This is a genomic window from Undibacterium sp. TC9W (genome assembly GCF_049339865.1).
Lineage (GTDB): Bacteria > Pseudomonadota > Gammaproteobacteria > Burkholderiales > Burkholderiaceae_D > Undibacterium.
This window is the reverse complement of the sequence record NZ_JBMPPJ010000025.1, coordinates 1-80,748: the sequence shown is the minus strand read 5'-3', so window position 1 is coordinate 80,748 and position 80,748 is coordinate 1. Positions and strand designations below refer to the sequence as shown.

Sequence of the window (80,748 nt, the reverse complement as noted above, 5' to 3'; positions counted from 1 at the left end):
TGATCATCATGTTGATTATTACCATTCCTATTCAGAATCACGCGGTGAACCTGAATATGCCGACAGGCACGCCACCGCCACCAACAGTAGAACCAGTCGTCGTCAATATCGACGTCGATTTTGATGGAACGGTGTCCTGGAATGGTACGGCAGTCGATCATGCACAGCTGGAAGCGAAACTGGCTGAATCGGCAGCAATGCCTGCAGCAAACCAGCCAGAGATTCATCTGCGTCCGGTTGCTGTTGTGCCTTACAAGTCTGTGGCTGCGGTCATGGCAGCGGCACAGCGTCTTGGTGTGACCAAGATCGGCATGGTCGGGAATGAGCAGTTCCTGAAGTAGGAATGTACATTGACAAGTCACTGCAAGCGCTAATACAAGTTGTTATGACATTTGCGTTGAAAGTGGTCATTAACAAGCCTGTTTCATTGTGCTGGATAGCAATAGTGTTGCGGGAATAAAGTAGGCAAAATTAAATTTAACGATACCACTTAAATACCTATTGACATCCACTAGTAAAAAAACTTACAGTGAGGCTTAAAATAGTAGCAGAAGTACAGATTCTGATTTGGCCGGATAACTTATTGCACCGTTTTTATTATCGTTCTTATCGTCGTTTTTACCATCATTCTTTATCGCCACTTAATTATCAATGAATAAACAGGCAGAACATCTTTCTACGGCTGATTCACCAGGTACTGCGGAGCAGTCCTCAGCAAAACCTGCTTGTTCTTATTTTATTGGTGCCGATGGTGGTGGTACTGGCACACGAGTGGTGTTGGCCGATGCCAGTGGCAAAGAACTTGGCCGTGGCAGTGCGGGTCCTTCTGGCCTCGCACATGGCCGGGATAAAGCCTGGCAATCCATCCTGCTGGCGATCCAGCAAGCGTTTGCAGCGGCGAATCTGGATATGCCAGCACTGGCCGACATCGCAGTCGGCTGCGGCCTGGCTGGTGTTCATAATATTCATTGGGCCAGGGAGTTTGTTGCGCTTAATCCTGGCTTTGGCGCGGTCTGCGCAGAAACCGATGCCTATACTACTTTGCTGGGCGCCCTTGAAGGCAAGCCCGGCGCTATCATCGCTTTGGGAACTGGCAGCGTTGGTGAGGTTTTGTTACCTGACGGTCAGCGTCGCGAAGTCGGTGGCTGGGGCTTTCCGGTCAGTGATGAGGCCAGTGGTGCCTGGCTGGGCATGCGTGCCGTCAATCATTTGCAACGGGTGCTGGATGGTCGTGCTGCATCAAATCCATTTGCCAGCGCTGTGCTGACACATTGTGGCGGCGACAAAGATGCTGTCTTCGCCTGGCTCGCACAAGCCAATCAAACCCGTTATGCCGAACTGGCACCCCTGGTGATACGCTTTGCGCCCGAGGTAGAGGTCGCCCGCGCGATCATGCTCGGAGCAGGTAAAGAAGTTGCCATCATGGCACAGGCCCTGGACCCGGAATCTGCATTGCCGATTGCCCTGTGTGGCGGTCTGGCAGCGCCGGTAGCCAGCTATTTGCCAACAGATTTAAAAGAGAGAATACAAATGCCCAAGGCTGACTCAGCAGTTGGGGCTCTTATCCTGATACAACAGCATTTGCACGCCTGATAAATACATAAAAAGAGAGAAAGACATGCTGGCACAATTGATAGACTTTAAACCTGACGCAGAAAGTTCTACCCCCTTGTATCTGCAACTGGCGAACAAGCTTGCGAACGGCATACATAGCGGATTGTGGCAGCCTGACGAAGCCTTGCCCTCCGAGCGCATGCTGTCTGACACCCTGGAAATTTCACGCGTCACCGCACGCAAGGCCATAGACATGTTGTGCGAGCGTGGCATGCTGACGCGCAAACATGGTTCTGGCACGTATATCACGCCCAAGCTTGAACAACCGCTGTCACGCCTGACCAATTTCAGTGAAGAATTGCGCAACCGTGGTTTTGTTCCGGGTTCACGCTGGTTGTCACGTGAAACTGGTATCGCTTCACCAGAAGAGATTTTGTCACTGGGTTTGTCACCCAATACCGTGGTATCGCGTTTGAAGCGTCTGCGTACCGCTGACAATGTCGTGATGGCGATAGAGAGCACGACCATTCCGGCAATCTACATGCCCAATCCAAAACTGGTGAGCGACAGCCTGTACGGTTATCTGGAATCACATAACCTGTCGCCGACACGAGCCCTGCAGCATATACGTGCCGTGAATGCAACTGCCGAACAGGCGCGCCTGGCAGACATCAAGCAGGGCGCTGCCATGTTGTTCATCACCCGTGTTGCCTATCTCCCTAACGGTGCCGCGATAGAACTGTCGCATTCTTATTGCCGTAGTGATTACTATGACTTTGTGGCGGAGTTGTTCAGATGAGCTTGCCACAACAAGTGCAGGGACAAATACTGACGCCCCAAGGCTGGGTGCGCGGCTCTCTGGTGTTCGATGAAAGAGTGCAGGCCATTACTGCCGATGCTGATGTAGAGAATGCTGCTGATGCAGAATCCCTGCATTACATCTTGCCCGGCTTTGTCGATTTGCATGTACACGGAGCCGGTGGCAAGGACACCATGGAAGCTGGCGACGCCGTCGAAATCATCGCCCGCAAACATGCCAAACACGGCACCACCAGCATGCTGGCCACCACCATGACAGCACCGCTGTCTGATCTGGAACTGGCCTTGACGGCGATCAGGCCGCTGGTGGATAAACGCAGCAGTGGTTCTGCCCGCATACTCGGTGTGCATCTCGAAGGGCCGTATATCAATCCAGGCAAGCTCGGTGCGCAACCAGATTTTGCCCACACCGGCTCACTCGAACAGGTACGTCACCTCGATGCAATAGCACCGATACGCCTGATCACCGTGGCACCAGAAATGGATGGACATCTGCAACTTGTGCGCGAGCTGACCGCCATAGGCATGCAGGTACAGATAGGCCATACCCTCGGTACTTACGAAGAAGGTAAGGCAGCACTGGAAAATGGTGCTACCGGTTTTACCCACTTGTACAACGCCATGTCACGCCTTGATCACCGCGCACCTGGCATGGTTGGTGCAGCGCTGGCGCATGCGCAGTTTTCTGAAATTATTCCCGACTTGTTGCATGTCCACCCTGGCGCCATCAAAGCCGCCATGCGTGCGATTCCGCATCTGTATTGCGTTACTGATTCTACTGCTGCTTCCGGCATGCCGGATGGGCAATATATGCTGGGCCGCCAGGTCGTGCACAAATGCCTGGGCGGTGTGCGTCTTGAAGATGGTACGCTGGCAGGCAGCACCCTGACCATGGATCAGGCCCTGCGCAATCTGGTCAGCATAGGCCTGGACCTGGAAGATGCATCGAAGCGTGTTTCTACCTACGCAGCCGATTATCTGGGACTGAATGAGCGTGGCCGCCTGCAGGCTGGCAGTTACGCAGACCTGGTTGTGCTGGATCGTCAGCTCAACCTCATCGCTGTTTATGTAGAAGGAGAAAAGATTGACCTCGCAGATGCTTAAGGAAGCCAGCTCTTCCGCTGATTTTGTAGCCGAACAACTCAAACACGAACGTGAGCGCTATGCCGAACTTGGCGCACACTTGCGCGCCAAACCACCCACATCCGTTGTTACCGTTGCCCGTGGCAGCTCAGACCACGCCGCCAATTACGCAGCCTATCTGATCATGGCCAGGGTAGGGCGCATCGTCGCCTCGCTGCCTATGTCTCTGGTAACCTTGAACAAGGCACCGCTGGCAGCAAAAGATGCGCTGGCGATTGCGATTTCACAATCTGGCCAAAGCCCTGACGTGGTTGAACCTATCCGTTATTTCCGTGAAGGTGGTGCGACGACAGTGGCCCTCGTCAACGACTCAGCATCTCCGCTGGCACAAAGCGCAGAATGGACCATGCCATTGCACGCGGGCCCCGAACTGAGCGTGGCTGCGACCAAGAGCTTTATCACTTCACTGGTTGCCGGTGCGCGCCTGGCAGGTCACTGGCAAAACGATGCAGAATTCTTGGCGGCGATAGAGCAGTTGCCAGAATCCCTGCACGCTGCCACCAAGCTTGACTGGTCACCTGCGATAGAAGTTTTACAGCCCGCATCACGCATCATGGTGGTGGGCCGTGGCATCAGCTTCCCGGTTGCGCTGGAATCTGCGCTTAAGTTCAAAGAGACATCCGTCATCCAGGCAGAAGCCTTCAGTGGTGCAGAAATCAAACATGGCCCTATGGCCCTGATACATGATGGTTATCCATTATTGATATTCGCAACCCGTGGTCCGGCACAAGCTGGCCTGATTGCCCTTGCAGAAGAAATGCGTGGCCGTGGCGCGAATGTCTTGCTGGCAGCGCCAGAAAATGTCAAGGAACGCAACCTGACTTTACCAGTTGCGGCGACGCCTGATCTTGATCCTGTGGTTGCAATACAAGCCTTCTACATGATGGCAGCAAACCTGTCGATTGCCCGTGGACTGGACCCGGACAAGCCAAGGCACTTGAGCAAAGTCACCAAGACAAATTGACGCAGCTAAAGAAGCAGGCTATTTTTTAAAAACTTAAAAAATAGATACTACCCCCAGTATTTATATTAATAGCAAGATTGGTATGACTAAAATGCGAGATTGCTTAAAAATATTGGGGAGTATGTCTAAAAGAGTGATTTTGGTAACGAAATTACGCTTGCTTTTCAGCGTACTGCTATTGAGTTTCGGCTTGCATGGTAATGCCTTTGCCGTCCAGAAAATCGAATTCTGGACCATGAGCCTCAAGCCAAAATTCATTCCCTATTTCCAGGAACTCGTCAAAAATTACGAAGCACAACACCCCGGCATCAAGCTCGAATGGGTAGATTTTCCCTGGGATATTCTGCAATTAAAACTGATTACAGCGATTGCGGCAGGTACGCCACCGGCACTGGTAAATCTGAGCGTGCCCTGGGCAGAAGAAATGGCGCGTGATGGTTTGCTTGAACCTGTCGATGCCTTGCTGGCAGCGCCAGGTGCAACCAATGACTACACCGATGCTGCATTGGCTGATTTGCGTTTCAATGGCAAGGTCTATGGCTTCCCGCATTACAGCAATGTTAATGTCATCGCCTATAACCGCAAGATACTGGCAGCGGCAGGCATCTTCCAGGCACCACGCAGCATGGATGAATTGCTGACCGAGGCCGTCATGATCTCCCTCAAAACCGGCAAGCCCGGCTATGCACCAGCACTCGGCAAGATCGATGGTTTTTTCATGCAGCAGGGGCTGGATTTGATGCGTGATGGCAAGGCAGTCTTCAATTCGCCAGCCCATGTGACCCTGGTCAAAAAATTGGCTGCCACTTACAAGGCGGGCGGTTTTTTAAAAGATAAATTATTTGCGGAAGACAATTTCCCTGCTGTCGTAGATGCCTATCTCGGTGGTCGCCTCGGCGTCATGGTTAGCGCACCAACTGCCATCAAACGCATACAAACTGATGCACCAGAAATTTATGCGCAAACCGGTATCTTTCCTGTGCCGCCAGGTCCGACTGGGATTAACGACGGTGGCTGGATGTTCCATTTCGCCATACCCAAAGGCGTAAAGAAAAAAGATATCCCTGAAGTTGCCGCCTTCGCCCGTTACCTGACCAGCGATGCCAATCAACTGGCTTTTGCCAGCATGGCCGGTGTTATGCCGACGACCAAACAGGCACTGGCAAATTCCTACTTCAAGAAAATTCTACCCAATGCTGGCGCATCAGAGCAGGCGTTGGCAGTGGCCGCAAACTCCATGAATTCTGCCCGCAGCCTGTACGTCAGTGGCATTGATGATTATGATGAATTGCGCCGCTTCCTGGTCAAGGCGGTCGAAGCTGGCGTCACTGGTCGCCGTGATATACAAGTAGCTTTGGATGAGGCGGTAGCTATCTGGAACCGCAAGTTGCAAGGAGTGAAGCTGCCATGAGTATGCCTGGCTCTTTATCCGCAGCCAACAAGCGGCGCAATCTGCTTGCCTATGCCTTTCTGGCTCCAGCTTTGCTATTGCTGCTGATGTTCTCCTTCTGGCCTGTCATGTATGGCTCTTACCTGAGCTTTACAGATTTCAGCCTGATACGCGAAGTGCACTGGGTAGGTTTCGCCAATTATCGCGCCCTGTTTGCAAATGACATGTTTTTGACGGGGCTTAAAAACTCGCTACTGTTTTTGCTGGTTGTACCCTTCACGCAATTGGGCGCGATATCGCTGGCAGTGCTGGTGAATAATCAATTACCCGGCATACGCTGGTTTCGTGCTGCCTACTATGTGCCTGTGGTGACGACAGTATCAGTGGTCGGCATCATGTGGGGCTTCATGTTTCATGAGCAGGGCACGCTGAATTATGTGCTGCTGCAATTGCATCTGATCGCTGCGCCACTGGGCTGGTTATCGGATGATGCCCTCGCTCTGTTTGCCGTCATGTTCGTTTCTTTCTGGCGCGGCCTGGGCTGGTATATGGTGATGTACCTGGCTGCCTTGCAGTCACTGCCAGCCGAGATGCAGGAGGCCGCAATACTCGACGGTGCCAATCGCTGGCAACGCTTCTGGCGCATTACCGTGCCCATGCTGAAGCCGACAATACTGGTCTGCAGCATCATGTCAGTCTTGGCTGCTCTGAAAGCTTATCAGGAAGTTGATGTGCTGACCCAGGGTGGCCCCATGAATTCCACCTTCACGGCGCTGTATTACGCTTACGACCAGGGCTTGAAACACTTGAAGTTGCCGCGTGGTCTGGCTGCGAGTTTTGTTGTTTCCCTGTGCTGCATGGCGATCGCTTTCGTCTGCCTGCGCTGGCTTAAACCAGGGCACAGGGAATGAGTATGCACATCAAAAAAATCCTGCGCACGGCTTCTCAATATAGCTTGCTAAGCCTGATTGCCATCATCTGCATTTTTCCATTCTGGTGGACGCTGGTGGTAGCCATGTCCACTGAGGGTAATCTGTTTGAATTCCCGCCCACATTTTGGCCGCGTGGTATTTCTCTCGATAATTTTGTTGAGGCTTTCCGCGTTATCCCCATCATCGCTTTCTACAAGAATTCATTACTGATCACTTTGGCGACAGTGCTGGGCAAGCTGATTGTGTGCTCACTCGCCGCTTACCCCTTATCGCGCATGCAGTTCAGCGGCAGCAAGCTCATCATGGGTGTGATTTTGGCCACCATGATACTGCCGTCTGAAGTCAATTTCCTGGTCAACTTCATCACCATGACCAAGATATCCTTGGTGAATACTTACACCGCCGTGGTCTTGCCAAATATCGTCACGGCGGTATCCATACTGCTGTTGAAGCAGGCTTTTGATGAAGTGCCGCAAGACTTGCTTGATGCCGCCCGAGTCGATGGTGCCAGTGAATGGATTATTTTTTACCGCATTGTCCTGCCGTTGATTACACCGTGGCTGGCAACGGTGGGCATCCTGACTGCGGTGGAGGCATGGAATGAATACATCTGGCCATCGATCGTCATCAGCAAGCCAGAAGATTTTCCCTTGTCTGCCGGTGTGCTGTATTTGCGCGGCACTTACGGCAGTAGCACCCGCGTCATCGCGGCAGGAACCATTTTGACAGTTGCACCTATATTGGTCGCTTTTTTATTTACCCAGCGCTTTTTTATGCGCGGCATGGATGGAGCAGTGAAATGACGCAGGACAATAAGCAAGAAAAAAATACGCAACAAACCCTGACACGCGAAGAAGCACGCCGCCTGGCTGGGCAGCTGGTGATGATACGCATGCCCATCACCAGTCTTGATGAGACATCGGCACAATTTTTAAAAGACAATTATATCCGTGGCATTTGCCTGTTCAGGCAAAACATGGTTGACGAAATCCAGCTGAAAAAACTGACGACTGATCTGCGCCTTATCTTGGGGGAGGGGGCGCTGATCGGTATCGATCAGGAAGGGGGCGCAGTCGTGCGCTCCACCTGGGTACCGCAGCCCCCGGCGGCAATGTCGCTGGGGGCCAGCGATGACCCCGAGCTATGCCGCCAGGTGGGCGCTGCTGTTGCCCGTGGCGTCAAGGCCCTGGGCTTTAACTGGAACTTTGCGCCCGTGCTGGATCTGAATAACAATGTCGATAATCCCGTCATCTCTGAACGCTCGTTTGGCTCTGATCCCAAGCGCGCCAGTGAACTGGCCCTGGCCTGGATGGATGGCAGCCTGGCTGAAGGCGTGGCTTGCTGCGTCAAGCATTTTCCCGGTCATGGCGATACCAATGTTGATTCCCACCGCGACCTGCCCACCGTGAACAAGAGCCTGGCAGAATTGCAGGCGCTGGAACTCGCACCTTTCCAGATCGCCGTCAGCCGCAATGCACCAGCCATGATGACAGCGCATATCGTCTACCCTGCACTGGATGCAGAAAACCCGGCTACCATGTCCAAACCTATATTGACTGGCCTGCTGCGCGATCAATGGAATTACCAGGGCGTAGTCATTACAGACGGCATGGACATGCATGCCATAGCAGGGCGCTATGGCGTAGGCAATGCCGCAGTGCGCGCCTTACTGGCCGGTGCCGACATGGTCATGGCACTGGGCACGACAGAAACACAACTGGAAACCCTGAATGCACTGACCGAATTGATTTTGTCTGGCCAGATTTCTCTCGCAGATGTACAGCAAAAACTGCAGCGCATGGCAGACCTGACCAAGGCTTACCCCTGCATAGACACCGCCTACCAGACCGACATGGCAGATCGCATCCTTATGTCCAGCGCCTGGAAGCGCGGCCTGACTACTCAAGGCAATGCCCAGCCACCTGCAAAGGGCAGCAAGCTGCGTCTCGTCATCAGCGCAGACGTCGTCAGCGATGGCGTTTCAGAAGCGGGCATACCCGCAGCAAAAGTCAGCGCCATGCTGGCGAGTTTGTATGATGTCGATACCGTCACCTTTGACAATGCCGACAGCTTTGACTGGAGCGCCTTGCCAGATGATGGCCGCTTTGTCGTACTGGCATCCACCGTGCGCATACGCTACAGCGAACAGGTACGCGACACCTGGAAGCCAGACCTGCACCTGGTCTTGTGGAACCCGTTTCAAATGCTCGACATTCAGGCCCCTGCACTCATCACCTACGGCTTTGCACCACCTGCGATTGATGCAGCTCGCGCCTGGTTTGCCGCAGAAGTGGTCGCCAGTGGCCAGATACCGGTTGCAGGTTTTTCAAGCGCTGCCGCATAAGGGAATCAGGGATGGCCGAAGTCAGACTGCAGCAGATCAGCAAATCCTATGGCAATAACCAGGTTTTGCAAGGCATAGACCTGCATGTGCGCAATGGTGAATTCATGGTCTTTGTCGGCCCCTCAGGCTGCGGCAAATCCACGCTCTTGCGCATGATCGCCGGTCTTGAAGATATTAGCGCCGGTGAACTGCATATAGACAATCAGTTGGCGAACGATATCCCGCCCGCCAAACGCGGTCTGGCCATGGTGTTCCAGTCATATGCCCTGTACCCGCACATGACCGTGTATGAAAACATGGCATTCAGCCTGAGCCTCACCAGCATGAGCAAGGCAGAGATAGACACAGCCGTGCAACACGCCGCCAGCATTTTGCAAATGACTCATTTGCTGCAACGCAAGCCGCGTGACCTGTCCGGCGGCCAGCGCCAGCGCGTCGCCATAGGCCGCGCAATCGTGCGCAAGCCCGGCTTATTTTTATTTGATGAGCCACTATCGAATCTCGACGCCAGCCTGCGCGTACAAATGCGCATAGAGCTCAGTAAGCTACACAGAGAGCTTGCCGCCACCATGATCTACGTCACGCACGACCAGGTAGAAGCAATGACCCTGGGCCAGCGCATCGCAGTATTCAACGGCGGCAAGATAGAACAAATAGGAGCACCGCTGGAACTCTACGACAAACCCGCGAATCTATTCGTCGCAGGCTTCCTCGGCTCACCGAAGATGAACATCCTCAAGGCAAAGGTATTGCGCAATCTGGGCAATGAGATAGAACTGCAACTGGCTGCAGGCACACATATCAACGTCCAGCTTGATGCCAGTAATTTACAGACAGGCGACGAAGTCAGTCTTGGCATCAGGGCAGAGCATATCCTGCTGGCATCACAAAGCACGGAGCACAGCAACCAGCTCGAAGTCTGCATCAGCTTTGTTGAACATCTGGGGGATGCCGCCATCGTGTATGCAATACTGGCGGGTGAAGAAAATCTGTTTGCTATCAAACTGCCAGCAGATACTTCAGACCTGTATGCGGGAGCTGATCTTTGTATACAACTGCCGGGGCACAGGTGTCATGTGTTTGATGAGAAAGGAAATGCTGTTTGAGATTGACTTGTATGGTTTTAAGGATTATCTGAAAATCTTAATAAATAGGATTTTCTATTTCAAGTATCAATCTTGTTAGCTGGCACGATTCGTTCTTTTTTAAAAGTGCTAACGCATCGTTGCCTTGATTCCATCAATGATTCTTCTTTTTTTGTCTCGGGGTATCCCAATGAACTTAAAAATTCGTCGCATGACTTTCTGTCAAAAGAGTTGATAAGATCTAAAGAAGCCTCGATTGTTAGCAATCTGCCGTGTTCATCATTAAATGCGCACGGGTCCAGAATTCTTGCTTTAGGCTTCATGTAACGTTCCTCGCCCGAAACTAATTCGTGCTGCTGTGGCTTTACGGATGCAATAAACATGGCAATACAAAGCATCCATGGTCCGAACATTAAATCAATGACAGTTCCAATGTTATTTGGAAGAGTTGCGTCAATGCTTAAAATTAAAAGCACAGCAAGGATCACAGATATAAGAGCTCTGGCGATTAGACCTCGCACAATTAAGTCGATGAATAGAATAACGGAAACAATTAAAGGCAATATGTAAAGCAACACAAAGCTCGCCATGTCAACACCCATGTAACCTCCAAGTGCAATCAATCAGCCAGCTTATCGAAAATTTCTCACACATCATTTTCCAATACTTGCGCACAAATAGAGTGCCAAACATTTGCATCTAAAGCTATAGCGCTTGCCCAATCTATGCTACCGACAAAAGCTGGATGAGGTGCAAATCCATAAAATTGATTTGCGCCGCGATCTATCCCTTTTTCTTTCAAAAGACAGATACCTTCTGTGAGGAGATTTACTTCCTGCCATTCTGGAGAATTCATCATCGCACGAAAATCATTCATGTTAGCAGCAATGGTATTGATTCCTCCTTCCAGCACGTCCAGGCGTTCGATAAGGCCGCTTTCTCTTTCGAAATACAGATCACCAAAAGCTGAACAACCCAAGGGCCGGACTTTACCAGTTAAAGTCTTGGGCCAATTCGCGAATAGCGTTTGAATATCTAGTGCTGATGCATCGATAAAAATATCTGGCCAGGTAAGCGTAGGTATAGTCATTAAGTTTGACGGTGGGAAGTCAGCACTACGAACATGATGGTCATACTCATGTTCAATAGAGCGAGGTAAATTATTTTTTGTCAGCAGCCAGAGCATATGCAACGATCGCATTGGCATGACCATGCCCCATCTCATGTTCAGCCTTGAGCTTGTTCACGATTTCCATGTGCTTTAAACCTTTACTCTTCTGAACCAGGTCCAGCCAGTGCTGGATGGGCTTGCCGTACTTCTTTTCTATCGATGGGAAATAAGAGGCTGGGCCTTTGATTTTTTCTTCGTTTGACATGCTGCGCTTCCTTTCTTCATGAGATCAATTGAAATCGCTTGGATATGATTGTACGAGATTTTTAATTTATTTTTTGATATGCTAAAAATATCATGAAAATATCTCCCTTGCGTCGCTTCAGATACTATTTTTCATACTGAGTTCTGATTGCAAATTTCGCGCTCAAAAACTCTACCAAGGTCCGCACCCGGTTAGGTATAAAACGCCCACTAGGCAACAATGCGTGCAGCGGATAAGCCTCAGTCTCCCAGTCCGTCAGCAAGGCCACCAAGCTGCCATCTTCCAGTTCTTGCCTGACATCAATCAATGATTTGAAAATGATGCCAGCACCAGCTATTGCCCACATGCGGGCCAGTGAGGCGTCGTCGGCGCTGCGGTCGCCTTTTACTCTGACTTCTTTCCATTTGCCGTTTTGTCCAAAGCGCCAGGTCTTGTGCAGGCGGCTGCTGCGTTCGAACAGCAGGCAATTGTGTTGGGTAAGGTCTTGCGGTGTTTGCGGGGCGGGGTGGCGTGCCAGGTAGCTGGGTGCTGCGCAGAGTATGGGGCGGCTTTGTGCCAGCACCCTGGCAACCAGGCGTGAGTCTGTCAGGGTGCCGTATCTTATTGCTACATCGACTTCATCGCGTACTACGTCCAGTGGTCTGTCACCCACATTCAGTGCCAGTTGCACGCCGGGGTGCAGGGCCAGGAATTCATCCAGCCAGGCCAGCAGGGTGGTGCGGGTGAGGTCAGACGGGGCGGCGACGCGTATTGTGCCGACCAGGGCGGTGCGGGCTTCTGATACCTGGGATTCTCCTTCATCGAGCAAATCAAATGCCCTTTGCGCATAGTCGAGCAGGATTTGTCCTTGCGCAGTGATGCGCAGGGCGCGGGTTGATCGCTCGAACAGGCGTGTGCCCAGCTGGGTTTCCAGGCGCTTGAGGGTGGCGCTGGCAGCTGCTGGTGTCATGCCCAGCACGCTGGCTGCGCCTGAGAGTGAGCCGCAGCGTGCGGTTTGCACGAGTACATGCAGGTCGCTGAGATTTTCAATTTTCATTTGAAAGTGATAGTTATTTATCGGTCTTATCAATTCATGCTTCAGATTCTACAATGCCTGCACTGATCTGGAAATGTTTCTGGACACCATACCGATACTTAACATACTCAACATACTCAGGGACTTAACATGAAAGCCATTGCTTACCGCCATTCTTTACCTATCGATAACACTGCATCACTGGAAGATGTGGAATTGCCAAAACCGGCATTGGAAGCGCGTGACCTGCTGGTGCGCGTAAATGCCATCTCAGTCAACCCAGTGGACACCAAGGTCAGGCTGGGTCGCGCACCTGCAGAAGGCCAGTTGAATGTGCTGGGCTGGGATGCGGTGGGCATAGTTGAAGAAGTGGGCACTGCAGTCAGTAACTTCAAAGCGGGCGACCGTGTTTACTATGCTGGTGCGATAGACCGCCCCGGTGCAAACAGTGAATTGCATGCAGTGGATGAACGCATCGTTGCCAAGGCTCCCACTACCCTGGATGATGCACAAGCTGCCGCTTTGCCGCTGACTACGATTACTGCCTACGAATTGCTGTTTGAACGCCTGGGCGTTGCCAAGAATGGTGGCGCGGGCCAGACCTTGCTGGTGATAGGTGGTGCCGGTGGAGTTGGGTCCATCCTCATACAATTGGCCCGCCAACTTACGCAATTGCGTGTGATTGCTACCGCCTCACGTGCCGAGACACGTCAGTGGTGCCTCGATCTGGGTGCGCATGCAGTGATTGATCACTCCAAACCACTGAGCGCTGAATTAAAAGCCATAGGCATCAATGAAGTCGATATCGTCGCTGGCCTGACGCAGACAGCGCAGCACTATGCAGAAATCATCGCCAGCCTGAAGCCACAGGGCAAACTGGCTGTGATTGACGACATGGTTGCGCTGGACTTGATGCAGTTGAAAGGCAAATCCATCTCCCTGCATTGGGAAATGATGTTCACACGCTCAATGTTCAAGACGGTCGATATGGATGAACAAGGCAAGCTGCTGGCAGAAGTGGCGGCACTGGTGGATGCAGGCAAGGTACGCACGACTGTGAATGCTAACTTTGGCAAAATCAATGCCGCAAACTTGCGCAAGGCGCATGCACTGATAGAAAGCGGCAAGGCGCAAGGCAAAGTTGTGCTGCAAGGCTTTTAATTTAATTTCACCAGAATTTACCAGAAAGTTTTTATGCAAACTACGAACATCAATAAATCATTCGTCGCTGCCAGCATCACCCGCGATGCCGCGCAGGCCCTGATCATTGCAGCCAGTGCTGCTGCCCGCGATATCGGTATCGATGTCACGATAGCCGTTACCGACAATGCCGGTCATTTGAAAGCATTTGAACGAGCAGACAGCGCCGCATTTTTGACGGTGGATGTGGCAATCGACAAAGCCTGGACGGCAGCTTCGTTTGGCTTGCCTACCCATACCTGGACAGCCATCATCAGCAATGACGTGGTGGCACAACTGGCCCACAGGCCGCGCCTGGTGGCAGTTGGTGGTGGTTGCCCCATTGTTGAAAATGGCAAGGTGATCGGCGGCATAGGCATATCCGGCGGTAATGCACTGCAAGACCAGCAGGCAGCAGAAATTGCATTGGCTGCACTGGGCTTTGAAGTGAAAGCATAAACTCAAGCCATTTGTTGAGAGTGCATGCGTGTCATGCACTCTTTTTTTAGAGATCAAACAACATGACAACTATCATTAGCCGCTCATTCGTCAACATTTTGACTACGGTTTTACTCACACTTAACATGTCTGTTGCCAGGGCAGAAAATCCCAACGGTGCAGATGCAGTAAAAGCCGCATCAGCCGATTTTTTCAACAGTGTCAGCCAACGCAATTTAACAGCAGTTGCCAGTTATCTTGACACTGAAGGTTTCACAGAATTCGTTCCTGAATCAGAAAAACTCCTGCAACTCGATGCGAATGCATTTGCCGGACTATTCAAATCCGGTGCGCAAATTGATTTGCGTCTTGTCGATGTGCAGGTCAAGGCCACGGCTGATGCAGCTATAGTCACAGGCACCCGCGTGGGTGCGATTACCAAGCCGGGTGCGGCAGTCGTGGAAGGTAAATCGCTGATCACGATGGTCTGGTTTAAAAAGGATAATGCCTGGTTATTGAAACATATCCACTTGTCACCCATGATCAGCTCTAAATAATCGATGGTTATAGACGCGGCAACCACATGCCCATAAACGCCACAAAAATACCCATGCCACTGGCGGCACTTAAAACCACCAATGCCCCTGCCATGCTGAAGTGAGCGGCCTTGTTCTTGCTGTCTTTCGCACGCAAATATAATTCACAGACGATCAGCGGTATCAGGGAATTGGCAAAGGAGATGAAGCTCAGGAATGGTCCCTCAAAAGTCTTGGGGTTAAAACCTGCGTGGCCGTGATTCATGGCTATCCAGAACATCAAACCTATGCGGAAGAACCAGACACCATTCGCCAGCAGGAACAGACGCAGTGCCCAGCGGCGGTGCAGGGCGAACTGGCGTGCGAGAGCATAACGCAAGGCCATGGCTGAGCAGACCAGGATTAGTATTGCGTTCAGGCTGACACCCAGATGCTGGGTAAAGTCACCAACGCCATTGCGAAACCAGACCATGTACAAACCAGTCGTGGCAGCAATGACGAGACTGGATAAATAAATGCGCCCGTTCCAGCGATGGAATCTAGGTATGCGTGCGCGGATTTGTGGGATCATCTGGAGTATGCCTGCCAGGGTAATACTGGCCGCCAGAAAGATGTGTGTGATGATGGCGAAATTGCCTGCGCTGTCGCCCTTGATATAACCGTGGGGCAGTACTTTGCTCCATGCAGCGAGATCGCCTTTCATCGCTGACAGAACGTAAAAACCAAGGATGTAATAGACAAATAATAGCTGGCCTATGATGGCGACTGAGAACCACAGTCCTGCGGCATATTTCAGGCTGGCACGGGAGAATTTTTCTATTCCATATTTTTTCAATGGTGGTGCAGTTTGCGTAGGGAATATATTGTTCGTTTCGAAAACAGTCTCTTGCGTCATTTGAAAACTCCTTTTTGCTAATGTGAATTAGCCGTGTCTGATGCTGCCGAACAGGCGTGAATGTGCCTGCAACGCGTGCCTGCAAAGGCGGGTTTGCTTTTATGGTTTGTTACTGAAAAAAATCAGTGCGGTGCTACATCTGCCTGAAAAGATGCAGATAGCTGCGGCTGACTGGCAATACATCGGGGCGGCCGCGTATATGCAGTTCGGCAGTTTCATTCATGCCACGTGTGACTTCACTGACATAGTGCAGATTGACGATGACGGAACGGTGGGTTTGTGCAAAAAGGTCCGGGTCCAGCTCGTCGCTGAGTTCACGTATGCTCTTGCGTATCAGCGCATCGCCACCCTCCCAGGCGACCAGGGTATATTTATCGTCAGAGCGCAGGAAAGCGATTTGCTCTACCGGTATCAGGCGCACGCTATTACCTACCGATGCTTTTATCCATTGCAGGTAGTTTGCTTTTGGGCTGCGCTGGCGCATGTCGCTGGCCATGCGGTCAAGCAGGGCATCATAGCTGGCACCAATATCATTCGTTTGTGTCAGCCGTTGTTGCAGGCGCGTGACGGTATCAGCCAGGCGTGCTTCTATGATAGGTTTGACGAGGTAATCAACAGCACCTTGCTCAAACGCCTGTACTGCATATTGTTCATAGGCGGTAAAGAAAACGATATGTGCCCTGCGGGCAATCGATCTGGCGGCTTCTATGCCGTTCAAGCCCGGCATGTGCACATCCAGAAAGACGATGTCGGGCTGGTGGATATCAAACATCTCCACCGCTTCGCGACCATTGCGGGCTTCATCGACGATATGCAGTTCTGGCCACAGGCGTGCCAGGTTGCTGCGCAGATGTTCCCTCAGCAACGGCTCATCGTCGGCGATCAGCGCGGTGATCTGTTTGCTCATTGCGCTCATGCCTTGGCCCCCGGATGGAAAATTAATTCAACCCGCAAACCATGCGCTGTCTGCTCATGCAAATCGACACGCGCATCTTTGCCAAAGCAGGCTTGCAGCCGCGCTTTCACATTTGCCAGGCCAGTACCTGGTGCGGCAGTTTCTGCCATGCCTGTGCCGGTATCGGCTACCCAAAGTGTCACTATGTTGTTTGTGTCCTGCTTGCCACCGACTTCGATCGTACCACCTTCAGTGCTGGGGTCTATGCCGTGGCGCACGGCATTTTCTACCAGGGTTAGCAGGGCCATGGCAGGGAAGCGCAAGCCTTTTAATTCAGGTGCCAGCCGCAGTGCAAATTGCAGGCGGTCAGGCATGCGCATGTGCATGATTTCGAGGTAGGCACTGACTAATTGCATTTCGTTTTCGAGCGTCGCATCTGCATCATTCAGGCGTGGCATCGCGGCGCGCAGATAGGCAATCAGGTGACGCAGGACCGGTGCCGCATTTTCCGAACCAGCTTCCACCAGGGCTTGCACATTCGCCAGCGTATTGAACAGGAAGTGTGGTTCTATCTGCGCTTGCAATAGCCGCAGACGGGCATCCAGCACTTCACGTTCCAGCGCGTTCTTTTCCAGTTCCAGTTGCAGCCGGTCTGCACGTTCACGTTGCTTGTCTTCACGCTTGATAGCTGCGACGGCGACCAGGGACCCAAAAAATAGCGCAAGTATCGTACTGGTAGCAAAACCTGACAAGAGATTATTCGCCCTGATGAAGTTCATGAAACTGCCCGCTATCGCCACATAGGCTGTCAGGCTGGCAAACGGTGCCAGCAGGCACACAGCGGTCACCCGCACCAGCCAGCGTGGTATCCAGCGCGGCAACCACTGCAAGCGCCAGGTACCAGAGACCGTAAACGCCAGCAGCATGACCATGGCGATGAAGGTGGTACGCTTGAGTACGAGCGAGAAAGGTGACTGGAAGACTGGCGTGGTCACCCAGGCGATCAGCAGGCTGATGATAAACACTACGGCAATTTGTCGCAGTCTTGGCAGTGCAGGCCAGCGTGGGGAGGATGTATGTGCGGTTTTCATGGAGCTAAGATAGCTGTAACTGATATTTTGAACAAGTCAGCCAGTGGGGATATGCGACCAGTGACGGTTTTCAGGGACTGAGTGACGGAGCCAGACCTGATTTACCACCTCTTGCTTAACCATAGTTTGCAAATCAGCACGGCTATCAGAACGTATCTGTCATTTTTCTCGCTTACACTGCCGGGGATTGAAATGGAAAAGGGTCGGCAATGATGAAAAACTGGGTGTTCGCTGCAACAATGCTGGTATTTCTACCCGCAAAGGCAGACACTTTTCGCATTGCTTATTATGAAGGTGGCGATGCGCCCTTTGTCTTGCTGGACAAGAGTGGCCCCAGAGGTATATTCCCGGATTTGATGGCAGCAATCGTTAAACTCAGTGGCGACAAGCTGGAGCAGCGCTATCTGCCCATGCGCCGCTTGCTCAAGTCATTTGAAGACGGGCAGCTTGATATGGAAGTCGGGGCAAATCCAAAATGGCGCACAAGTTCGCCCGTGCCTGGTGTGTATAGCATTGCCTTTGGCTTGCCGAGGGCTGTTCTCTGTTTTCGCCCTGGTGAGACACCAAAAGAGCAGGCAGTCAGCGATTTTTATGGGCAAAAAGTGGGAGTGATCGCAGGCTATTCGTATCCTGAATTTGATGCAGCTTTTGCCAGTGGCAAGATACAAAGGGAAAATATCTTTAATTCCCCCAATCTCTTGCTCACCTTAAGGGCGAAGCGCTTTGACCAGATCATCATCAGCAACTATGTACGGCAATACTGGACCAAGGTCGATGCGCAGCGCTATGCCTGTGATGAAGGCCGCATGATAGATGAAAGCGAAATGATGCTGAGGCTACATCCATCCAAAGCCGATGCGCTGCCGCGCCTGAATGCGGCCATCGCCACCTTGAAAAAGAGCGGCGAGCTCGATGCCATCTTCAGACGTTACACTGATTAAGCAGGGAGATCAGGGCGCTGGTGCCGGGGCCGGTGAAGCCAGCGGCTTGTCTTTGTCCACCACATAAACACCAATCAGCTTGATCGGGACTGTGCCATGGTTTTTTGCACTGTGGACGACACCGGCAGGGATGACGAAACCCTCGCCAGCCTTGACCTTGCGTGGTGGATGGTTGGCGACCAGCAATTCTGCCTCTCCTTCCGAGATATAACTGATTTCATCGCCAGGATGGGTATGCCAGCCTACCGTCACACCTGCCGCAATTTCTACGCGGGCAATCACGTCTTCCTTGCCGGGTATCGACGAATCTGCCTTGGTGACTATGGTGCGGGTAATGCCTGTGCTTTGTGCCAGCAGGCTGGTGCTGATCAGCAATAAACTGACGGCACTTAATTGGCGCAGGATGTTGGTTTTTGTCGAATGCAAGATAGATCTCCCGGTTGGATAGTCATGCGCAGTTGTGCATGATTATAATTACAATCCTTTTTGGCAAGATAGTAAAGGGGAAATGAATTTGTCTTTGGCTGGTGTTGTTTCCAGAGAGGGGAGGGCTTGCAGGTGTTGTGGAATGATGCGAACCGCTGTCCGCATCATTGATAGAAAGATGATCAGACCTCGGCAGTTTTTGCCATGTCTTCAGGCGCAGCCTTGCTGCCTTCTTTGTCGTCAGCACTGCCATCTAAAGAGACAAAGCGTGTCATGACCAGTACAGGAATGGCGCTGAGCAAGACCCACAGGAAGAAGTTCTGGTAACCCAGAGCGACCTGTATATCACCGCTGATGGTCTTGAAAAACACAAAGCCCAGCTGCATTACGCCTGTGCCCAGCGCATAGTGGGCAGTCTGGTATTTGCCAGGCGCAACCACCTGCATGATGAACAGGATCAGGCCGACGAAACCAAAGCCATAGCCAAACATTTCGAATGCCAGCGCTGCAGTGATGACGGTCATGCTCTCTGGCAGGCTGCTGCTGAGGAAGAAGAAAGCCAGGTTTGGGGTATTCATCGCCAGTATCAACCATGGCAGCGCACGCTTCAAGCCCAGCCAGGAGGCAAAGTAACCACCCAGTATGCTGCCGCCCAGGAATGCGATGGTGCCAGCTATGCCATAAGCAGTGCCGACCTGGTCAGTAGTCAGGCCCAGGCCGCCAAGGTTTTTGGCTTCGCGCAAGAACAAGGGGCCTATGGTTTGTATCTGGCCTTCCGCAGCGCGGAACAGGATAATGAATACAATCGCCAGCCAGATACCGGGCTTTTTAAAGAATTCAATGATCACGTCTTGCAAGGTGACGAAGATGCTATGTACAGACGCCTTGCTTTCTGTATTTTTAGTGCCTGGCAGCGACCAGCTGTTATACAAACCCAGACCGAACAAGAGCACGCCCATGATGGCAAAAATGATCGTCCACGCTTGTGCTGGCGGCAGGCTTTTTTCCAGATAACCGGCCAGATACACCAAAGGCCCCAGGGTAATGAATTTTGCTGCATTAAAAAATGCGCCTTGCCAGCCAGCATAACTCGCTTGCTGGGTGTTGCTCAGACTGGCCATATACAAACCGTCGGCGGCAATGTCATGCGTGGCAGAGGCAATGGCGACCACGCCAAGCAGGGCAATGCTGATCGCAAAATAGGCAGGCAGTTGCAGCGACAGTGCCAGCAAACCCAGCGACACACCACCCGTCAACTGGAACAGTACTACCAGCATTTTCTTGCTGCCAGCGGCCTCCAGGAAGGGACTCCATAAAGACTTGAACACCCATGCCAGCCCGACCAGCCCTGTCCAGTGGGCGATCTGATCGTTCGGTACTCCCATACTTTTATACATCAGCCCGGCGATCAGAGCGACAGCATAAAACGGCAGGCCAGATGCCAGATACAGGCTGGGTACCCAGCGCATTGGCGGGGGAGTCTTGGTGTTTTCTATGCTCATGTACTTGTCTCTGGTTACGTGTCTCTAGTTGAGGGTGTTCTTAAACCCGGTTCGTTTATATTATTTTTTGTATTTATCTGTCAGCAATGCAAACATACAAGCCGCAAAATTGCTGGTCAACTGGTTTTATATTTGCAATGCCACTTAAGTGCCAGTAAGATGTGGTAAGGATGAAATTGACCTCAAAAAATGCACATGTTTGAGGCGGTATTTCTGTATTCTTGCTATGAAATGGCAAAAGCTTTTACTATTTTTTTATAGGAGACCAGGTTAAATACCACTTTGTCAGATTTTAGCACTGGTATTAAGCCATCACCTGGCCATTCTGAGATTTTTCTTGATGCCGGGTAAGCTTGCCTAGCTGAATTGGTATTTGTGCACTGGTCTCAGCACACCCGGAAGCTGGATATGCTTACAGTAAAACGTTTTGCAGCATTGGATGCGATGCGCGGCCTGACGGTTGCTGCCATGTTATTGGTAAACAATGCTGGTGACTGGTCGCATGTGTATGCCTGGCTGGAGCACGCGGCCTGGCATGGTTGCACACCTGCGGATCTTATCTTCCCGTTCTTCTTGTTCATCATGGGCGCGTCTTTAGCGATGTCTGTGGATGCGCAAATCAGTAAAGCTGGCCATATTGTTGATATACGCAAGAAAGTACTCTGGCGCGGTTTGCGACTGTTCATGCTGGGTATTGCCCTGCACCTCATTGCCTGGGCATTGATCGATGGGCGTCAGTTCCGCTTGCTCGGGGTCTTGCAGCGCATCGGTATCTGTTATGCAGTAGTAGCTTGCCTGATTACCTCTGTGCGGCGATTTTCCAGCCTGGCTTTGCTTTTCCTCGCGGCCATGCTGGCATATTGGGTTTTGCTGGGTTGGGGCGGTTCGTATGAACCACATCTGAACCTGGTCGATAAAATAGATACTGCCATGCTCGGCAAACTGGCGTATAGCTTTGATGTACAAACCGGTCTCGCGCAAGAGCCCGAAGGTTTGCTTTCTACAGTGATGGCAATGATGAGTGTCTTGACCGGCGTCTGGGCGGGCAGGGCCATGCGCGATGGCCAGTTGATGCAGATGCTGGCTGGTGCGGCAGGCTTGATATTGCTGGCGCTGATCTGGTCAGCATATCTGCCTTTCAATAAACAACTGTGGACGCCATCTTTTGTGTGCTGGACCAGTGCCTTGGCGATCTTGCTCTTGCTGGGCATGCATATGCTCATAGACAAGCGGGGCTGGCCAGCGATCGGTAAAAGTCTGGGTGTGAATGCAATAGCTGTTTATGCAGGCGCATGGCTGGCCACTTGTATGCTGGCCTGGACAGGTTGGGCAAATACTATTTACCAGCGCGTATTTGTAGCTGCACTGCAAAAGCAAACAGGCGAAGAATTGTCATCCTTCGCCTATGCAGTATGCTTTACTTTGGTGTTCGCCGCCCTGGCATTTGTCATGAACAAAAAGGGCTGGCGGATAGTGATCTGAGGTTTTGCTTCTTTATTACATCATCAATGCAGTAGCCAGCGTATCGATTTGCTCTTCCTGCTCTTCCATGATGATCTGGAAGCTGCTGTCTTCTGTATCAAAATTCAGACGACGGGCAAATTTCTTATTGTATTCCCTGTCCACATCATGCAGAGGTGACAGCACTGGGGCGATGTCATTGGCCAAAATCAGGGTGTCACCCAGAGACTCTGGCGGGAAGGCGCACACGCCATGCCACATGGCTTCTACAGCCTGCATGACGCTGTCAGGTATGCCCAGTTGGCGCATGATGCCACGGCCTATCATGCGTTCGCCATATTCGATCCAGATTTCTGGTTCACCATCCAGCAAGCCAGGAAATTCTTCAGCACGGGAGATCAGGTAAAAGCCACCGATTTCATGGACGATACCGGCAAACATGGCCGTTTCAGGGTCAACCCTGGTAACCTGCTTGGCAATGACCTGCGCCAGTGAAGAGACATGGGCAGAATGTTCCCACAGCCTGTCAGCCTTGGCTTTCAGGACAGGGTCTGTAACCTTGCTGTTGAGCTGACGCACGATGACGGCGGCAAGCATTGCTTTTAGAGTGCGAAAGCCGAGGCGGTTAACTGCCAGCCTGACGTGCGTGATTTCATTCGTCGAGCGGCGATAGGCTGCCGAATTAGCGATGGCGACCGTGCGCGCAGACAGCAAGGGGTCTGCCATGATGAGCTTGGCTGCTGTGTCTATATGACAATCAGGATCGTCCAGGGTACGTTGTAGTCTTAGCGAAGCTTCCACATTGGTAGGGAAGACGATGTCCCCACGATTAACCTCTGCGGCTATGCTTTTAAAAATTTCCAACCTGTCCATGACTTTCTCCCTATAAACATCTGGCGATTCCTCCACTCAATGGCCCGTATTGCGGCATATTACGGCTTGTGCAGAATATTAAAAGTTGCCTTGAGGAATGATCGACTGTCTGTATGATAGTCAATAAATTCTCAAAAGCAACTTCTAATTTAACTTTATTTTGCAATCATCCAGCGCCTGTCGATAGCATACGCGCTCAGGAAAATCTTGCAAGTTCTAATCAGGGGGGTAATTTACCAAAATATCCAGTACTACGTATATAGACGGAAAGTCATCTCTCTGCACTTTGACGTGATAAGTGCCAATTTTTGTTGGCGCTACGTAGTTACCTGACAAGTTAATGCTGCCGCCATCGGCTTCAATGACACTCCAGGTCACTGGCTGGCGTATGTAGTTAACATTTGGCGGATAATTAATACTTGCCAGTAAGTTCATGGCGGCACCCGGCATGACGTTGACTATGTGCCTATCTACACCCAGCGTTGGCACAAAGTCAGGTGTGCTGTTATCCACGACTACCAGAGCAGTCGTGCTCAGTGAAGGATAATCCTCACGCTGTGCCCTGACATGATAAGTGCCTGGCTTGCTGGGGGCGGTGTATTCGCCATTGATACTGATAACTCCACCATCGGTCTCCACGATCTGCCAGGTGACAGGTTGCCTTATATAGTTGATATCAGGTGGATAGTTGATGGCAGCAGTGAATACCTGTTTGCTGCCTGGCTTCATGATCAAGGCACCTGGAGTTATATCAATGCGGGGCGCAGTCTCCCAAAGACCGGGACCACTGCATGACATGAATTGCTTATCGGCTAACTGTATCAGGCAACCAGCGCGGCCAAATACTGGGAGGCTGGCAGGTGGATTTGTTTTCGCCAGCGTGGTGAGTAGCGGATCATATAAATTTGCCGCTAAGGCAAGGTTCAGGGTATCCAGTATTTTGTCCTGGGCATCACCACTGGCGGGGCTGGCGCTGGTGGCTGCTTTCAGTGGCGTGCTGTAAAAGTCACTCAAGTTACTGGTATCAAGCAAGCCACTGAGTACATTGCGAATTTCGGTTTGCGCTGCAGTGACATTCGCGCTGGTCAGGGTTTTTGTTACCGCATCCAGATCAGGATTGCTAAAAAACACTGCCATATCGGTACGCATGAGGCGGGTCGAGAGCATCTCGGTCAAGGGCGTCAGGTTGATGACACCAGTATTGACCGCAAGCGCATGCAGTTTTTTGCCATTTGCAGGATTGGAAGTTTCCAATATGCAGGGTAGTGCACTACCTGCAGGTAGACTGATTTCAAACGTACCATCTGCCGCCGTTCTGGTTGCCCCTGTACCTGTGCGGCATTTGTAATTGACAGCCGAATCAGCAATGGCCTTGCCTATTGCCGCCGTGCCACGCAAACTGAGAGTGGTGACCTGTGGTGTTACCACAGGGTTGCTGGCAGTTGAGCTGCCACCACCACAGGCTGCCAGCAGGCTGGTCATCAGGCACAAACTGCCTGTCAGGAATATATGTCGAGCTTTCAATTTGCTGCCCCATCCGTCTATTTTATCGTCCTATCATCATAGTCTCTGGGGCCAGACAGACTTTTGGAAAAGTGTCCGCAAATTGTCATCAATTTGTACCGCACCAGTTCTGTTGAAGCACTGATCTGGTGCGTTTATTCAATGACTGAGTCATTCCAGCTTGAACGCCTTGGCAATCGCCGACCAGGGGATATATTTGAAGTTTTGCGTGCCGTCTGGCAAGCGCTTGTAACCGTCTTGCACTACCAGCATGCCGAGCGAAAACTCGCCACCAAAATTGACAGAACTGACCTCTATCCCATCTGTTTCTGAAGTGCCATCAATACCCTTGGCCAGATTCATACCTACGTGAAACTTGCCGCGCAGACGATAAGGAGCTTGCGCTTCCAGTACCAGATAACTGCTATCCCCCTGGCTCGATACCAACAGGTAATTTTTCTGCTGACCAAAGTACATGGCCAGGCCTTCAACATCAGCCACCAGTTGTTTGCCAACCGGCATCACCATTTGCAAATCTGCAGGCTGATCTGCCTTGGCAGACGTGACCCAGATACCACGCTTTTCTTCGCCCATGAACAGGCGGTCAGTCTTGTCGTCCGCCACACAGCCTTCCGGCTGACTTGCCAGCTTGAAACTGCGCACCAGGCTGCTGCTGAAACCTTGCTCATTGTGAGTGATGCGGAACTGCTGGTAAGTGCCATCCTTGTCATTCACAAAGGCTTCCAGACCACCGGTGCGTGGCTGGTAAAGGCAAAAGCCATAGATCTTGTCCAGCTTGGTAGGGAAGCGGGCTGCCTCTGCCACTTGGCCCTGATCATTGATGACATATAGCACCAGGCTGTTTTCATCACGCTGGGTCGCCATGGCGATATCAAAGCTTTGGTGGCCCCATTTGATATTCTGGCGCACATCGACATTGTTCAGGCGTCCGCTTTCCAGCAACTGGGTTTGCTTGCCCTGCATGTCATACACAAGCAAACCCTGCTTCTTGTTGGTGCCCAGCACGCGGGAAAGCCTGGCATCTTGCGGGTGCACCCAGATGGCGGGATCATCAGCTGCGTCGCCATGACGGGCCACGGTATCGGTTTGCACTGTGGGTTCTATGACGACTATTTCTGAGGCTGCTGGCTGCTTCCAGGCAGCGCTGCTGGCACGCCAGGTTTTCGCCTGTTCATCCTGCAGTAGGAAATCCAGTTTATTGCTGTTATTGCTGGATGCCTGCGCATAGATATTCATTGCACTGTAAGGCAGGTTCAAGATTTGTTCAGGATGGAAATGCTGCTCATCTTTCTGGCGATAAAGATGCAGTTTTTTTCCATTCGCATCGAGAATCGCCACGCCACCTGGCAGTGCGCTAATTGTCGTGGCACCGCCATGCAATTTGCCAAATGGAGCAAGCATGGCGACAGGCTTTAGTTTGGCTGCAGTTTCTGCTTCAGCCGTAAATGCCCAGACGCCGCTATCTGGCACGCTCAGGTACAGAGTCTGGCTCTGGTCATCAACACGGCAATGCTTGCTGTGTGGTGGCAGCGCCAGCTTGCGTACCAGTTGCGCGCTGCCTTTATGCATGACCCATTGCTCGCTCAGTCCTTCCTTGCCAATCAGGAAGACATGATCAAGCTGTTGCGCATCGCGATACAGGCAAATGCTTTCCAATGAGAAATCTGGAGAAGGCATGCTGGTTTGCAAGCGTAGTTGCCCTGTTTTCTGATCTGCGACGTAAGCATGCGTCTTTTGCGTATCGGCATCAGTAAATACCGCAAGCATGCCATCAGCATGGGGACGGGCATCGAGGTGCTTTGCCCGCAGGCTGACTTTGCTGCGTTCCTTGCCTTGTGCATCGAGAAGACGTACACCTTGTTTGTCCAGCGTGAGCCAGCCGCCATCTGGCAGGGCGATTATTTCCTGGGCTTTGCCAGTGACTGTGGGTGGCAAACCTGCTGCTGAAGCGCAGGAAAAGCTTAGTATTGATGCCAGGCTTGATATCAGATATTTTGTTTTCATCGTTTTCATGCTCATCAGAATGCGCTGGCTTTCAGTGTGACTTTATACGTGCGACCATATTGTTCGTATTGCGAGTTAAATTGATGCGCGCCTTGATACACATAGTATTTTTCATTGTTCAGGTTTGCTGCTTCAAAGATCAGCTGGAAGCGCTTGCTGAGTTGATAGGCCAGCGAAAAATCGAGCTGTTTTTGGGTATCAACAATACGGTCCTGGTCTGCGCGCAAGATATCCGTGCCCACTTCCAGCAGGTAAGGAGATTTGTAGTTGAGCGCAAGGCGGGTGCTAACACGGCCATGTTCATAACCAAGCATCAGGTTCATGACACGGTCAGACTGGCCGGGCAGGCTGATGGAACGGCCGCGGGATTTACCGGTTGTGGTATCAAAACGGGCAATGTCTGCACTGGAGCGAGTGAAACTGGCATTCGCACCAACGATCAGGTATTTCCACGGGGCTGGCAACATGCGCAAGGGCTGTGAGTAAGACAGTTCTATGCCTTTGACATTGGCGGTATCGCCATTCGCATAAGAGACAGCACTGGTATAGCCTTGCCATGCGCCAGAACCGGCCAGGTTGGTGGTGTAGGTGAAGTTCTTGATATCCTTGTTGAACAGATAGGCCGAAACGCTGCCATCATGGCCCAATATTTTTTCTACGCCCAGATCAAGATTGCTGGCTTTCAGTGGTTTCAAATCTGGATTGCCTATCACTGCTTCGGTAGTGCTGGTGAGGTTGATGCCGGGCGCCAGTTGGCTGAAGTTGGCACGTACCACAGCATTGGTCCAGGCTGCGCGTATACTGGTTTTCTGGTCCAGGTCATAACGCAAGTGCAGGGACGGCAACCAGTCTGAATAACTGAGCTGGCGGCTGATGGCTTGCAGGCTGGTACCTCCAGTCACTTGCGTGCCAGCAGCATCAAACTGCGTGCGTTCTACCCTGGCACCGGCCAGTATGTGCAGCTTATCCATGTCAAAGCTGTTTTGCAGATAAGCGGCGTCAATATTTTCATTGATCTTGTAGTCATTGATGGCCGATTCCAGCACCAAGCGGGCGGCATTTCTGTCCAAGCCAGCCACGCGGGCGCGTATCAAGTCAGCACTGATGGCCGTGCCTATATTGCCCAGGGGATAATCGAGTGCCTGGTTTTGTACAAAGGCGCTCATGGACGTGGAACCCGGCCCCCAGTAATTGCCGCTGCTGGTTTTGCTGCTGTTGTAAGTCCATTGATTGGTGTCATTGGTCTTTTCACGACGGCTGGTCTTGGCACCGAATTTCAGATTCGATTCAAACTGCTCGAAGTGGAATTTGCGGGCCAGATCAAATTTCAGATGCTGTTCAGTATCCTTGGAAAAACGCTGCTGCAGGCTGATGGCGTTCAGGCTGTAGTTCGCTGGATCATGCAGGCTGGCGGGGCCGATGATTTTGGGCACTTCACCATCAACAAAACCAACCCCGGCAAAATTGGCATTGCCACGGAAGCGGCCATCGTTCAAGGCTTCTGGCGTGTCTTCGCTGGCGCGGCTGGAGCCTGCTGCCATATCCAGTTTCCAGTCCTGGAATTTTTGTTCTGTGCCCAGCACGACAGAGCTGATGGTTTGTGTATATTTGCGCTGACGTATGCGGCGTTCTGCTCTGGCCGTAGTCGTTGCCCCTTCAGCCAGGGTGCCGCTGGCAAAGCTGCCTATGGTAATGCGGTCACGCACTTCATCATCACTGAAGTCACTCAAAAAGCCATGCATAAAGTAAGTTTGCGATGCAGTCGGCTTGTAATCCAGGTTCAAGGCATAGGCATGGCGTTCACGCACAGGCAGGTAATCACGCAACTCAAAACCACCCAGCTTGCCATTGTCCCAGGCACCGCCGGTTTCCACATTGTCTGAACCAAAGCTGCGTTTCTCTGCGCTGATACCCGCAGCGATACCCAGCTTGCCGCCGACAAAACGGTCAGCCCACAAGAGACCGGCATTCGGGCTGGTCTTGCCCGTGACCTGGTCATAACTGGCGCCAGTATTTAGTGTCAAAAATTTCCCTGGCAAATCAAAGGCAGTCAGGCTTTTGACTTCAACTGCGCCTCCGAGCGAGCTGGCATCCTGTTCAGGGCGCAAGGTCTTGGTGACTTCCAGTGAACGTATCATCCCTGCAGGCAAGACATCGAGCGCTACCGCACGGCGGCTGGCCTCTGGCGATGGCACCAGGGCACCATTGATCGTGACACCATTCAGATCAGCACCCAGTCCGCGTACAACAATATAGCGGCCTTCACCCTGATCACGCTGTACCGAGATGCCGGGAAGACGTGCCAATGCTTCTGCTGCATTTTTGTCCGGCAAGCCACCGATGTCATCACTACTGACCACGCTGACGATATTGTCGGCTTTTTCCTGCATCTCCAGCGCCTTGCGCATACTGGCGCGCTGGCCGCTGATGACAACGCTGCTGGCATCACTGACAGTTACGTTTGGCCCCTGGGCATGGGCGTTTAGCATGGCCGAGATGCCCAGCATGATGATGGATAGTTGAGGCACAGGTTTTTTCTTCAGGGTTTTCATGGGTGAGATTTTCCGCAGGTAATGGATGGCAAAGAGTGGGCGGATTCTAGGAGTTACATATGTCGGGTTTGTGACAGGGGGGGAGCCGGATTTGCCGTTGCGGGGAAATCGCACTGTAAATCGCGAAGATGTGAGCTGAAATGACTTTTGCGGTTGGCGGTAAATAGCTAATAACTGTTTTTTTGAAAAACAGACCAAAAAGCTCACCACAGAGACACAGAGACACAGAGAAAGGAAAAAGAGAAGACTCAAAAACGAATCTATCCATTTTGATAAAGCGCTTTTTCTTTCTCTTGCTTTTCCCTGTGTCTCTGTGCCTCTGTGGTGAGAGGTCTTTGATGGTTAACCTGGCACTCTTGATAAAAGCTGAGCCGTTTGCACCCCCTGTTGTTTTCCATCCATAGCCCATATCAAAAAAACACTCATGTCATCGTCCCGTCATGCATCTCAATTACCCTCGCGCGACTTGACCTTAGGATGTGAATGCAATGCTTAAAAATTCCATGCTGCGCCTGCATAGAAACTTCATCATCACTGCCTGTGTGGCATTGATCGCCTTTATTGTTCTGTATGCCTATATGGGCACGCCCAAGCCCTTCATCAAATGGAAGTGGATGGACATCGTCGGTGAAGGCGGCACTTCGGTCATGTCTGGCCTGTGGTTGCTGATCATGCTCAGCAGTCGTCCCAAGGGCCTGGTGACGCGACTGTTTGCATTTGGTCTGGCGGCCATCATGCTGGGTTCATGGGCGGATTGCCTGGATGAGTTTTTTGCGATACCCAAGGAAGATGTCTGGGATAACTGGCTGGAATCCATGCTGGTCTTTGCCGGTATGCTGATCGTCACTGCCGGCATGTATTACTGGCGCGAAGAACAGTTCACCCTGAATGAACATTTGTAAAAGCGTGAGCGTCTGTTTCGCGACCACCGTGCATTTGACCGTGTGACCCAGCTCAGCAATGCTGATTATCTGCGCCTGCAAATCAAGCAGGAGCTGGACAGCCACCCTGGCATACCGTGTGCGCTGGTATTGCTGGACATAGACCAGTTCCATCTGATTAACCGTCAGCATGGTCAGCATGAGGGCGACCGTGTTTTACAGGCCGTCAGCCACATGCTCTTGCTGAACCTGCGTAATGAAGATGTGCTGTGTCGTTATGCAGGCGACAGGTTTGCCCTGGTCTTGCATGACACCAGTCTGGAAGAAGCGCAGGCATTGGCCGTGCATCTGTGCAAGATGGTCAGGCAGATGCGTTATTGTGCCAAAGAGGCGATACTGGAAATCAGCATGCGTCATGCCTGCACTGTGGCAGACGATGCACCGGATACTTTGCTGAGCAGACTTAGCCGTGCAGTGGAAGCCAGTGCACTTGCCTCTACTGAGCCGCAGTTGGCAACGAGGGGCTTGTAATGCACTTCCATCAGGCTGCAGACGCCTGCCTGCCAGCCGGATACCATGCGGCCCAGATATTGGCTTACACGCGCAGTCGCGAAGTCGATGATGGGCTCATCTTGCGTAGTGTAGGCGTTGAGGCGGCTCGGATCACGCAAGGGCAATGTAATATCAGTCCACAGCAATATCTGCAATTGCTGGCTAACGCACTACAGGCTCTGCGCAGTGCCGACAGCAGTTTCATGCTGGGGCAGCAAATGCTGCCGGGGCATTTTGGCAGTGTCAGCCATGCATTATTGCAGGCACAGAGCTTGCGGCAGGCGCTGGAGATTTTGTGCGCGCATTCTACCCGACTATGCCCTTTGCTCAGGCCGAGGTTCAGTGAAGGCAAGGATGTGGCTGTCTTGTACTGGATGAATAGCTATGGCGCCCCCAGTCTGCACCCAGCAATAGTCGAGATGCACATGACAGCCGTTGTTGCGATGTGCCGCTGGCTCAGTGGTGTGCGTCTGCCATGGCGCTTCTGTTTCAACCGCAGTGCTGCCCGTCACACTGAGCAGCATGAAGTGCACCTGGGCAGTGAGCTGCGTTTTAATTGCCATTTGGATGCCATGCTGATCGCCACAGAATACCTGGATTTGCCGTGGCCACGTGGTAATGCGCTGGCAGCGAGCCTGGCATTGCAACAGGCACAGCAAGAAGCTTTGCTCAGCGATGAAACGCCGAGTCTGTTAAATGCGGTCTATGATTATCTGCTGACCCATATACGAGGCAACCCTAGCCTGGAACAACTGGCAGCAGTGTTTTCCGTCAGCCCAGCCAGCATGAAACGCTATCTGGCCAAAGAAGGCACGCATTTCCAGGCCGAGCTGGATCAGGTACGCACCCATGTGGCCCTGTATTTATTCCAGAGCCGACATTACGACAATGAGGCAGTTGCCATGCACCTGGGGTTTCATGATGCGAATAATTTCCGGCGTTCTTTCAAGCGCTGGACAGGACTGACACCAAGCAGCCTGAAAGAAAATCTGACTCAGGATTTTCCTGGACTGAATTTCAGTGTGGGGATTTGATGGTGGGTTAGTAGTCAGGCTGTTTTAGCAATTATCCAATCAATGTATATCCTTGATCCGTCGTTCATACGGCACGTTTGCATCTTTACCCCGGTTTTGCCGTACGCTCATGGAAATGATTTTCAACAATATCCTGATGAGTACAAAAGCAATAAACAAGGTAATGATCAGCGGAATAATCGTGATCAGCAGCGCGATAGCAAGAATGATAACCAGGATTTTTGGTAAGGGTGTACGCAACAGGCGTTCTCCTACCTTTTGTCCTATCTGACGAAACTCTTGCGCTGCCTGTCGGCAGACAGAGTACAGGTATTGGCTGATGCTATTTTTCATGGGTAACTCCTGAATCGGTGCTTGCCTGATCTGAAAATCAGGCGATGGGGGCATTATCAGCATGCTTGCGCAAATAATCTACGGTAATTTTAATGCGAAATTGCCGTTCCCTGTTTTTCAGGGCCAATTCTGTAGTGTAATCCCTTGATATAAGCGAAAAGAGCGACCAGCTTGGTCGCTCTTTTGTTCAAGTTACTACGGCTAATTCATTACTTATTTAGCCTTGCCCAAATGCTGCAGGAAGAAAGCTTCATATTTTTTGTGCAAAGCCTTGGGTTTAACTGTGCCACCCAGGCCATGTTCACCATCTGGATCAAGGAAGAGATCAACCAGGGATTCCTTGCCGTTTTCCAGCAGGGCACGATACACATTCACTGTGTCCTGATACAAGACGTTTGGATCCTGCATGCCGTGTACCAGCATCAACGGTTTTTTCAGACCAGCAGTCAGGGGCAGCAGTGAATATTTACGCAGGTTAGGTTTACTGCGTTCTGTCTTGCCAATGGTGCGGCCACTGTACCAGCTATTGTAGTTTTCCCATTCTGTCGGGCCAGCACCGGCGATACCGGCAGCAAAAGTATCAGGGCTGGTGTACATGGTGTACTGGGTCTGGAAGCCGCCAAAGCTCCAGCCTGTGAGGCCTATGCGTTTGCCATCTACACCGAGGTTCTTTTGCATGTACTTGGTCAGGTCTTCCAGATCTTCTGCCTGCGGTTTGCCTACCTGTTCCCAGTTGGCATCGCTGAACTTGCGACCATAATTGGAGTGGCCGCGTGGATCTACTGCCACAGTCACATAACCATGCTTGGCTGCCATATACATGCCAAACATATAGGCAGTCTGCTGGAAGCTGTCCGTTTCGACGATATGCCTGTCATTCAGCGGACCACCGTAGGTATAAACAATCGCAGGGCGGTGATCAGATGAACTCAGACCGGCTGGCTTGAACACATAAGCCTGTATCTTGTCACCATGCCGGTTGGTGTAACTGAAGCGCTCAGGGCGTTGCAGGTCTATCGCATTCCATTGCGGGTCATGGCTTTGTGTCAGCGTCGTGGATTTCGCTTTATTGATATCCACCAGTTTCAATTCAGGGCGGCTGGCCCATTGACCTGCCATGCTGGCCTGTTTGTCGCCGCTTTCTGTCACGGTACTGTTGCGGTGGAAGTCACCAGCCTGGCCCAGAGCTTTCATGTCACCAGTTGCGAGATCGACCTTGTACGCATTCATGGCGGCAAAATCATCCTTGTTGGCGAGTACGAACATGGATTTATTGTCATCGCTAAAACCGATGATGTTGTGGGCTTCAAAATCGCCTTTGAGCAATGGTTTTGCGCTGCCATTGCTGACATCAATCACATAGGGCTGGCGATAACCGTGCTCATCAAGGACGGCAACCAGTTGCTGGCTGTCGGCAGTGAAGCGTGGTGCCAGCACATTGACGACTTCATGACCAACGTTGCCGCGCCTTTCAAAAACCATTTGTGGCTTGACGCCTTCTTCTGCCTTGCCGACATAGATGCGCAACAAGTCTTTTTCACGTTCCCAAGTAGAGAAAGTGTAGCGGCTACCATCCTTGGCCCAGGCAACCGGGCTCATTTCGAACCAGACATCGCCACCATCATTGGTGAAGACTGGTTGTGGCTGGCGTGCAGAGGCATCACCAACACGGCGTATATACAGAGCCGTGGCGGGTATCTTGCGTTTGTCATCGGATACTTCACGTGGCACTTTTTTGGCCGTAGCAAAGCGTTCGCTGTAGTTCATGATTTCGACCTGGCGTTCAGAAGGTGGGGGCGGTTTGCCGTTTTCTGGTTTGGCATCCGGTGCTTCGGCAGAAATCGCCATCCATTGCTTGTCTTCACTGAGTACAGTATTGGCAATGCGGTATTTTTTATCGGCGTCGTCTGGGTGTATCAGTTCGCGGTTCAACTGGCGTATTGCGCTGCTGCTGAAGCTGGCGTTGAACAGGCGTTTTTCATCCATATAGATATAACCATTATCATCTGCCTGGTAGGCGACGATACGTTCAGGCTTGTCAGTCTGGGTCAGGCGTTCTATCTTGCCATCTGCGGCATTCAGCCGGAACAGGTCACCGCGATACTGGAATATCAGTTCATTCTTTTTATTCGCCCAGACCAGGGCATCCACACCAGGATACAGGTCAGTCGGTTTGAGTTTTTCTTTTTCGAGTTTCTTTTTCAGCTCGTCACGCAGTTCCCAGATTTCCTTGGCCTTGTTGTCGTCTTTTGCATCCTTCTTTTCGTCTTTCTTGTCACCATCGTTTTTAGCTACGCTGGCTGTGCCAGTTTTTGCGGCAGCAGCAGCGGCTTTTTCCCTCGCACCTTCAGCATCGGTTTCCGCTTTCTTGGCAGCGTCCTTGGCTTTTTTCTCGGCCAGTTCACGTTTCACTTCTTCCAGCGCGGCTTCTTCCCACTGCATCAGGTTGACTTTTTCACCGCGCAGGTAGGCGGCCTGGGCTTCTGCCTTGGCCTGGCGCTCGGCTTCTTCTTTTTCTTTTTGTCTGGCTTTTTTATCGAAGCGCTCCCAGTCTTCTGGCGCATCGTAGGTTTTCATCAATGCTGGTGAAGTGATGCGTTTGGTTTCGCCAGTCTGGGTATCGTGTACATATAAATCAAAACCATTTTCACCAAAAGGGTTCCAGGTGTAAGCCAGGTAGCGGCCATCCTTGCTGAATTGTATATGGCGTGCGGCTTGGCCTGCATAGCCTTTGGCGCGGTATACCTGTTCCAGCGTCAGGTCGGCTGGTTTGATTTTGGCGACACTGTTAGTAGTTGGTGCGGCTTGGGCGGTTTCTTGCGGAAATAGCAAGCTGGCTGCTCCGCTAAAAGCGAGCGCAACACTGACGGTGAGAATTTTCGGAGACATGATGAAAACCTTGGTTTTAGTTTAATTAGCAGGTATGGGATTGATCAGGAGGTGATGCGCAAATAGCGATGTTAGCAAGCTATCCCCGGAATTAGCGCATTTTCCATAGACAAATGTCTTGGAAAACAGTTCCGTGGGAAAATATTTTCTCTGAAAATCGGTAGAAAATTTGCTTTTGCTTTATTAAAGCGAAGATCGCTTAGTTTTTTGCTGAAATAATCTTCACCGAGGCAGCTTACGGTATTGCTGAGGGCTGAGTCCCAGCCTGGATTTAAAGGCGCTGCCAAGATGAGATTGATGAGCAAAACCACAATCTGCTGCAATATCTGCAATAGATAAATTGCTATCAAGGATGAGCAAGCGCGCCCTTTGCAGGCGACGCTCAGTGATGTAGGCATGTGGTGTGGTGCCGGTTGCATGGGCAAAGCTGCGCAAGAAGCGCAGCAGTGGCATATTTGCCATCGTTGCCAGCTCTTCCAGATTCAAGGAGGTGTCGAGTTGATCTTCGATGTAATCCAGTATGCGGCCATGTAAAACTTTGTCTTGTGCATATGGGCTGGATGTCTTTACCTTGCTTGATTTTTCATTGGCGAGCGCTAAGCCCCGCTGCAAAAACAGGCCAGCTTTTTCTTGCAGGAGCAGAGCATCTTTATCTTTTTGTAAGAGCAGACTGCGCAATTGCCAGGCCAGCATGACGGCCTGTTTGTCGCCATGGAATATCTGTCTCGGCGATGATGCACGCATGTCTGCCAGCAGATCAGGATTGGTGATGTGCATGAGCAGGTATTCCCCGCCATGTGCAGATTCTGAAAACATCGGTAAGCCAGCGGTGCTGATGGCAAAGTCGCCTGGCCAGGCATCAAAGTCATGACGAATATCGCTGCCTATCGCATGTACGCCGGTCTGACGTGCAAATGCCAGACCCAGGCTGGTATGGGAAGATGTGCCGCTGATGGAATAGGGCAGGGCTGGCAATAATTCCAGTCTTGCCCACTTGATGTCGATGGTATCCATGCTCATGACAAAAGCTCTCTGCTGAAATTTCTTGATAGCCTGGAAAATTCGGTCTGTTTATTATAGAGGCATTCAATCATCTGGCTAGTGCGCTGGCCTTCAATTCACAGATGGAGTTGCAATGAAAACCATAGGCCTTATAGGCGGCATGAGCTGGGAATCAACGATACCTTATTACAAGCAAATCAATGAAACCATCAAAGAAAAACTCGGTGGCCTGCATTCTGCAAAGATCATCCTGTATAGCGTCGATTTTCATGAGATAGAGAGACTGCAACACGCCGGTGACTGGGATGCCGCCGGTGTCATCCTCGCGCAAGCAGCACGCTCACTGGAGTTGGCGGGTGCAGATTTTCTGGTGCTGTGTACGAACACCATGCACAAGCTGGCAGATGTTATTGAGGCAGCGGTAGCGATACCCTTGTTTCATATTGCCGACCTTACTGCGCAAGCCATCAAGGATGCAGGTTACGGCAAGATAGGTTTGCTCGGTACGCGCTTTACCATGGAGCAGGATTTTTACCGCGAGCGTTTGCACAGCAAACATGGTTTGCAAGTGCTGGTGCCCGAGCTGGCAGACCGTGACATTATTCACCAGGTTATTTACGAAGAACTTTGCCTGGGCAAAATCAACCCTGTATCACGCCAGCACTATCGCCGCATCATGGCCAGCCTGAAAGAGAGTGGCGCGCAGGCGATCATTCTCGGTTGTACCGAGATCAGCCTGCTGGTAGGTCAGGATGATGCCGGTGTGCCCTTGTTTGATACTACGGCCATTCATGCGCGCAGTGCTGCGCTGCATGCTTTGTCGTGAGTGGCTAGTGGACTGTTACAGTTCACTACTATCAATTGACTTTGCGCAGGGCTTCCCTCAAAGCGGGCAAGAGGTTTTCCTTCAGGGCGGGTTCGGTGCTCTCCCTGACTGAAAAATACAGGGGCAGTAAAAAGGCACTGACATTATGTCTTTGCGCCAGTCTGGCCTGAGTGTAAGGACCAGGTTGTATGCTGTTGTCTATCAGCTTGTTGAACCACACGTCCCAGTCACGCTTGTTGAAACTCGGTGTCCGCGCCAGATAATACACGGCTGTCATCAGCCTGACTCCCTCACCATATTGATAGAAATGCGTGGATGGGGCGATCTGCGTAGCAATGGCTGCCAGCATGGTTTCATGCTGGGGTTTTTCTATGGCCGGGTTCATCGCCAGTTGCAGCATCAGGTCAGCACTATGGGCTATGCCATGTCGCCAACCATCTTTTTCATCAAAGCCACGATAGTCGCGCAAGTTGCTCAGATAGTGGCTGCCTGCATTGACGATATCGATTCTCTCCTGTGTGCTCAGATATGGTTTTTTCCTGTCTGCCCGCACCAGTTCTGCCAGCGTCAATATGGCAAAGGGCCGCAAAAAACTGCTTTCTTCCGCTGCAGGTGCCTGCACGGCATTCAACATTTTCGTGCGCAGGCTGGTGAGTGTCGCGACGTCCAGCTTCTCAGTACGCATCCAGGCTGATAACCCTTCAAAGGCCAGTTCATCACGTAATTCTGTATCCGGATTACCAAGGCAATCAGCCGCAGAGAGTGCCAGGCTTTGCCGCTTGCCGTCATCGTCGAGTTTCCAGCCAGCAGATTTGGCGGACTTTAATTCTTGCTTGGTAGGTTCAACACAATCGGCGAATGTTGTATTGGTGGTGAACAATAGAGCGAGCAGACAAAAAGTAGAGGTCAGGCGATGCATGAGTGCTATCCATACGGAAGAGGAAGATCGACAAGTGTGCCATGCCGATTTTTTATTGTCATGCGCCACAAAAAACTTACACAAAGTATATTGAGTTGGTGTTATAGTTAACTACAACACTAATTTACTTGTGAGATGACGCTAGAGAAGTATCAATCTCGTTGTCCCGGGTATTCACAGGAAGGTGCAAGCATGAGTGTTAACTGGAATGACCAGACGCCGATTTACCGGCAATTGAAGCAACGGGTGCTGGGAATGATGCTGGATGGCTTGTTAAAGCCAGGCGACGCCTTGCCCTCGGTCAGGCAGGTGGCAGCAGAGTATCAGCTCAATCCGATTACGGTCTTAAAAGCCTATCAGGAATTGGTCGATGAAGAACTGGTGGAAAAACGAAGAGGTGTGGGCATGTATATGACCGAATCAGCGCTCGATAAATTACTGGCAGATGAACGCCAGCGTTTCATTGAAGAAGAATGGCCAGCCATGCTGGAACGCATACGCAGGCTGGGTTTGGATGTGCAGCAATTGCCGGGTTTGCAGGATAAGGGAGGCGTGAAATGAACAGCGCAGCAGATACATCAAAGAACAAGTCAGTGAATAGCGTCATTTCAGCCCGTGGTATCAGCAAATACTATGGCAAACAGCGCGTGCTTGACAGCCTGAAATTTGAGATTGCGCCTGGCCGCATCGTTGGCCTGATAGGGCCAAATGGCTCTGGCAAGACCAGCACTATCAAGTCGATACTGGGATTGAGTGATTTTGACGGCGACATGCAGGTGCTGGGCCTGGACCCACGCACCCAGCGTGATGCGCTGATGAATGATGTCTGTTTCATCGCCGATGTGGCTATTTTGCCGCGCTGGCTCAAGGTAAAAGACGCGATAGCTTTTGTCGAAGGTGTGCATCCCAGGTTCAACCGCGCCAGGGCTGAGCAATATATCGCCCATACCAAATTGAAGCCAGACATGAAAGTCAAAGCCATGTCCAAAGGTATGGTGGCACAACTGCACCTTGCCCTGATCATGGCTATCGACGCTAAATTGCTGGTACTGGATGAACCGACCCTGGGTCTGGATATTTTGTACCGCAAGCAGTTTTATCAAAACTTGCTGGAAGATTATTTTGATGAAAACAAGAGCATCGTCATCACTACGCATCAGGTTGAAGAGGTTGAGCATGTACTCAGTGACATCATTTTTATCAATGAAGGAAAAATCGTGCTCGACACCAGCATGGAGCAATTGGCAGAACGCTTCGTCGAAGTCTTGATCCATCCAGATCAGATAGAGCAGGCCGCTGCCCTGAAGCCCTTGAGTCAGCGAACGGTTTTCGGCAAATCTGCCATGTTGTTTGAAAATATCGGCACTGACATACTGCGTGCCCTGGGGGAGCTCCGCCAGCCAGGTATTGCAGAGATATATCTCGCGACCATGAAAGGAGTGCAAGCATGAAAAAATTGATGTGGCTGATACGCCGTGAGTATTGGGAAAACAAAGCGATGCTCTTATGGCCAAATGCATCGATAGCTGCACTTCTGGTGATCTTGTATGCCTCAGTCAAAGGCAGACCCAGCTATCAGTTTGAAGGGCAGGTTGTCGAGCCTGCGGTCATGACTGCAGCACAGATCAGCTTTGTAATCAAGGGACTTAGCGACGCTTTTTATATACCATTGTCGCTGCTGGGGATACTTTTGCCAATACTGGTTGGCGTGTATTGTCTGGGCTCGCTGTTTAATGAGCGGGACGACAGAAGTGCGCTTTTCTGGAAGTCTATGCCAGTCTCTGGAACCAGTACGGTTCTATCTAAAGTGCTGTTTGCGTTGTTGTTTTTTCCGCTCGCGACTTTGGTGTTTTCCCTGATCGCTGGCGTGCCTATTTTCTTGAGTTTTGCCATCAGCTTGCAAAATTCTGGTATTCAGGCGAACGTGTTCAGCGCAGCTTTCCACGACAGCGATATGTTACTGGCGCCTTTGAAAATGATTTCGCTTTTACCCATCTACATGCTGTGGGCCTTGCCTACAGTCGGCTGGCTGATGATGGTATCTGCCTGGGCCAAAGCCAGACCAATACTTTGGGCAGTATGCTTACCGATAATGACAGTATTGTTGATCTTCATTCTTAGCAAGAACCTGGATCTGGGCTTGAATATTCGCTGGTTGAACTTCAATATTATAGGTCGCGGTTTGATGAGTCTTGTTCCTGCTTCGTGGATCGCTTATGAGAAAATCGACAACCCGAAACTGGACTACGCCCAAACTTTCACAGCCTGGACAGGAGATTTGTATGGACCATCGCTGGAGATGCTGGGCAAATCCGAGCTATGGGTAGGCGCCATCGTCGGCATCGCCATGCTGGCAGTTGCCATGTTCTTGCGGCAGAAAAAGGATGTGAGTTAAATGTTAAAAAGACGCGCATCAACTTTTTGTTGCGCGTCTTTCCTTGTCACTTCTTAGTTTCTTATCTTGCCGGCCTCACCACCAGCGCCACACCCGCGAGCGCAATCACCATGCCCATTATGGCAGTCATCGTCAGTTTTTCACCAAACATCAGCCAGGCCATGGCGGCAGTGACTGCGGGTACCAGGTACATATAGCTGGTCACCTTGGTCGCTTCGCCATGCCGTATCATGATGAACAGTACCGAGATGCCAACGCCGGATAATACAAATACTGACCAGGCCATGGCGGCAAAGAACTGTGGTGTCCAGATGATGGTCTGGGTTTCCAGCGTCAGCGCAAATGGTAGGGTGACCAGCAGGGATGCCACAAACTGTATGACTTGCCCGGTTCTGACATCAAAACTGGGGCAGGTTTTTTTCTGGTACAGCGTGCCTATGGTCATCGCAGTCAATGCCATGACTGCCAGCGTCACGCTGCTGACGGACAAACCAATGACAGAGATTTTATTGGCGACCACCAGCGCTACGCCGCAAATACCAAGCGCCAGTCCTGCCCATTGTTTGCCGTAGATGCGTTCACCGATGATGGGGCCAAGGAATGCAGTAAAGATGGGTTGGGTATTGGCGATCAGTGCAGCGACGCCAGCTGGCATGCCCAGCTTGACCGCGCACCAGATGCCGCCGAGGTACATGGCCTGCATCATGATGCCTGCGATAGCTATCGGCAGCCAGAAGCGGCGCTCAGGCCAAGGTGCACGCATGGTCAGCGCCAGTATCAGCATGAAGATGATCACGCCCAGATACCGCAGGCACAGGAAGGTCAGCGGTTCGGCATAGGGCAGGCCGTATTTAGCGACGACATAACCGGATGCCCAGATGAAAATGAAGATGGCGGGGAGAAAGCGTAATAGAGGAGAGGCTTTGGTTTGCATGCTGTTCAAAGAGTAAGGCGATAGAGCATAGGGGAAAATTCCTGGCGCTCATTTGAGCCATGATCTTCGCATAAACAGCTTGCATGATGGATGAAAAAAAACCTGCGGTGCTGATGCATGCGCAGGTTTTTTTTCATCTGTGCTGTATATGTCACGACGCAACGGGCATCACGACAAGCTGGCTCAGCCCAGGTTTGCTGTGGCAAATTCCCAGTTGACCAGTGCCCAGAATGCTTCCAGGTATTTTGGACGTGCATTGCGGTAGTCGATGTAGTAAGCGTGTTCCCACAGATCGCAAGTCAGCAATGGTGTGTCTGCTGTTGTCAGTGGAGTAGCTGCATTGGATGTGTTGACGATATCCAGTGTGCCGTCAGCTTTTTTGACCAGCCATGTCCAGGAAGAACCGAAATTGCCTACGCAAGACTTGGTGAAAGCTTCTTTGAATGCATCGAAAGAACCCCATTTGGCATTGATGGCATCTGCCAGTTTGCCGCTAGGTGCGCCGCTGCCGTTAGGTTTCAGGCCATTCCAGTAGAAAGTGTGGTTCCAGATCTGTGCGGAGTTATTGAAAATGCCGCCAGAAGATTTCTTGACGATTTCTTCCAGTGTGGAGTTTTCAAATTCTGTACCCTTGATCAGGTTGTTCAGATTGGTCACATAGGTTTGATGATGCTTGCCATAGTGATATTCCAGAGTCTCCTGGGAGATATGTGGAGCCAAAGCATCCAGTGCATAAGGCAGTGCCGGTAAGGTATGTTCCATATCGTATCCTTTTATCGTGAGTTCTTCATTTCCGGTAATCCGGAAAAGCCAGACCTGCATTGTAAGCTTTTGTGCAAAAGCATGCACGCGGCCTTATACAAATTCTATGTATATGCGCAAAATGATCATCATAGGTGCTGACGGTAAGTGACGGCAATAAGGCAATGTGGGTTTTGTGCGGTAACGGATCAGTCGAGTTTGGTTTGCACACTGCTGATGCCTACTTCGGCAGTACCTGATGCCAGCCTGACTTGTATCAGCGATTGCGGTTTGAGTTCAGACGTATTGCGCAAGGCCTTGCCTTTGTGGTCGCTGAGGATGGCATAGCCGCGCTCCAGTGTGCGTTGAGGGTTCAACATCTCGAGTTGGCTGCGCAGGGCAGACAACTGTTGTTGCTGGCCTTCAAGGCTGTGCCTTGCCGCTTGCTGCAGGCGTCTTTGCATGTCAGCCAGCAGCACCCTGGGTTTACTCAGGTCGGGCCTGTGTGTTTGCCAGCTCAGGGTCAGTTGCTTCAGTTCATGCCGCGCCTGGCGCACTGGCAAGCTGGCGTTGTGGCTGAGGTTGCGGGCCAGGTTTGCCAGTTGCAGACGTCTGGCGGCAATGGCAGCGCTGGGGCTGAGCAGGCGGCGGCTTTGCCAGTCCAGGGTCTGGGCCTGGTCATTCAGTTGCCTGTGCATGCAACGGCTGAGTATTTGCGCCTGGCGCTGTAATAACTGTAGCCAGGCATCCCTGGGCGTGGCTGCCAGTTCGGCGGCGGCGGTAGGTGTGGCAGCACGCAAGTCGGCGGCAAAATCGGCGATGGTAAAGTCAGTTTCATGGCCTATGCCGGCGATCACCGGCATCGGGCAATTGACGATGGTGCGGGCGACCACTTCTTCATTAAAGGCCCACAGGTCTTCCATGCTGCCACCGCCACGGCAGACCAGCAAGACATCGCATTCTTCGCGGGCAGCGGCAGAGGCTATCGCCTGGGCGATCTTCATGCCTGCGCCTTCGCCTTGTACTGGAGTAGGGTAGAGGATGACGTTGACGTGTGGCGCTCGCCTGTGCAGCGTGGTCAGGATGTCGCGCAGGGCTGCAGCCTGCGGGCTGGTGACTATGCCTATGGTTTTGACAAAGGCTGGCAGAGGGCGCTTGCGCTCGGTGTCAAACAAGCCTTCCTGTGTCAGTTGCGCTTTCAGGCGTAAGAAGGCTTCATATAAATTGCCAACGCCGGCACGGCGTATGGCCTCCACACTTAACTGATAATCGCCGCGCGGCGCGTACAGGGTGACCAGGGCACGTACTTCGACCTTGTCGCCTTCCCTGGGCTGGAAGTCGGCATATTGCGCGCGGCCACGGAACATCACGGCCCTGACCTGGGCACCACTGTCTTTTAGCGTGAAATACCAATGTCCAGACGCGGCGCGGGTAAAGTTGGAAATCTCGCCAGAAACCCAGGTCAATGGCAGGTTGCGTTCCAAAAGCTGAGCAACGGCCTGATTCAGCGCCGTAACTGTCATCACGGGGGGCGTGTTTACTGGAGTGGCGTAAGACGATTCAGGATTCATAAAGCTCGGCGGCGGAAAATCTGTCCACAGAAGCGTGGATTGGTCATCAGCATGTCATTTTGCCTCTGAGATGTCAAAAGAAATGAAAGTTTACTATCTAAGTCTTTGATTTTTAATAAAAATCAATCTGCAAAAGAATGAGGCAAAATGAAAATTCCCTTTCAAATCAAGGACATTGCGCTGCATCGAGCCGCTTGTGCACAAACTTATCCACAGAAATTGTGGTTAAGCTGTTGAAAACTTTATTTTCCAGCGTGCTCAGGTGTTTTGCCTAAAATATTTGCAATGCGGTAATCTTTTTTAAAATCAAGTACTTAGTGCCTTTCCCTGCGCTTTTACACAAGCTTGTCCACATATTTTGTGCAGAATAAATTGTAATTCATGGAGAAAATGATGGTAAAGACAATATTTTGAACCCGCCTGTGAATAATTAGGGTTTGCCACTTTTTTAGGCGTGAATAAAAGAGTGATTAAAATCAGTGACTTAGTTACATACCCTATACTTTTTCACATAGTTGTCCACATATTTTGTGCAAAAGCCCAGATTGAAGCAAATCTGTCTCGTGCATATTTGCTTTAATGTTAATTTTTCTTTGGAAAAAGTATTGTTGCACTGAAAAACTGCCGCTTGCCTGTTTTTCTGGCAGGACATATTAGTGATTAAAAATCAGTGACTTGTAGCATTTATTTGCGGTAATGCACAATGTTTTCCACATATTTTGTGCAAAACGCAGAGCATTTTCCTGCTCACATTTTTATGATGAAAATTTGTGCAAAAATGCGTCAGATTGGATATTTGCCTAAAATATTGGCAGTACAATAATTTGCTTTTAAATCAGTCACTTGTCAGTGTGTGCAAGACTTTTGCACATACTTGTCCACAAATTATGTGTAGAAAAGACGGGGCTAAAATGGGAAAAATACAGTTTTATCCACAAAATCGCTGTGCCTAAATCTTTGGCACAGTCAAAAAAATGAAATAAATCATGGACTTAGGTAGAATCGCTGTACTTATCCACAAGCTTGCACACAGATTTTGTGTAAAACAGTGAATATTTTCAATCACGATATGTTGTTGTGATCACAGCGAGATTTATGCTTTTTGTTGAAAATTATGCTTTGAAACATTTTGTGCCTAGTTTTTTGCTTTGCACTCTTGCTCGCAGGCAGACAACGCGCTACATTGCGGGCTTGGATTTAGGAACCTTCAAGGAGTTAATTTGTTCGATATCATTCGTGCCGCCGGCTGGCCAATTTATTTTTTATTGATTGCCTCAGTTATAGCGCTGGCTTTAATCATAGAACGCAGCCTTTCTTTGCGTCGTAGCCGCATTTTGCCACCTACTCTGGTCGATGAAGTCATACGTGTTTATCAGGCAGGCAAGGTAAAGCCAGAAGTCATAGAGCAACTGGCTGGCAATTCTCCTTTGGGTAAAGTACTGGCAGCGGGTTTGCGCAATGTGAATGCGCCGCGTGAAGTCATGAAAGAATCGATAGAAGAAGCAGGCAGTGCTGTTGCTCATGAACTTGAGCGTTTCCTGACTACTTTGGGCACGATTGCTTCTCTGGCACCTTTGATGGGACTGTTTGGTACTGTCGTCGGTATGATAGAAATTTTCGGTTCGCAAAATGCAACTGGCGCTAATCCTGCGCAACTGGCGCATGGTATTTCTGTTGCCTTGTATAACACTGGCTTTGGTTTGATGATCGCCATGCCTGCAATGGTGTTCTGGCGTCATTTCCGCGCGCTTGTTGATAGCATCGTCGTCGATATGGAACAGCAGGCAATCAAGTTTGTTGATGTCGTCCACAGCTCCAGGAAGTAGTCATGAATTTTCGTAAAGGAAGGGGCAGGGAAGAGCCAGAGATCAACCTGATCCCGTTTATCGACGTCTTGCTGGTGATCCTGATCTTTTTGATGGTGACGACGACATATAGCCGTTTCACCGAGCTGCAGATCACCTTGCCGACCGCTGATGCAGAAAAAGCCCAGGACAAACCGAATCAGATAGATATCGGTATTGATGCTCAGGGCCGCTACAAGATCAATAGCCAGGCAGTGTCTTTCCTTGACACCCTGACCCTGGCAGAAGATTTGAAAAAAGCTGCAGCAGCGCTGGAAGCTGGCAAAACTGGCACCCAGCCTGATCCTGTGATCATCATCAATGCAGATCGTGCAACAAGCCACCAGTCTGTGATCGATGTGCTGGAAGCAGCGCGTATTGCGGGCATGGCCAAGGTCACGTTTGCGGCCCAGGCTACTGCGAAGTAAGTATGGAATGACCAGCTTGTAAGTAGGGTACTGCTTCAGGAGCTGGCAAAAAACCGGGGAGTGTAACTCCCCGGTTTCTTTTTGTAGAAAACGGCTAGAGAAAACAAGAGAGTGACATGCGGGCTGTATTGGAAAAAGTCTTATTGAGTAACTGGCAAAAGCGCGGGCTGCTGGCCTGTCTGCTGTGGCCAGTGTCCAAGTTATTCCAGCTCATCGTCACTTTCCGTTTTGGCTTGTTTGTCATGGGCTACAAAGCGCAAACCAAATTACCTGTACCTGTGGTCGTGGTTGGCAATATCTTTATCGGCGGCACTGGCAAGACACCGCTGGTGATCTGGCTGGTGCAGCAATTAAAGCTTGCGGGCTGGCATCCCGCTGTCATCTCGCGTGGTTATGGTGTGCATGCCGAGAGCGTAATTTCGCTGGATGCTACTTCGCAGCCGCAGCAGGTTGGTGATGAACCAGTATTGATTGCTGCCAGGGCAGCATGCCCGGTAGCGGTGGGGCGTGACCGCGTTGCCGTGGCGCGTTGCGTGCTGGCAGCTAATCCGCAAGTCGATATTATTATTGCTGACGATGGTTTGCAGCATTATGCCTTGGGACGTGATGTTGAACTCGTGCTGTTTGACCAGCGTGGCGCTGGTAACGGCTGGCTCTTGCCAGCCGGACCTTTGCGTGAACCTGTGGAAAGGCGGCGTGATTTTACTATCTGCAATATGCCAGCGCCGGAAGCAGTATTTCCACGCAGGATGCCAGCAGACACCGTGCGTATGCAGTTGTTGGCAGGTCAGGCTTATCGTTTGTCTGATGATACGCAATGCAAGCCACTGGCCGGATTCGCAGCACAGCGTTTGCTGGCAGCGGCTGGCATAGGTAATCCACAACGATTTTTCAATATGCTGGCAATGCAGGGTTTGCCATGCCAGACCAGGGCTTTTCCTGATCATCATGCCTTTGATGCGCAGAGTTTTGAAGGCGTTGATGCTGATTGCATCCTGATTACCGAAAAGGATGCAGTAAAATGTAGGCAAATCCCGGCTTTACTGGAAGATACCCGCATCTGGGTAGTGCCAGTCGTAGCTCAACTTGATGCAGCTTTTGCCGCATCCCTGATACAAATGATTTCGGAGAAAAAACATGGACGCACGTCTGATTGATGTGTTGGTTTGCCCTTTGTGCAAAGGACAATTGGTCTATCAAAAAGCCAGTCAGGAATTGATTTGCTATGGCGATAAACTGGCTTACCAGATACGCGACGATATTCCCATCATGTGGGCAGATCAGGCGCGCGCGCTGACGAATGAAGAACTTGATGCCAGACCCAAGACATAAGTTTTATGAGTTTTATCGCTATTATCCCGGCCCGGCTGGCTTCCAGCCGTTTAGCCAATAAACCGCTGGCTGACATAGGCGGCAAACCCATGGTGGTGCGCACGGCTGAGCAGGCATTATTGTCTGGTGCCAGTGCCATCATGGTGGCCACCGACCATGCCGATATCGTGGCAGCTTGTAATGCACATGGCGTGCCGGTATGTATGACACGGGCAGACCATCCATCAGGCACTGACCGCATAGCCGAAGTCGCGGCCAGCATGAACCTGGCTGATGACGCAGTTGTCGTCAATGTGCAGGGTGATGAACCACTGATAGATCCGGCCTTGATTGCCGCTACGGCAGCGCTGGTGAATGCTGATGTGCCGATGGCGACAGCAGCCCATCCTATCCATGCTGTGGAAGATGGTTTTAATCCCAATGTCGTCAAGGTGGTATTAGACAAGCATGGCCGCGCGCTCTATTTTTCACGCGCCACCATACCCTGGCACAGGGATGGATTTGCCATCAGCCGCGAGCAGTTCCCGCCAGCCTATGCACCTTTGCGCCATATTGGTTTGTATGCCTACCGCAACGATTTTTTAAAAAAATATCCGCAACTTGCTGTTTCTCCATTGGAACAAATTGAGGCACTGGAGCAGCTGCGGGTTTTGTGGCATGGCTATGCGATTGCGGTTCATGTAACTGCTTCCAGCCCAGCACCAGGGGTGGATACGGCAGAAGATCTGGAGCGTGTCCGGCAATTTTTTATAAATAAGAAATAAAAAAACGGGCAAAACCCCAAGTTTTCGTGGCAAAGCATCAAGAATTGCGAAAATTGTGGTAAGTTTCGTGAAAAGAAACTGTGTTATCAAGCTAAAAGAAGAAAAGCAAAAAAGAGCCGTGCCTGCAATGAAACCACTGCCGGGCATGATTTGATAATACAAGTAAAAAAATTCAAACTCGTCTTAGGAAATTTAACATGCGTCTAATTTTGTTGGGAGCGCCGGGAGCCGGCAAGGGTACACAAGCTACGTATATCAAAGAAAAGTACAATATCCCTCAAATCTCTACTGGTGATATGTTGCGTGCGGCTATTGCAGCTGGCACTTCTTTGGGTCTGGAAGCAAAAAAAGTCATGGACACTGGCGGACTGGTATCAGATGACATCATCATCGGTCTGGTCAAAGACAGATTGAAACAGCCTGATTGCGCCAACGGTTATCTGTTCGACGGTTTCCCTCGGACTACGCCACAAGCCGATGCGATGAAAGATGCTGGCGTGACGATAGACTATGTACTGGAAATCAATGTACCAGATGAAGCCATCATCGACCGTATGAGTGGCCGCCGCATTCACCCAGGTTCTGGCCGTACTTACCATGTCAAATTCAACCCGCCAAAAGTTGAAGGCAAGGATGATGTGACTGGTGAAGAACTGGTACAACGCCCTGACGACAAGGAAGAAACCGTCAAGAAGCGTTTGTCTGTGTATCACGAACAAACTGAAGTGCTGTTGTCTTACTATGGCGACTGGGCGAAATCTGGCAAACCAGGTGCTCCAAAATATCGCAAGATCGCTGGTGTCGGACCGGTAGAGTCCATCCGCGACAGTGCATTTGCGGCGCTGTCCGAATAAGTAAGTAAAAAGCGGACTGCATTGTCCGCTTTTTTTATGGCTAAGCCCCAGCCAGATTTCTCCAAAAATATGGGCTACGTAAAAGTTTCGCAGTGTGCAGGATTCATTTTTGTCACTTGATGCAAGGCAGTCTGGCATCCGGGTCTGGAAAATGAAGAATTGTCGTTGTTTCACTTTGTCGTTAAAAAAACGCATGTGCCCACAAGGCCAACATGCCCATAATATTGGAGGAGTCAACATGACAGCAAGTCTGTGGTTTGTCATCGCATGTGGCGTCATCGCCGTACTATATGGTTTGATATCGCGCAGCTGGATCCTGAAACAGGATGCCGGTAATGCGCGTATGCAGGAAATTGCCGCTGCCATTCAACAAGGCGCAGCTGCCTATCTCGCACGGCAGTACCGCACCATTGCCATCGTTGGCGTGGTGCTGTTCATCGCCGTTGCCGCCATACCTGGCCTGGGTCTGATTACTGCCATCGGTTTCCTGATCGGTGCAGTCTTGTCGGGTGCCTGCGGCTTCATCGGCATGAATGTGTCGGTCAGGGCAAATGTGAGAACTGCGCAGGCAGCAACCAAGGGTATGAATGAGGCGCTGGACGTTGCTTTCCGTGGCGGTGCCATCACTGGCATGCTGGTCGTTGGCCTTGGTTTGCTCGGTGTGACGATCTTCTACTGGGTGCTGGTCATGAACGCTGCCGGTAGCACCCTGACGCAGCACGATGTCATCAAACCCCTGATAGGTCTGGCCTTTGGTGCATCACTGATTTCCATTTTTGCCCGTCTGGGTGGCGGCATCTTTACCAAAGGCGCGGACGTTGGTGCTGATCTGGTTGGCAAAGTCGAGGCCGGTATCCCTGAAGACGACCCGCGCAACCCCGCCGTGATTGCTGATAATGTCGGCGACAATGTTGGCGACTGTGCTGGTATGGCCGCTGACTTGTTTGAAACCTATGTCGTAACGCTGATCGCCACCATGTTGCTGGGCGCTTTGGTGATCACCAGCAATGTCACCGAAGCGATTGTTTATCCTTTATTGCTCGGTGCCGTTTCCATCCTGGCATCCATCGTCGGCTGCTCCATGGTCAAAGCCAAGCCCGGTAAGAAAATCATGTCTGCCCTTTATACAGGTTTATGGTGGGCTGCCGGTTTATCGCTGATAGGTTTTGCTGTCGTCACCTGGCAAGTCTGGCCTGATGAAGCGATGCGCATGAAGATGATGGGCTCGGCCCTGGTCGGTATCGTGCTCACCGGCCTGATGGTGTATATCACTGAGTATTACACAGGAACAGACTTCAAACCTGTGCAGCATGTGGCACAGGCATCTACCACTGGTCATGGTACCAACATCATCGCTGGCCTGGGTGTTTCGATGAAATCGACTGCCTGGCCTGTGCTGGCTGTGTGTGTTGCCATACTGGTGTCATTCAATCTTGCGGGCCTGTATGGCATCGCGATTGCGGCAACTTCCATGCTGTCCATGGCCGGGATCATCGTGGCACTCGATGCCTATGGCCCTATCACTGACAATGCCGGTGGTATTGCTGAAATGTCGGAAATGCCAGCCTCTGTGCGTGCGATTACTGATCCGCTGGATGCAGTCGGTAACACCACCAAGGCAGTTACCAAGGGTTATGCCATAGGTTCTGCCGGTCTGGCTGCACTGGTGCTGTTTGCCGATTACACCCACGCGCTGGATTCTGTCGGCAAGAGCACTTCGTTTGATTTGTCGAATCCGCAAGTCATCGTCGGCCTGTTTATTGGTGGTTTGATCCCTTATCTGTTCGGTGCAATGGCGATGGAAGCGGTGGGCCGTGCTGCCGGTGCCGTGGTGGTCGAGGTGCGCCGCCAGTTCAAGGAAATCAAGGGCATCATGGATGGCACAGGCAAGCCTGAGTATGACAAGGCTGTCGATATGCTGACGACATCTGCCATCAAGGAAATGATTATTCCATCCCTCCTGCCTGTCATCGTGCCTATCCTGGTTGGCATGCTGTTGGGACCAGCTGCGCTTGGTGGTTTGTTAATGGGGACCATCGTGACAGGCTTGTTTGTCGCCATTTCCATGACTACAGGTGGTGGTGCATGGGACAATGCCAAGAAATATATAGAAGATGGTCATTTTGGCGGCAAGGGCTCGGAAGCACACAAGGCTGCCGTAACGGGGGATACTGTCGGCGACCCTTACAAGGACACAGCTGGCCCTGCGGTCAACCCGCTCATCAAGATCATCAATATCGTGGCGCTGTTGCTGGTGCCCTTGCTGCCAGCAGCAGGACCGACGAACGCAGCGGGTAGTCATCTCAGTCAGCCTGTACAGACTGCAGCTCCCGCAGCATCGGCATCTTCTGCATCGGCCAAGCTTGCAGCCCCCGTCGCATCTGCAGTGTCAAGTCCGGCAGAGGTGCCACCGCCTCCAGCTATGGCTGATCCGGCATCTGCTACACCGGCCAGCAAATAAACTGCAACCTGGTTGAAAAGAAAGTAATGGAAAGTGGTAGCGAATATATATCGCTGCCACTTTTTTATTTTTGCCCGGAGAAGATTATTCGCTACAATACGAGGATGTGACGTTTACGTAAACGTAATCATGCGTAATCGTGGATGTAACTAGTGGATACAAATAAGTGTCATCCCCACAATCCGATTAATGTGCTCATAGACAATAGCTTGGAGAGACAAACATGCAAATTCAAAATCATGTATTTATTATTACTGGTGGTGCTTCTGGCCTGGGTGCAGCTACAGCAAGAATGATCGTTGCCAATGGCGGCAAGGTCGTGCTGGCAGATGTGCAGGTAGAAGCAGGCGAAGCGCTGGCCGCTGAGCTCGGTGGCAAGTTTGTCAAATGTGATGTGACTTCAGAGGCCGATGGCAAAGCAGTCGTCGAGGCGGCAGTTACTCTGGGTACGCTGCGCGGCATGGTGAATTGCGCCGGTGTTGCTCCTGCCATCAAGACAGTAGGTAAGGATGGCCCACACCCACTGGACGTATTTCAGCGCGTGGTCAATATCAATCTCATCGGCACTTTCAATATGTGCCGTCTGGCAGCAGATGCGATGGGCAAGACAGAAGCTGCTGAGCATGGTGAACGCGGTGTCATCATCAATACAGCATCAGTCGCTGCTTATGATGGCCAGATTGGTCAGGCAGCTTATGCTTCTTCCAAGGCTGCAGTTGTCGGCCTGACTTTGCCTATGGCACGTGACTTGTCACGCAGCGGCATCCGTGTTATGACGATTGCGCCGGGCATTTTTGAAACACCTATGCTGCTGGGCATGCCACAAGAAGTGCAGGATGCGCTGGGCAAGATGGTGCCGTTTCCTCCGCGCCTTGGCAAGCCGGATGAGTATGCGAGTCTGGCCAAGTCGATTATTGAGAATGTGATGTTGAATGGGGAAACAATCCGTTTAGACGGCGCCATACGCATGCAACCCAAATAGTAAATGCTGATAAAGCTACTGCGCGGCGCGTTTTTTGGTTGGCGATGCTCATCGTACTAAAGTACGATTGCGCTTCTCAACCAAAACTAGCGTCGCTCGCTACGCTTTCTCAGCACTTACGCGTCTCAGTGTGCTGACAGAAAAAACAACTGCACTTCGGTACTGTTCAAGCATGGTTGTTGTATTTGTCGAGTCTGGACTTTTCACTGTGCCGTGCAGCATGACAAATTGCTAGGGGGCTACTACACTAGGGCAAATCTGGATTTGCCCTTTTTTTATGCCTACACAAACGAGTAGTAATGCGGGAACAGGATTGATCTTGACGGGTGGCGGCGCGCGCGCGGCCTATCAGGTTGGGGTGCTGCATGAGATTTCGACTATCCTGGTGGAGTCTGGCTGGCATCCTGCCAGTAATCCATTTGGCATTATCTGCGGTACCTCGGCAGGGGCGATCAATGCGACCTCACTGGCATGCGGGGCTGATAATTTTGCTGATGCAGTCGGGCGCATGCTGCATATCTGGGAAAATTTCGAGGCGGCGCAAGTCTATCGTGCTGACTCTCTTGGCGTCATGCGTAGCGGCGCGCGCTGGCTGACATTGTGGTCGTTTGGCTGGCTGTTGAACAAATGGCGTAAAGCCCCGCCCAACTCACTGCTGGATAACTCTCCACTGGAAGCGCTGTTAAGCCGCATGCTGGATCTGAGTAGCCTGGATGCGGCATTCAGCAATGGCAGTCTGCATGCCCTGGCAGTGACAGCATCTTCATATACTGCTGGGCAGCATCTGACTTTTTACCAGACCCTCGCAGATATTGAACCCTGGGTCAGGAGCCAGCGTCTGGCGCAGCGTGATTTTATTGGTGTCCAGCATTTGCTGGCATCCGCTGCCATTCCTTTTATTTTTCCTGCCGTGCCGCTGAACTGGGGCGGGCGTATGGAGTACTGTGGCGATGGTTCCATGCGTCAGTTGGCACCAATATCACCGGCCATCCATCTGGGGGCGCAAAAAGTGCTGATCGTCGGTGCTGGCCGTTTGACTGAGCCGCCTAGCGTCAATACTGAAGTCGCACGTTACCCCAGTCTGGCGCAAATTGCTGGTCATGCCTTGTCTAGCATTTTTCTTGATAGCCTGGCTGTGGATATAGAAAGGCTGATGCGCATTAACAAGACCTTGTCGATGTTGCCAACAGAATTACTGGAAAAAACACCTTTGCGGCCGGTCGATCTGCTGGTCATCGCACCATCTGAGCGGCTGGACGAAATTGCCAGTCGTCATACCAACAGCCTGCCTTTACCTGTGCGAACCATGCTGGGCGGCATAGGCGCTACCGAGGCGCGCGGTTCGGCGTTGGCCTCTTATCTGCTATTTGAATCAACCTACACCAAAGAATTGATTGCACTCGGGCGACGTGATACACGCGCCAGGGTGGGTGATGTCCTGCAATTCTTTGGGGTTGATACAAAGGTACGCACATCAGCGCGATTAGTCTGATTTCAACACAATATTGCCTCAAGGCATGTTGTCGCAAATGTGACAGGCGCATGAATTAATACATTGTAACATCTGCAACAATGGTTGATTCATCATCGACAAACCGTTACTCTATGCGCTGTTTAAGCGTGTGCGGATAGACAAAATAATGATAAATCCAACATTTTTTAAAAAATGGCTGGTATTCCTGACGCTTGCTTTGCTGGCTGCAACGAGCTTCGCCAAAGGCCCAAATGGTGTTGGTCAGGTGGCGCTTGCCGAATTGCCTAAAGAGGCACAGACGACGCTGACGCTCATCAAGCAGGGTGGCCCATTTCCTTATGACAAGGATGGCGTTGTGTTTGGCAATTATGAATCCAGATTGCCGAAGCAAAAGCGTGGTTACTATCATGAATATACGGTAAAGACGCCGCGTGCCCGCAACCGTGGCGTGCGCCGCATTATTGCCGGAGCAGACCCGCAAGCTTCGGGTGAATACTATTATACGGAAGACCATTACGAGAGTTTTCGAAGAATTAAAGAGTAAATAATTAAAGAGTAAATATGATCTCAGCAACCGAGGGAGAAATAGAATTGTTGGCAACGGTAGCACCAAATGTGGTGCAATCGATACGTGCTTTCCGTGTGCCGGATTTACAAGCTGAGGCAGCCAAGCTGGGCCAGCATTTTCTGTATGCCTATTGCCTTGAAGCAGCTACGAAACAACAAGTATTAGGCAAGATTGCGCTGTCTTTTGGCTTTCCCAAGCCCATGTGCCGTAACCTGGATGCCTTGTCAGATTGCCTGACTGACATGATTTATAAGGCGGGCCCTCAACCAGGCTTTTTGATCGTGCTTGAGCAATTGCCAAATACGCAAAAATTTGACAAGGAAGCGCGCGAGACCCTGCTCGACGTGTTCCGTGATGCCGCTGATTTCTGGGCCGACAGAAAAGTCGCTTTCAGGGTGTTTTACTCCTTCGAATAGTTTTTTAATGGCCTGTATAATAGGTGCCGGTAAGTAATTATCGGCATTTTTATTTGGGGCTAGACCCCTGTCAGCGGTACAATGCCGCCATGAAAAAGATTGTTATCCTCATTTCTGGTCGTGGCAGCAATATGCAAGCCATCGTTGAAGCTGCCGCAAAACAGCAATGGCCTGCACAAATCGCCGCTGTTATCAGTAACCGTGCTGATGCAGGCGGTCTGGAATATGCAGCCAGCCGTGGCATACCGACAGCGGTAGTCGTTAGCAAGCAATTTGCCACGCGTGAGGCATTTGATGCTGCTTTGCAGGCAAAGATAGATGAATTCACGCCTGACCTGGTTGTTCTGGCTGGTTTCATGCGCATACTGACGGCAGGCTTTGTCGAGCACTATGCAGGGAGGATGTTGAATATCCATCCATCGCTATTGCCGAGTTTTGTCGGTCTGGCAACGCATCAGCAAGCCATCGATGCGGGTGTTAAAGTGCATGGTGTGACCGTGCACTTTGTGACTGCCGAACTGGATCATGGCCCCATCGTCGCCCAGGCAGTTGTGCCTGTGCTTGACGATGATAATGAAGACACTCTGTCACACCGTGTACTCGAACAAGAGCACCAGATTTATCCGCGTGCCGTATTGCAATTTGTCGAAGGTAAATTACGTATCGATGGCAATCGTGTTCATGTCATTAATTAACAAGCTGGGTATTCAGAAATAAGAAGCTTGATTAACCAGTATCAGCAAAATCGCTTGCGCGGTTTGCCATCCGTATTACCTAGCAAAAAATAGTAACAAGGCCCGTCCGGGCCATATCAGCATATTAGAAGGAAGCAGCATGAGATTACCTCCAGCCATACTCGTCAATACCGAAGAAGTATTACGAGAGATTTTGCGTTTTACCGGCCCGGCAGATGGCACTTTGTCGCGTTATTTCCGTGATCACCCACGCCTGGGTTCACGTGAACGTGGCGTAGTTGCGGAGGCTGTATATGGCTTGCTGCGCAATAAAGCGGTCTATACCAATTTTTCTGAGTCCGGCATAGGTTCTCCTATGCGCCGCCTGAGCCTGCTGGGTTTGGCAGATGCGGTTGGTGTCGATTCCCTGGGTGGTTTGACAGAAGATGAAACTGCCTGGCTGCAACGCGTCATGGAAATTGACCGCACGCACCTGCCTTTGATGATGAAGGCCAATTTGCCAGAATGGCTGTGGACAAAATTGCTGGAACGCTTTGGTGAAGAAGACGCATTGGCGCTGGCCATGTCGTTGAACACTCCAGCACCGCTGGATTTGCGTGTCAATACCATCAAAGGTGATCGCGAAACCGTCATAACGACATTGGCGCAAGCACCTATCATAGCTGAACCTACACCGTATTCCAGCACGGGTTTGCGGGTACGCAAAAAACCATCCATCCAGAACCTGCCCTTGTTTAAAGATGGCACGATAGAAGTGCAGGATGAAGGTAGCCAGTTGCTGGCCCAACTGGTTGGTGCCAAGCGCGGTGAAATGGTAGCAGATTTCTGCGCCGGTGCCGGCGGCAAGACCTTGGCGCTGGGCGCATTGATGCGCAACACCGGTCGTTTGTACGCTTTCGACATCTCTGAAAAACGCCTGGCAAAACTGAAACCACGCATGGCGCGCAGTGGTTTGTCGAATGTACATCCTGTCGTCATTGCCCATGAAAAAGATGCCAAGATCAAACGCCTGGCAGGCAAGCTGGACCGCGTACTGGTTGATGCCCCTTGCAGCGGCTTGGGGACCTTGCGCCGTAATCCTGATGTCAAATGGCGTCAGACGCCAGAAGGCGTGGCAGAGTTGAATGTCAAGCAGGCTTCCATCCTGGCCAGCGCTGCGCGCATGGTCAAACCAGGTGGCCGTCTGGTATATGCAACCTGCAGTATTCTGGATGAAGAAAACGAAGGCATCGTCCAGGCTTTCCTGGCTGAGCATGCTGATTATGCATTGGTGCCAGCGTCTCAGGTGTTGGCTGAGCAAAAAGTGGATCTGGAAATGGGTGACTATCTGAAGCTCTATCCTCACCTGCATCAGACTGACGGTTTCTTTGCAGCGATACTGGAGCGCAAAAAAGTACCAGCCAAAGTTGCTCCAGAAGCTGCCGCGCCAGATGCGGAAGCAGAAGATTAATACGGCCATTCACTTCAAGTCTCCGAGCACGTACGATAAGTAAGCACGATAAGCACCGCCTATGAGCACACCTTTACTTGCCAGTTTGTTGTCTGATTTATCGAAGGATCTGGGCCAGCCTGATTTTTACTGGCAAGTTGGGGTGGTTGCTCTTTGTTTTAGCCTCGCCTGGGTATTGTCGCGTGCGCTCAGGCGCACCTTTACTGCCAAAGACAGCGAGTCTGGTGTGATGAAACTGGGCGTGGAAAGTTTTTCCCGCGTACTCTCGCCAACTCTGGCGCTGATTTTTATCCTGATCGCAAAAATGATTTTAGGCAAATGGCAGCATACGCATTTGCTGTCCTTATTGTTTCCCATCATAGGTTCACTGGCACTGATACGTTTTGCCCTGTACGTCGTGCGGCAAACCTTTGCACGTGATGGCTATATAGGTAATTTCCTCGCCGTCTTTGAAAAGCTGTTTGCCAGCCTGGTATGGCTGGGTGTTGTTCTTCATTTCACCGGTCTTGGTCTGGAGTTGTTCACGGCCCTCGATGAAGCTTCCCTGCCTTTGGGTAAAAACAAGGTATCTCTGCTGACCATACTGCAAGCCGTGGCCTCGGTCGTGGTTACCCTGGTCGTTGCCATGTGGGCCAGTGCTGCGCTCGAAACTCGTTTGATGAAGTTACCGAATGCACATACTTCCCTGAAAGTTGTTTTATCGCGGGTGAGCAGGGCGGTATTCATCTTGCTGGCCATACTCATCAGCCTGACCCTGGTTGGCATAGACCTGACTGTGTTATCTGTCTTTGGCGGTGCTCTGGGTGTGGGACTGGGGTTTGGTTTGCAAAAAATCACCAGCAGCTATGTATCTGGTTTCATCATCCTGCTCGATCGCAGCATGTCCATAGGTGACATGATCACGGTCGATAAATATAGCGGGCGGGTTACGCAAATCAATACCCGCTATACCGTCTTGCAGGGAACCGATGGTGGTGAAGCTGTTATACCGAATGAGATGCTGGTGTCTTCACCGGTGCAAAATTATTCCCTGAGTGACAGGACGGTCGCCATGTGGACTGATATGACAGTCGGCTACGAAACGGATCTTGGAAAGATCATGCCCATCCTTGGCGAGGCCGCGGCTACCGTGGAACGCGTTTGCAAAGACCCTGCGCCTGCCGCCTATTTGCTGAAGTTTGGGGCAGATGGTTTTGAGCTGCGGGTAGGGTTCTGGATTGCCGATCCTGAAAATGGTCGTTCCAGCGTTATGTCTGCCGTGAACCTTGCTTTATGGCAAGTTTTGCAAGAGCATCATGTGAATTTGCCCTATGGTCAACGGGTTGTGACTTTAATTAACAGTCCAGCCAAAGAAACTTGAGGCAAGGCAACAATATTAGTTCTAGAATTGGGTGAACACCTCTAAAACCGCGTACAATGCCGTCCGATGTCTATAATGAAAAGAGTTGATTGCGTCTTTGCAGAATCAACCAAGATGCCGTCAATAACAATGGAGTACATGTCATTTTGAGCACTTTTATCGATACAGTAGTTGATTTTCTGTCCAACGGTCTGACCCGCGCAACGGGCTGGCAGGTGTTTATTTTCACCATGGTCGTGACTCACATCACGATTGCCAGTGTGACCATATTCCTGCACCGCTGCCAGGCCCACCGTGCCCTGGAATTGCATGCGATTCCCAGCCATTTCTTCCGCTTCTGGTTGTGGCTGACGACTGGTCAGGTCACCAAGGAATGGGCAGCGATTCATCGCAAGCACCATGCTAAATGCGAAACTGAAGAAGATCCGCATAGCCCGGTAACACGTGGTATCAAAAAAGTCTTGCTCGAAGGTGCAGAACTGTATCGTGCAGAATCCAAGAACCTGGAAACCATGGAAAAGTATGGCCATGGCACGCCGGACGACTGGATGGAGCGTAATGTTTACACCCGCTTTAGCTGGCAGGGCGTTGCCCTCATGCTGATCATCGACTTCATGCTGTTTGGTGTTGTTGGTGTCACAGTATGGGCTGTACAGATGTTGTGGATACCTGTGACTGCGGCTGGGATCATCAACGGTATTGGCCATTACTGGGGTTACCGCAATTACGATTGCACTGATGCCTCACGCAATATCCTCCCTATCGGTATTTTGATTGGTGGTGAAGAACTACATAACAACCACCATACATTTGGTACATCAGCCAAATTGTCGTCCAAATGGTATGAGTTCGACATAGGCTGGCTGTATATCCGCAGCATGGAAATCGTTGGTCTGGCCAAGGTCAAGAAAGTCGCTCCTGAACCCAAGTTCAAGGAAATCAAAACTGTCGTTGATCTGGAAACCCTACAAGCCGTGATCACCAACCGCTATGACGTCATGGCCAAATATACCAAGTCCTTGCGTCGTGCGTGGAGTGAGGAAGTAGCAAGCTTGCGCGAGAAAGCCATGTTCGAGGCGCACATGCTGAAATCGACCAAGAAATTGTTGCAGCGTGAGCCCACCAAGCTCGAAGCGCCTCAGCAACAGCAATTGTCTGAGGTGCTGGCACATAGCCGCGCACTAAAAACCATGCATGATATGCGTGTGGAGCTGGGCCTGATCTGGGAGCGTTCCACCGTCAGCCGTGAGCAACTGGTGCAGCAATTGCAGGATTGGTGTGTACGTGCAGAAGCATCTGGCATCCAGACTCTGCGCGAGTTTTCGCTCAGGCTGCGTACTTACGCTTGATACTTACTGAACGTATGTTAAAACGGCACTTAGGTGCCGTTTTGTTTTTTTGTTCCCATAATGTATATGTCGCCCACTTGTTGCGTGCTTGTGCAAGATGGTTAAACATTGTGGCTACTCAAGAAATACTGCTAACCAGATTAACTAACTGTTTAAGGTTTCCCCATTTGTTGGTACAGTAAAGTGTCGACAGGCAGGTGCTATGATTTACCTGATGCCCACTTGAGTGTTTAAATAACAGAAGAGGTGTACATGGTTCCCAGTGTCAATATAAAAAGCAGGATACTGTTAGTTGATGATGATGAGTTCACGCTTACACTTCTGAGCAGGATTTTGGAGAGGGCTGACTATGAGATCATCCAGGCCCAGTGCGGTGAAGATGCATTGAATGTCATCTTGATGCAGGAGCCTGATATTGCTCTGCTTGATATCAATATGCCCGGCATGTCAGGCCTTGATCTGGCGAACCACTTGCGTACTGAAACTGCAATTCCATTTATGTTCCTGTCTGCCACTTCAGACACTGAAATCGTCAAACAGGCGGTAGAGTACGGCGCGGTAGGTTACATGGTCAAGCCAGTAGATGTATTAAATATCGTTCCCACAGTTGAGGCAAGTCTTGCGCGCGCCAGAGAGATAAGGCAATTGAAGAAGAGTGAAGTTAATCTTACATCTGCGCTTGCTTCTGGCCGTGAAACCAGCATGGCGGTAGGCTTGCTGATGGCCAAATTTCAGTCTGATCGGCAAGTCGCGTTTGATGTGTTGCGTAACTTTGCCCGTTCTAATCGACGGCCTATACACGAAGTTGCAAGTATGCTTTTGCAAGCAGAAGAGACCATCAACCAATTCAAAAACCTGTTTAGTGGCAAATAGATCGACACCATCAAAAGATGGTTAAATCTTGTTTCTCTGTATTGCCGTGTGGCAAAATTCAGATATTATTCACTTCAGGCGAAGCGACTATCAGTTAATTCACCTGTCCCGTAACCATTTCCCCGTTATGGGACGTCTCATCAAATGCCGTCTGTTGTCGCCCCATTGCTGCGACCAATTGTCGGCTTCACCGGCCCAGAACCGCCGTCTTTCTCTATTCGCATAGTGTCTTGTTTTTCGCTGGCAATTGCCCATGCGTCTGCTTAAACTTGTTTTTAGTCTTTTGCACGAGAATGTGCGCAGATCGAAAGGAACAGATGTGTTCAAAGATATTATTCAGCGGAATCTCACGAACTCACCTGAACCAGGCAGGGCATATCCATGCATTGGTTTTGCTATGCAAGGTGTAATCATTCAAGTTATGTCGAATAAGTTACGCCCAATGGACAATCAACGGGCTTGTCAATTTGACTGGATAAGCGCAATAAAACGACTAAAGTAGAGAGTGCTATTTGCACTTAATAAACACTAGGCTGTGTCAGGCAAAAAGATAGTATAAAAAATGCCTTCGATGCCAGTATGAGTATCAAATAAATGGGAAAAGGGATGACTGCGAAACTTAATGTATTGATCGTTGACGATAATGCCGTCAATCTGTTGCTGCTGGCGACGCTGACAGAATCGGTCAGCGGTTTTCCGGCCATAAGTTTTGATGATCCACTCAAGGCTTGTGAGTGGTGCCAGTCAAATACGCCGGATCTTATTCTGGTGGATTATATGATGCCGGGATTGAATGGGCATGATTTCATCCGCAACGTCAGGAAGCTAGCGCATTGCATGGATGTCCCCATCGTCATGGTGACTACAGAAAACGAAAAGGCGGTCAGGCATGAGGCCTTGTCGTTGGGAGCAACCGAATTTCTTGCCAAGCCTGTGGATATACCTGAATGCCGTAGCCGCATACGCAATTTACTCGCCTTGCGCCACTCTCAAAATTTGATCAAGGACAGGGCCAAGCTATTGGAACATGAGGTGCAACTGGCGACAACTGCCATCATCGAAAGAGAGAGAGAGTTAATCGTGCGATTGTCCAAGGCTGCCGAGTTCCGGGATCCAGAAACCGGGGCGCATGTACAGAGAATGGCACATTACTCCAGGATTATTGCAAAGAAAATGGGCTTGTCTGCTGAATTTCAACAACTCTTACTGGATGCAGCTCCCATGCATGACGTTGGCAAACTGGGGATTCCTGACCATATCCTGTTAAAGCCAGGGAGGCTGGATGACGATGAATTACGCATCATGCGGCGACACGCAGAAATTGGATCTGTGATCCTTGCGGGCAGTTCTGCACCTTTAATACAGATGGGTGAGGAAATTGCCAGGACGCATCATGAAAAATATGACGGAACAGGATATCCAAATAATCTGGCTGGGGAAAATATTCCACTCTCTGGACGCATTGTGGCCGTCGCGGATGTATTTGACGCTTTGACTTCAGTGCGTCCCTACAAAAAAGCCTGGTCTGACGAGGATGCACGGCAGTTTTTGCAGGATAACGCGGGTAGCCATTTTTGCCCCAATTGTGTGACCGCATTTATCGATGCCTGGGATGAAGTCTTGGAAGTGAAAGCAAGCTTGCAGGACTGATGACATTTTTTAGATTCGAAATTTCTTTGAGCGGGCGGGTGCTTATAGTGCCGATCTAACCTGCGTACTGCATTGGATAAAGCAAATGAAAACAGCCAGAAAACGCTTCCGCCGTCAGTTGACACTGATGTTCGTCTTGACGCTGCTGCTGACCTGGAGTTTTGTCGCTTATGAGTTGTTTCGCAGCCGCACGCAATACTTGCAAGAGGCAAACGTTCGTACTTACGTACAGTCACAGGTATTTGCTGAATATTCACAGTCCGTCGTCCGACGCATCAATGAAGTTTTACTGGACATACGAGGCGACTGGAATGGTAACTGGGCTGAATTTGCTGACATCGTACGTCGTCGTCAGGAAATTCTGCAAGATATCTCTTTTCAGGTGGCAGTGATAGACCAAGACGGCATGATGCAATTTTCAAATTTGTCAAAGCCGAACGAAAAGGTGGATCTCAGCCAGCGCGAACATTTTCGTGTACACCGCGATAGTCCCGAAACCGACGCCCTGTTCATCAGCAAACCTTTAAAAGGGAAAGTATCGGGCAAATGGTCACTACAGTTCACGCGTCCCATATTAAGACAAGGTAAGTTTGACGGCGTTTTGGTGGTATCCGTCAGCCCGGACCAATTTACTGCATTGGCAAAAAAACTCAATATGTCTGAAGGCGGTGCGGTAACAGTGTTGCGTGATAGTGGTGAGGTAATGGCACGTTATCCATCCATGGAATCCGTCCTGGGAAAAGTTATCGACAACAGCTTTCTTGGATTGTCTTCCACACCTAGTCTTGCCGGGAATTATAGGCGGGTTGCTAAAGTAGATGGTGTAGAAAGGATTTACGGTTACTTTCGGATACCTGAGTATCAATTAACTTTCCTGGTTGGTGAATCGGTCGAGAGCGTATTGATGCCTTATGCGACGCACAGGAACATGGTTTTGGGTGCCGCACTCGTCATCAGTTTGTGCGCCTCTTTCCTGTTTAGCCTCTTGTTTAAAGCGCTGAACGCCAGGGATGGTATACAAGAGCAATTGGTTGAGCGTGAGGCTATCTTGCGCCAGTCCCAAGAAGTGGGGCAGATAGGGAGTTTTTCACTGGATATCGCTCGCAAGATATTCGAGTGTTCGGACACCATGAATGCTATTTTTGGTTTGCCTGCGGAGTTTGAGAAAACCTATGCCAACTGGCTGGAAATGATTGTCCCCGAGTTTCGTGAAGCGGTTGGCAAGGCCATGAGCGCAGCCATAGAGCAGCATACCCGGTTCAGCTATGAATATAAGATCGTGCGGCCCCTAGATGGTCGCGAATGCTGGATACAGACAGTGGGCGAAATCAAGCGGGGCTCGGCAGATCAAGCTAGGCATCTGGTCGGGATAGTTCTGGACACCACAGAACGCAGGATGCATGAAGAGGAATTGTTGAAGGCAAAAGAGATGGCAGAAGCTGCCAATACTGCCAAGAGTTTGTTTCTTGCATCCATGTCGCATGAGATACGTACGCCCATGAATGGAATTCTGGGTATGACGGAGCTTGCGCTTGATAGTAACTTGAATCGCGAACAGCGTCAGTATCTTGATTTGATCAAGTCGTCTGCTGATTCGCTGCTGACCATTATTGATGACATACTCGACTCTTCCAAGATAGAAGCAGGTAAGCTGATATTGGACCATGTGGTATTTGATCTGGCCACCATGCTTGACGATGCGGTGAAAACCCTGGTCATTCCGGCAGAACAAAAAGGGCTGGAGTTGGTCGCTGATACTGATATTGACAGTCGTCATACGCTCATCGGTGATCCTGTCCGCATACGGCAAATTTTATTTAACGTGGTCGGCAATGCAATCAAGTTTACTGAAAGCGGAGAGGTAGTTATCCAGGTCCGGCAAGAAGCAGTACCTGGTGGCGAGGTGCTCTTGCATTTTAAAGTGACAGATACGGGGATAGGGATAGAGCAATCCAAAATTGCCAGCATATTTGACTCTTTTTCGCAGGCGGACAATTCCATTACCAGAAAATATGGCGGTACCGGCCTGGGATTGTCGATTTCCTCGCGCCTTGTAGAGATGATGCGCGGCCGCATCTGGGTTGAAAGTGAGTTGGGACATGGAAGTACCTTTCACTTCGTCATCCGTCTGAACAAGGGAGGAGAAAGCCGGCTGCCATCGCTGCTACGTCTGCCTGAGCGCAAGTTCCTGGTGGTGGATGACAGCACTGCCAACCGGCAATTTCTGGCGGACGCTTTTCTGAAAATGGGTATACAGGCTGTATGTGCCGAAACTGCTCAGGAAGCCTTGGGTGAGATGCTGCGCGCGCAGCGTAGCGGCAATGCTTATGACCTCATCTTAATCGATGCCCACATGCCCGGTATGGATGGATTTGCCCTGCAGAAGAAGATGGCAGAAACCATGCCTCCGCTTGCCGCCAAAGTCATCATGATGATTTCTTCTGGCATACGAGGGGATGCAGACCGTTGCCGCATGGCGGACATAAAATTTTATATGAGCAAACCTGTCAGGTTGCCGGATTTAAGATCAACACTGGTATCGGCATTGGATATGGACAGCAATAATGTAGCTGACTCAGAACAGGCTGAAAATCGAGCGACTTCATCAATAAAAAGATTGTCTATCCTGCTGGCAGAAGATAATTTGATTAATCAGCAACTGGCTGTACGACTACTTGAGAAGTCCGGGCACAGTGTCAAAGTTTGTGACAATGGTCAGGCTGCCTTGAGTTTGGTTGAAACAGAAAAATTTGATGTCGTGCTCATGGATGTGCAAATGCCCGTGATGGACGGCATAGAGGCTTGCCTGGCAATCCGTGCCAGGGAAGAGCTGCGCGGTGGGCATCTTCCTGTCATCGCAATGACCGCCAACGTCATGGAAGGGGACAGGGAACGTTGTCTTGCCGCTGGCATGGACGAATATTTATCCAAGCCCATACAATCAAAAAAATTGATGGATTGTATTGAAGCTGTATTGAGTGGACATCGGATAAGTCAGCTACTGGATGATCATTCAGGAGATATTCTACAGGTGTTGCCTGAATTTGATTATGCAAAAGCCCTGGAAAAAACGGATGCCGAAGTGCTGGATATTGTAGGAAAGCTGGCTCTCACGAACATACCAGCCCAGCTTGCAGAAATTGCAGCTGCACTGCATGCAAGCAATTTCTCAGACCTGCAGCGCGCCGCCCATACTCTTAAAGGGGTTATTGGGTACTTTGGAGCGACGCCCATTGTCGAGTATGCGAAAAGAATTGAATTGAGTGCCAAGCAGGGGGAGTTGGAAGTGGCCCAGCGACATTTTCAGCTTTTGGAAGTGGAAACCAGAAAATTCCTGGTTCATTTGACGGATAAACTGAAAAAGCACGAGTGTTGATTTTCTGGACATGTCACCTGCAGTAGCGATGAAAGTTACGCCCGGAGGAGCTTGAGCATATTGCTTGAGGTCTTGCTTGCTGCCCACTTATGCATATTCATCATCAAGCCATTGGAATCAGACATAAAAAAACCCTGCAGTGCAGGGTTTTTTTTCTACAGAACTGAAATCAGAATTACTTGATTTTGGTTTCTTTGTAGATGACGTGCTTACGTGCTTTAGGATCGAACTTCATGATCTCCATTTTTTCAGGCATAGTGCGCTTGTTTTTGGAGGTTGTGTAGAAGTGACCTGTACCAGCAGTCGATTCCAGCTTGATTTTGTCGCGACCAGATTTAGCCATGATATTTTCCTAACAATAGTTTAGCTTAAACTTTTTCGCCGCGAGCACGCATGTCAGTCAAAACGGCATCGATGCCGATTTTGTCAATGACGCGCAGACCAGCATTGGACAAACGCAGAGAAACCCAACGGTTTTCTGATTCTACGAAAAAGCGACGATTTTGCAGATTAGGCAAAAAGCGGCGTTTTGTTTTGTTGTTAGCGTGGGATACATTGTTGCCAACCATTGGCCCCTTCCCAGTCACTTGGCAGACACGTGCCATGTTTAACTCCTTAGACGATTCCGAAATTGGAAAAACGCAAGTATAAACAAAATCTCATGAAATATCAACGACTTGCGAAAAACAAGTGTGTCTTATTTAAAAAATTAATTTAACAATCGTATTTTCCTGGGTTTGCAGCAGGTAAACACTGGCGTGAACGGCGGATGTATATCAAGCCTTATCTGCAACACTGACTGTTTCAATGCTGCAAAATCTCTGGCCTGACAAGGGTAATACTCAAATCAGGCCATGTTCTGCAAAAGAATACACATTTGGATTGGCGACGATGAAATGGTCCAGTACGCGCACATCTACCAGTGCCAGCGCTTGCTTCAGGGTTTGCGTGAGGCTGATATCCGCCTGGCTGGGCTCGCATGAGCCAGAAGGGTGGTTGTGAGCCAATATAATGGCCGCAGCATTGTGTTGCAGGGCTGCCTTGACTACCTCGCGTGGATAAACGCTGGCGTGGCTCAAAGTGCCGCGAAATAATTCTTCTGCCCTGATCAGGCGGTTTTTGATATCCAGGAAAAGAATGGCAAAAGATTCATGTGGTTTATTTCCTATCATCAGTTGCAAATAATTCTTGACGGCCTGAGGTGAGGAAAGGCTGGCGTTTTCCTGCAGTTCTTCAGAAATTGCCCGTTTGGCCAGTTCAAGCACGGCCTGCAACTGCGCATACTTGGCCGCACCCAGCCCATGTATGGACGAAAAATCCTTCATATTCGCTGCAAACAGCCCGGAAAGTGAGCCAAAGTGTTTGGTCATGTCGCGCCCCAGATCGACGGCGCTTTTACCCTTGACGCCAACCCGCAGAAAAACAGCCAGTAATTCAGCGTCCGACAAAGCACTGGCTCCGTGCTTGATCAGGCGCTCCCGCGGGCGCTGGTCTTCCGGCCATTCATTGATTGCCATCTAGCTTTTCTCCATAGAATTTGGTCCTTGTCTCTGTATAAGCAAAAGCTGGCTTACAATATCGGATTCTCAGCCTTATAAGCCCAGCTTCATATCATGTCTTCAAATGCAATCCCTACTGTGACACCCAACGCTTACCTGACACTGCATTATCGCCTTGCGACGCTAGCTGGTGAAGATATACTCAGCACCTTCAAAGAGCGCCCGGCTACATTGCAACTGGGCACAGGGCAACTGGCACCAGAACTGGAAGCAGCCTTGCTGGGACTGGAAGAAGGTTCTCATACCACCCAGGAGCTGGCACCTGAAAAAGCCTTTGGGCCGCGCAACCCGGAATTGATACAAAGAGTGTCGCTGGCTACACTAAAAGAAAATTCTGCTTTTGGCGAGCAATATGTGATTGGTGACCTGGTTGAGTTTGCCGCGCCTGCGGGTGGCAAGTTTGCCGGCATCTTGCGCGCAATTGATGACCAGGGCGCATTGTTTGACTTTAATCATCCTCTGGCCGGACAAACCGTGTTGTTTGAAACAAAAATTATCGGGATTCTTTAATCAAAGCTTATGGACAAAGAAATCTTATTAGCCCAGCCACGCGGATTTTGCGCTGGTGTTGATCGCGCCATCGAAATCGTCGAGCGCGCCTTGCAACAATTCGGTGCGCCGATTTATGTCAGACATGAAATCGTGCACAACGCCTATGTCGTGAATGACTTGAAAAACAAGGGCGCGATTTTTATTGAGGAGCTGGAGGATGTCCCTCCTGGCAATACCCTGATATTTTCTGCCCACGGTGTTTCACAAAGCGTACGCCAGGATGCCGAGGCCCGTGGCCTGACGATTTTTGATGCGACCTGTCCACTGGTGACCAAGGTGCATATAGAAGTAGCCAAGATGCGCAAGGAGGGCCGCGAAATCATCATGATAGGCCACCATGGTCACCCTGAAGTAGAGGGTACGATGGGGCAGGCTAATGAGGGCATGTATCTGGTGGAAACTGTGGCCGATGTCGCCAGCCTGCAAGTAAAAAATGCAGATATGCTGGCTTTTGTGTCGCAAACCACATTGTCTGTTGACGACACCGCAGAAATTATAGATGCTCTGAAAAAGCGCTTTCCCTTGATCAGCGAACCAAAAAAGGGAGATATTTGCTATGCCACGACCAACCGCCAGGAAGCGGTGAAGTTCATGGCGCCGCAAGTTGATCTGGTATTGGTGGTTGGTAGCCCGAACAGCTCCAACTCCAACCGTTTGCGTGAAGTCGCCGAGAAAAAAGGTGTGACCGCCTATATGGTCGATAATGCCAGTCAGATCAAGCCTGAATGGCTGGAAAACAGTTTGCGCATAGGCGTGACAGCCGGTGCTTCTGCACCGGAAGTGCTGGTGCAAGAGGTGATTGCCAGTTTGCGCCAACTGGGTGCACGTAGTGTACGTGCGCTCGATGGTGTTGAAGAGGCTGTGACTTTCCCCATGCCCAAAGGCCTGGCTGCAGCAAAAGTTTGATGCTTGTAACTCTCTTAAGTAAGTGAATTTGATAAAAAATTTGTTTTGGCTGTTGTTTTCGATATTTTATTTTGCAAATACGTGTTTAAGATGGCGGCACAATCAAGTTCGGTATTTGCCGGACTTGGCAAAACGTGTATGCTGGTATTCGGCACTTGTGGAAAGTACGTAGCTTGCGGTGGTTTTTTTACCACTGGAAGAGCAGGCAAACTATGTATAATCCCGCCGACTTTACTGGGATAACCTTTAAGTCAAAATATATTACAAAAACTTTTACCAAAAGTTGCTGAGGAGAGTTCTACTATGTGCATCGATTACGCCATTATTGCTTCTACTTTGATGACGCGCCTGTTTGGCTAACGCGCGTTCGAATTCCGGCGGCACCCAGTCTGGGTGCCGCTTTCCTTATCAGGAATGATTTTTGCTGAAACCTGTATGTTGTTACCCGATTTTTTCGGGTGGCAAGATGGCAAGCAGTTCATCTCCTGGTTTTTTCAGAAATTCGTTTCGTTTTTAAAGTGAGAAGCAAAATATGGATACCTTTATCCAACAAATTATTAACGGTCTTGTGCTGGGCAGCATGTATGCCCTGGTCGCACTCGGTTACACCATGGTCTATGGTGTGCTCAATCTGATTAACTTCGCGCATGGCGACGTACTGATGGTCGGTGCGATGGCTGGCCTGAGTATCATCAAGTTTTTATCGGTCGTAGCTCCTGAGCTGCCAGGAATAATCAAAATGATTATCGCCATTCTCGGTGCCATCCCTGTCAGTATTGCTGTCAATGTACTTATCGAACGCGTGGCTTACCGGCGCTTGCGAAATGCACCGCGCCTGGCTCCGCTGATTACCGCGATTGGTGTCTCCATTCTGGTGCAGACTTTTGCAATGAAATACTGGGGACGCAGCCCTATTCCTTTCCCTTCCGTGATGCCATTGGAACCTGTGCAAATTGGCGGTGCAGTGATTTCGCAAACGCAGATACTGTTGCTGGTGTTGGCGACTCTCTCCATGGTTGCCCTGGTTTTGCTGGTGGAAAAAACCAAGATGGGCCGGGCCATGCGTGCAACTGCTGAAAATCCGCGCGTTGCCGGTTTGATGGGCGTCGATTCCAACAAAGTGATTGTCGCAACCTTTGCGATAGGCGCTGCACTGGCAGCTGTTGCTGGCGTGATGTGGGCGGCCAATTATTCGTCTGCCCAGTTTGCCATGGGTTTTGTACCGGGTCTGAAAGCGTTCTCTGCTGCGGTGCTGGGTGGTATCGGTAATATCTACGGTGCGATGGTAGGCGGTATCGTACTGGGCCTGATTGAAAGCCTGGGTGCCGGTTATATTGGCGACCTGACTGGCGGTATTCTGGGAAGTCACTATCAGGACATCTTCGCCTTCGTGGTATTGATTATCGTATTGACCTTGCGTCCATCCGGCATCATGGGTGAACGTGTTGCTGATCGTGCGTAAGGAGAAAATCTATGTCTACATTATTTGATGTAAAAGCCAACCCGCAAAAGGCATTTACCAGTTTCGCTGTACTGGCGGTTATCCTGGTGGCATTCCCTTTTGTTGCTGCCAATTTTGGTAATTCCTGGGTCAGGATTATTGACCTGGTACTCTTGTATGTCATGTTGGCCCTGGGTCTCAACATCGTGGTTGGTTTTGCCGGTTTGCTTGACCTGGGCTATATCGCGTTTTATGCGGTAGGTGCCTATCTGGCAGGTATATTTGCTTCTCCACAATTTGCCATTGCTCTGGAATCCATCGTCGATAGCTATCCTGGTTTCGGCGCCTTCCTGGTCAATGTGCTGGGGCAGGAAATCACTCAGAATGGCATTCATCTGTCAGTCTGGCTTATTGTGCCGATGGCGGCAGCGGTAGCGGGCCTGTTTGGTGCGATACTGGGTGCGCCAACGCTGAAATTGCGTGGTGATTACTTGGCGATCGTGACCCTGGGTTTTGGTGAAATTATCCGTATTTTCATGAATAACATGAATGCACCGATTAATTTTACCAACGGCCCAAAAGGTATTAACAAGATAGACCCCGTCAGTGTGTTTGGTGTGTCACTGGCAGGTGAGCCCGGCAGCAATGCGACGGTGCACTTCCTGGGCATGAGCATGCCCTCGGTGAATGCCTATTATTTCCTGTTCCTGTTCCTGTGTATCTGTATCATTCTGGTTTCCTTCCGTTTGCAAGATTCCCGTCTTGGCCGCTCCTGGGTTGCCATCCGTGAAGATGAAATTGCTGCCAAGGCCATGGGTATCAATACCCGCAATATCAAGCTGCTGGCTTTTTCCATGGGAGCCTCTTTTGGTGGCGTGTCTGGCGCGATGTTTGCCAGCTTTCAGGGCTTTGTTTCTCCAGAATCCTTCTCGCTGATGGAATCCATCATTGTTCTGGCTGCAGTTGTGGTCGGCGGTATCGGGCATATTCCGGGTGTGATCATGGGGGCTGTGGCACTGATCTCCTTGCCAGAAATATTGCGCCACGTCGTTAATCCTTTGCAAATGCAATTGTTTGGCGAAGTGTGGCTGGAAGATGAAATTTTGCGTCAGGGGATTTATGGTGCGACACTGGTTGGTGTCATGCTTTATCGTCCAGCCGGTTTGTGGCCAGCGCCCAAGCACGAAGACCGTATGGCTAAGACTAACGAAGCGGCAGCATAAGGAAGATCGAGATGACTGAACAAACTATCTTAAAAATTGAAGGTGCCAATAAACGTTTTGGCGGTTTGCAGGCGCTTTCAAATGTTGGCATCAATATCAAGAAAGGCCAGATTTATGGCCTGATCGGCCCTAACGGTGCTGGCAAGACCACTTTTTTTAATGTCATCACAGGCTTGTATCAACCTGACACAGGGACCTTTGAACTGGAAGGCAAGCCTTATTCGCCATCGGCACCGCATGAAGTGGCCAGGGCAGGTATTGCCAGGACTTTCCAGAATATCCGTCTGTTTGGTGAAATGACGGCACTGGAAAATGTCATGGTGGGCCGCCATATCCGTACTCATCAAGGTGTATTTGGCGCTGTGTTCAGACACGGTGCGGCAAAAAAAGAAGAGGCTGAAATTCGCCAGCGTGCGCAGGAATTGCTGGATTTCGTTGGCATAGGTCAGTTCGCCAGCCGTACATCCAAGTTCCTGTCTTATGGTGATCAACGCCGCCTGGAAATTGCCCGTGCACTGGCAACAGATCCAAAACTGCTGGCACTCGATGAACCCGCAGCTGGTATGAATGCGACTGAAAAACTTGCCTTGCGCGAGTTGCTGGTCAAGATCAAGGCAGAAGGCAAGACGATTTTGCTGATTGAGCATGACGTGAAATTGATGATGGGGCTATGTGACAGGATGACTGTTCTGGATTACGGTAAGCCAATCGCAGAGGGTTTGCCAGCAGACATACAGAAAAATCCGGCAGTTATCGAAGCGTATTTGGGAGGTGGTCACTAATGGCTGAGAACGTATTAAAGATAAGCAATCTGAAAGTTGCTTACGGCGGCATCAAGGCCGTTAAAGGAATAGACCTGGAAGTCAACAAGGGTGAATTGATTACCTTGATCGGTGCCAATGGTGCAGGCAAGACCACGACCCTGAAAGCCATCACGGGCACCTTGCCTGCCTGTAAGGTTGAAGGCGAGATTGTCTATCTGGGCAATTCCATCCGTAACGTCAATTCTTTCGAGATGGTGAAAAACCACCTGGCCATGGTGCCAGAAGGCCGCGGGGTTTTCACACGCATGACCATTCTGGAAAACCTGATGATGGGCGCCTTTATCCGCAATGATAAAGCGGGTATCGAAGCCGATATCGAGAAATGGTTTGCCGTCTTTCCTCGCCTGAAAGAGCGTGCTGCACAACTGGCCGGTACCTTGTCCGGTGGCGAACAGCAAATGCTGGCGATGGCACGCGCCCTGATGAGTCATCCTAATCTGTTGTTGCTGGATGAGCCGTCCATGGGTCTGTCACCGATCATGGTGGAAAAGATTTTTGAAGTGGTGCGTAATGTGTCTGCCCAGGGAATTACCATCCTGCTGGTAGAGCAGAACGCCAAGCTTGCCTTGCAGGCGGCACACCGTGGCTATGTGATGGATTCCGGTTCCATCACGATGAGTGGCAATGCCAAGGACATGCTGAATGACCCTAAAGTCCAGGCCGCTTATCTTGGTGAGTGATGATACGTTTTACGAAGTAAGGTAAGTCTCTTGCGCAGCATGTGCTGTGCAGGGACCTTTCAAATACCTGCAAGTAATTGCAGGTATTTTTTTGTTTGTTTTTTTCTCTTATTATCACTTTTTATTTTTCACCTGGCCATGACAGACATCTTTTGCTATCCGCAAAAAACGCATCAGGCGATGGAGTCGCTTATCACAATGTAATTGCCCGGGGTTTTTTGCAAGCACTTGTGTCCAGACTTGACCATGATGTGGGTCAAGATATATTCCGTTTTTGGTAAATAGTTTATTTAAAACAATAAAGGAATATACATGGGGTTTGTCAATAAAATGCAGGCTGCATTGAGCAAGGATGCTGCCACCACCACACCGGGTTATAGTCGTTGGCAGATGGCCGCTAATGCTTTGTTGATCCATTTCCCGCTTGGTCAGGCATATGGTTTTTCTGTCTTCAATGGCTCACTGGTCAAGGTGCTGGGATCAAGCCTGACCAGTGTGGGCTGGATTTTTTCTGTGACCATTATTTTTCTTGGGCTGTCGGCGATCTTTGGCAAATGGGTAGGACACGTGGGGCCGCGCAAGGCCATGCTGGCGTCAGCATTGTGTTTTTTTGCGGGCTTTCTGGTTTCAGCACTGGGTGTGGTACTTGGCTCTTTGCCAGTAGTTATCCTCGGTTACGGCGGGATTGGCGGTACGGGCCTGGGGATAGGCTATATTTCACCCGTTTCGACACTGATCAAATGGTTCCCTGACAGGCGCGGCATGGCTAGCGGTCTGGCTATCATGGGCTCTGGCCTGCGTTCCACTGGGATGGGGAGTCTGGTAAACGGCAATGAAAGTCATGGCTATGTTTGCGTAAGCTAAGCATGTGTACATAAGCAAAATGCCCTGGCATGTTTCCAGGGCATTTTGCTTGTTGCCTGCTTGTTAGCTTGTTAGCCTGTTACAGCAGGAGGGGAGTCCTGCTGTAACAATGCTGATGCTTACTTCTTCGCGGCCTTTGGGGTTGCCGCTTTTGTTGCAGTAGAAACTGCATTGTTCAAGTTCGCTTCGAGAGCTTCAACTGCTTGTTTGGTTGTTTTGCTGATGTGATCGTAGCTGGCGTTCGCATTGTCTATCGATGTCTTGAACAAGGACACAAATTGCTCGGAACCAGCAGGAGCATTTTTAGACACTTCATCAATCAGGGTCAAAACTTTGCGATTGGTCTCCGCGATCTGCGCTTCAGCAGCATGTGTAAATTCTGCCTGTGTGCTGGTCGCGATGTTTGCCAGGTGACGGCTATAAGCCAGCACTTTTTCAGCTGTGGGCTGCGCTTGAGCTGCGGACAGATTGAAAAATTCTTGTGGGTCTTTGGCAGCCAGCAATTGCTTGGTTGCAGCAGAGCTTTCTTCCAGAGAGGATTTGGCGGCGTTCAAATTCAGTTCGATGAATTTTTCTACGCCTTCAAATGCTTTGCCTGTCAATGTAGTGAACAGAGCAAGTTGTGCATCGAAATTGGCTTTAGTTGCTGCAGAAATTTGTTCGGGTGCAGTAAACATGGACATCTCCTAAGTAGGAAAGTGGAATACAAGAAACCTGGCGATTGCTAAGTGGAATGTTGCAGCGCTGAACTTAATTATCAAACCATAAAATTGTGCGATGCAATAAATCATATTTTATTGATTCGCAAAATGAAGTCAAGGTAAATTTGTGCGTCGCAATATAATAATTATGTATATAAAAACATTAGATACAGATACCCGGTCAGGAAAATGAAAAACAAGCAAAGACACTTTTCCTGTGGCAATTATGTATGGCAATTATGACCAGAAAATGAAGTGGCATGCCTATGTTAGACTTTCACACGGAGATTTGCGTTCAGGCAATTCATTTTGTGGCAAACATATAGCTGGGAGAGGTAATGGCAATCACTGCAAAAATAAGAAAAGACTTTAAGCATTTTCACTCAATCACCACCCGTTGGATGGATAACGATGCTTATGGGCATGTTAATAATGTCGTGTATTACAGTTGGTTTGATACGGTCGTCAACGAGTTCCTGATACGCAATGCAGTGCTGGACATAGAAAGCAGCCCCGTCATAGGCCTGGTCATAGAAACCCATTGCAATTACCTGGCCTCGGTTGCTTTTCCTGATGTCATAGAAGCGGGCGTCAGCGTCAGCAAGTTAGGTAATTCCAGCGTGCGCTATGAAGTAGGCATTTTCAAGAATGGTGAAGACCAGGCTGCCGCCCAGGGGCATTTCGTGCACGTTTATGTAGATAGGGAAAACCGCCGCCCTACAGCCATCCCGGACAACATGCGCCAGCTCTTGCAAACCATAGAGGTAACAGGCTCATGATTACTTCAGCAAATCAACAGATCGTCGATGAAGCCATCACGTCACGTCGCTCGATACGTGCATTTTTGCCAGCAGCCGTGGCGCGTGAAGATATACAGGCCATACTTGAGGTTGCAGCGCGCGCACCATCTGGCAGCAATACTCAGCCATGGAAAGTCTATGTGCTGACCGGTTCCCGTCTGCATGCATTGTCGAATGCCATTCTGGCTGCCCATAATAGCGAAGGACAGGGCGGGCATGAGCAGGAATACAATTACTATCCGGTGAAATGGATTACTCCCTATCTGGAGCGCCGCCGCAAGGTAGGCTGGGATTTATATGCCTTGCTGGGCCTGGGACGTGAAAACAAGATGGGCATGCATGCACAGCATGGTCGCAACTATGCTTTTTTTGATGCACCAGTTGGCCTGATATTCACGATAGACAGGGTCATGGAGCAGGGTTCGTGGCTGGACTATGGCATGTTCCTGCAAAATATCATGATTGCTGCGCGCGGTCGCGGTCTTGATACCTGCCCACAGGCAGCCTTCACTCAATATCACAAGGTAATTGCAGAGCAGCTGCAGCTACCGGCAGATGAAATGCTGGTATGTGGCATGTCACTGGGTTATGCCGATCACAGCAAAATTGAAAACACTCTGGTGACCGAAAGAGCGAGCCTTGCTGATTTTGTCCGGTTTATCGAATAAAGAAGACAATTGATTATTTCTGGAAAATGAATTGTGAATTTTGTTTAAAAGCCAGAATATTTTTGCAACTTAGTCTAAGGATGCGAATGAATAATCGTAGCTAACTCCTTATTTTCCTTGCGGAATTTCCGAATTTTGCTACACTGCACTATCTTTTTGGCATATCTGATCTGGAGTCATTGATGGTGAAATTTGCCCGATGTGCAGTGGTTTTTTCATTAATCGCACTCTTGCCAGCGGCTAGTGCGCTGGCTGCCACAAACTCACACAAGAATTCGTCCAAGAAACATGCTGCTCATGGCAAGACGCATGTGGCTGCGCATAAGAAAATTATTATTCATACTGCGTCAGGCAAACTGGTCAAGCATACCGTCATGGTGCATGGCAAACGAAAAGTCATTACAGAGCGCGTGGCCCTGGTGCGTGAAGTACCGGACAGGCCAAGCATGGGTGATACTGCGGGCTTGAAAAATACCCAGGACCCTTTGGATCTGAAATCAAACGTGGCTTACGTGGTTGATCAGGATAGCTCCAAGGTCTTGTTCGAAAAAAATTCTGAGGTTTCCCTGCCTATCGCCTCGATTACTAAACTCATGACCAGCCTGGTAGTGGTAGAAGCTCATCAGGACATGGATGAGCAGATAGAAGTGACGAATGACGATATCGACAAGGAAAAAAACACCAGCTCCCGTTTGAAGATCGGTGCCAGGTTGTCGCGTTCTGACATGTTGCATATTGCCTTGATGAGTTCAGAAAATCGTGCGGCCTCCGCGCTCGGACGTAATTATCCAGGTGGCTTGCCTGCATTTGTTACGGCCATGAATACCAAAGCCAAACAACTGGGTATGTCAGATACACATTATGTGGATTCCAGTGGACTCTCCAGCCAGAACCGCGCCAGTGCGCGTGATTTGGTCAAGCTGGTGAATGCGGCCTATCAACACCCAGTCATCCGCCAGTATTCTACTGATTCAAAATATGTCGTCGCTCCTGGTGGAAAAAACCTGGAATACGGCACATCTAACAAATTGGTGATTAACCCTGCATGGGAAATCGGCCTGCAAAAAACCGGTTATATCGCGGAAGCTGGCCGTTGCCTGGTCATGCAAGCGATTATTGAAGGCCGCAACATCGTCATGGTGTTTCTCGATTCCAAGGGCAAATATTCACGCCTGGCAGACGCAGACCGCATGAAGAAATGGCTGGAGACAATCAAGCCGCATGTCTGAGCAATATTCAACGCATGCTGTGAAAAATGTAACACACAAGAACAAATTCTTGCTATACCCGCCTTAACAGGCGGGTATTTTTTTGGCAACAAACATTTAAGTCTGGGCAAAAGCTGAAATCAGCAGGCTTACGAGGCTCTTACGATGCTTGATTACAATAAGTAATTTATTTGATGAATTTTCGGTATTTGCCATCCAGTGGATTTGAGTCCATCGCTTCAGGTACGACTTGATCCCGTGTAAGTAGCTGCATTCCCCCAAAAATGTGGTGAAACCTTGCCGTCACTTCCCTTTAAGAAATACTCTAAGATGTGCCGACTTGCACGGGTAAGTTTGTTGGAAAAATGTAGCGAATTTGTCTTGCCGAAGCAATTATGGACTGGCTTTAACTATATTTCACATTCTGTTTTTTATGAATATAAATATTTAAAGCCTTTTGGGGTATTGTCTTGCATTTTGTCTATCTTTTAATCAAGAGAATGTTTCTCAAAGCTAGATATGGCGAGGATCGAAAACCGTAGTTGGATTTTCCTTCTTCAATGCTTCGATATTATTTCAGTAAAGCAATCGTTTGCTCAGTTTTTGAGAGAACTTTATTCACACAGTAGTAGTTTTATCTGCCTCAAATAATGACGACACCGACTTATCACTTTATCTCAGGCCTGCCACGTTCTGGCTCTACCTTATTGGCTGCTTTGTTACTGCAAAACCCACGCTTTCATGCCGGGATGACCAGCCCTGTCGGTACTTTATATACCAGCATGTTGCATCAGTTTGGCGCAGGGACTGAGTTTGGTCCGGTCATTACCAAGGCAGAACGTAAGCGCCTGGTGCGTGGCCTGTTTGATTCATACTATGCCGAGCACACTGATAAAAGCGTGGTGTTTGATACCAACCGCATGTGGACCGCACATTTACCCATGTTGATGGACCAGTTTCCCGGTTCCAAAGTGATTGCCTGTGTGCGCAATGTCGCCTGGGTGATGGATAGCATAGAACGCAAATACGCGGCTGACCCTTACGAAATCACACGCCTGTTCAATGACGACAATGAACGGGCAACGGTCTACAGCAGGGTAGAAACTCTGGCACAGCGCAACCGCATGGTGGGTTACCCCTGGGCTGCCCTGAAGAGCGCTTTTTATAGCGAACATGCAGCATCCATGCTGCTCATCGACTATGACTTGCTGGCACAGGCACCACAAAAAGTGCTGCCGCTGATTTATGACTTTATCGGTGCCGAACCATTCGAGCATGACTTTCAGAATATCCAGTATGACGCGCCAGAATTTGATGCGCCTTTAGGCATGCGTGGCCTGCACAAGGTCAGGCCAGCAGTCAGCTTCCAGGCCCGCGACACCATACTGCCCCCCGATTTGTTTCAGCAATACAGCCAGCTATCGTTCTGGAAAGACACGACCGGTAGCCGTGCCAATGTAATCACCGCCAAATTTGTTCCAAATTCTACTGAAAAATAAAGATGACACCGACTAATCCCCTGAATCCAGCCAGTTCTGAAGCCAATTCATCTTTCAGTTCTTCGTCAAGTTTTGCATTTGACCCTCTACACCCGAGCCAGGCAGATGGTTTGCCGTTTGTCTCCACTGCGGTTGTTGCGCCAGTCGTTCCCGCCATTACGCAAACCGCAGCTGCACCATCCATTAACCTACCATCCATTGCAGCCCCTGCGCCTGTCGCTGCCACAACGCCCCATGAAGTGGTGTTTGTTGATACCACGCTGCAGAACTGGCAAGGCCTGATTGGCGATCTTAAACCCGGTACGGAAGTCATCACGCTCGATCCGTTAAAAAACGGTGTACAGCAAATGGCCGATGCCTTGCAAGGCAAGGCCGATATCACTGCTGTCCATATCGTGTCACATGGTGGTGAGGGCTACCTGGTGCTTGGCAATACCATGCTGTCTTCGTATAACCTTGCAGATTATCAGTCCAGTCTGGCGACCATACAAAAAGCCATGGCAGCAGGGGCCGATATTTTGCTGTATGGCTGCGATGTCGCCAAAGGTGAAGTGGGTGCCAATTTTGTGAATCAATTGGCCAAAGTGACGGGTACGGATGTTGCGGCTTCCACGAATGACACTGGTGTACATGGTGACTGGGCATTGGAATACCATAGCGGCACAGTGGAAACCACAGTGATCGCAGCCCAGCAATATCAATATGATCTAGCAACTGTCACGGTCACGAACTTGAATGACAGTGGCGCAGGTTCATTGCGTGATGCGGTTTTAAACGCGACTGGTAACAATGCTGCCGATACCATCGTATTTGATCCAGCCCTGTTCGCCAGTGGTGCTGGCACCATTACCCTTACCAGCGGAGCGCTCGAAGTTGGTGGCACCAGTGATACAGATGCATTTAGTATTATTGGCCCTGGCAGCAATTTGTTGACCATCAGCGGTAACAATAGCTCGCAAATTTTTCGGGCGGATAATTATGCTGCAGCCAATACTTCAGCATTGAATATTTCAGGTATGACGCTGACCAATGCGAGCAATACCACAGCAACAGGTGACGCTCTCTCCCGTGGCGGCGGTGCCATCATCGTGTCCAGTACTGGTGCCGTAGTCATCGATCACGTAGTTATTAAAAATTCCAGTTCTTCTGGTTACGGTGGTGGTCTTTCTTCTTATGGTAATTATAATAGTAGTATTACCGTTAGCAATTCGAGTTTTCAATCCAATACTACTACTGGCGCTGGCGGCGGCATTAATCTGTCTGCTCATTCGGTCACATTGCTTAATAACACTTTTGAAGGCAATACTGCTGCTACAGGCGGTGGTGGCGCAGCACTCGGCATCATCGGCGCGGGTAGCTTCACGGTCACCAATAACACCTTTTCCAATAACACCAGTGGCGCCAGCAATGTGGTGGCAGGCAAAGGTGGTGGTTTGCAGATTTCTTCCTTCTCTGGCAGCACTGGCAGCATCATCAATAACACCATTGTTGGCAATCATTTCATTGGCAAATCAACGAACAATGTAGACCTGGTATCTGCGGATGGTGGGGGTTTGCATGTAGATGGCTCGCCTGGTGTGATTACGCTGTCGAACAATCTGATTGCGAACAATACAAGTACCGGCGCAGCTGGCAATAATGGCGCTGATCTTGTCCTGGGGCGCAATCTGACTGTCAATGGTGCCAATAATATTTTTGGAACCACGGCGGGCACTTACACCGCGTCCAATAGTGGCGGCAATACCATCAGTAACCTGACCGGTACTATTTCCACCGTCCCGAGCATGGGTACGTTGGCCTACAATGGCGGGCCGGTAAAAACCATTTCGATTGCTGGCGGCAGTAGTGCCGTAGGTGCAGGTACCACAACCGGTGCGCCGACGACTGATGCGCGTGGATTTAACCGTGGTGGCACAATTGATATTGGCGCCTATGAATCTTCCGATAATGGCAGCTTCAATTTTGGTGGAGTCGTTTCCCCTGCGAATGGCGTTATTGATGTACCCATCAACTATGACCTGGTGATCGATTTTGGTACGGCAGTTACAGCAGTTGCCGCCAAAAATATCGTCATTTACCGCCAGTCAGACAATGCGGTGCTGGAAACCATCGCTGCCACCGATACCAGCAAGGTCACATTCAGCAGTGGTACGGGCGGTGCCAATAGCAAGGTTACGATTAATCCAGCCGCCAATTTCCTTGGCAAGACTGGCTACTATGTATTGATAGACAGTGGTTCGTTCCTGGACAGTAGCAGCAAGTCATTTACCGGCATCACTTCCAATTCTACCTGGGCCTTTACTTCTGCCGGTTTGCCATCGACCATCACCAGCGCCACCTACGATGCCAGCACTGGCATTCTGTCCGTTATCGGCACTAATATGGCGAGCGGCGACACCATTGATGTTTCCAAACTGTCGCTGACAGGGCAGGGCGGTTCTTACACACTGACGACAGCGAATGTAACGACCAGCAGTGCGACAGCTTTCTCAATAACATTGAACGCGGCTGATAAGCTGGCCATCAACGGTGTCTTGAACAATAATGGCACAACGGCTGTTGATACCACCACCTTCAATCTGGCCGCTGCAGCTGGCTGGGATGCTTCGCAGGGACCATTGGCCGACACAACAAACCCTGTCACTGTCGCGAACGTCACAGCGCCAACGATTACGTCCGCGACTTACGATGGTACAACGCACACCTTCGTCATCACCGGGACCAACCTCGTCAAGACCATCGGTGCAACAAACGATGTGAGCATCTCGACGCTGACCATCACTGGTGAAGGCGGCGCCACCCGTACGCTGACCACTACAGGCAACGTCGAAGTAACATCCGATACCAGCTTTACGTTTACTTTGGCTGGCGCGGATATCGCGGCCGTGGATGGCCTTCTCAATAAAAACGGCACGTCTTCCGCCAGCAGTT

75 protein-coding genes and 1 pseudogene are annotated in these 80,748 nt (G+C 50.5%); 52 read left to right on the top strand and 24 right to left on the bottom strand.

What is annotated here, in order from left to right:
* The 10 genes from ACO0LN_RS25555 to ACO0LN_RS25510 all read left to right on the top strand — a co-directional run.
* Positions 1 to 341, top strand: a 341-nt coding sequence (locus ACO0LN_RS25555) for an ExbD/TolR family protein (RefSeq protein ID WP_422978765.1), incomplete at its 5' end; no start/stop codon positions are given.
* A 310-nt stretch (positions 342 to 651) separates the two neighbouring features.
* Complete coding sequence (locus ACO0LN_RS25550; RefSeq protein WP_422978763.1) at positions 652 to 1,593, top strand: BadF/BadG/BcrA/BcrD ATPase family protein; 942 nt, start codon at positions 652 to 654, stop codon at positions 1,591 to 1,593.
* 25 nt (positions 1,594 to 1,618) lie between these two features.
* Positions 1,619 to 2,353 carry a GntR family transcriptional regulator gene (locus ACO0LN_RS25545; protein ID WP_422978761.1) on the top strand — a complete coding sequence of 245 codons (735 nt, stop codon included), beginning with the start codon at positions 1,619 to 1,621 and terminating at the stop codon, positions 2,351 to 2,353.
* Positions 2,350 to 3,477: an N-acetylglucosamine-6-phosphate deacetylase gene (gene nagA / locus ACO0LN_RS25540; RefSeq protein ID WP_422978759.1), complete on the top strand. Its 1,128-nt coding sequence runs from the start codon at positions 2,350 to 2,352 to the stop codon at positions 3,475 to 3,477. Before ACO0LN_RS25545 ends, nagA begins: the two co-directional genes overlap by 4 nt.
* Entirely contained in the window at positions 3,470 to 4,480 is a 1,011-nt protein-coding gene (locus ACO0LN_RS25535; RefSeq protein ID WP_422978771.1) for an SIS domain-containing protein, read from the top strand. The genes nagA and ACO0LN_RS25535 overlap by 8 nt, the downstream gene beginning before the upstream one ends.
* A 139-nt stretch (positions 4,481 to 4,619) precedes the next feature.
* Positions 4,620 to 5,891, top strand: coding sequence for an ABC transporter substrate-binding protein (locus ACO0LN_RS25530; RefSeq protein WP_422978757.1), 1,272 nt, complete (start codon positions 4,620 to 4,622; stop codon positions 5,889 to 5,891).
* A complete protein-coding gene (locus ACO0LN_RS25525) occupies positions 5,888 to 6,781 on the top strand; it encodes a carbohydrate ABC transporter permease (RefSeq protein WP_422978755.1) in 894 nt (297 codons plus the stop codon). Before ACO0LN_RS25530 ends, ACO0LN_RS25525 begins: the two co-directional genes overlap by 4 nt.
* A gap of 2 nt (positions 6,782 to 6,783) precedes the next feature.
* Entirely contained in the window at positions 6,784 to 7,605 is an 822-nt protein-coding gene (locus tag ACO0LN_RS25520; RefSeq protein ID WP_422978753.1) for a carbohydrate ABC transporter permease, read from the top strand.
* Complete coding sequence (locus ACO0LN_RS25515; RefSeq protein WP_422978751.1) at positions 7,602 to 9,146, top strand: glycoside hydrolase family 3 protein; 1,545 nt, start codon at positions 7,602 to 7,604, stop codon at positions 9,144 to 9,146. The genes ACO0LN_RS25520 and ACO0LN_RS25515 overlap by 4 nt, the downstream gene beginning before the upstream one ends.
* Positions 9,147 to 9,157: 11 nt before the next feature.
* Positions 9,158 to 10,252 (top strand): ABC transporter ATP-binding protein, encoded by a 1,095-nt coding sequence (locus ACO0LN_RS25510; protein ID WP_422978749.1) that lies wholly within the window; start codon positions 9,158 to 9,160, stop codon positions 10,250 to 10,252.
* A 59-nt stretch (positions 10,253 to 10,311) separates the two neighbouring features.
* Here the strand turns inward: ACO0LN_RS25510 and ACO0LN_RS25505 are convergent, their stop codons facing one another.
* The 4 genes from ACO0LN_RS25505 to ACO0LN_RS25490 all read right to left on the bottom strand — a co-directional run bounded on the left by ACO0LN_RS25505 (position 10,312) and on the right by ACO0LN_RS25490 (position 12,643).
* Entirely contained in the window at positions 10,312 to 10,833 is a 522-nt protein-coding gene (locus ACO0LN_RS25505; RefSeq protein WP_305258614.1) for a hypothetical protein, read from the bottom strand.
* A 44-nt stretch (positions 10,834 to 10,877) separates the two neighbouring features.
* Complete coding sequence (locus tag ACO0LN_RS25500) at positions 10,878 to 11,444, bottom strand: hypothetical protein (RefSeq protein WP_422978747.1); 567 nt, start codon at positions 11,442 to 11,444, stop codon at positions 10,878 to 10,880.
* Positions 11,392 to 11,607, bottom strand: a complete 216-nt coding sequence (locus ACO0LN_RS25495; protein WP_422978745.1) for a DUF4287 domain-containing protein — start codon at positions 11,605 to 11,607, stop codon at positions 11,392 to 11,394. The genes ACO0LN_RS25500 and ACO0LN_RS25495 overlap by 53 nt, the downstream gene beginning before the upstream one ends.
* A 124-nt stretch (positions 11,608 to 11,731) precedes the next feature.
* Positions 11,732 to 12,643 (bottom strand): LysR family transcriptional regulator, encoded by a 912-nt coding sequence (locus tag ACO0LN_RS25490; protein WP_422978743.1) that lies wholly within the window; start codon positions 12,641 to 12,643, stop codon positions 11,732 to 11,734.
* 129 nt (positions 12,644 to 12,772) lie between these two features.
* On the opposite strand from ACO0LN_RS25490, the gene ACO0LN_RS25485 reads away from it, so the two are divergent.
* From ACO0LN_RS25485 to ACO0LN_RS25475, 3 genes are all read left to right on the top strand, one after another.
* Positions 12,773 to 13,783 (top strand): zinc-binding alcohol dehydrogenase family protein, encoded by a 1,011-nt coding sequence (locus tag ACO0LN_RS25485; protein WP_422978741.1) that lies wholly within the window; start codon positions 12,773 to 12,775, stop codon positions 13,781 to 13,783.
* Between the two features lie 33 nt (positions 13,784 to 13,816).
* The gene (locus ACO0LN_RS25480; RefSeq protein WP_422978739.1) at positions 13,817 to 14,260 is read left to right on the top strand and encodes a GlcG/HbpS family heme-binding protein; all 444 of its coding nucleotides are present in this window, start codon (positions 13,817 to 13,819) and stop codon (positions 14,258 to 14,260) included.
* Between the two features lie 62 nt (positions 14,261 to 14,322).
* Positions 14,323 to 14,796 carry a YybH family protein gene (locus ACO0LN_RS25475; protein WP_422978737.1) on the top strand — a complete coding sequence of 158 codons (474 nt, stop codon included), beginning with the start codon at positions 14,323 to 14,325 and terminating at the stop codon, positions 14,794 to 14,796.
* Positions 14,797 to 14,803: 7 nt separating this feature from the next.
* On the opposite strand, the gene ACO0LN_RS25470 is transcribed toward ACO0LN_RS25475, so the two are convergent.
* The 3 genes from ACO0LN_RS25470 to ACO0LN_RS25460 form a co-directional block, all read right to left on the bottom strand.
* A complete protein-coding gene (locus ACO0LN_RS25470) occupies positions 14,804 to 15,670 on the bottom strand; it encodes a DUF2306 domain-containing protein (RefSeq protein WP_422978735.1) in 867 nt (288 codons plus the stop codon).
* A 133-nt stretch (positions 15,671 to 15,803) separates the two neighbouring features.
* A complete protein-coding gene (locus tag ACO0LN_RS25465) occupies positions 15,804 to 16,577 on the bottom strand; it encodes a LytR/AlgR family response regulator transcription factor (RefSeq protein WP_422978733.1) in 774 nt (257 codons plus the stop codon).
* Positions 16,578 to 16,582: 5 nt separating this feature from the next.
* On the bottom strand, positions 16,583 to 17,656 hold the full coding sequence (locus tag ACO0LN_RS25460) for a sensor histidine kinase (RefSeq protein ID WP_422978731.1): 1,074 nt from the start codon (positions 17,654 to 17,656) through the stop codon (positions 16,583 to 16,585).
* 209 nt (positions 17,657 to 17,865) lie between these two features.
* On the opposite strand from ACO0LN_RS25460, the gene ACO0LN_RS25455 reads away from it, so the two are divergent.
* Positions 17,866 to 18,597 carry a substrate-binding periplasmic protein gene (locus ACO0LN_RS25455; protein WP_422978729.1) on the top strand — a complete coding sequence of 244 codons (732 nt, stop codon included), beginning with the start codon at positions 17,866 to 17,868 and terminating at the stop codon, positions 18,595 to 18,597.
* Between the two features lie 9 nt (positions 18,598 to 18,606).
* On the opposite strand, the gene ACO0LN_RS25450 is transcribed toward ACO0LN_RS25455, so the two are convergent.
* Positions 18,607 to 19,002, bottom strand: coding sequence for a cupin domain-containing protein (locus tag ACO0LN_RS25450; protein WP_422978769.1), 396 nt, complete (start codon positions 19,000 to 19,002; stop codon positions 18,607 to 18,609).
* 203 nt (positions 19,003 to 19,205) lie between these two features.
* Positions 19,206 to 20,525: an MFS transporter gene (locus tag ACO0LN_RS25445; protein ID WP_422978727.1), complete on the bottom strand. Its 1,320-nt coding sequence runs from the start codon at positions 20,523 to 20,525 to the stop codon at positions 19,206 to 19,208.
* 408 nt (positions 20,526 to 20,933) lie between these two features.
* On the opposite strand from ACO0LN_RS25445, the gene ACO0LN_RS25440 reads away from it, so the two are divergent.
* Entirely contained in the window at positions 20,934 to 22,007 is a 1,074-nt protein-coding gene (locus ACO0LN_RS25440; RefSeq protein WP_422978725.1) for an acyltransferase family protein, read from the top strand.
* Positions 22,008 to 22,022: 15 nt separating this feature from the next.
* On the opposite strand, the gene ACO0LN_RS25435 is transcribed toward ACO0LN_RS25440, so the two are convergent.
* From ACO0LN_RS25435 to ACO0LN_RS25420, 4 genes are all read right to left on the bottom strand, one after another.
* Complete coding sequence (locus tag ACO0LN_RS25435; RefSeq protein WP_422978723.1) at positions 22,023 to 22,859, bottom strand: HDOD domain-containing protein; 837 nt, start codon at positions 22,857 to 22,859, stop codon at positions 22,023 to 22,025.
* 216 nt (positions 22,860 to 23,075) lie between these two features.
* On the bottom strand, positions 23,076 to 24,383 hold the full coding sequence (locus tag ACO0LN_RS25430) for a hypothetical protein (protein WP_422978721.1): 1,308 nt from the start codon (positions 24,381 to 24,383) through the stop codon (positions 23,076 to 23,078).
* A gap of 150 nt (positions 24,384 to 24,533) precedes the next feature.
* The gene (locus ACO0LN_RS25425) at positions 24,534 to 26,387 is read right to left on the bottom strand and encodes a phytase (RefSeq protein WP_422978719.1); all 1,854 of its coding nucleotides are present in this window, start codon (positions 26,385 to 26,387) and stop codon (positions 24,534 to 24,536) included.
* Between the two features lie 14 nt (positions 26,388 to 26,401).
* Positions 26,402 to 28,939: a TonB-dependent receptor gene (locus ACO0LN_RS25420; RefSeq protein ID WP_422978717.1), complete on the bottom strand. Its 2,538-nt coding sequence runs from the start codon at positions 28,937 to 28,939 to the stop codon at positions 26,402 to 26,404.
* Between the two features lie 488 nt (positions 28,940 to 29,427).
* On the opposite strand from ACO0LN_RS25420, the gene ACO0LN_RS25415 reads away from it, so the two are divergent.
* Genes ACO0LN_RS25415 through ACO0LN_RS25405 form a run of 3 tightly spaced genes read left to right on the top strand, consistent with a single transcriptional unit; the run spans position 29,428 to position 31,406 of the window.
* Positions 29,428 to 29,841, top strand: coding sequence for a hypothetical protein (locus ACO0LN_RS25415; protein ID WP_422978715.1), 414 nt, complete (start codon positions 29,428 to 29,430; stop codon positions 29,839 to 29,841).
* Between the two features lie 42 nt (positions 29,842 to 29,883).
* On the top strand, positions 29,884 to 30,351 hold the full coding sequence (locus tag ACO0LN_RS25410) for a GGDEF domain-containing protein (RefSeq protein ID WP_422978713.1): 468 nt from the start codon (positions 29,884 to 29,886) through the stop codon (positions 30,349 to 30,351).
* On the top strand, positions 30,351 to 31,406 hold the full coding sequence (locus ACO0LN_RS25405; protein WP_422978711.1) for an AraC family transcriptional regulator ligand-binding domain-containing protein: 1,056 nt from the start codon (positions 30,351 to 30,353) through the stop codon (positions 31,404 to 31,406). The genes ACO0LN_RS25410 and ACO0LN_RS25405 overlap by 1 nt, the downstream gene beginning before the upstream one ends.
* A 39-nt stretch (positions 31,407 to 31,445) precedes the next feature.
* Here the strand turns inward: ACO0LN_RS25405 and ACO0LN_RS25400 are convergent, their stop codons facing one another.
* The 3 genes from ACO0LN_RS25400 to ACO0LN_RS25390 form a co-directional block, all read right to left on the bottom strand.
* Entirely contained in the window at positions 31,446 to 31,739 is a 294-nt protein-coding gene (locus ACO0LN_RS25400) for a hypothetical protein (RefSeq protein WP_422978709.1), read from the bottom strand.
* Between the two features lie 213 nt (positions 31,740 to 31,952).
* A complete protein-coding gene (locus tag ACO0LN_RS25395) occupies positions 31,953 to 34,628 on the bottom strand; it encodes a prolyl oligopeptidase family serine peptidase (protein WP_422978707.1) in 2,676 nt (891 codons plus the stop codon).
* A gap of 222 nt (positions 34,629 to 34,850) precedes the next feature.
* Positions 34,851 to 35,648: a helix-turn-helix domain-containing protein gene (locus ACO0LN_RS25390; RefSeq protein WP_422978705.1), complete on the bottom strand. Its 798-nt coding sequence runs from the start codon at positions 35,646 to 35,648 to the stop codon at positions 34,851 to 34,853.
* Between the two features lie 115 nt (positions 35,649 to 35,763).
* On the opposite strand from ACO0LN_RS25390, the gene ACO0LN_RS25385 reads away from it, so the two are divergent.
* Entirely contained in the window at positions 35,764 to 36,456 is a 693-nt protein-coding gene (locus tag ACO0LN_RS25385; RefSeq protein WP_422978703.1) for an aspartate/glutamate racemase family protein, read from the top strand.
* A gap of 31 nt (positions 36,457 to 36,487) precedes the next feature.
* Here ACO0LN_RS25385 and ACO0LN_RS25380 read toward each other — a convergent pair whose 3' ends face one another.
* Positions 36,488 to 37,375, bottom strand: coding sequence for a DUF2785 domain-containing protein (locus ACO0LN_RS25380; protein ID WP_422978701.1), 888 nt, complete (start codon positions 37,373 to 37,375; stop codon positions 36,488 to 36,490).
* Between the two features lie 192 nt (positions 37,376 to 37,567).
* Here ACO0LN_RS25380 and ACO0LN_RS25375 point away from each other — a divergent pair, with 192 nt between their 5' ends.
* Genes ACO0LN_RS25375 through ACO0LN_RS25365 form a run of 3 tightly spaced genes read left to right on the top strand, consistent with a single transcriptional unit; the run spans position 37,568 to position 39,770 of the window.
* Positions 37,568 to 37,936 carry a GntR family transcriptional regulator gene (locus tag ACO0LN_RS25375; RefSeq protein ID WP_422978699.1) on the top strand — a complete coding sequence of 123 codons (369 nt, stop codon included), beginning with the start codon at positions 37,568 to 37,570 and terminating at the stop codon, positions 37,934 to 37,936.
* Positions 37,933 to 38,826, top strand: coding sequence for an ABC transporter ATP-binding protein (locus ACO0LN_RS25370; RefSeq protein WP_422978697.1), 894 nt, complete (start codon positions 37,933 to 37,935; stop codon positions 38,824 to 38,826). The genes ACO0LN_RS25375 and ACO0LN_RS25370 overlap by 4 nt, the downstream gene beginning before the upstream one ends.
* On the top strand, positions 38,823 to 39,770 hold the full coding sequence (locus ACO0LN_RS25365; RefSeq protein WP_422978695.1) for a hypothetical protein: 948 nt from the start codon (positions 38,823 to 38,825) through the stop codon (positions 39,768 to 39,770). Before ACO0LN_RS25370 ends, ACO0LN_RS25365 begins: the two co-directional genes overlap by 4 nt.
* A gap of 61 nt (positions 39,771 to 39,831) precedes the next feature.
* Here ACO0LN_RS25365 and ACO0LN_RS25360 read toward each other — a convergent pair whose 3' ends face one another.
* The 3 genes from ACO0LN_RS25360 to xseA all read right to left on the bottom strand — a co-directional run bounded on the left by ACO0LN_RS25360 (position 39,832) and on the right by xseA (position 43,016).
* Positions 39,832 to 40,704, bottom strand: a complete 873-nt coding sequence (locus tag ACO0LN_RS25360) for a DMT family transporter (protein ID WP_422978693.1) — start codon at positions 40,702 to 40,704, stop codon at positions 39,832 to 39,834.
* A gap of 183 nt (positions 40,705 to 40,887) precedes the next feature.
* Positions 40,888 to 41,466, bottom strand: coding sequence for a superoxide dismutase [Fe] (sodB, locus tag ACO0LN_RS25355; protein ID WP_422978691.1), 579 nt, complete (start codon positions 41,464 to 41,466; stop codon positions 40,888 to 40,890).
* 188 nt (positions 41,467 to 41,654) lie between these two features.
* Entirely contained in the window at positions 41,655 to 43,016 is a 1,362-nt protein-coding gene (gene xseA / locus ACO0LN_RS25350) for an exodeoxyribonuclease VII large subunit (protein WP_422978689.1), read from the bottom strand.
* Between the two features lie 1,220 nt (positions 43,017 to 44,236).
* Here xseA and ACO0LN_RS25345 point away from each other — a divergent pair.
* From ACO0LN_RS25345 to ACO0LN_RS25260, 18 genes are all read left to right on the top strand, one after another.
* Positions 44,237 to 44,842, top strand: coding sequence for a MotA/TolQ/ExbB proton channel family protein (locus ACO0LN_RS25345; protein WP_422953340.1), 606 nt, complete (start codon positions 44,237 to 44,239; stop codon positions 44,840 to 44,842).
* A 2-nt stretch (positions 44,843 to 44,844) separates the two neighbouring features.
* Positions 44,845 to 45,288: an ExbD/TolR family protein gene (locus tag ACO0LN_RS25340; RefSeq protein ID WP_110257768.1), complete on the top strand. Its 444-nt coding sequence runs from the start codon at positions 44,845 to 44,847 to the stop codon at positions 45,286 to 45,288.
* A gap of 116 nt (positions 45,289 to 45,404) precedes the next feature.
* A complete protein-coding gene (gene lpxK, locus ACO0LN_RS25335; RefSeq protein WP_422978687.1) occupies positions 45,405 to 46,445 on the top strand; it encodes a tetraacyldisaccharide 4'-kinase in 1,041 nt (346 codons plus the stop codon).
* On the top strand, positions 46,426 to 46,620 hold the full coding sequence (locus ACO0LN_RS25330; RefSeq protein WP_422978685.1) for a Trm112 family protein: 195 nt from the start codon (positions 46,426 to 46,428) through the stop codon (positions 46,618 to 46,620). The genes lpxK and ACO0LN_RS25330 overlap by 20 nt, the downstream gene beginning before the upstream one ends.
* 5 nt (positions 46,621 to 46,625) lie before the next feature.
* Positions 46,626 to 47,384, top strand: coding sequence for a 3-deoxy-manno-octulosonate cytidylyltransferase (gene kdsB / locus ACO0LN_RS25325; RefSeq protein ID WP_422978683.1), 759 nt, complete (start codon positions 46,626 to 46,628; stop codon positions 47,382 to 47,384).
* A 197-nt stretch (positions 47,385 to 47,581) separates the two neighbouring features.
* Positions 47,582 to 48,238 (top strand): adenylate kinase, encoded by a 657-nt coding sequence (adk, locus tag ACO0LN_RS25320; RefSeq protein WP_422978681.1) that lies wholly within the window; start codon positions 47,582 to 47,584, stop codon positions 48,236 to 48,238.
* Positions 48,239 to 48,476: 238 nt separating this feature from the next.
* The gene (locus ACO0LN_RS25315; protein WP_422978679.1) at positions 48,477 to 50,699 is read left to right on the top strand and encodes a sodium-translocating pyrophosphatase; all 2,223 of its coding nucleotides are present in this window, start codon (positions 48,477 to 48,479) and stop codon (positions 50,697 to 50,699) included.
* Between the two features lie 223 nt (positions 50,700 to 50,922).
* Positions 50,923 to 51,681, top strand: coding sequence for a 3-hydroxyacyl-CoA dehydrogenase (locus ACO0LN_RS25310; RefSeq protein ID WP_422978677.1), 759 nt, complete (start codon positions 50,923 to 50,925; stop codon positions 51,679 to 51,681).
* Between the two features lie 277 nt (positions 51,682 to 51,958).
* Positions 51,959 to 53,173: a patatin-like phospholipase family protein gene (locus ACO0LN_RS25305; RefSeq protein WP_422978675.1), complete on the top strand. Its 1,215-nt coding sequence runs from the start codon at positions 51,959 to 51,961 to the stop codon at positions 53,171 to 53,173.
* A 148-nt stretch (positions 53,174 to 53,321) separates the two neighbouring features.
* Entirely contained in the window at positions 53,322 to 53,699 is a 378-nt protein-coding gene (locus ACO0LN_RS25300) for a ribonuclease domain-containing protein (protein ID WP_422978673.1), read from the top strand.
* A 41-nt stretch (positions 53,700 to 53,740) separates the two neighbouring features.
* Entirely contained in the window at positions 53,741 to 54,139 is a 399-nt protein-coding gene (locus ACO0LN_RS25295) for a barstar family protein (protein WP_422978767.1), read from the top strand.
* 89 nt (positions 54,140 to 54,228) lie between these two features.
* A complete protein-coding gene (purN, locus tag ACO0LN_RS25290) occupies positions 54,229 to 54,834 on the top strand; it encodes a phosphoribosylglycinamide formyltransferase (RefSeq protein WP_422978671.1) in 606 nt (201 codons plus the stop codon).
* Positions 54,835 to 54,973: 139 nt separating this feature from the next.
* Positions 54,974 to 56,284: an RsmB/NOP family class I SAM-dependent RNA methyltransferase gene (locus ACO0LN_RS25285; protein WP_422978669.1), complete on the top strand. Its 1,311-nt coding sequence runs from the start codon at positions 54,974 to 54,976 to the stop codon at positions 56,282 to 56,284.
* Between the two features lie 61 nt (positions 56,285 to 56,345).
* The gene (locus ACO0LN_RS25280) at positions 56,346 to 57,644 is read left to right on the top strand and encodes a mechanosensitive ion channel family protein (protein ID WP_422978667.1); all 1,299 of its coding nucleotides are present in this window, start codon (positions 56,346 to 56,348) and stop codon (positions 57,642 to 57,644) included.
* A gap of 146 nt (positions 57,645 to 57,790) precedes the next feature.
* The gene (locus tag ACO0LN_RS25275; RefSeq protein WP_422978665.1) at positions 57,791 to 58,993 is read left to right on the top strand and encodes a DesA family fatty acid desaturase; all 1,203 of its coding nucleotides are present in this window, start codon (positions 57,791 to 57,793) and stop codon (positions 58,991 to 58,993) included.
* A gap of 252 nt (positions 58,994 to 59,245) precedes the next feature.
* On the top strand, positions 59,246 to 59,866 hold the full coding sequence (locus ACO0LN_RS25270; RefSeq protein WP_422978663.1) for an ANTAR domain-containing response regulator: 621 nt from the start codon (positions 59,246 to 59,248) through the stop codon (positions 59,864 to 59,866).
* Positions 59,867 to 60,472: 606 nt separating this feature from the next.
* Positions 60,473 to 61,516 carry an HD domain-containing phosphohydrolase gene (locus ACO0LN_RS25265; RefSeq protein WP_422978661.1) on the top strand — a complete coding sequence of 348 codons (1,044 nt, stop codon included), beginning with the start codon at positions 60,473 to 60,475 and terminating at the stop codon, positions 61,514 to 61,516.
* 85 nt (positions 61,517 to 61,601) lie between these two features.
* Positions 61,602 to 64,892: a response regulator gene (locus ACO0LN_RS25260; protein ID WP_422978659.1), complete on the top strand. Its 3,291-nt coding sequence runs from the start codon at positions 61,602 to 61,604 to the stop codon at positions 64,890 to 64,892.
* A gap of 175 nt (positions 64,893 to 65,067) precedes the next feature.
* Here ACO0LN_RS25260 and rpmG read toward each other — a convergent pair whose 3' ends face one another.
* The 3 genes from rpmG to radC all read right to left on the bottom strand — a co-directional run bounded on the left by rpmG (position 65,068) and on the right by radC (position 66,409).
* The gene (gene rpmG / locus ACO0LN_RS25255; RefSeq protein WP_110257750.1) at positions 65,068 to 65,235 is read right to left on the bottom strand and encodes a 50S ribosomal protein L33; all 168 of its coding nucleotides are present in this window, start codon (positions 65,233 to 65,235) and stop codon (positions 65,068 to 65,070) included.
* 25 nt (positions 65,236 to 65,260) lie between these two features.
* A complete protein-coding gene (gene rpmB / locus ACO0LN_RS25250; protein ID WP_110257749.1) occupies positions 65,261 to 65,497 on the bottom strand; it encodes a 50S ribosomal protein L28 in 237 nt (78 codons plus the stop codon).
* A 237-nt stretch (positions 65,498 to 65,734) separates the two neighbouring features.
* On the bottom strand, positions 65,735 to 66,409 hold the full coding sequence (radC, locus tag ACO0LN_RS25245; protein ID WP_422978657.1) for a RadC family protein: 675 nt from the start codon (positions 66,407 to 66,409) through the stop codon (positions 65,735 to 65,737).
* Positions 66,410 to 66,505: 96 nt separating this feature from the next.
* Here radC and ACO0LN_RS25240 point away from each other — a divergent pair, with 96 nt between their 5' ends.
* From ACO0LN_RS25240 to ACO0LN_RS25210, 7 genes and pseudogenes are all read left to right on the top strand, one after another.
* Entirely contained in the window at positions 66,506 to 66,961 is a 456-nt protein-coding gene (locus ACO0LN_RS25240) for an FKBP-type peptidyl-prolyl cis-trans isomerase (RefSeq protein ID WP_422978655.1), read from the top strand.
* Between the two features lie 9 nt (positions 66,962 to 66,970).
* Positions 66,971 to 67,909, top strand: a complete 939-nt coding sequence (gene ispH / locus ACO0LN_RS25235; RefSeq protein WP_422978653.1) for a 4-hydroxy-3-methylbut-2-enyl diphosphate reductase — start codon at positions 66,971 to 66,973, stop codon at positions 67,907 to 67,909.
* Between the two features lie 532 nt (positions 67,910 to 68,441).
* On the top strand, positions 68,442 to 69,371 hold the full coding sequence (locus ACO0LN_RS25230) for a branched-chain amino acid ABC transporter permease (protein WP_422978651.1): 930 nt from the start codon (positions 68,442 to 68,444) through the stop codon (positions 69,369 to 69,371).
* A gap of 11 nt (positions 69,372 to 69,382) precedes the next feature.
* The gene (locus ACO0LN_RS25225; protein ID WP_422978649.1) at positions 69,383 to 70,573 is read left to right on the top strand and encodes an ABC transporter permease subunit; all 1,191 of its coding nucleotides are present in this window, start codon (positions 69,383 to 69,385) and stop codon (positions 70,571 to 70,573) included.
* Between the two features lie 11 nt (positions 70,574 to 70,584).
* Positions 70,585 to 71,355 carry an ABC transporter ATP-binding protein gene (locus ACO0LN_RS25220; RefSeq protein ID WP_162040519.1) on the top strand — a complete coding sequence of 257 codons (771 nt, stop codon included), beginning with the start codon at positions 70,585 to 70,587 and terminating at the stop codon, positions 71,353 to 71,355.
* Entirely contained in the window at positions 71,355 to 72,077 is a 723-nt protein-coding gene (locus ACO0LN_RS25215) for an ABC transporter ATP-binding protein (protein ID WP_162058230.1), read from the top strand. Before ACO0LN_RS25220 ends, ACO0LN_RS25215 begins: the two co-directional genes overlap by 1 nt.
* Before the next feature lie 312 nt (positions 72,078 to 72,389).
* Positions 72,390 to 72,872: pseudogene (locus ACO0LN_RS25210) on the top strand (MFS transporter); the annotation flags it as partial.
* 188 nt (positions 72,873 to 73,060) lie between these two features.
* Here the strand turns inward: ACO0LN_RS25210 and ACO0LN_RS25205 are convergent.
* Entirely contained in the window at positions 73,061 to 73,618 is a 558-nt protein-coding gene (locus ACO0LN_RS25205) for a phasin family protein (RefSeq protein ID WP_422978647.1), read from the bottom strand.
* A 362-nt stretch (positions 73,619 to 73,980) separates the two neighbouring features.
* On the opposite strand from ACO0LN_RS25205, the gene ACO0LN_RS25200 reads away from it, so the two are divergent.
* The 5 genes from ACO0LN_RS25200 to ACO0LN_RS25180 form a co-directional block, all read left to right on the top strand.
* Positions 73,981 to 74,421, top strand: a complete 441-nt coding sequence (locus tag ACO0LN_RS25200) for an acyl-CoA thioesterase (RefSeq protein ID WP_422978645.1) — start codon at positions 73,981 to 73,983, stop codon at positions 74,419 to 74,421.
* Positions 74,418 to 75,110, top strand: coding sequence for a nitroreductase (locus ACO0LN_RS25195; RefSeq protein WP_422978643.1), 693 nt, complete (start codon positions 74,418 to 74,420; stop codon positions 75,108 to 75,110). The genes ACO0LN_RS25200 and ACO0LN_RS25195 overlap by 4 nt, the downstream gene beginning before the upstream one ends.
* 182 nt (positions 75,111 to 75,292) lie before the next feature.
* The gene (gene pbpG / locus ACO0LN_RS25190; RefSeq protein WP_422978641.1) at positions 75,293 to 76,339 is read left to right on the top strand and encodes a D-alanyl-D-alanine endopeptidase; all 1,047 of its coding nucleotides are present in this window, start codon (positions 75,293 to 75,295) and stop codon (positions 76,337 to 76,339) included.
* A gap of 629 nt (positions 76,340 to 76,968) precedes the next feature.
* Positions 76,969 to 77,817 (top strand): sulfotransferase, encoded by an 849-nt coding sequence (locus tag ACO0LN_RS25185; protein ID WP_422978639.1) that lies wholly within the window; start codon positions 76,969 to 76,971, stop codon positions 77,815 to 77,817.
* A gap of 2 nt (positions 77,818 to 77,819) precedes the next feature.
* On the top strand, positions 77,820 to 80,748 hold a 2,929-nt coding region (locus tag ACO0LN_RS25180; RefSeq protein ID WP_422978637.1), incomplete at its 3' end, for a DUF4347 domain-containing protein.

Excerpts from the sequence above, each read along its gene's own strand:
- ACO0LN_RS25285 (WP_422978669.1), top strand. The coding sequence starts at position 54,974 with ATGAGATTACCTCCAGCCATACTCGTCAATACCGAAGAAGTATTACGA.
- ACO0LN_RS25185 (WP_422978639.1), top strand. The coding sequence starts at position 76,969 with ATGACGACACCGACTTATCACTTTATCTCAGGCCTGCCACGTTCTGGC.
- ACO0LN_RS25505 (WP_305258614.1), bottom strand. The coding sequence starts at position 10,833 with ATGGGTGTTGACATGGCGAGCTTTGTGTTGCTTTACATATTGCCTTTA.
- ACO0LN_RS25550 (WP_422978763.1), top strand. The coding sequence starts at position 652 with ATGAATAAACAGGCAGAACATCTTTCTACGGCTGATTCACCAGGTACT.
- ACO0LN_RS25495 (WP_422978745.1), bottom strand. The coding sequence starts at position 11,607 with ATGTCAAACGAAGAAAAAATCAAAGGCCCAGCCTCTTATTTCCCATCG.
- ACO0LN_RS25440 (WP_422978725.1), top strand. The coding sequence starts at position 20,934 with ATGCTTACAGTAAAACGTTTTGCAGCATTGGATGCGATGCGCGGCCTG.
- ACO0LN_RS25525 (WP_422978755.1), top strand. The coding sequence starts at position 5,888 with ATGAGTATGCCTGGCTCTTTATCCGCAGCCAACAAGCGGCGCAATCTG.
- ACO0LN_RS25520 (WP_422978753.1), top strand. The coding sequence starts at position 6,784 with ATGCACATCAAAAAAATCCTGCGCACGGCTTCTCAATATAGCTTGCTA.
- ACO0LN_RS25365 (WP_422978695.1), top strand. The coding sequence starts at position 38,823 with ATGAAAAAATTGATGTGGCTGATACGCCGTGAGTATTGGGAAAACAAA.
- ACO0LN_RS25465 (WP_422978733.1), bottom strand. The coding sequence starts at position 16,577 with ATGAGCAAACAGATCACCGCGCTGATCGCCGACGATGAGCCGTTGCTG.
- ACO0LN_RS25370 (WP_422978697.1), top strand. The coding sequence starts at position 37,933 with ATGAACAGCGCAGCAGATACATCAAAGAACAAGTCAGTGAATAGCGTC.
- ispH (WP_422978653.1), top strand. The coding sequence starts at position 66,971 with ATGGACAAAGAAATCTTATTAGCCCAGCCACGCGGATTTTGCGCTGGT.
- ACO0LN_RS25500 (WP_422978747.1), bottom strand. The coding sequence starts at position 11,444 with ATGGTCATGCCAATGCGATCGTTGCATATGCTCTGGCTGCTGACAAAA.
- adk (WP_422978681.1), top strand. The coding sequence starts at position 47,582 with ATGCGTCTAATTTTGTTGGGAGCGCCGGGAGCCGGCAAGGGTACACAA.
- ACO0LN_RS25545 (WP_422978761.1), top strand. The coding sequence starts at position 1,619 with ATGCTGGCACAATTGATAGACTTTAAACCTGACGCAGAAAGTTCTACC.
- ACO0LN_RS25390 (WP_422978705.1), bottom strand. The coding sequence starts at position 35,648 with ATGAGCATGGATACCATCGACATCAAGTGGGCAAGACTGGAATTATTG.
- ACO0LN_RS25405 (WP_422978711.1), top strand. The coding sequence starts at position 30,351 with ATGCACTTCCATCAGGCTGCAGACGCCTGCCTGCCAGCCGGATACCAT.
- ACO0LN_RS25230 (WP_422978651.1), top strand. The coding sequence starts at position 68,442 with ATGGATACCTTTATCCAACAAATTATTAACGGTCTTGTGCTGGGCAGC.
- ACO0LN_RS25470 (WP_422978735.1), bottom strand. The coding sequence starts at position 15,670 with ATGACGCAAGAGACTGTTTTCGAAACGAACAATATATTCCCTACGCAA.
- pbpG (WP_422978641.1), top strand. The coding sequence starts at position 75,293 with ATGGTGAAATTTGCCCGATGTGCAGTGGTTTTTTCATTAATCGCACTC.
- kdsB (WP_422978683.1), top strand. The coding sequence starts at position 46,626 with ATGAGTTTTATCGCTATTATCCCGGCCCGGCTGGCTTCCAGCCGTTTA.
- ACO0LN_RS25265 (WP_422978661.1), top strand. The coding sequence starts at position 60,473 with ATGACTGCGAAACTTAATGTATTGATCGTTGACGATAATGCCGTCAAT.
- ACO0LN_RS25360 (WP_422978693.1), bottom strand. The coding sequence starts at position 40,704 with ATGCAAACCAAAGCCTCTCCTCTATTACGCTTTCTCCCCGCCATCTTC.
- rpmG (WP_110257750.1), bottom strand. The coding sequence starts at position 65,235 with ATGGCTAAATCTGGTCGCGACAAAATCAAGCTGGAATCGACTGCTGGT.
- ACO0LN_RS25480 (WP_422978739.1), top strand. The coding sequence starts at position 13,817 with ATGCAAACTACGAACATCAATAAATCATTCGTCGCTGCCAGCATCACC.
- ACO0LN_RS25305 (WP_422978675.1), top strand. The coding sequence starts at position 51,959 with ATGCCTACACAAACGAGTAGTAATGCGGGAACAGGATTGATCTTGACG.
- ACO0LN_RS25260 (WP_422978659.1), top strand. The coding sequence starts at position 61,602 with ATGAAAACAGCCAGAAAACGCTTCCGCCGTCAGTTGACACTGATGTTC.
- ACO0LN_RS25455 (WP_422978729.1), top strand. The coding sequence starts at position 17,866 with ATGATGAAAAACTGGGTGTTCGCTGCAACAATGCTGGTATTTCTACCC.
- ACO0LN_RS25385 (WP_422978703.1), top strand. The coding sequence starts at position 35,764 with ATGAAAACCATAGGCCTTATAGGCGGCATGAGCTGGGAATCAACGATA.
- ACO0LN_RS25435 (WP_422978723.1), bottom strand. The coding sequence starts at position 22,859 with ATGGACAGGTTGGAAATTTTTAAAAGCATAGCCGCAGAGGTTAATCGT.
- ACO0LN_RS25315 (WP_422978679.1), top strand. The coding sequence starts at position 48,477 with ATGACAGCAAGTCTGTGGTTTGTCATCGCATGTGGCGTCATCGCCGTA.
- radC (WP_422978657.1), bottom strand. The coding sequence starts at position 66,409 with ATGGCAATCAATGAATGGCCGGAAGACCAGCGCCCGCGGGAGCGCCTG.
- ACO0LN_RS25395 (WP_422978707.1), bottom strand. The coding sequence starts at position 34,628 with ATGTCTCCGAAAATTCTCACCGTCAGTGTTGCGCTCGCTTTTAGCGGA.
- purN (WP_422978671.1), top strand. The coding sequence starts at position 54,229 with ATGAAAAAGATTGTTATCCTCATTTCTGGTCGTGGCAGCAATATGCAA.
- xseA (WP_422978689.1), bottom strand. The coding sequence starts at position 43,016 with ATGAATCCTGAATCGTCTTACGCCACTCCAGTAAACACGCCCCCCGTG.
- ACO0LN_RS25510 (WP_422978749.1), top strand. The coding sequence starts at position 9,158 with ATGGCCGAAGTCAGACTGCAGCAGATCAGCAAATCCTATGGCAATAAC.
- ACO0LN_RS25515 (WP_422978751.1), top strand. The coding sequence starts at position 7,602 with ATGACGCAGGACAATAAGCAAGAAAAAAATACGCAACAAACCCTGACA.
- ACO0LN_RS25205 (WP_422978647.1), bottom strand. The coding sequence starts at position 73,618 with ATGTTTACTGCACCCGAACAAATTTCTGCAGCAACTAAAGCCAATTTC.
- ACO0LN_RS25240 (WP_422978655.1), top strand. The coding sequence starts at position 66,506 with ATGTCTTCAAATGCAATCCCTACTGTGACACCCAACGCTTACCTGACA.
- ACO0LN_RS25200 (WP_422978645.1), top strand. The coding sequence starts at position 73,981 with ATGGCAATCACTGCAAAAATAAGAAAAGACTTTAAGCATTTTCACTCA.
- rpmB (WP_110257749.1), bottom strand. The coding sequence starts at position 65,497 with ATGGCACGTGTCTGCCAAGTGACTGGGAAGGGGCCAATGGTTGGCAAC.
- ACO0LN_RS25485 (WP_422978741.1), top strand. The coding sequence starts at position 12,773 with ATGAAAGCCATTGCTTACCGCCATTCTTTACCTATCGATAACACTGCA.
- ACO0LN_RS25425 (WP_422978719.1), bottom strand. The coding sequence starts at position 26,387 with ATGAAAACAAAATATCTGATATCAAGCCTGGCATCAATACTAAGCTTT.
- ACO0LN_RS25535 (WP_422978771.1), top strand. The coding sequence starts at position 3,470 with ATGCTTAAGGAAGCCAGCTCTTCCGCTGATTTTGTAGCCGAACAACTC.
- ACO0LN_RS25300 (WP_422978673.1), top strand. The coding sequence starts at position 53,322 with ATGATAAATCCAACATTTTTTAAAAAATGGCTGGTATTCCTGACGCTT.
- ACO0LN_RS25420 (WP_422978717.1), bottom strand. The coding sequence starts at position 28,939 with ATGAAAACCCTGAAGAAAAAACCTGTGCCTCAACTATCCATCATCATG.
- ACO0LN_RS25330 (WP_422978685.1), top strand. The coding sequence starts at position 46,426 with ATGGACGCACGTCTGATTGATGTGTTGGTTTGCCCTTTGTGCAAAGGA.
- ACO0LN_RS25400 (WP_422978709.1), bottom strand. The coding sequence starts at position 31,739 with ATGAAAAATAGCATCAGCCAATACCTGTACTCTGTCTGCCGACAGGCA.
- ACO0LN_RS25375 (WP_422978699.1), top strand. The coding sequence starts at position 37,568 with ATGAGTGTTAACTGGAATGACCAGACGCCGATTTACCGGCAATTGAAG.
- ACO0LN_RS25415 (WP_422978715.1), top strand. The coding sequence starts at position 29,428 with ATGCTTAAAAATTCCATGCTGCGCCTGCATAGAAACTTCATCATCACT.
- sodB (WP_422978691.1), bottom strand. The coding sequence starts at position 41,466 with ATGGAACATACCTTACCGGCACTGCCTTATGCACTGGATGCTTTGGCT.
- ACO0LN_RS25270 (WP_422978663.1), top strand. The coding sequence starts at position 59,246 with ATGGTTCCCAGTGTCAATATAAAAAGCAGGATACTGTTAGTTGATGAT.
- ACO0LN_RS25460 (WP_422978731.1), bottom strand. The coding sequence starts at position 17,656 with ATGAAAACCGCACATACATCCTCCCCACGCTGGCCTGCACTGCCAAGA.
- lpxK (WP_422978687.1), top strand. The coding sequence starts at position 45,405 with ATGCGGGCTGTATTGGAAAAAGTCTTATTGAGTAACTGGCAAAAGCGC.
- ACO0LN_RS25195 (WP_422978643.1), top strand. The coding sequence starts at position 74,418 with ATGATTACTTCAGCAAATCAACAGATCGTCGATGAAGCCATCACGTCA.
- ACO0LN_RS25280 (WP_422978667.1), top strand. The coding sequence starts at position 56,346 with ATGAGCACACCTTTACTTGCCAGTTTGTTGTCTGATTTATCGAAGGAT.
- ACO0LN_RS25475 (WP_422978737.1), top strand. The coding sequence starts at position 14,323 with ATGACAACTATCATTAGCCGCTCATTCGTCAACATTTTGACTACGGTT.
- nagA (WP_422978759.1), top strand. The coding sequence starts at position 2,350 with ATGAGCTTGCCACAACAAGTGCAGGGACAAATACTGACGCCCCAAGGC.
- ACO0LN_RS25445 (WP_422978727.1), bottom strand. The coding sequence starts at position 20,525 with ATGAGCATAGAAAACACCAAGACTCCCCCGCCAATGCGCTGGGTACCC.
- ACO0LN_RS25215 (WP_162058230.1), top strand. The coding sequence starts at position 71,355 with ATGGCTGAGAACGTATTAAAGATAAGCAATCTGAAAGTTGCTTACGGC.
- ACO0LN_RS25310 (WP_422978677.1), top strand. The coding sequence starts at position 50,923 with ATGCAAATTCAAAATCATGTATTTATTATTACTGGTGGTGCTTCTGGC.
- ACO0LN_RS25225 (WP_422978649.1), top strand. The coding sequence starts at position 69,383 with ATGTCTACATTATTTGATGTAAAAGCCAACCCGCAAAAGGCATTTACC.
- ACO0LN_RS25340 (WP_110257768.1), top strand. The coding sequence starts at position 44,845 with ATGAATTTTCGTAAAGGAAGGGGCAGGGAAGAGCCAGAGATCAACCTG.
- ACO0LN_RS25490 (WP_422978743.1), bottom strand. The coding sequence starts at position 12,643 with ATGAAAATTGAAAATCTCAGCGACCTGCATGTACTCGTGCAAACCGCA.
- ACO0LN_RS25220 (WP_162040519.1), top strand. The coding sequence starts at position 70,585 with ATGACTGAACAAACTATCTTAAAAATTGAAGGTGCCAATAAACGTTTT.
- ACO0LN_RS25380 (WP_422978701.1), bottom strand. The coding sequence starts at position 37,375 with ATGCATCGCCTGACCTCTACTTTTTGTCTGCTCGCTCTATTGTTCACC.